At 62.2% G+C, this 115,343-nt stretch carries 101 protein-coding genes, 1 tRNA gene and 1 pseudogene (1 of these 103 running past the window's edge); 41 read left to right on the top strand and 62 right to left on the bottom strand.

Annotated elements, in window-relative coordinates:
* From cobO to nuoB, 11 genes are all read right to left on the bottom strand, one after another.
* Positions 1 to 515, bottom strand: the 5' portion of a protein-coding gene (gene cobO / locus HZB53_19330) for a cob(I)yrinic acid a,c-diamide adenosyltransferase (GenBank protein ID MBI5879804.1). It extends 28 nt beyond the left edge of the window; the window shows 515 of its 543 coding nt (coding positions 1-515); the start codon lies at positions 513 to 515; its stop codon lies beyond the left edge, outside the window.
* Positions 515 to 940, bottom strand: coding sequence for a 4Fe-4S binding protein (locus HZB53_19325; GenBank protein ID MBI5879803.1), 426 nt, complete (start codon positions 938 to 940; stop codon positions 515 to 517). The genes cobO and HZB53_19325 overlap by 1 nt, the downstream gene beginning before the upstream one ends.
* A 169-nt stretch (positions 941 to 1,109) precedes the next feature.
* The gene (gene nuoG / locus HZB53_19320; GenBank protein ID MBI5879802.1) at positions 1,110 to 3,599 is read right to left on the bottom strand and encodes an NADH-quinone oxidoreductase subunit NuoG; all 2,490 of its coding nucleotides are present in this window, start codon (positions 3,597 to 3,599) and stop codon (positions 1,110 to 1,112) included.
* Positions 3,600 to 3,644: 45 nt separating this feature from the next.
* Positions 3,645 to 4,040: a PIN domain-containing protein gene (locus HZB53_19315; GenBank protein ID MBI5879801.1), complete on the bottom strand. Its 396-nt coding sequence runs from the start codon at positions 4,038 to 4,040 to the stop codon at positions 3,645 to 3,647.
* 249 nt (positions 4,041 to 4,289) lie between these two features.
* The gene (nuoF, locus tag HZB53_19310) at positions 4,290 to 5,543 is read right to left on the bottom strand and encodes an NADH-quinone oxidoreductase subunit NuoF (protein MBI5879800.1); all 1,254 of its coding nucleotides are present in this window, start codon (positions 5,541 to 5,543) and stop codon (positions 4,290 to 4,292) included.
* Positions 5,544 to 6,056 carry an NADH-quinone oxidoreductase subunit NuoE gene (gene nuoE, locus HZB53_19305; protein ID MBI5879799.1) on the bottom strand — a complete coding sequence of 171 codons (513 nt, stop codon included), beginning with the start codon at positions 6,054 to 6,056 and terminating at the stop codon, positions 5,544 to 5,546.
* A 73-nt stretch (positions 6,057 to 6,129) separates the two neighbouring features.
* Positions 6,130 to 6,687, bottom strand: a complete 558-nt coding sequence (locus HZB53_19300) for an NADH-quinone oxidoreductase subunit B (GenBank protein MBI5879798.1) — start codon at positions 6,685 to 6,687, stop codon at positions 6,130 to 6,132.
* Positions 6,688 to 6,735: 48 nt separating this feature from the next.
* Positions 6,736 to 7,797: a M42 family metallopeptidase gene (locus tag HZB53_19295; GenBank protein MBI5879797.1), complete on the bottom strand. Its 1,062-nt coding sequence runs from the start codon at positions 7,795 to 7,797 to the stop codon at positions 6,736 to 6,738.
* A gap of 3 nt (positions 7,798 to 7,800) precedes the next feature.
* Positions 7,801 to 8,430 carry a 4Fe-4S binding protein gene (locus tag HZB53_19290; GenBank protein MBI5879796.1) on the bottom strand — a complete coding sequence of 210 codons (630 nt, stop codon included), beginning with the start codon at positions 8,428 to 8,430 and terminating at the stop codon, positions 7,801 to 7,803.
* 12 nt (positions 8,431 to 8,442) lie between these two features.
* Complete coding sequence (locus HZB53_19285) at positions 8,443 to 10,248, bottom strand: NADH-quinone oxidoreductase subunit D (protein MBI5879795.1); 1,806 nt, start codon at positions 10,246 to 10,248, stop codon at positions 8,443 to 8,445.
* Entirely contained in the window at positions 10,245 to 11,099 is an 855-nt protein-coding gene (gene nuoB / locus HZB53_19280) for an NADH-quinone oxidoreductase subunit NuoB (protein MBI5879794.1), read from the bottom strand. Before nuoB ends, HZB53_19285 begins: the two co-directional genes overlap by 4 nt.
* A gap of 355 nt (positions 11,100 to 11,454) precedes the next feature.
* Between nuoB and HZB53_19275 the strand changes: the two genes are divergently transcribed.
* The 3 genes from HZB53_19275 (at position 11,455) to HZB53_19265 (ending at position 14,918) form a co-directional block, all read left to right on the top strand.
* On the top strand, positions 11,455 to 12,777 hold the full coding sequence (locus HZB53_19275) for a hypothetical protein (GenBank protein ID MBI5879793.1): 1,323 nt from the start codon (positions 11,455 to 11,457) through the stop codon (positions 12,775 to 12,777).
* A gap of 2 nt (positions 12,778 to 12,779) precedes the next feature.
* Positions 12,780 to 13,583, top strand: coding sequence for a M15 family metallopeptidase (locus HZB53_19270; protein ID MBI5879792.1), 804 nt, complete (start codon positions 12,780 to 12,782; stop codon positions 13,581 to 13,583).
* 123 nt (positions 13,584 to 13,706) lie between these two features.
* A complete protein-coding gene (locus tag HZB53_19265; protein ID MBI5879791.1) occupies positions 13,707 to 14,918 on the top strand; it encodes an alcohol dehydrogenase catalytic domain-containing protein in 1,212 nt (403 codons plus the stop codon).
* A gap of 50 nt (positions 14,919 to 14,968) precedes the next feature.
* Here HZB53_19265 and HZB53_19260 read toward each other — a convergent pair whose 3' ends face one another.
* From HZB53_19260 to HZB53_19250, 3 genes are all read right to left on the bottom strand, one after another.
* Positions 14,969 to 16,714, bottom strand: a complete 1,746-nt coding sequence (locus HZB53_19260; protein MBI5879790.1) for an RNA-directed DNA polymerase — start codon at positions 16,712 to 16,714, stop codon at positions 14,969 to 14,971.
* A 351-nt stretch (positions 16,715 to 17,065) separates the two neighbouring features.
* Positions 17,066 to 17,413, bottom strand: a complete 348-nt coding sequence (gene mazF, locus HZB53_19255; protein MBI5879789.1) for an endoribonuclease MazF — start codon at positions 17,411 to 17,413, stop codon at positions 17,066 to 17,068.
* Positions 17,407 to 17,649, bottom strand: a complete 243-nt coding sequence (locus HZB53_19250) for an AbrB/MazE/SpoVT family DNA-binding domain-containing protein (protein MBI5879788.1) — start codon at positions 17,647 to 17,649, stop codon at positions 17,407 to 17,409. Before HZB53_19250 ends, mazF begins: the two co-directional genes overlap by 7 nt.
* A gap of 294 nt (positions 17,650 to 17,943) precedes the next feature.
* Between HZB53_19250 and HZB53_19245 the strand changes: the two genes are divergently transcribed.
* Positions 17,944 to 18,873, top strand: coding sequence for an ADP-ribosylglycohydrolase family protein (locus HZB53_19245; protein MBI5879787.1), 930 nt, complete (start codon positions 17,944 to 17,946; stop codon positions 18,871 to 18,873).
* Positions 18,874 to 18,879: 6 nt separating this feature from the next.
* Here HZB53_19245 and HZB53_19240 read toward each other — a convergent pair whose 3' ends face one another.
* Positions 18,880 to 20,160: a hypothetical protein gene (locus tag HZB53_19240; GenBank protein ID MBI5879786.1), complete on the bottom strand. Its 1,281-nt coding sequence runs from the start codon at positions 20,158 to 20,160 to the stop codon at positions 18,880 to 18,882.
* 249 nt (positions 20,161 to 20,409) lie between these two features.
* Between HZB53_19240 and HZB53_19235 the strand changes: the two genes are divergently transcribed.
* The 3 genes from HZB53_19235 to HZB53_19225 all read left to right on the top strand — a co-directional run bounded on the left by HZB53_19235 (position 20,410) and on the right by HZB53_19225 (position 23,869).
* Entirely contained in the window at positions 20,410 to 21,147 is a 738-nt protein-coding gene (locus HZB53_19235) for a copper homeostasis protein CutC (protein ID MBI5879785.1), read from the top strand.
* A gap of 301 nt (positions 21,148 to 21,448) precedes the next feature.
* Entirely contained in the window at positions 21,449 to 22,423 is a 975-nt protein-coding gene (locus tag HZB53_19230; protein MBI5879784.1) for a MoxR family ATPase, read from the top strand.
* A gap of 75 nt (positions 22,424 to 22,498) precedes the next feature.
* The gene (locus HZB53_19225) at positions 22,499 to 23,869 is read left to right on the top strand and encodes a VWA domain-containing protein (GenBank protein MBI5879783.1); all 1,371 of its coding nucleotides are present in this window, start codon (positions 22,499 to 22,501) and stop codon (positions 23,867 to 23,869) included.
* A 95-nt stretch (positions 23,870 to 23,964) separates the two neighbouring features.
* Here the strand turns inward: HZB53_19225 and HZB53_19220 are convergent, their stop codons facing one another.
* Together HZB53_19220 and HZB53_19215 are read right to left on the bottom strand one after the other, a co-directional pair.
* Positions 23,965 to 24,882, bottom strand: a complete 918-nt coding sequence (locus HZB53_19220) for a GIY-YIG nuclease family protein (GenBank protein ID MBI5879782.1) — start codon at positions 24,880 to 24,882, stop codon at positions 23,965 to 23,967.
* Between the two features lie 38 nt (positions 24,883 to 24,920).
* Positions 24,921 to 25,397, bottom strand: a complete 477-nt coding sequence (locus HZB53_19215) for an NUDIX hydrolase (GenBank protein ID MBI5879781.1) — start codon at positions 25,395 to 25,397, stop codon at positions 24,921 to 24,923.
* A gap of 491 nt (positions 25,398 to 25,888) precedes the next feature.
* Here HZB53_19215 and HZB53_19210 point away from each other — a divergent pair, with 491 nt between their 5' ends.
* The 8 genes from HZB53_19210 to HZB53_19175 all read left to right on the top strand — a co-directional run bounded on the left by HZB53_19210 (position 25,889) and on the right by HZB53_19175 (position 34,518).
* On the top strand, positions 25,889 to 26,542 hold the full coding sequence (locus HZB53_19210; protein ID MBI5879780.1) for a hypothetical protein: 654 nt from the start codon (positions 25,889 to 25,891) through the stop codon (positions 26,540 to 26,542).
* Positions 26,543 to 26,607: 65 nt separating this feature from the next.
* Positions 26,608 to 27,042 carry a hypothetical protein gene (locus HZB53_19205; GenBank protein ID MBI5879779.1) on the top strand — a complete coding sequence of 145 codons (435 nt, stop codon included), beginning with the start codon at positions 26,608 to 26,610 and terminating at the stop codon, positions 27,040 to 27,042.
* A gap of 369 nt (positions 27,043 to 27,411) precedes the next feature.
* The gene (locus HZB53_19200) at positions 27,412 to 27,786 is read left to right on the top strand and encodes a hypothetical protein (protein MBI5879778.1); all 375 of its coding nucleotides are present in this window, start codon (positions 27,412 to 27,414) and stop codon (positions 27,784 to 27,786) included.
* A 109-nt stretch (positions 27,787 to 27,895) separates the two neighbouring features.
* A complete protein-coding gene (locus HZB53_19195) occupies positions 27,896 to 29,533 on the top strand; it encodes an acetolactate synthase (GenBank protein MBI5879777.1) in 1,638 nt (545 codons plus the stop codon).
* Positions 29,534 to 29,754: 221 nt separating this feature from the next.
* A complete protein-coding gene (locus HZB53_19190) occupies positions 29,755 to 31,206 on the top strand; it encodes an aminotransferase class V-fold PLP-dependent enzyme (GenBank protein ID MBI5879776.1) in 1,452 nt (483 codons plus the stop codon).
* A gap of 120 nt (positions 31,207 to 31,326) precedes the next feature.
* The gene (gene mtnP, locus HZB53_19185) at positions 31,327 to 32,193 is read left to right on the top strand and encodes an S-methyl-5'-thioadenosine phosphorylase (protein MBI5879775.1); all 867 of its coding nucleotides are present in this window, start codon (positions 31,327 to 31,329) and stop codon (positions 32,191 to 32,193) included.
* Between the two features lie 47 nt (positions 32,194 to 32,240).
* Positions 32,241 to 33,374: an ATP-binding protein gene (locus HZB53_19180; protein MBI5879774.1), complete on the top strand. Its 1,134-nt coding sequence runs from the start codon at positions 32,241 to 32,243 to the stop codon at positions 33,372 to 33,374.
* Positions 33,375 to 33,768: 394 nt separating this feature from the next.
* Positions 33,769 to 34,518 carry a hypothetical protein gene (locus tag HZB53_19175; GenBank protein ID MBI5879773.1) on the top strand — a complete coding sequence of 250 codons (750 nt, stop codon included), beginning with the start codon at positions 33,769 to 33,771 and terminating at the stop codon, positions 34,516 to 34,518.
* Positions 34,519 to 34,588: 70 nt separating this feature from the next.
* On the opposite strand, the gene HZB53_19170 is transcribed toward HZB53_19175, so the two are convergent.
* Positions 34,589 to 34,804 (bottom strand): hypothetical protein, encoded by a 216-nt coding sequence (locus tag HZB53_19170; GenBank protein ID MBI5879772.1) that lies wholly within the window; start codon positions 34,802 to 34,804, stop codon positions 34,589 to 34,591.
* 227 nt (positions 34,805 to 35,031) lie between these two features.
* Between HZB53_19170 and HZB53_19165 the strand changes: the two genes are divergently transcribed.
* Positions 35,032 to 36,846 carry an aldehyde ferredoxin oxidoreductase family protein gene (locus HZB53_19165; GenBank protein ID MBI5879771.1) on the top strand — a complete coding sequence of 605 codons (1,815 nt, stop codon included), beginning with the start codon at positions 35,032 to 35,034 and terminating at the stop codon, positions 36,844 to 36,846.
* Between the two features lie 53 nt (positions 36,847 to 36,899).
* On the opposite strand, the gene HZB53_19160 is transcribed toward HZB53_19165, so the two are convergent.
* Positions 36,900 to 37,439 carry a MoaD/ThiS family protein gene (locus tag HZB53_19160; protein ID MBI5879770.1) on the bottom strand — a complete coding sequence of 180 codons (540 nt, stop codon included), beginning with the start codon at positions 37,437 to 37,439 and terminating at the stop codon, positions 36,900 to 36,902.
* Positions 37,440 to 37,465: 26 nt separating this feature from the next.
* Here HZB53_19160 and HZB53_19155 point away from each other — a divergent pair, with 26 nt between their 5' ends.
* Positions 37,466 to 38,386, top strand: coding sequence for a MoaD/ThiS family protein (locus tag HZB53_19155; protein ID MBI5879769.1), 921 nt, complete (start codon positions 37,466 to 37,468; stop codon positions 38,384 to 38,386).
* Here the strand turns inward: HZB53_19155 and HZB53_19150 are convergent.
* Positions 38,383 to 39,114, bottom strand: a complete 732-nt coding sequence (locus tag HZB53_19150; GenBank protein ID MBI5879768.1) for a 2-phosphosulfolactate phosphatase — start codon at positions 39,112 to 39,114, stop codon at positions 38,383 to 38,385. The two genes, HZB53_19155 and HZB53_19150, sit on opposite strands and share 4 nt — an antisense overlap.
* 660 nt (positions 39,115 to 39,774) lie before the next feature.
* Here HZB53_19150 and HZB53_19145 point away from each other — a divergent pair.
* From HZB53_19145 to HZB53_19130, 4 genes are all read left to right on the top strand, one after another.
* Entirely contained in the window at positions 39,775 to 40,386 is a 612-nt protein-coding gene (locus HZB53_19145) for a carbon monoxide dehydrogenase subunit G (protein ID MBI5879767.1), read from the top strand.
* 124 nt (positions 40,387 to 40,510) lie between these two features.
* The gene (locus tag HZB53_19140) at positions 40,511 to 40,981 is read left to right on the top strand and encodes a (2Fe-2S)-binding protein (GenBank protein MBI5879766.1); all 471 of its coding nucleotides are present in this window, start codon (positions 40,511 to 40,513) and stop codon (positions 40,979 to 40,981) included.
* Positions 40,981 to 43,461, top strand: coding sequence for a molybdopterin-dependent oxidoreductase (locus tag HZB53_19135; GenBank protein MBI5879765.1), 2,481 nt, complete (start codon positions 40,981 to 40,983; stop codon positions 43,459 to 43,461). The genes HZB53_19140 and HZB53_19135 overlap by 1 nt, the downstream gene beginning before the upstream one ends.
* 48 nt (positions 43,462 to 43,509) lie before the next feature.
* On the top strand, positions 43,510 to 44,361 hold the full coding sequence (locus HZB53_19130; protein MBI5879764.1) for a xanthine dehydrogenase family protein subunit M: 852 nt from the start codon (positions 43,510 to 43,512) through the stop codon (positions 44,359 to 44,361).
* 67 nt (positions 44,362 to 44,428) lie between these two features.
* On the opposite strand, the gene HZB53_19125 is transcribed toward HZB53_19130, so the two are convergent.
* The 4 genes from HZB53_19125 to HZB53_19110 all read right to left on the bottom strand — a co-directional run bounded on the left by HZB53_19125 (position 44,429) and on the right by HZB53_19110 (position 47,694).
* Complete coding sequence (locus HZB53_19125) at positions 44,429 to 44,860, bottom strand: HNH endonuclease (GenBank protein MBI5879763.1); 432 nt, start codon at positions 44,858 to 44,860, stop codon at positions 44,429 to 44,431.
* 4 nt (positions 44,861 to 44,864) lie between these two features.
* Complete coding sequence (locus HZB53_19120; GenBank protein MBI5879762.1) at positions 44,865 to 45,227, bottom strand: hypothetical protein; 363 nt, start codon at positions 45,225 to 45,227, stop codon at positions 44,865 to 44,867.
* Positions 45,228 to 45,490: 263 nt separating this feature from the next.
* Positions 45,491 to 46,789, bottom strand: coding sequence for a VWA domain-containing protein (locus HZB53_19115; protein ID MBI5879761.1), 1,299 nt, complete (start codon positions 46,787 to 46,789; stop codon positions 45,491 to 45,493).
* 17 nt (positions 46,790 to 46,806) lie between these two features.
* Complete coding sequence (locus tag HZB53_19110) at positions 46,807 to 47,694, bottom strand: MoxR family ATPase (protein MBI5879760.1); 888 nt, start codon at positions 47,692 to 47,694, stop codon at positions 46,807 to 46,809.
* A gap of 625 nt (positions 47,695 to 48,319) precedes the next feature.
* Here HZB53_19110 and HZB53_19105 point away from each other — a divergent pair.
* Positions 48,320 to 48,709: a hypothetical protein gene (locus HZB53_19105; protein MBI5879759.1), complete on the top strand. Its 390-nt coding sequence runs from the start codon at positions 48,320 to 48,322 to the stop codon at positions 48,707 to 48,709.
* Entirely contained in the window at positions 48,702 to 49,232 is a 531-nt protein-coding gene (locus tag HZB53_19100; GenBank protein MBI5879758.1) for a hypothetical protein, read from the top strand. Before HZB53_19105 ends, HZB53_19100 begins: the two co-directional genes overlap by 8 nt.
* A 234-nt stretch (positions 49,233 to 49,466) precedes the next feature.
* Here HZB53_19100 and HZB53_19095 read toward each other — a convergent pair whose 3' ends face one another.
* The 17 genes from HZB53_19095 to HZB53_19015 all read right to left on the bottom strand — a co-directional run bounded on the left by HZB53_19095 (position 49,467) and on the right by HZB53_19015 (position 68,138).
* Positions 49,467 to 50,789 carry an MFS transporter gene (locus HZB53_19095; GenBank protein ID MBI5879757.1) on the bottom strand — a complete coding sequence of 441 codons (1,323 nt, stop codon included), beginning with the start codon at positions 50,787 to 50,789 and terminating at the stop codon, positions 49,467 to 49,469.
* A 186-nt stretch (positions 50,790 to 50,975) separates the two neighbouring features.
* A complete protein-coding gene (locus HZB53_19090) occupies positions 50,976 to 52,025 on the bottom strand; it encodes a zinc-binding alcohol dehydrogenase (GenBank protein ID MBI5879756.1) in 1,050 nt (349 codons plus the stop codon).
* Between the two features lie 3 nt (positions 52,026 to 52,028).
* Positions 52,029 to 52,919 (bottom strand): dihydrodipicolinate synthase family protein, encoded by an 891-nt coding sequence (locus HZB53_19085; GenBank protein ID MBI5879755.1) that lies wholly within the window; start codon positions 52,917 to 52,919, stop codon positions 52,029 to 52,031.
* 166 nt (positions 52,920 to 53,085) lie between these two features.
* Positions 53,086 to 53,403, bottom strand: a complete 318-nt coding sequence (locus HZB53_19080; protein MBI5879754.1) for a type II toxin-antitoxin system HicB family antitoxin — start codon at positions 53,401 to 53,403, stop codon at positions 53,086 to 53,088.
* Positions 53,404 to 53,656: 253 nt separating this feature from the next.
* The gene (locus HZB53_19075; GenBank protein ID MBI5879753.1) at positions 53,657 to 54,076 is read right to left on the bottom strand and encodes a hypothetical protein; all 420 of its coding nucleotides are present in this window, start codon (positions 54,074 to 54,076) and stop codon (positions 53,657 to 53,659) included.
* Between the two features lie 109 nt (positions 54,077 to 54,185).
* Positions 54,186 to 55,559: a dipeptidase gene (locus HZB53_19070; protein MBI5879752.1), complete on the bottom strand. Its 1,374-nt coding sequence runs from the start codon at positions 55,557 to 55,559 to the stop codon at positions 54,186 to 54,188.
* Entirely contained in the window at positions 55,559 to 56,326 is a 768-nt protein-coding gene (locus HZB53_19065; GenBank protein MBI5879751.1) for a glucose 1-dehydrogenase, read from the bottom strand. The genes HZB53_19070 and HZB53_19065 overlap by 1 nt, the downstream gene beginning before the upstream one ends.
* A 44-nt stretch (positions 56,327 to 56,370) precedes the next feature.
* A complete protein-coding gene (locus tag HZB53_19060) occupies positions 56,371 to 57,390 on the bottom strand; it encodes a 2-dehydropantoate 2-reductase (protein MBI5879750.1) in 1,020 nt (339 codons plus the stop codon).
* A 290-nt stretch (positions 57,391 to 57,680) separates the two neighbouring features.
* Positions 57,681 to 58,382 carry a creatininase family protein gene (locus tag HZB53_19055; GenBank protein ID MBI5879749.1) on the bottom strand — a complete coding sequence of 234 codons (702 nt, stop codon included), beginning with the start codon at positions 58,380 to 58,382 and terminating at the stop codon, positions 57,681 to 57,683.
* 177 nt (positions 58,383 to 58,559) lie between these two features.
* The gene (locus tag HZB53_19050; protein MBI5879748.1) at positions 58,560 to 59,519 is read right to left on the bottom strand and encodes a succinylglutamate desuccinylase/aspartoacylase family protein; all 960 of its coding nucleotides are present in this window, start codon (positions 59,517 to 59,519) and stop codon (positions 58,560 to 58,562) included.
* A 199-nt stretch (positions 59,520 to 59,718) separates the two neighbouring features.
* On the bottom strand, positions 59,719 to 60,597 hold the full coding sequence (locus tag HZB53_19045; protein ID MBI5879747.1) for an ABC transporter permease: 879 nt from the start codon (positions 60,595 to 60,597) through the stop codon (positions 59,719 to 59,721).
* Positions 60,590 to 61,531 (bottom strand): ABC transporter permease, encoded by a 942-nt coding sequence (locus HZB53_19040; protein ID MBI5879746.1) that lies wholly within the window; start codon positions 61,529 to 61,531, stop codon positions 60,590 to 60,592. The genes HZB53_19045 and HZB53_19040 overlap by 8 nt, the downstream gene beginning before the upstream one ends.
* A 66-nt stretch (positions 61,532 to 61,597) precedes the next feature.
* Positions 61,598 to 63,187 (bottom strand): ABC transporter substrate-binding protein, encoded by a 1,590-nt coding sequence (locus HZB53_19035; protein MBI5879745.1) that lies wholly within the window; start codon positions 63,185 to 63,187, stop codon positions 61,598 to 61,600.
* Positions 63,188 to 63,317: 130 nt separating this feature from the next.
* Entirely contained in the window at positions 63,318 to 64,508 is a 1,191-nt protein-coding gene (locus HZB53_19030) for an amidohydrolase family protein (GenBank protein MBI5879744.1), read from the bottom strand.
* Positions 64,509 to 64,627: 119 nt separating this feature from the next.
* A complete protein-coding gene (locus HZB53_19025) occupies positions 64,628 to 65,482 on the bottom strand; it encodes an ABC transporter permease (protein ID MBI5879743.1) in 855 nt (284 codons plus the stop codon).
* A gap of 17 nt (positions 65,483 to 65,499) precedes the next feature.
* Positions 65,500 to 66,426 carry an ABC transporter permease gene (locus tag HZB53_19020; protein MBI5879742.1) on the bottom strand — a complete coding sequence of 309 codons (927 nt, stop codon included), beginning with the start codon at positions 66,424 to 66,426 and terminating at the stop codon, positions 65,500 to 65,502.
* 68 nt (positions 66,427 to 66,494) lie between these two features.
* Positions 66,495 to 68,138 (bottom strand): hypothetical protein, encoded by a 1,644-nt coding sequence (locus tag HZB53_19015; GenBank protein MBI5879741.1) that lies wholly within the window; start codon positions 68,136 to 68,138, stop codon positions 66,495 to 66,497.
* 168 nt (positions 68,139 to 68,306) lie between these two features.
* On the opposite strand from HZB53_19015, the gene HZB53_19010 reads away from it, so the two are divergent.
* The gene (locus HZB53_19010) at positions 68,307 to 69,497 is read left to right on the top strand and encodes an aminopeptidase P family protein (protein MBI5879740.1); all 1,191 of its coding nucleotides are present in this window, start codon (positions 68,307 to 68,309) and stop codon (positions 69,495 to 69,497) included.
* 99 nt (positions 69,498 to 69,596) lie between these two features.
* Positions 69,597 to 69,668, top strand: a tRNA-Gly gene (locus tag HZB53_19005).
* 700 nt (positions 69,669 to 70,368) lie between these two features.
* Here the strand turns inward: HZB53_19005 and HZB53_19000 are convergent.
* Entirely contained in the window at positions 70,369 to 70,539 is a 171-nt protein-coding gene (locus HZB53_19000; GenBank protein MBI5879739.1) for a hypothetical protein, read from the bottom strand.
* Positions 70,540 to 70,569: 30 nt separating this feature from the next.
* Between HZB53_19000 and HZB53_18995 the strand changes: the two genes are divergently transcribed.
* The 3 genes from HZB53_18995 (at position 70,570) to HZB53_18985 (ending at position 74,566) form a co-directional block, all read left to right on the top strand.
* On the top strand, positions 70,570 to 70,947 hold the full coding sequence (locus tag HZB53_18995) for a transposase (GenBank protein MBI5879738.1): 378 nt from the start codon (positions 70,570 to 70,572) through the stop codon (positions 70,945 to 70,947).
* Between the two features lie 57 nt (positions 70,948 to 71,004).
* Positions 71,005 to 71,496, top strand: a complete 492-nt coding sequence (locus HZB53_18990; protein ID MBI5879737.1) for a hypothetical protein — start codon at positions 71,005 to 71,007, stop codon at positions 71,494 to 71,496.
* Positions 71,497 to 71,938: 442 nt separating this feature from the next.
* Positions 71,939 to 74,566 (top strand): tetratricopeptide repeat protein, encoded by a 2,628-nt coding sequence (locus HZB53_18985; protein MBI5879736.1) that lies wholly within the window; start codon positions 71,939 to 71,941, stop codon positions 74,564 to 74,566.
* 276 nt (positions 74,567 to 74,842) lie between these two features.
* Here HZB53_18985 and HZB53_18980 read toward each other — a convergent pair whose 3' ends face one another.
* Positions 74,843 to 77,299, bottom strand: coding sequence for a helix-turn-helix domain-containing protein (locus HZB53_18980; protein ID MBI5879735.1), 2,457 nt, complete (start codon positions 77,297 to 77,299; stop codon positions 74,843 to 74,845).
* A gap of 323 nt (positions 77,300 to 77,622) precedes the next feature.
* Between HZB53_18980 and HZB53_18975 the strand changes: the two genes are divergently transcribed.
* From HZB53_18975 to HZB53_18960, 4 genes are all read left to right on the top strand, one after another.
* Entirely contained in the window at positions 77,623 to 78,798 is a 1,176-nt protein-coding gene (locus HZB53_18975; protein ID MBI5879734.1) for an MFS transporter, read from the top strand.
* 239 nt (positions 78,799 to 79,037) lie between these two features.
* On the top strand, positions 79,038 to 79,850 hold the full coding sequence (locus tag HZB53_18970) for a methyltransferase domain-containing protein (protein MBI5879733.1): 813 nt from the start codon (positions 79,038 to 79,040) through the stop codon (positions 79,848 to 79,850).
* A gap of 48 nt (positions 79,851 to 79,898) precedes the next feature.
* Complete coding sequence (locus HZB53_18965) at positions 79,899 to 81,470, top strand: long-chain-fatty-acid--CoA ligase (GenBank protein ID MBI5879732.1); 1,572 nt, start codon at positions 79,899 to 79,901, stop codon at positions 81,468 to 81,470.
* 196 nt (positions 81,471 to 81,666) lie between these two features.
* A complete protein-coding gene (locus HZB53_18960) occupies positions 81,667 to 81,987 on the top strand; it encodes a GYD domain-containing protein (GenBank protein MBI5879731.1) in 321 nt (106 codons plus the stop codon).
* Positions 81,988 to 82,567: 580 nt separating this feature from the next.
* Here the strand turns inward: HZB53_18960 and HZB53_18955 are convergent.
* From HZB53_18955 to HZB53_18945, 3 genes are all read right to left on the bottom strand, one after another.
* Positions 82,568 to 84,250: a sugar ABC transporter permease gene (locus HZB53_18955; GenBank protein MBI5879730.1), complete on the bottom strand. Its 1,683-nt coding sequence runs from the start codon at positions 84,248 to 84,250 to the stop codon at positions 82,568 to 82,570.
* Between the two features lie 221 nt (positions 84,251 to 84,471).
* Positions 84,472 to 85,908: a hypothetical protein gene (locus HZB53_18950; protein ID MBI5879729.1), complete on the bottom strand. Its 1,437-nt coding sequence runs from the start codon at positions 85,906 to 85,908 to the stop codon at positions 84,472 to 84,474.
* 178 nt (positions 85,909 to 86,086) lie between these two features.
* Positions 86,087 to 86,698, bottom strand: coding sequence for a hypothetical protein (locus tag HZB53_18945; GenBank protein ID MBI5879728.1), 612 nt, complete (start codon positions 86,696 to 86,698; stop codon positions 86,087 to 86,089).
* 210 nt (positions 86,699 to 86,908) lie between these two features.
* Here HZB53_18945 and HZB53_18940 point away from each other — a divergent pair, with 210 nt between their 5' ends.
* From HZB53_18940 to HZB53_18925, 4 genes are all read left to right on the top strand, one after another.
* On the top strand, positions 86,909 to 88,366 hold the full coding sequence (locus HZB53_18940; protein MBI5879727.1) for an IS66 family transposase: 1,458 nt from the start codon (positions 86,909 to 86,911) through the stop codon (positions 88,364 to 88,366).
* 883 nt (positions 88,367 to 89,249) lie between these two features.
* Positions 89,250 to 90,677, top strand: coding sequence for a hypothetical protein (locus HZB53_18935; protein MBI5879726.1), 1,428 nt, complete (start codon positions 89,250 to 89,252; stop codon positions 90,675 to 90,677).
* Positions 90,677 to 91,465, top strand: coding sequence for a HEAT repeat domain-containing protein (locus tag HZB53_18930; GenBank protein MBI5879725.1), 789 nt, complete (start codon positions 90,677 to 90,679; stop codon positions 91,463 to 91,465). The genes HZB53_18935 and HZB53_18930 overlap by 1 nt, the downstream gene beginning before the upstream one ends.
* A gap of 16 nt (positions 91,466 to 91,481) precedes the next feature.
* A complete protein-coding gene (locus HZB53_18925; protein MBI5879724.1) occupies positions 91,482 to 92,321 on the top strand; it encodes a hypothetical protein in 840 nt (279 codons plus the stop codon).
* Between the two features lie 14 nt (positions 92,322 to 92,335).
* On the opposite strand, the gene HZB53_18920 is transcribed toward HZB53_18925, so the two are convergent.
* Both HZB53_18920 and HZB53_18915 read right to left on the bottom strand, forming a co-directional pair.
* The gene (locus HZB53_18920; GenBank protein MBI5879723.1) at positions 92,336 to 92,719 is read right to left on the bottom strand and encodes a transposase; all 384 of its coding nucleotides are present in this window, start codon (positions 92,717 to 92,719) and stop codon (positions 92,336 to 92,338) included.
* On the bottom strand, positions 92,688 to 93,098 hold the full coding sequence (locus HZB53_18915; protein MBI5879722.1) for a transposase: 411 nt from the start codon (positions 93,096 to 93,098) through the stop codon (positions 92,688 to 92,690). Before HZB53_18915 ends, HZB53_18920 begins: the two co-directional genes overlap by 32 nt.
* Positions 93,099 to 93,177: 79 nt before the next feature.
* Between HZB53_18915 and HZB53_18910 the strand changes: the two genes are divergently transcribed.
* Entirely contained in the window at positions 93,178 to 93,591 is a 414-nt protein-coding gene (locus tag HZB53_18910) for a hypothetical protein (protein ID MBI5879721.1), read from the top strand.
* A 1,402-nt stretch (positions 93,592 to 94,993) separates the two neighbouring features.
* Here HZB53_18910 and HZB53_18905 read toward each other — a convergent pair.
* The 11 genes from HZB53_18905 to phnD form a co-directional block, all read right to left on the bottom strand.
* Positions 94,994 to 95,647, bottom strand: coding sequence for a TraR/DksA C4-type zinc finger protein (locus HZB53_18905; GenBank protein MBI5879720.1), 654 nt, complete (start codon positions 95,645 to 95,647; stop codon positions 94,994 to 94,996).
* Between the two features lie 304 nt (positions 95,648 to 95,951).
* Positions 95,952 to 96,269: a carboxymuconolactone decarboxylase family protein gene (locus HZB53_18900; GenBank protein MBI5879719.1), complete on the bottom strand. Its 318-nt coding sequence runs from the start codon at positions 96,267 to 96,269 to the stop codon at positions 95,952 to 95,954.
* Between the two features lie 77 nt (positions 96,270 to 96,346).
* Positions 96,347 to 99,637 carry a molybdopterin-dependent oxidoreductase gene (locus HZB53_18895; protein MBI5879718.1) on the bottom strand — a complete coding sequence of 1,097 codons (3,291 nt, stop codon included), beginning with the start codon at positions 99,635 to 99,637 and terminating at the stop codon, positions 96,347 to 96,349.
* Between the two features lie 48 nt (positions 99,638 to 99,685).
* On the bottom strand, positions 99,686 to 100,924 hold the full coding sequence (gene nrfD, locus HZB53_18890) for a polysulfide reductase NrfD (GenBank protein ID MBI5879717.1): 1,239 nt from the start codon (positions 100,922 to 100,924) through the stop codon (positions 99,686 to 99,688).
* A 36-nt stretch (positions 100,925 to 100,960) separates the two neighbouring features.
* Positions 100,961 to 101,755 (bottom strand): 4Fe-4S dicluster domain-containing protein, encoded by a 795-nt coding sequence (locus HZB53_18885; GenBank protein ID MBI5879716.1) that lies wholly within the window; start codon positions 101,753 to 101,755, stop codon positions 100,961 to 100,963.
* A 346-nt stretch (positions 101,756 to 102,101) separates the two neighbouring features.
* A complete protein-coding gene (locus tag HZB53_18880) occupies positions 102,102 to 102,263 on the bottom strand; it encodes a hypothetical protein (GenBank protein MBI5879715.1) in 162 nt (53 codons plus the stop codon).
* A 115-nt stretch (positions 102,264 to 102,378) separates the two neighbouring features.
* Entirely contained in the window at positions 102,379 to 103,032 is a 654-nt protein-coding gene (locus HZB53_18875) for a response regulator transcription factor (GenBank protein MBI5879714.1), read from the bottom strand.
* Positions 103,029 to 104,897 carry a HAMP domain-containing protein gene (locus HZB53_18870; GenBank protein MBI5879713.1) on the bottom strand — a complete coding sequence of 623 codons (1,869 nt, stop codon included), beginning with the start codon at positions 104,895 to 104,897 and terminating at the stop codon, positions 103,029 to 103,031. Before HZB53_18870 ends, HZB53_18875 begins: the two co-directional genes overlap by 4 nt.
* A gap of 46 nt (positions 104,898 to 104,943) precedes the next feature.
* Positions 104,944 to 105,597: a response regulator transcription factor gene (locus HZB53_18865; GenBank protein ID MBI5879712.1), complete on the bottom strand. Its 654-nt coding sequence runs from the start codon at positions 105,595 to 105,597 to the stop codon at positions 104,944 to 104,946.
* Complete coding sequence (locus HZB53_18860; protein MBI5879711.1) at positions 105,594 to 107,051, bottom strand: HAMP domain-containing protein; 1,458 nt, start codon at positions 107,049 to 107,051, stop codon at positions 105,594 to 105,596. Before HZB53_18860 ends, HZB53_18865 begins: the two co-directional genes overlap by 4 nt.
* Positions 107,048 to 107,953: a phosphate/phosphite/phosphonate ABC transporter substrate-binding protein gene (gene phnD, locus HZB53_18855; protein ID MBI5879710.1), complete on the bottom strand. Its 906-nt coding sequence runs from the start codon at positions 107,951 to 107,953 to the stop codon at positions 107,048 to 107,050. Before phnD ends, HZB53_18860 begins: the two co-directional genes overlap by 4 nt.
* Before the next feature lie 288 nt (positions 107,954 to 108,241).
* On the opposite strand from phnD, the pseudogene HZB53_18850 reads away from it, so the two are divergent.
* The 3 genes and pseudogenes from HZB53_18850 (at position 108,242) to HZB53_18840 (ending at position 110,591) form a co-directional block, all read left to right on the top strand.
* A pseudogene (locus HZB53_18850) lies at positions 108,242 to 108,609 on the top strand (winged helix-turn-helix transcriptional regulator).
* A gap of 16 nt (positions 108,610 to 108,625) precedes the next feature.
* On the top strand, positions 108,626 to 108,883 hold the full coding sequence (locus HZB53_18845; GenBank protein ID MBI5879709.1) for a thioredoxin family protein: 258 nt from the start codon (positions 108,626 to 108,628) through the stop codon (positions 108,881 to 108,883).
* 328 nt (positions 108,884 to 109,211) lie between these two features.
* Positions 109,212 to 110,591, top strand: a complete 1,380-nt coding sequence (locus tag HZB53_18840) for a hypothetical protein (GenBank protein MBI5879708.1) — start codon at positions 109,212 to 109,214, stop codon at positions 110,589 to 110,591.
* 5 nt (positions 110,592 to 110,596) lie between these two features.
* Here HZB53_18840 and HZB53_18835 read toward each other — a convergent pair whose 3' ends face one another.
* From HZB53_18835 to HZB53_18825, 3 genes are all read right to left on the bottom strand, one after another.
* On the bottom strand, positions 110,597 to 112,465 hold the full coding sequence (locus tag HZB53_18835; GenBank protein MBI5879707.1) for a DEAD/DEAH box helicase family protein: 1,869 nt from the start codon (positions 112,463 to 112,465) through the stop codon (positions 110,597 to 110,599).
* 727 nt (positions 112,466 to 113,192) lie between these two features.
* Positions 113,193 to 113,678, bottom strand: coding sequence for a DUF3368 domain-containing protein (locus HZB53_18830; protein ID MBI5879706.1), 486 nt, complete (start codon positions 113,676 to 113,678; stop codon positions 113,193 to 113,195).
* Positions 113,675 to 114,112 (bottom strand): type II toxin-antitoxin system prevent-host-death family antitoxin, encoded by a 438-nt coding sequence (locus tag HZB53_18825; protein MBI5879705.1) that lies wholly within the window; start codon positions 114,110 to 114,112, stop codon positions 113,675 to 113,677. Before HZB53_18825 ends, HZB53_18830 begins: the two co-directional genes overlap by 4 nt.
* 345 nt (positions 114,113 to 114,457) lie before the next feature.
* Here HZB53_18825 and HZB53_18820 point away from each other — a divergent pair.
* Positions 114,458 to 115,343, top strand: an 886-nt coding sequence (locus HZB53_18820; protein MBI5879704.1) for a transposase, incomplete at its 3' end; no start/stop codon positions are given.

The following is a 115,343-nucleotide window of genomic DNA, read 5'->3' as shown; positions in this document are numbered from 1 at the left end:
AGCCCTTGCTGGAACGGATGCTTGATCTCGCGCATCTCGGTGACGAGGTCGGCACGCTCAATCAGCGCATCCGGCGCGCCGCGCCCGGTCAGCAGCAGGTGCAGCCAGGGCGGCCGGATATCCAGCAGCCCCAGCACCTCGTCAACGGTCAGCAACTCGGTTTGTATCGCATTGTTGATCTCGTCGAGGATAACCAGATCGTACTTGCCGGACTGGATCTTCTCGCGAGCCAGTTGCAACCCCTCGTGCGCCGCCTGTCGGTGCACTTCAGGCGGCAACTTGTCGTCGACGATCTTGTAAAAGCCCTGTCCGGCCTGAATAAACTCGACATTGGGCGCCAGGCGCTTGATGCCGTCCATCTCGCCGTAATGCCAGGAGCCCTTGATGAACTGGATGATGCAGACCTGCCAGTTGTACCCAACCGCGCGTACCACCGTGCCCAGCGCCGCACTGGTCTTGCCCTTGCCGTTGCCTGTGTAAACCATGACCAGGCCGCGGCGCGACTCGCGCGACACTACGCAGTTACCTTGGCGGCCTTCGGCGCGGGCTTCTTCGCCTTCTCCCCGTCGCCACTGTCGCCGCCCATCAAGGCAGTGCGCCCGGCTGGCATCGCCGTCTTGTCCGCGCCTGTGGCCTTGGCCAAGGTCATAGCCGGCGCCTGCGCCAGCGCATCATCATACGGCAGCATGAAAATCGTGTCCCACGGGCAGTTCTGCGCGCACAGGGTGCAGCCGATGCACAGGTCGTAGTCGACCTCGACCACCGAATTGACACCCGTCGCGTTCGGCGCCCAGTAGATACAGTCCGCCGGGCAGAAAATGACGCAGACTTCGCACCCGGTACAGCCGGTCTGATCGATGACCGCCAGGTTCTTCGGCGGGCGGCGCTTGCGCACTTCGATCATGCGCTGCAGTTGGGCATCGGTAAATTCGGTCGGCATACGTTATCCCCTCAAAATAGCGTGTCGCAACTGAATGTTGATTATACCCACGAACGCCATCACTCGCAATTCATGAACCAAAGTTGAACCGCAGAGCACGCAGAGAGCGCAGAGAACACCCAGAGCATGTCCAGCGTTCTCCGGGTCCTCTGCGGAAAACAAATGTATGCTAGGCCTTCGCCACGCTCACCGGAACGGCAATCGCGCCGTTCAACAGGGCCGCTGTGTCGGCCCCCTTCAGGTTTGCCGGCGCAACGACCGCACCTTGTGGCGCGCGGCCATCCACCCGCGCGATGAGTTCTACGCTTTTGCCGGCAACAGTCAAGCGCACGCGCTCACCATCATGAATTCCAAGCCAATCGGCATCCGTCCGGTTCAGGTCGGCATACGCGTCCGGCGTAACGGCATGCAGCAGCGTCGATTCGGCGATCAATGTGCCGGCGTCATAGAGCACGTGCGGCGCGACGAGCACGAGCCCGTCGGACACCGGGCCCGGCGCTGTGATCGCGAGATCGAACGACGTGTCGGCACGCTCGGCGGCGCTGGGGTACACCATACCCTGGCCGCCGGCCGTCTGGTATGACGTGCCCTCATAGATGAAGTGGTCGCGCGAGCGCGTGATCTTGCCGGCCAGCTTGTCATGCGACATCCCGACAAAGGCGGACGCCTGCGCGGACAACTCGGCAAAGACAGCCCCAGCGCCGGCATAGTGCCAGTTGGCATCGAGCGCATTGGCGAGTTCCGCGATGATCTGCCAGTCAGGCTTGCTCTCGCCCACCGGCAGAATCGCCGGGGCAAACTGCTGGACGCGGCGCTCGTACGACGTGTATGTGCCGTCGCGCTCGGCGAACGACTGGGCCGGCAGCACCACATCGGCTTGCTTTGCCGTATCGGTCAGGAACAGATCCTGCACGACCATGAATTGCGCGTCGTCGCGTTTTGCTTCCGCGCCGATAACGTACAGCGCTTTGGCGGCCGCCGGCTTGCCAGCCGGCAGAATCGCGCTGGCGCCCTGGCTGTTGTTGTGCGCCAGAATCGGCAGCACGCCGTTGTTGGCGCGGCCGGCGTGCCCGGTCACCAGCGCCAGCGCGCGCAGTAACGTACGCCCCGCCGCCGATAACTCGCGACCGTACACGAACACGGCGTCCTTCGCCTGCGCAATCGCACGCGCCGCATTGCGAATCGCCTCGGCGTTGGCGCCGTCCGGCGCAACGTTCTTGGTGGCCGCCTTCAGTGCCTCAAAGCCCGCTGTGCGAGCCGCCACGAACTCGGCATTGGCCAGATTCTCGCCGACGATGACGTTGAGCAGCGCGGCCAGCAGTTGGCCGTCCGCGCCGTAGCGGTAGCGCAGCGTCGTCGCGTAGCGATCCAGCTTGGTCGGGCGGCCGTTCGCGACGATCAGCGCCGCGCCGGACTCCTTGCCCTGCTTGATGCGCACGAACGCAATCGGCGCTTCTTCCTCGACGTCCGCGCCAATCACAAAGATCGCATTGCCCTTGCCGAGCTTGGACAGGTCGCTGCCGGTCGCCAGGCCGATTTCGCCGTTGAGCGTGTCGGCTGGCGCTGCCCCGCGCAGGTTGTCGCTGCGCAGCACGTCCTTGAACAGCTTGGCCGCCAGGAACAGGTCCTCGTTCGCCAGCCGGTCGCCAACGATGCCCGCCACGCCACCGGACACACGCGCCGAACCGATCCCGTGAGCGGCGGCGGCCAGCGCCTCCGTCCACGTCGCTGGGACCAGTTCACCGTTCTTGCGCACGAGCGGCGTCTTGAGGCGGCTCGGGCTGGTCGCGAAGTGATGGCCGAAGCGGCCCTTGTCGCAGATCCAGATATCGTTGACCGCACCGTTCGCGCGCGGCAGGATGCGCTTAATCTCCGTCTGGCTGCGCGACGACACGGTCAGGTTGCAGCCGACGGCGCAGTGCGTGCAGACCGACGGCGTGTACTTCATCTCCCACGGGCGCGCGCCGAAGCGGAAGTCTTCGCTCGTTAGCGCGCCGACCGGGCAGATGTCGGTCGTGTTGCCGCTGAATTTCGAGTCGAACGGCGGGTTGGACAGCGTGCCGATCTCCATACCGCGGCCGCGATTGAAGAAACCGAGCACGCGGTCATCGGCGACCTCATCCTGGAAGCGGATGCAGCGCGAGCACTGGATGCAACGCTCGCGGTCCAGAATAATGAGCGGTCCCAGCTGGACGTTCTTCTCATTGTGGAACTTGTCGTTGTAGAGGAAGCGCGACTGGCCGGGGCCGTGCGAGAGCGTCTCTTCCTGCAACGTGCACTCGCCGCCCTTGTCACAGATCGGGCAGTCGAGCGGGTGGCTGGTCAGTAGGAACTCGACGATCCCCTTGCGCGCCTCGACGGCCGCGGGCGAGTACGCCTTGACGACCATGCCCTCAGAGACGGTCGTGGTGCAGGCCGTCTGCGGCTTCGGCATCCAGGCGATCTCCGGTGTGCCGTCCGGCTTGAGCACCGGTTTGCGGTCGGGGCCCATGCGCGGCGTGCCAACCTCGACCAGGCACATGCGGCACATGCCGACCGGCGACAGGCGCGAGTGGTAGCAGAACACCGGCACTTCGACGCCCAACATGCGCGCGGCCTGCACGATCAGGGTGCCGTTCGGCACGGAAATGGGTCGGTCGTCTATCGTAAGATTGGGCATGGCTATTTACTCTATTCGGCGCACGCGTCGTCGCCGACTAAATGATCACCAGAAGGTGGGCACGATATGCAGATCGGTCAGAACCGCATCGCGCGTAACGAGCGTGGCCTCAAGGGACAGCGCCGTTGCCGCGATCAGACGGTCAAACAACTCCGGGGCGCCCGTCACGCGGCGAGACGAATCAACGATCTCGACAGTGAGGGGTACGATGCTGAAACCCGCGTGCTGCTCAAGCAATTCAACCGCCGCCTCAAATCCGGTATTGCGGCGCCGCTTTTCCTCCAGCGCAACTATTTCTGCAAGTACGAGTGTCGGTATGAACATATGATTGGTGTCGCCCGATAGTCCCAGTGCATCGAAGAGCGACTTGACGCGACGGCTTAACTGCTTGTCTGCCGTCAGGTACCAATACAAAGCATGTGTGTCCGCAACGTACAGCACACTAGCCTCTCAGCGAGCGCGGCGTGCCGCTCCGGCGCAATTTCCGAAACTCCTCAAGCGGGACGTTGGCCGGCGGCAAGATCCCGTATAGCGATGCCGCTTTCGACCCATGCTTGCGCGTACCCTTGACGAGTTCAGGCTGCGTGCGCACAAGCGATATGACCTCTTGCCGCAACTGGCGCAATTCATTCTCCAGCCTGGCGATTGACTGCAATACCTGTGTGACGTCATCCCGCTGTTTTTGCATACCTACCCCCTGCCGCCTCCGGTCGCCTTCACATAGTCGTCGCGGAACAGCTTGATCGACGAGGTGACCGAGCTGGTCGAAAAGTCGCCGAGCAAACAGAAGCACTTGCCGGACATGTTTTTCGTGATGTCGAGCAGCAGATCGATGTCCTGCGGCTTGCCCTCGCCGCGCCGGATGCGCGCCATCTCGCGCGCCAGCCAGTAGGTGCCCTCGCGGCACGGCGTGCACTTGCCGCACGACTCGTGGCGGAAGAACTTCACCATCTTTTCGACCGCCCACAGCGTGTCGACCGTGTCGTCGAGGATGATCAGCGACGCCGAGCCGAGCATCGAGCCGGCCGCCTGCACCGCTTCGTAGTCCATCGGCGTGTCGATCACGCTGGCCGGCAGCAGCGGCGCGGAGGCGCCGGCCGGCAGGATCGCCTTCAGCGGCCGGTCGTCGATGATACCGCCGCCCAGCTCGTAGATCAGATGCTTGAACGGCACGCCGAGCGGCAGCTCGTAGTTGCCCGGCCGCTTCACGCGCCCGCTCAGGCAGAAGACCTTGGTGCCGGGCGACTTCTCCGTGCCGAACTTGCGGTACCACTCCGCGCCGTTCTTGATGATCGGCGGGACGTTGGCGAGCGTCTCCACGTTGTTGATGACGGTCGGCTTGGCATACAGGCCCTGCACCGCCGGGAACGGCGGGCGGTTGCGCGGCTGGCCCAGGAAACCTTCCAGCGAGTTCAGCAGCGCCGTTTCCTCGCCGCAGATGTACGCGCCCGCGCCGAGGTGCAGGTGAATCTCCACCGAGTATTCCGAGCCGAAGACGTTCTTACCGATCAGGCCGGCGCGCCGCGCCTCGTCCACCGCTTTCTGCAGAACCTGCGCCGGCTGCTTGAACTCGCCGCGCATGTAGATGTATCCGGTGGCGGCCTGCACGGCGTAGCAGGTCAGCAGCACACCCTCGATGAACTGGTGCGGGTTCTGCTCGATGATCTCGCGGTCTTTGAACGTGCCCGGTTCCGACTCGTCGCCGTTGACGACGACGTATTTCGGGAAGATGTCCTTGGGGATGAACGACCACTTGAGGCCGGCCGGGAAACCCGCGCCGCCGCGTCCGCGCAGGCCCGACGCCTTGACGACGTCGATGACCTGGTCGGGCTTCATCTCGGTCACCGCTTTGTGGAACGCCTCGTAACCGCCCTGCTGGCGGTAGACCTCAATCTGCTTGATGTTCGGAATATCGCGATGGCGCAGAATGACGTGAGAGTCCATTTAGAGCGCGCTCCTGACCACCGAGGCTTTGTCGAGGACGATGTCGCCGCTGCGGATGGCGCGCAGAATCTCGTCCACCTTCTCCTCGGTCAGGTTTTCGAAGTAGTCGAGATCAACCTGCATCATCGGGGCCTTGTCGCACGCCGCCAGGCACATTGCCGGCTCGAGCGTGAACTCGCCGTCGGCGGTCGTGCCGTGCGCCTCGATGCCCAGCGACTGGCAGACCTTCTGCATCAGCTCGTCCGCACCGCGCAGCGCGCACGGCAGGTCATTGCAGAAATGGATCACGTGCCGGCCGACCTTTTCCTTGAAGTACAGCGAGTAGAAGCCGGCCACGGCGCGCACTTCGGTCGGCTGCAGGTCGAGCAGGCCGGCCACATCGACCATCGCCTCGTCGGGCAGCCACCCGATCTCGCGTTGCGCGATGTGCAGGGCGGGGATGATGGCCGAACGCTTGGTGGGATACTTGGAGAGATGCGCGGCAATTTCGGCGCGCGCGGATGCGGATAGCATGGTCGCTCTCTTGATACGGCGGCGGGTGCGGCAGGGCGTCAGCGGTCCGCCCCGCGCAGCCGGCAGCGCCGGGCTAGGATTTGGCTGGGCCGCCCCGCAGTTCCGCCGCAATCTGCTGCAGCGAACGCAGGGCGGTCTTGCGGTCATCGCCGCGCTCGGCGATCTTCTTCTGCAGGAGCATGATGCCGTCGATTAGCGCTTCCGGGCGCGGCGGGCAGCCGGCCACGTATACATCGACCGGCACGATTTCGTCGACACCCTGCACGACGGCGTAGTTGTTGAAGATGCCGCCGCACGATGCGCAGTCGCCCATGGCGATGACCCACTTCGGGTCCGGCATCTGGTCGTACAGGCGGCGTACCACCGGCGCCATCTTGCGCGTGACGCGGCCTGACACGATCATCAGATCCGCCTGGCGCGGCGAGGCGCGGTACACCTCGGCGCCGAAGCGCGCCAAGTCGAAGCGCGACGCGAACGTCGCCATCATTTCGATGGCGCAGCACGCCAGACCGAACAGCAGCGGCCACACGGCATTGGCGCGCCCCCAGGCAACCGCCTGCTCGACGGTCGTAAGCACCATGCCCGAATCGCCGTCTTTGCCGTGCGCTTCTTCTTTGGTCTGCACCTGCATCAGATTCTGGTTCGCCATACGCTTGATGCCCTCTTGCATACGAGCCGCTTAACGCGGCGTCAGATCGGTCGCGCCATCCAGCGTGCGGATGTACGCGACCAGCAGCCGGACGCAGTTGTCCAGGTCATCCAGATGAATCATCTCGGTGGACGTGTGCATGTACCGGTTCGGGATGCTAACGACGGCAACGGCGATGCCCGGTCCGCGGTCGGCCATCACGTCGGCGTCGGTGCCGGTGCGGCCAAACTCGACTTCGACCTGGTACGGAATATTGTGTGCAGTTCCCGCCGCTTCCAGCCCGTCAAAGACCAACTGGTTGGTCTTGACGCCGCGCGAAACAACCGGGCCTTTGCCCAACTGCACATCGCCATGGCGGTTCTTGGACAGCGCCGGGTAGTCGGTCGCGTGGGTCACGTCAACGGCGATGCCGAGGTTCGGTTTCAGCGCGAAGGCGATCGGCCCGGCGCCCCAGACGCCGGTCTCTTCCTGCGCCGACGATACGGCGTACACGGTCGCCTTGCCGCCGCCGCTCTGGCTCAGCGCGCGCAGCGTCTCGGCGGCCACCCAGATGCCGACCCGATTGTCGAAGTTGCGCGCCACGGCGTAGCCGTTCTGCAATTCGGCATAGCCCTCGCCGAAGACGATCGGATCGCCGATGCGGACGCGAGTGAGCGCGTCGGCCTTGTCCTTGGCTCCGATGTCGATCCACAGCTCGTGGATCTTCGGCGGGCGGTTGTCGTCGGCGTCCAGCAGGTGCGCCGGCTTCTTGCCGATCACGCCCGGCACCGGGCCGCTCTTGGCCAGCACCTGCACGCGCTGCGACGGTAGGATCGTGGGATCGACGCCGCCGATGCGGTTGAAGTACAGGTAGCCGTTCTCGTCCACGTTGACGATGGCCATGCCGATCTCGTCGGCGTGGCCGACGACCATGACACTGAAGTTCTCACTGCCCTTCAGCGTGGCGACCACGTTGTTGTGCACGTCGGTGCGGACGTCGGGGCAGAACGCGCCGACATACTCGCGCCAGGCGGCCTGCACGCGCTGCTCGTAGCCCGACGGCCCGGGTATCTCGAGCAGGCGGCGCAAAAACTCGCGGGGTCCGGCGTCCATGGGCTAGTGCGCGGCGGGCGCTGCCGCCGGCTTCTCTTCCTTCGACGCGCGGCCGCCCTTCGCCTTCTTCGCTTCCTTCTCGTCGCGCACAGCCTTCTCGGCCGCCGCCGCGCGCGGGTGCGTCTGCGCATAGTAGCTCTGGAAGACCGTCAGGCGTTCCTTGTCGTGGATGCCCGACACCGTCCGCTCCAGCGTCGAATACTCGTAGCGATGATCCATCTTGATCGCGTCGAACGGGCAGTACTCGGCGCAGTAGCCGCACTGCATGCAGATCGTCGTGTCGATGAAGAACTGCTCGGGGCGCGGCTCCGGCTTGCCGTCATCTTTCTTGGCGCGCACGATCCAGATGCACTGCGGCGGGCAGACGCGCGCGCAGATGCCGCAGGCGGTGCACCAGTCGGCGCCGGTCTCGTCGTCCTTGATCAGCACCGGGTAGAAGCGGAAGTTCTCCGGCAGTTGCAACTTCTCTTCCGGGTACTGCACGGTAATCCAGCCCGGCACCGGCCCCGTGTGCTCTTTGCCTTCGGGCAGATACCGATTCTTGCCGAACCCGCGGCGCCGGTCCGCCGCAAAACTGTCGACGATATGCCTGAACGTAATGCCCAAGCCGGTGAGAATGCCTTTGCCAAACACGCTGTCCCTCCCTTAGCGGTCCAATTCGCCGAGCACGATATCCAGCGAACCGGTGATGATGACGACGTCGGCCACGGTCTGGCCCTTGCACATCACGTTCAGGGCGCCGATATTGACGTACGATGGCGCATGGATGTGATACCGGTACGGATTGGTGCCGCCGTCGCTGACCAGATAGAAGCCCAGCGAGCCTTTGGGGTTTTCGGCGCGGCCGTACACTTCGCCCTTTGGCACCTTCAACTGCCAGCCCTTGGGGCCGCCGTAGATCATGGCCGGGTCGGCATTGTACTGCTGGCCGCCTGGAATGTCTTTGATCGCCTGGCGCAGGATCTTGAGCGACTCGCGCATCTCGGCGATGCGCACGAGGTAGCGGTCGTACACGTCGCCGACGGTGCCGACCGGGATGCTGAAATCGAAGCGATCGTAGATGCTGTACGGCTCGGCGCGGCGCACGTCGTACGGCACGCCGCTGGCGCGCAGCACCGGGCCGACCGTGCCAAACGCGAGCGCGTCGGCGCGCGACAGGACGCCGACGTTCTGGGCGCGCGACAGCACGATTTCGTTTTGCGCGATCAGCTCGTCGAAGCGGTCAATCGCGCGCTCGAGGCGGTCATTCACCAGCTTGTTGGCCAGCGGCCAGAACTCGTCGGGCGGGTCTTTGGCGACCCCGCCGAAGCGCAGGTAGTTGCACATCATGCGCGCCCCGGACGACATCTCGAACAGGTCGAGAATCCATTCGCGTTCCTCGATGCCGTACAGCATCGGCGTGAAGAACGCGCCCATGTCCGACAGCAACTGGCCGAGCGCGAAGAAATGGTTGGCGATGCGCGTGAACTCGGCCATGATGACGCGCAGATACTCCGCGCGCTCCGGCACTTTCACGGTCGGCAGCAGCTTCTCGACCGCGATGGCGTAGGCGAAATTATTGGCCATCGACGACACATAGTCAAGCCGGTCGGTGTACGGCATGTTCATCAACCACGCGTTGCGCTCGCCGATCTTCTCGTGGTTGCGGTGCAGGTAGCCACAGACCGGCTGCAGGTCGACGATGCGCTCGCCTTCGAGGCGGAGGCGCATGCGGAAGACGCCGTGCGTACTCGGATGCTGCGGGCCCATGTTGATGACGAGCGTGTCCGACCTGATCTCGCCCTTCTTGAGCGCGTCCGCGTCCACCAGCGTGACGTTGTCCTCGCCGGGGGCGGTGTACTTGCTCGGGTCGAAGCCCGGCGGCAGCACAATGTTATCCTTGTACGGCACGCGGTCTTCGGCGCGCACCAACTTGCCGTCCGGCCAGCGCTGGTCGTACGGCTTCTTCTCTTCCTCGAAGTACGCTTCCTTCCAGTCCTTGCGCAGCGGGTGGCCGTTGAAGCCTTCCCACAGCAAAACACGCTTCAGGTTCGGATGGCCGTCGAACTTCACGCCCATCAGGTCGTAGACTTCGCGCTCCATCAGGTTCGCGCCCGGATGGACCGGCACCAGCGACGGCACAACCGGGTCGGCCTTGTCGGCCTTGACCTTCATGCGCAGCGGGCCTTCCTGTCGCGTCGTATTGTACATGTTGTACACGACGTCGAAGCGGTCCGGCCAGTCTACGCTGGTGATATCCTCGAGGTAATCCACGCCGAGCGATGGGTCGTCGCGCAGGAGCCTAGCCACCGGCACCGACTGCGCGCGCTCGACAATCAGCGAGCCGCCGTCCACGCTGGCTGCGCCCGGGAACTGCTCGTTGACCTTCGCGGCCACCGCGTTCACGTCCTTCAACGGCGTGGCTACCGTCATGGGCGCGGGGGATACGTTGGTGACTTTCTGCATGGTCATGATTTGCTCTCCGTGTCCTCGGGCTTGCGCACATCCACCATCGTAGCCTGGCGCCGCGCGGCGTTTGCCGCCTTGAGCGCGGCCAGTTCTTCGGGCGTCCGCTTCGGAGCTTTGGCGGGAGGCGCCCCGGCGGCGGGTGCGGCGGCTGCGGCGGACGGAGTTGCGGCAGCGCCAGCCGGCGCGGCCGCGGCGGCCTTGAGCGCGGCCAGTTGCGCGGCCGAGATCTTCTTGAGTTCGTCGAAACGGCGCTGGTCGAGCAGGTCCGGGCCGAGCACCGGCACTGGAATCTCACCCCGGTAGTCCTTCTGGTACCAGCGGTTCTCGCGAATCTTCTGCGAGTCGATCAGCTTCTGTAGTTCGACCAGGCCGTTCAGCAGGGCCTGCGGGGTCGGCGGGCAGCCGGCCACGTATACATCCACCGGGATGAAGCGGTCGATGCCGCTGACGACGTTGTAGCCTTCCTTGAAGGGGCCGCCACCGGTGGCGCACGCGCCCATCGAGAGCACATAGCGCGGCTCGGGCATCTGGTTGTACAGGCGCACGATGTTCGGCACCATCTTCTTGGTCACGGTGCCGGAGACGATCATCAGGTCGGCCTGGCGCGGGGTGGCCCGGAACAGGCCCGCGCCGAAGCGGTCAATGTCAAAGCGCGAGGCCGCCATGCAGATCATTTCAATGGCGCAGCACGCCAGACCGAACTGCACGGGCCAGATCGAGTTCTTGCGTCCCCAGTTGTAGATGCCGTCCAGCGAATCCAGCACCCTGTCAAACGGAGCCACCAGCACATTCTGCGATACTTCTTCCAGCGACGCTTCGTCGTCATTCCCCACGAACCGTATGGGTTGCGACATGAAATCTCCTCCTGCTCACCGTCTAAGTATGGAATCTAGAGCAGAATAGTCATAGGGGATTGTGAAACATGGCACATTATAGCAAAGCCGCCTTGACTGGTCAATCTGAAAAAGCTCGCCCTGAGTTTCGGCATGGAAATACGGTCCACGAAGCGAAACGAAGAAACACGAATTGTCAGGTCCAAAACTACGTCGATGCCGAATGGGGATGCCGCGCTCGATATTCTACGCCACGGCGCCGTCGTGGCTTCGTGCTGAACGTCTGCAAACTGCATTGCTCTGTGTCTCTGCGTGTTTCTTCGTGGATCATGTTGCGCGCTTGCCAGCACGCGCCGCCGCCTGTACAATGGCCGCCATGAACGTTCACGCATCCACCGACATACCGGCCCGCCGCATCTTCGATCTCTGGTGGCCGCTGGCGGCCAGCAGCCTGCTCATGTCCGCCGAAATGCCGTTCGTCAATGCCGGCATCGCGCGCACCGCCAATGCCGATGTGGCTCTGGCTGGGTTCGGCCTGGCGGCGACGCTCGCCATTTTGACCGAAGCGCCGGTGATTCTGCTCAACAGCGCAACCGCCGCACTGGCCAAAGACCGCGCTACGTTCGACCTGCTCAGCCGCTTCGCATTTCATCTCATTTTTTTCGTCACCGCCGTACACTTCTTGCTCAGCTTCACGCCGCTCTATGATGTCGTGCTGCGCCAGTGGATGGGCGTGCCGGATGCCGTGGCCGATGCCTGCCTGCCCGCCTTGCGCATCCTGATCCTGTGGCCGGCGCCGATCGGCTGGCGGCGCTCTCGCCAGGGACTGATCATCCGCCTGCGCCGCACACATCTGATCGGCGCCGGCACGGTCGTGCGTTTGTGCTTCACGGTGGGCTTGACGCTGCTGACAATCGGCGTGCTCGGCTGGCCGGGCCAGATCGGGGGCGCTGCTGCGGTCGGCACCGCCGTGCTCATCGAAGCCGCGGTCATCACGTTCTGGGCCGGGCGGCTGCTGGTCGACGTGCCGACCGCGCCCGCGCCGGCCATGAGTTACAGCCAATTGCTTCAGTTCTATCTGCCCCTCGTCGTCGTCTCGTTGCTCAGCATCCTGGCGCAGCCGATTCTCTCGACCGGGCTGGCGCGCGCGCCATTCCCGACCGAGTCACTGGCTGCGTGGCCGACGCTCTGGGGCCTCGCGTCGCTGATGGCCAGCTTTTGCCAGCCGATGCAGGAGACGACCGTCACGTTTGCCGAACGGCACGGCGCGCTTGGCTCGATTCGCCGCTTCGGCATGGTGCTTGGGCTCGGCGCATCCGCCGTGCTGGCGTTGCTCGCCTTCACGCCGCTGGCCGATTTCTACTTCGGCCGGATGATCGGCCTGTCGGATCATCTGCGCGGCTACACGAATCAAGCGATCGCGCTGATGGTGCCGTACCCGTTCCTGATGTCATGCGAGGTTATGCTGCGCGGGTTTCTGATCAAACAGCATCAAACGGCCGCGGCGCGCCTCGCGATGGCCTGCTATGTGCTCGTGCTGGGCGTGACGCTGGCGGCCGGCGTAACGCTGCAACTCGGCACCGGCGTGCAGATCGCCGCCGGCGCGGTGTTGCTGGCGATCACCAGCGAGGTCGCGCTGCTGGCGTGGCAGGCGCGCCCGGTGCTGCTCGCCATGCGCGCGAACCCCGCAACGGCCTAGCCATGCTGGTGCGCCTCGTGTCGCTGCTGCTGCTCGCGCTGTCCGTGGCGACCGCCGGCCTGCTGCCCGTCTCGCCGGCCTGCACGGACCACGACCGCCTGCTGCCGGTCGACCGCACGCACGCGCTCGATGCGCGCAGCGTGCCGCGTACGCTGGTGCCGCTCGCCGCCTTCGACGTGCCCGTGCTCGGCAATCGCAACCTGCAACTCGACTACGGCGCGGCGCTGGCGTACACGCAGATGATCAAAGTCGCGCGCGCTGACGGCGTGCAGATCATTGCCGTGTCCGGTTACCGCTCGTTCGATGAACAGCGCTACACGTTCTATCGCTGGACGCAGTGGGAGACCGAGCAGGCGGCCGCCGCCGGCGAGACGATTGACGAGCAGACCGCCATTGCGCGCGCCAACCGCTACTCCGCGCTCCCCGGCCACAGCGAGCACCAACTCGGCACGGCGCTCGACGTCTCGACGCCCGAGATCGCCGACGAACTGATTGCCGATCTGGTGCAGACGGCGGCCGGCCGCTGGCTGCTGGCGCACGCGCACCAGTATGGATGGGTCATTTCGTACCCGCCGGGCAAAGAGGCACTGACGGGCTTCAACGCCGAGCCGTGGCACATCCGTTATGTCGGCGTGCAGGTAGCGAGCGAGCTGGCCGGCCTCCGCTACCTGGACATGCAGTCGAACGTGACCGTCGGCGGCTATCTGGCCGGGCGGCCGCTGCCGGTGTGCAGCGCCGCCACGCCAAAGCCGCGTCCGGCGGTCACGCAGACCCCGCGCACCTGGCCGGACCGCTTCGGCGATTGAATAGGCGACAGGCGCCGTCACTGCGAGGAGCGCAGTTTGCGACGAAGCAGTCTCATCGCCGGTTGTACGGGCGTGCAATTGGACGCCCGCATCGCCCGTCTATGCGTTGATCGGGTTTGATCTATGAAGACCATCACCTACGACCTGAACATCCCTCGGCTCGCCTTCACGAAGGCGCTCGGCTTGGTCTGGCGCGGAGCGTATTTCGCGCCGACCTCCGCGCTGCGCATGCTCGACCTGCCGCCGACGCCGCTGCCTGCGCCGCGCTTCGTGCGGGTGCGGCCGACGCTGGCCGGCATCTGCGGCACCGACTTGCATCTGGCGTTCATCGACGGCTCGCCATTCATCGCGCCTGCGGCGTTGCCCGGCAACGGACGCAGCTATCTCGGCCATGAGGTCGTGTGCGAAGTGGTCGAGTGCGGGCCGGCGGTCGAGACGCTGAAGGTCGGCGACCGCGTGGCGCTGCGTAACGGCGACACATGCGCCGTGCTCGGCCGCGTGCCGCCGTGCCGCCAGTGCGCGCAGGGCAACTACTCGCTATGCGAGGCCACCGAGAAACGCGGGCGCGACGAGTCGGTTGGCGGCGGCTGGAGCGAGGAGATCGTCACGCACGAATTGTGCTTCTTCAAGGTGCCGCCCGACATCCGCGACGAGCAGGCGTGCCTGATCGAGCCGGGCGCGGTCGGCGTGCGTGCTGTCTTGCGCCGCCCGCCGCGCAAGGGCGATCAGGTGCTGGTGGTCGGCGTGGGCACGATCGGTCTGATGACGATGCAGGCGGTGAAGGCGGCTCAGCCCGATTGCCGGCTCATCGTGATGGCCAAATACCCGCATCAGGTCGAACTGGCGAAGCGGCTGGGAGCGGACGAGATCATCGCGCCGCGCGAAGGCTACCGTGGTGTGGCGCGCCTGACCGGCGGCGAGTACCACCGCAGTTCGCTTGGCGTCGAGTTCGTTTCGGGCGGCTTCGACCTGATCTACGACACGATCGGCACGGCGCGCACCGTCACCGACTGCCTGCGCTGGACGCGCGCGGGCGGCGCGGTCGTGCTCGTCGGCGTCGAGTTCAAGCCGATGACCGTCGATCTGACGCCGGTCTGGTACCAGGAGGTCGATCTAGTCGGCATGATCGGTCACGGCACCGAAACGTGGGAGGGCGAGCGCATCGAGACGTTCGCGCTCGTCGTGAAATGGCTGCGCGAGGGCAAACTCAACTTCGACGGACTCATCAGCGCGCGCTTCCCGCTAATGCAGTACCGCAAGGCGCTGGCCTACGCGGCCAACAAGCGGAACAATGTGATTAAGGTGGTGCTGGAGCCGAATAACAATAGGAATTAGGCGGCAGATTGGATTTGTTGTGCCGTCAGTTTCCAACCGGAGGAATTGGATTAGTGCTGGTTGTCGTATTTGATGATTCTTTCCAATGTCTCAAAGACCAGTTTGAATGCAGCAACATCAAATGTTGTAAAACCCGGCACCTTGGTAAGTACATTCGTAGCATACTCGCTCTTTGAAAGAGCTACGTTCTTTCTATTGCTATCAAATACCGCATTGTCAATGATCGCCAACGGCTGTTTCACTTTGTTGTTGTCTGTGCAGTTCAGATCCTCTGTTAAGTGTCTACAGGAATGCTTGTCAAATTCACTACTTAAGAACAGCCGTCTGCCATGTGAGTCTTTTTGCTTAACGCTGTCGTCATCATAGAGTAGTTCAATACATAAATCTGGATTGCCGACCCTGTGCGCAGGCACCGGAATCGCCATTGAATAGAGCCTGCGACGCCACTGTTTGAAGTCGCCATCGGTGCCCGTAACTTGTCTGACAATGTCCGGCTTGTCTCGGTCAAATACATAAATATAGAGTTTCGGCAAATCAATGTCATCTTTGTACTTACAGCGCTTTAGCAATTCAGCGTCGTTCATCGACACATCATCTTCGTATTCCCAAAACTCGATTTCAAGACCTATAAACAAACCCTGTTCCTTTAGCCTGTGAAGTGCAGCCTTTAGATGTTTCCAATCTGTCTTGCCTTCAGTTACAACATAGATGGGTATAGACGCGTTAATCGGAGTAAGTTCTAAGGGCTTGTACTCAGGATCAATTCTGCGAAGTTTCTCTCTAAACGACAGAAATATTGAATTGTCGCTCCCACGGACCATTCGAAGAAATTCCATCTTCCCGTACAGTACTTGACGCAAAGATGGCGCTTTGTCTTCGTCGCCTGCAAAGTATTTCTGAGCATACTCATGATTTGCATTTTCGTAGCCATACCGCTCCCACGAGTGAAGCATAGCTCGAATCTGGCGGACGTATGATCTTGTTACGTTCGGAAACCTGTTTATTGTGAGACCTGTGACTTCTTGTCGGTTATCTTTCGACCTCAGTCTGACCTTCTTTTGATTAACTGCGAATCCATTGCCAGATATGACTGATGCCAATTCATCGCCGACGACAATTTGCCTATTGGTATCATTACCAGTCGCAAGCCCTGCAGGGAATCTCGGCAAAGAGGTCGAGAAGGTAATGTCGTCTGCATAGCGTGTATACACACAACGATACTTCTGAGCAAGGCGTCGCAGTTGCGTATCCATTCTCGCACAAATCATATTTGACAATACTGGTGAAGTCGGCGCGCCTTGCGGGAGGCGGCCGTCCAGGCACACCAGACCAGCGATAACGTGCGCGAGGTCCCGCGGGAGGTTATAAGGCGTCGCCATCAACAGTCCCTTGATACGACCTTCTGTGATTGATGGGAAGAAGTCGGCAATATCTATATTTAGAACGTAACGCTTTCTTGGCGTTCCATCAATATGGCGACGAGCATTTGTGACAATGCTTCTATCTTTGACAAAGCCGTGCACAGAAGCTTTAGGGACGTAGACCGACTGAAATATCTGATTGAGCTTCCGCTGGATTAGCTTGAGCGGCGACGAGGGAGAACAGATCTGCCTTGTGCCCCCCGATTTCTTGGGCACCTGAAAAACCTTGTAATGGTCAACGCCTCGAGCTTTGAATGCGTAGTAATAGAGAAGACTCTTCTTAATCTCTAGCAAATCCGCCAAGTCAGCGAAGTCGCGAAGATTGTGAAATCTCTCGCGTAGCGTTGTGTCAGCGGACTCAAGAAGGATACTCATGTTGCGGAGAAAGGGGCACCCAAGCGTCGATTCAAACACGCCGCTAGATCAGGATCAGCACCGGCGCGGTGGCGAAGCCTTATGAGCAACATTGGGAATATCCGGCGCAGTATCAACACCGGAAATCAATCGACTACTTTGGGTGCCCTTAAGGTCATATGATAGCATAGGATGAAGTACGCTATCAAACCGTAATCTCTCTGAACAATTGGAACACATTCGATCTATGGCTACCCTCCTCCCCCGCTACCTCGGCTTCCTCCTCGCTATGGCCGCCGGCGATGCGCTGGGCACGAGTATTCCGTGCAAGCCGATCGAGTGGTGACGATATCTGAAGTCCGCGCAGTGTTCCTACGCCAATAGCGTGCCGAGTTTCTCCAGTGCCTCCGCAACGAACCGGGCCGGCAGCGCGCACGCAAACTCCGCATCCCGGGCGCGCCAGTCGAGGCACTTGACCTGATCGGACAGAATGACTCCGCTCACGGGCAGGCCGGCGGGAATCTCCACCTCAAACGGATAGCCTTTCCGCTGGCTGGTGATCGGGCATAGGATCGCAAGCCCCACTTTGCGATTGTAGGGTTCGGGCGAAAGCACGACGGCGGGGCGACGTCCAGCCTGCTCGTGTCCGGCTTGCGGCGTGAACGTGAGCCACACGATATCGCCGCGTTTTGGCGCGTAGGGTGTGCTGGCCGTTACCATATCTCGCGTCCGATGGCATCGCCCGTGTCCGTCGCGCCGTGCAGATTCTCCGGCGTGATGCGCGCCAGCAACTGCTTCAGCGTCACCTCAGGCTCGACGAGCGGCTCAATGACGAGCTTGCCTTTGATCACGGACACAGAGACTGCAGAATCGTCTTTCAGGCCGGCCTCAACTGCAAATGCTTTCGGAATTCGGCACGCCAGGCTGTTTCCCCATTTGCGCAATCGCGTCTTCATGGCTAAACTCCTTAGAGTTGGATAGGCAGTTTTCGTATCTACATTGATTATACATTATACAGGCGGCAGTGCAAGCAGCCACTGGCGAAGGGGTGTATTTCACTTTAGGGCGGCCTTTAGGCAGCCAGGTCGTTATGCCCGCGTAAGCGGGCATCCAGAGGGGTTGCCCCTGGACTCCCGCTTTCGCGGGAGTGACGATGGCGACGTCTGCATGGCACGTGGTTCTTCCGCCCCAGAACTGAAATGCGCCCCTGCCCCTGGCGAAGGCGCCGCAAACACACTCGGGATGCAGCCATGACCACTCTCCCCCGCTACCTCGGCTCGCTGCTCGGCATGGCCGCCGGCGATGCGCTCGGCACGACCGTCGAGTTCAAGCCGCTCGGCTCGTTCAAGCCGCTGACGACCATCGTCGGCGGCGGGCCGTTCGGCCTGCCGGCCGGCGCCTGGACCGACGACACGTCGATGGCGCTCTGCCTCGCCGAAAGCCTTTGCGAGCGCAACGCCTTTGACCCGGTCGACCAACTGGAGCGCTACGTGCGCTGGTACCGCCACGGCCACCTGAGCAGCACCGGCGTCTGCTTCGACATCGGCAACACGACGCGCGCGGCGCTGGAGACGTTCGAGCGCACGCACGCCCCCTACTGCGGCAGCACCGACGCAACGCAGTCCGGCAACGGCTCGCTGATGCGCTTGACGCCGGTGCCGCTGCGCTACGCGGTCAACCCGCGCGCGGCAGTCGCGCACAGCGGCGATTCGTCGCGCACGACGCACGGCTCCATCGAAGCGGTCGATGCCTGCCGCTACATGGCCGGGCTGATCGTCGGCGCGCTGCAAGGGCGCAGCAAGGACGTGTTGCTGGCCGGGCGCTTCGAGCCGGTCACGGGGCTGTGGGCGCAGTCGCCGCTCGCGCCGAAGATCGATGCCATCGCGGGCGGGTCGTTCAAGGGCAAGAACACGAAGACGATCCGCGCCACCGGCTACGTGGCGCACTCGCTCGAAGCGGCGCTCTGGGCTTTTCACGGCTCGGACAACTTCCGCGACGGGGTGTTGATGGCGGTGAACCTCGGCGACGACGCGGACACGACCGGCGCGATCTACGGGCAACTGGCCGGCGCGTACTACGGTGTGGAGGGCATTCCGGCCGAATGGCTCGGCCAGCTCGTCAAACGCGACACGATCGAGGCGCTGGCTGCGCGGCTGCACGCGCTGGCCTGGCCCGCGTAACTCCTGCTACGGTGTCGGCGTGATCGTCGGGTGGAAGACGGTCGGTGACGGCGTGTGCGGCGCGAACGTCGCGGTCGCCGTCGGGACGCGGGTCGGCGTGCGCGTCGGCGGCACATAGATGTAGACGCGCGTCGGCGTTGAGGTGGGGGCGCGCGGCACGATGCGCCGCGTGGCAGTCGGCGGCACGGGCGTGCTCGTCAGCGCCGGAGCGGCCGTCGTCGGCGTGCCGGTCGGCGCCGCTTCAAGCGGCTCCGTGGTGCTCGTCGCGGTGGCGAGCGCAGCCGGCGTCGGTGTCGGGGTTGCCGTGTCGCCGGGCGGCAGCGTGGCGGTCGGCGTGGCCGTGGATGACGTGGTTGGGATCGGCGTCGCAATCGGCGCGCGGGTGGCGGTCGGCGCGGGCGTGCGGGTTGGGAGCACCGGGGAGGGCGGCAGCGCGCCGGTTGCCGGCGTGGCCGACGGCGCAATACCATCGATCGGCGTGGCGCTCGGCCGCAGCGGCAATCCGACCGGACGGTTGCTCAACCACATATTGTATGCGATCCAACCGCCACCAAGCGAAAGCCCCATCAGCACCAGCGCGAGCAGCGCGAGACGCGCGAAGCCGCCACGTGACGCTGACCGGCTCGCCGGTGGCGCGGACTTGCCCTGGCGTATCACTGACCAGAGCAACAGCGACATGCGTTCTGCCGGCAGGCTAAAGGCCGGCACAAACGCAAAGGCCGAGCCGGCGTATCCGTGCCGCGCGCGCAGCCCCAGCGCGACCGCCGGCGCAATATCGCCCAGCGCCGCCTGCGAGCGCATGCGCGTGATCTCGTTGAGTTCACGCGCATACTCACGGCGTGCACCGGCCAGAAAGTGCCCGGCATGATCAGGCGGCTGCCGCAGGACGCGCGCGAGCTGTTCGAGGGACAGGCCCAGCTGATCGGCCAGCGCCAGCGACGCCCGCTTGAGTACCGGCAGATGACGCGCCGCGCGGATAATCGAATCGAGCGCATCGCGGTCGCGCTTGGGCGATTCCGCCGACGGGTTCAGTAGCGGTTTCAGTCGATCGGCTTCCCCGCGCGGTTGCAGATAATTGCAGGCCGCATCGGTGGCGTCAGACAGCATCCGCAGAAAAGCCTGCTCGGCGGACAGCGATGGGTCCGACGAAGCGCCACCGGCCATGACGGAGCCGGCAAGCGACTCGACTGCGTGCGCATCGCCCACCAGTTGATACAGGTAGTCAATGACGATCGGTGCCCACTGTTCGAGCCCGCGTTCGGGGATGTTGGTGGCTACATCGGACATAGATCATTCACAGAGGAGCGGAATCGCCCTCTCGCTCTCGGTGACGCAGCGCATCAAGCGCGACTGCCTTCGAGACGCACTGCGTTGACGGTTCGCGACTGATTCGATTATACCATATCGATGCGGTCGTGCGATGGGCCGCTTTTCCTGTATCGGCCGTAATCTTGCTCACGCTGACTCGCCAAGGTGCCCGTAGTATACAACGTTCCAACCACTCGAAATGGAGTGCCAAACGTGGACGACCACAACCTGACCGTTGAAATCTGCATCGACAGCGTTGCGTCGGCGCTGGCCGCGCAGGCCGGCGGCGCGCAACGCGTCGAGCTATGTGACAACCTGATGGAGGGCGGCACGACGCCGAGCGCCGGCACGATCACCGTCGTACGCGCCCAGGTGCAGATCGGCCTGCAGGTCATGATCCGGCCGCGCGGCGGCGACTTCTGCTACAGCGACCTTGAATTCGCCGTGATGCGTCACGACATCGCCACTGCGAAGTCGCTCGGCGTGGATGGCATCGTCCTTGGCCTGCTCACGCCGGATGGCCGCGTGGACGCCGCGCGCACCCGCGAACTGATCGCGGCGGCGCGGCCGCTCAACGTCACCTTCCACCGCGCCTTTGACGTGGCGCGCGACCCGCGCGAGGCGCTGGAGACGCTAGTCGAGCTCGACGTCGATCGCGTGCTCACCTCCGGGCAGGAACCGACCGCCTACGAAGGCATCGACCTGATCGCGGAGCTGGTCAGGCAGGCCGCCGGGCGGATCAGCATCGTGGCAGGCGGCGGTATACACGAGCGCAACGCGGGCAAGATCGTCGCGCAGACCGGCGTGCGTGAGATCCACTTCACCGGGCGGCGCACGGTGCCGAGCGCCATGCAGTACCGCAACGAGCGCGTATTCATGGGGGGCGAGTTGCGCCCGCCCGAATTCGACCGCAGCATCGCCAACGCCGAGCGCATCGCGCGCATCATCGGCGCGGCGCGCGGCTGAAACGTAATCGCATGAATTCACCTTACGAGCCCGCCTTCCCTGACCGGATTTCAGTGAGACAGTTCGCCATGCCCGCGTAGGGGCGCATGGCCATGCGCCCGCATCCAGCGGTGTTGCCCCTGGGCTCCCGCTTTCGCGGGAGCGACGCCGGATGCTGCCGCATGGCAACGGGACTCGCATACGACCGCAATCCGAAATGTACACGCGCCACACTCGCCCTGAAAGCATTCCTGCTCCTGTTGTATAATTTCTCCATTGCACCCCACTCCGCGCCCCTATCTCCACCGAAGGATGGCTCGCTATGATTACCGGAACGCATGACGTGCGCGACGCATTGAGCAAGCAGCAGTACGTCGCCTCGGACGAGATCTCCACCGTGGTTCTGCTGTCGGAGAAACTGCAAAAACCGATTCTGGTCGAAGGGCCGGCGGGCGTCGGCAAGACGGAACTGGCCAAGGCCTGGGCATCAGCCACCGGGCGGCGTCTGATCCGCTTGCAGTGCTACGAGGGCCTCGACGAGTCGAAGGCGCTCTACGAGTGGGAATACGCCAAGCAGATGCTCTACACGCAGTTGCTGCGCGACAAGCTGCACGATGTGCTGTCCGAGACGCAGACGCTGGCGCAGGCCGCCGACCGCATCGCGCAGGAGGAGGATGTCTTCTTCTCCGAGCGGTTTCTCCTGCCGCGCCCGCTCTTGCAGGCCGTGACCGCCGACGAGCCGGTGCTGCTGCTGATCGACGAGATTGACCGCGCCGACGCCGAGTTCGAGGCGTTCCTGCTCGAAATCCTCTCCGACTTTCAGGTCAGCGTGCCGGAGCTCGGCACCATGAAGGCCAAGCAGATCCCGGCCGTGATGCTGACCTCCAACAACACGCGCGAACTGTCCGAAGCGCTCAAGCGCCGCTGCCTCTACCTGTTCGTGGACTACCCGACGGTCGAGACCGAGTTGCGCATCGTGCGCCTGCACGCGCCCGACCTCACGCCGCAACTCGCCAAGCAGGCGGTCGAACTGGTGCACCGCCTGCGCAAGCTCGACCTGAAGAAGTCGCCGAGCGTCAGCGAGACGATCGACTGGGCGCGCGCGCTGGTCACGCTGAACGCGCAGGCGCTGGACAAGGAGACGCTGGAGAACACCATGACCGTGCTGTTGAAGCACGAGCAGGACGTGCAGCGCGCCAAGCGCGCCATCGGGACGCCCGGCGCGTCGGGTGGCAGCAGCAAGTCCGACGACGATGACAGCGTCGATTACCGCATGCTCGGACGGCCGCGCCGCTAACGGCACACGAAGGATGCGGCCTCCGCCCCCGTCAATATCGTCGGCCCCGCCTTTGCCCACGGGAGGGAAAGCGCAATGGAACAACGGATAGTCGATTTCATCGCCGCGCTGCGGGCGGCCGGCGTGCGCGTCTCGATCGCCGAGAGCGCCGACGCGTTCCGCGCGGTCAATCATATCGGCGTGCTGGAGCGCGGCGAGTTCAAGTCGGCCCTGCGCGCGACGCTCGTCAAGGACGCCAAGGATACGCCGACGTTCGAGTCGCTGTTCCCGCTGTTCTTCGGCAGCGGCGGGCCGCCGCTGTTCAACCCGACCGGCGACCTGACTCCCGAAGAACAGCAGATGCTGATGGACGCTCTGCGCGCGCTGGCCAACGACCTGCGCCGGCTGATGGAAATGCTGATGCAGGGGCGCGAGCCGTCGCCGCAGGAGATGCAGCGCGCCGGCCGGCAGGTCGGCCTGCAGTACGCCAACCGCCCGTTCCAGAAAGAGTGGTTCGCCAAGCGCATGCAGCGGCAGATGGGCCTCGAGCAGCTCGACGAGGCGCTGCAGGAACTGATGGAGATGCTGGCGGCGATGGGCATGGAGCGCGAGACGCGCGAGCGGCTCGAAGAGGCGGCGCGCGGCAACGCCGAGGCGCTTGAAGAACGCGTGGAGCAGTTCGCCGGCGAGAACATCGCGCGCAAGGCGATGGAGGAGAAGCAGGAGCCGAGCGAGGCCGACCTGATGCAGCGGCCGTTCTCCGCGCTGTCGGAGAACGAGGCGCGCGCACTGCGCGACATGGTGCGGCGCATGGCGGCGCAGTTGCGCAGCCGCGCCTCACTGCGCTACAAGAAGGGCAAGCGCGGCGCGCTCGACGCCAAGCGCACCATCCGCGCCAACCAGCGCTACGGCGGCGTGCCGATCGAGCTGCGCCTCAAGACCAAGCGGCTCAAGCCGAAACTGGTGCTGATCTGCGACGTCTCGACCTCGGTGCGCTACTGCTCGGAGTTCATGCTGCGGCTGATCTACGAATTGCAGGATCAGGTCAGCAAGGCGCGCTCGTTCATCTTCATTGACGATATCAAAGAGATCACCAGCTACTTCGACGCCGGGCGGCCGGACACGGCGGTCGAGGCGGTGCTGAACGACCATCAGCCGGGCTACTACAACACGAACCTCGGCAACAGTCTTGACACGCTGACGCACGACCATCTGGACGCGATCGATCACCGCACGACGCTGATCTTCATCGGTGACGGGCGCAACAACTTCAGCGACCCGCGCGCCGACCTGGTCGACCAACTCAAGCGGCGCGCCCGGCGCGTCATCTGGCTGTCGCCGGAGTCGCCGTATCTGTGGGGTACGGGCGATAGCGACATGTACGCCTACCAGCCGTTCTGCGACGCGATCCACGAGGTCGCCAACATGCAGCAACTCGCCGACGCGGTGGACAGGCTGCTGGGGTAGCAATTTCTCGTCCAAGAGTGGCACGACAGGAAGAAGCCTTCCGCATGGCAAGGCTTCTTTTTGCAATGACTTCTTCTGCCCTGGTGGATTATGAATTACGAAGGACGCTGCGCTTCCTGCCACTCACCGTATGTCTGGTCAGAATCCTTGATTTTCCACACGTCCCGCCCATTAAGTGACGCACCGCCAATTGCGCGGGCGGCGGCACTAATGCTGTTGAACGAAACATCTTGCTTGAGCGTCCAATAGTCCGGGTCGGCACCTTCCGCCAGCTTACCATCGTTTTCAAGTTGGCTCCGCTTGTCAACATCGTAATGTGGAATCGTCGACGTCGTTTGTTTTCTGAAAGTCGAACCCTTGAAGACGATGACCTCACCATTTATTACACGGGCGTCGGCGCTAACACCTGCATACGACAAATGTAGCATAGGTGATTCAGCAATTGGGGGAATGATGCTTGGTTTCCCATGAGCCACAGTAAAGTTGTCGGCGCTTACATCCATTGTCGGAACAAGCGATGCAAACTGAAAACCCAATACAGGCAGCAGCAACTGTGTTTGCTCAAGAAACTCATTCATGTCAGCCTTATCGGCAGCAGGTAAAGTGGGAATATCGGGGTCTCTGCCATTCTTGAGAAGCGCCCGTTGTGCCTGCGATATAGCTTGAACCAACTTTGCCTCCAAATACATCACATGCGCTTTCGTAAAGTTGTCATCCTTGCTCGTTACGATTATCGTACGTTCCCAGTAATACATGCTCGCAGCACTGTAATGATAAGTCAGCCGCTCCAGCAGGTTATCACTTTCGCCAACATATACCATAGGCTTTGCAGGATTGTCAGGGTTGTCGCCAACCAGAAAATAGACACCAGGGCACTTGATTTCGTCCGCGACATCCTTGAGGCGGGTCTTCGACACTACAGTCACTTTGATGGTCGCATTCCCGATCTCGGCGCTGAGGATACCCGCCGGATTTCCTTCACGCAGGTGTATTCTGATTGTTCGGCTTCGCATTTCTGCCTCCATATTGACCGAGCCTCGAAAACGTCTCGTTAGCTTTTCGATGGTTGACCAAGATATACAGCGAAAGCAGCTTTCAGTATGGCCAAGTCACGTGGCCGCCCAGTCTTGTTTGTGGTCTTCCCAATTAGATCCTTCGCTTCTTCTTCGGTTACCCACCGGATTTGTGCCGTTTCTTTTCCCCACGGTCCAGGTTCGCCCACTGGAGACGCCAAGAAGAACAAATTTACGGTTGTTCCCCCTTCAAACTCGCCGGGAATTGGCACTACGATCGTACCTGCAATGCCAGTTTCCTCTTTGACCTCGCGTCGCGCAGTTTCTTCGGGCGTCTCGCCTAGATTCGGGCGTCCCTTCGCAAACGTCCAGACATACTCATCGTAATGATCCGTAGGCTCTCGAAGTAGCACCCGCCCATCGGCGTCTATGACGACTGCGCCATAAGCCTTGGCCTTGCCAGAACCCTGCGAAGTCGGTGGCTTGGCCGTCTTGTAGGTCGCGCCCAACTCCATTGCGGAGTGATTCTCCAGATCCAAGAGTACGCTCCAGACCTTCGTGTAGATAGACGCACGATCGTGTCCAAAGCGCTTGCCAACCTCGTCCTTGAAGTTGCTATAAGAGATGTCCTTAACGATTTGCGCGAACCCTTCGGCGAATTCGTCGTGACCGATGGTAGCCCGAAATGGATAATCGGTGCCCGCGTGCTTCTTGGTTGCGGACAGTGTGGGCATGTATTTCTCGCGCAGTTGCTCCAAGTCCGATGCCACCCGCGCTCGAACCGTCAACCCCGACTCGTCCTTCTTCTGGACGACACTGAAGAACCCCACTGTCGTGAAAAGCCACATGCGAAGTCCTCCTTGGCGCGCAAGCATTCCGAGAGAAGTGGTAACTCCATCTATCGGTCCGCTTTGTTGCCCTATTGTAGAATCTGCAGCGATGAATGTCAACCACATGGCCAAATTCGGTTGTTCGGAATCAGTCCTGTGTTATCATTACTGACATCATGAACCGTGCCTCCAACCACAGTGTCGATCCACAGTTGAGCCGAGTTCCGGCCGCCGACCGCAAAACGTTCGCCGCGTTGAAAACGCCGGCGCAGATCCAGGCGTTCCTCGACGACGTGCCGTACAGCACCGACGACGCCTACCGCTGCCCGGCCAGCGTCCTGCGCGACCGCCGCGCGCACTGCTTCGATGGCGCGCTCTTCGCCGCTGCCGCCCTGCGGCAGCTCGGTTATCCGCCCCTGCTCGTCAACATGTACGCCCGCCGCGACGACGAGCACCTGATCGCCCTCTTCCGGCGCTACGGGCACTGGGGCTCGATCGGCAAATCGAACTTCGTCGGCCTGCGCTACCGCGAGCCGGTCTACCGCACCCTGCGCGAACTGGTCATGTCATACTTCGAGGGCTACTACAACATGGAGCGCCTGCGCTCGCTCCGCGAGTACACGCGGCCGTTCAACCTGCGGGCGTTCGACCGCCTCAACTGGCTGAGCGACGACGCGACGATGGATCTGATCGCCGACAAACTCGATGCACTGGCGCGCCGGCCGATCCTGACGCCGCGCATGGTGCGCAACCTGACGTTGCTCGACAAACGCTCGTTCGACGCCGGCATGGTCGGCACCGACATTGAGGGTGTGTACTTCCCGGAGTAGCGGCGCCCCCTGCCGCCAACGGCTCGTGCCCAGGCTCATAAGCATTCGGAGAACGGGTAGCCATTATGACGCGCACGCGAACCAGGCGCATTACGGCCGTGCTGACGATTGCGCTCTGCGTGCTCGCGACGGCTGCCCTACTGCTTCTGGCCATGCCTCCCCGGCCGCCGATGCCGCCACCTGCGCCAGCACGCGACCCGGCCTTTCGAATAGGGGGACTCGCCGAGTTCGCCGCCCAGTATCCGACTGATTGGGAACAACGCCTCGCGCCGGAAGTCAAACCGATGATTGAGTTTCAGCGCTGGATCGGCGAGCACGGCACCGTGGTCAGTTTCGCGGACAACGCGTGGAGTTGGTCGAACCCATTCCCCAAAGTCAGCGTCTTCATCATCGACTGCGACGGCGCCGATCTGTTTGCGCAGGGCGCTCCCAGATTCTACAACTTCAAGTCGGTCGAATTCGTCCCACTGCCAGGCCCAACGCAGCCGGCCGGCGGATAGTCTTGCACGCGCGTCATTTCGATCTTCGCAAAGCCTGTGTTGATGCCGCCTTGCGGTATAATACGCCCGACGCGGCGATATCTGCCGACGCGATCATTGCACATCTTTCGACCTGGTATCACCACAACCTGCCACCATGACGCCCCGCCAATTGCTTCGCTTCTGGATCGTAAGCACACTGCTCTGTGGAATCAATGGGTTCCTGGCCTATGTATTCGCGCCGCCCGTACGCGGCGCCGACGCCACGTACGTCACGCCGCTAGCGGGCTTGACCGCCGGAATGCTCTGTGCGCTCGGCGCGACACTGCTGGTTGTCATATGCGCACTAATCAAGAATCGCCGGCGAGCTCCAGGGCGGCAGGATTCGCCGTGACCACCCTGCGCGTGCGCGAGGTCACCAGCTACGGCGGCTTCTTCGGCGGCGACTCAATCACACTACTCGCCCAACCGCTGGCCGGGCCAGGCGACGAACTCACGCTGACGATCGAGCAGGACGATCTGGCGGTGGACCGCCACCGTATCGTCGCGGGCATGGTGCTCGATGCGCAACTTGAGGGCGAGCACGTCGTCCGCGCGACGGTTGCCGCCGCGCCGGACCGGGCGCAATTGCGCGACGCGCTGCCAGCCGCCGCCGGTCCGCTGGCAGGACCGCACATCTTCGCGCATTACTGCGCCGCCTGTGCGCTCTGGATACACGGCGAACCGGTCAACGGCGCGTGCCGCCTGCAAGGGCACGCGCTGTAATTGGAACCAACGAATATCAACACAAAGACACCAAGACACAAAGTAGTCATGTTTGTAGTTCTTTGTGCCTTTGTGTCTTTGTGTTGGATGTTTTGACCTGCGAGGACTTATGCCATACCACGGCGGCCGGCTGGTCGCGAAGGTGCTGAAGGGCGAAGGCGTCACGCATCTGTTCACGCTCTGCGGCGGACACGTCGCGCCGGTCTATGATGGCTGTATCGATGAAGGCATCGCCGTCATCGATATGCGCCACGAGCAGGCCGCCGCGCACGCCGCCGACGCCTACGCCCGCCTCACGCGCGGCATCGGCGTCGCGGTCGTTACGGCCGGCCCCGGCGTGACCGACGCCGTGACGGCGGTCGCCAACGCATACTACGCCGCCAGCCCCCTGCTCCTGATCGGCGGCGCGGCTCCGCTCAACCAGCAGGGGCGCGGCGCGCTGCAGGAGATGGAGCAGGTCGCGCTGCTCAAGCCGATCACGAAGTGGAGCGTTTCGATTCACGAAACGGCGCGCATCCCCGAACTGCTGACGCAGGCGATCCGCATGGCACTCAGCGGTCGGCCCGGCCCGGTCTTCGTGGAACTGCCGTTCGACATCCTGTTCAACTTCGTGGACGAGTCGGCGGCAAAGTTCCCTGTCAACTATCGCGCCAAAGAGCGACCGGCCGGCGCGCCGGCGACGATCGCGGCGGCCGCGCAGTTGATTGCACAGGCGTCGCGCCCGGTCATCCTAGCCGGGTCGCAGGTTTACTGGGATGGCGCGGAAGCGCAACTGCGCCGCTTCGCCGAGCAGTGCGCCCTGCCGGTATTCACGAACGGCATGGGGCGCGGCACGCTCCCGATGGACCACCCAAACTGCCTGCAACTGGCGCGCGGGGCGGCGCTGCGCGAGTCCGATCTCGTCATCGCGATCGGCACGGCGATGGACTTCCGCGTGCGCTACGGCGAGTTCGGGCACGACACAAAGCTGATTCAGATCGACATCGACCCGACCGAGATCGGCCGCAACCGCGCGGTCGAGGCCGGCATCGTCGGCAGCGCGGCGACGGTGCTGGAACAACTGGCGGCCGCGACTACAGGCGCGCGCTTCGATGGCTGGCTGGCGCGCCTGCAGGGCATCGAAGAGGAGAAACGCACCGCGCAGGCGCGCTGGGAAACGTCGGACGACCTGCCGATTCACCAGTACCGGCTGGCGCACGAACTGAACCGGTTCATCGACGCCGACACGATCGTGGTCGGCGACGGCGGCGACGTGGTCGGCATCGCCGCCAAGGTACTGACGATCCGCAAGCCCGCGCACTGGATGGACCCCGGGCCGCTCGGCTGTCTCGGCGTGGGCCTGCCGTTCGCCATCGCGGCGCAGTTGCTCAACCCCGGCAAACGGGTCATCGTGCTGAACGGCGACGGCTCGTTCGCGCTCAACGGCATGGAGTTCGACACGTCGGCGCGCTTCGGCCTGCCGATCGTGACGCTGATCGGCAACGACGGCCAGTGGGGCGAGATCCGCGTGCCGCAGATGCAGATGATGGGCGCCGAGCGCGCAGTCGCGACCAAGCTCGGCGACCAGACGCACTACGAGAAGATCGCCGAGGCGTTCGGCGGGCATGGCGAGTTCGTGACCGCGCCCGACCAGATCGTGCCGGCGCTGGAACGCGCGTTCACCAGCGGCAAGCCGTCGATCATCAATGTGATGATCGACCCGGACGGCGTGCGCAAAGCCGACGCCGTCCGCGCCTATGTGATGTAACCTTATAGCGGTTTGCAAAATAATCCGATAGCCGCATGTAGGGACAGGCCTTTGGCCTGTCCGCTGGGCAGGTCAAAGACCTGCCCCTACCCGGTGAACCGTGTGGCGTGCCCGATGTTTCTGCAAAATGCTCTAGCGTGATGCAAGTTGTGATGATTATCAAGGGCGCATGACGTCGCCCGACTATCCCTACGCCGTCTAGACGGTGCGAGAGAGATGCAATGACTACAATGCAGACCCGATCAACAAACAAAGTATTGCCGCCGTTGAGCGAGGCCGAGGCGCAGTTCCGAAAGGCCTACCCCGACTATGCAGGCACGCGCCTGCTCGATGAGCAGCGCGCCAGTGAGTACGGGCGGCTGGACGCCGGCGAACACATCTACCTCGACTACACCGGCGGCGGGCTGTACGCCGACTCGCAGGTGCAGGCGCACGCCGACCTGCTGCGCCAGAACGTCTACGGCAACCCGCACTCCAGCAACCCGACCTCGCTGGCGATGACGAAGCTGGTCGAGCAGTCGCGCCGCTACGCGCTGGAGTTCTTCAACGCCTCGCCGGATGAATACGTCGTCGTCTTCACGCAGAATGCCAGCGGCGCGCTCAAGCTCGTCGGCGAGTCGTACCCGTTCTGCCCCGGCGGCAACTACCTACTGACGTTCGACAACCACAACTCCGTCAACGGCATCCGCGAGTTTGCGCGCGCCAAGGGCGCGACGGTGACCTACGCGCCGGTGGTGCCGCCCGACATGCGACTGGACGCGGTGAAGTTGCAGGAATACCTGGCACAGGCCGAACCCGGCGGCTGCAACCTGTTCGCCTACCCGGCGCAGTCGAACTTCTCCGGCGTGCAGCACTCGCTCGACTGGATCCAGCGCGCGCACGCGGCGGGATGGGACGTGCTGCTCGACGCGGCCGCGTTCGTGCCGAGCAATCCGCTCGACCTGAGCCGCGTGCACCCGGACTACGTCTGCATGTCGTTCTACAAGATCTTCGGCTACCCGACCGGTCTCGGCGCACTCGTCGCCCGCCGCGACGCCCTGCGCAAGCTGCGCCGGCCGTGGTTCGCCGGCGGCACCATCTCGGTCGCGTCGGTGCAGGGCGACAAGTATTACCTGGTCGAGGGCGCGGAAGGCTTCGAGGACGGCACGATCAACTACCTGTCGATCCCGGCCGTGGAGATCGGCCTGCGGCACATCGCGCGCATCGGATATGATGCGATTCACACGCGCGTGCAGTGCCTGACCGGCTGGATGCTCGACCAGTTGACGACGCTGCGGCACGCCGGCGGCGCGCCGGTCGTGCACATCTACGGGCCGCTGACTACCGAGTCGCGTGGCGGCACGATCACGGTCAACTTCTACGACGCCGACGGGCACTTCATCGATCACCGGCTCGTCGAGCAGCGCGCCAACCAGGTGAACATCTCGCTGCGCACCGGCTGCTTCTGCAACCCCGGCGGCGGCGAGTTGGCGCTCGGCATTTCGGCTGAGGAACTGACCAGTTGTTTCGTCAGCCACGACCGGCTGACGCTCGACGAGTTCCGGCGCTGCATCGACGACAAGAGCACCGGCGCGGTGCGCATCTCGGTCGGCCTGGCCACCACGTTCCGCGATGTGTACCACTTCATCGAGTTCGCGCGCAGCTTCGTGGGCAAGCGCGCCGCCGATATTTAGCCCGCGCAATCGGTTCCAGGGATCAGGTTTCGAGTATCGGGTTTCAGGCTTCCGCTGTCGAGGGTCAAGCGCTTGGGTCTTGGGATTTGGAATTTGGGATTTTACGCTAAAGGAGCGGTAATGGACACAGCCATCATTGGCGTGATCGGCGGGAGCGGGTTGTACGCAATGGACGGGCTGAGCGACGTGAAAGAGGTCAAGATCACCTCGCCGTTTGGCGACCCGAGCGACGTGATCACGCTCGGCACGTTCGGCGGCCAGCGCATCGCCTTCCTGCCGCGCCACGGGCGCGGGCACCGGCTCACGCCGAGCGAGGTGCCGTACCGCGCCAACATCTTCGCGCTGAAGACGCTCGGCGTGCAATGGATCGTGGCCGTCAGCGCGTGCGGCTCGCTGCGCGAGGAGTTCGCGCCGCGCGACATCGTCATCCCCGACCAGATCTACGACCACACCAAGGGGCGCGCCGGCAGCTTCTTCGGCAACGGCGCCGTCGCGCACGTCAGCTTCGCCGACCCCTTCTGCTCGACCCTCTCAGGCATCCTGTACGACGCGGTCAAGGAAGCCGGCGGCCGCGTGCACAAGGGCGGCAAGTATCTTACGATTGAAGGGCCGCAGTTCTCCAGCAAGGCCGAATCGAACACCTACCGCCAGTGGGGCATGGACATCATCGGCATGACCAACGTGCCGGAGTCGCGGCTGGCGCGCGAGGCCGAGATCTGCTACGCCACAATGGCGCACGTCACCGACTACGACGTCTGGCACCAGAGCGCCGAGCCGGTGACGCTGCCGATGGTCATTGCGAACCTGAACGCTAATGTGGCGCTGGCGCAGAAGGCGCTGGCGGTCGTGTTCAACCGCCTGCCGGCGACGCGCGAGCAGTGCGCCTGCCCGACCGCGCTCAAGGACGCGATCGTCACCGACCCAGCGCGCATCCCGGCCAAATTCAAAGACGACCTGCGCCCAATCACGGGGAAGTATCTGGGCTAAGCGGTTGTGAGTCGTTTCGTAGATGAGCTATTATCGGGAATAAGCACTTGACATTCGGAAAGCCGCTGAAAACGGATATTTCAACAAGCCAAACCTTATTCCCGATAAGATTAGAAGCTTCTCTCCAGCTTAGAGGTTCATCAGCGATGACACCTTGGACACAATCAGAACTCGAACGTTTAATCACTGAACAGATTGAGGAAAGCCGAATCCTCGACTATAAGCGCGCAGCATCCCTAGGCAGACAGAATAAGCAGAAGGACGAACTCGCAAAAGACATATCAGCGTTCGCCAATTCTGCAGGCGGCACGATAGTCTATGGGGTCGCCGAATTTGAGGATGAAGCAAAGAGGCATCTGCCAGAAAGGCTTGATCCAATTGATCGCATTCAATTTTCGCGCGAATGGCTAGATCAAATGGTCGACAGTATTCAGCCACGTATTGACGGATTGAAGATTCATTCCGTTCCGCTCGACTCGGCCCCTAATCACGTTGCTTACGTAGTCGAGATCCCACAGAGCGTAACGGCTCACCAGGCCACCGATAAGAAGTATTATCGACGCTACAACTTTCGCTCGATCCCGATGGACGATTATGAAATTCGCGATGTCATGGCTCGTCAGAAGCACCCTAATATTGAACTGACTTTTGAACTTCGCGTCGAACTCGAGGTCGAGAAAGATCTAATACCGACTTCATTCGCCAGTAGCAGTCAGAAAAGAAAAACTAGGCACGTGCTGGTAGTTCGCGCCAAGAACTCGGGCACGGTGCTCGCTCAATATGTCAATGCCCATATCTTCGTTCCGGTACAGATGGCACGTACATATGAGCGCTTCAGCCAACATATCAGACGTCATGATGACCGTGAATACTACTCGTTCTATCGAGCAAACACCTCGCGAGACGTGCTACAGGGCGGATCTCCATTAGAGCGTACTGTGTATGGACCAACGCGGTATGATCCTATCTTGCCTGGTCGCAGCCACAAATGGGAAATTGAATTAACACGCAAATTGGATACGATTGATCTCAACGGCCTCTATATTGAATGGTCAGTATTTGCCGATAATGCTCGACGCCAGGTGGGGGAGATAGTAGTCAATGACATCAAGCAAGTCGACTTGCGCGAGCGCGCTAGCGGAGGAGAGCATTTCACAGAGGAAGACATTGAAGACCTGTGAGTTTAGACGGCGAGAGGGCAGTTGCGACCTTCAGGCTCGAGCCCGCTCTTCGAGTGGTGTGCCAATCACTTGTGTGCCTTCCACGGGCGTTCAATTGAACGCTCGTACTTTTTCCCTTTGACACGCCCCCTCTCCCTACACTAGACGTTATTAGAAATTAGGTTTTTGCATGATGAAACGCCCGTCTTCATTGGCTTTCTGAACGCCAATTCCTTATTCCCGATAACGTCTACTGTCTATAAACGCTCCTCAGCCCGCACGCCCTTTCTGACGCACGAATCAGCACTGGCCGGCTGTTTCTATCTATGGGCACATGCGCTGATTGACATATCGCCGCGCGGGCCATAGACTGAAAACATATTTGAATTGATGCACTCAACCGGAAGGTACCGCCATGAAACGGCCGCTTGTGTTTACACTGGTCGGTGTGTTCGGTGTTGCGATGGCACTCTCGATCCTGATGGCCGGATGTGACACGCCGACCGTCGTACCCGCCACGCTCTCGCCGACCACACGAGCGGAGCCCGTCTTGTCCTTCACCCCGCCGCCAATCTATGCACCCACGCTCGACCGCTACCCACGGCCACCAGACGCCGAAATGCCTTTCGCGACCGACACGCCACTGCCGCCCACGCCATTGCCCAGTGCCACGCCCTTTCTGGCTCTGACGACGCCCTTCCCGCCTGTCGTGACCAAGTGGAACGCGTTTAGAGGTCTCAAGACCGGATTCTCGTTCATCTATCCGAACAAATGGTATATTGTCGAACGCGTGCTTGAGCCTTTGGCCTTGATGCAAAATGTGTTGATCATAACTAACTACGACCTCAGCAAAGCGCCTGTGCAAGAAGCCACTTATCCGAGGGGCGCCAAGATAGGGATATCAAACTTCGAAAGCGCATTTCCCACGGCAGGATCGCCGTTTCCTGTGGGGCCGCAGAGACTCCCCGGTCGACGGTTTGTCTCTGACTTCTCAACAGGCATCGCCCCGTCGTCGAATCTAGCGCGTAGAATTGCAGTTTACTTCAAGGCGGGGGGCCGAAATTGGATTATCAGCGCGGAGTTTGGCCAACCGAAGAGCGTAGCAGACAAGAACACGGAGTTCTTCTACAAGATTGTGGGTAGCCTGCGCTACGCAAACAGGTAAAGCAATCTTCATGTCCCAAGTGCGGAGTCGCGAGATGCGACCCCGCGTTGCTTTCTTGTGCCGATGTCCGCTACTGCCACCGCGCCACCAGCAATCCGTCCTCGCGCGTGACGCTCAGCGCCAAGTCGAACCTATCAGCCTGCAGGCAGTACTCGACGTCGGTGCGCGGCGCGTCGGGGTGGTTATCGTCGAAGCGCCTGCCCGTTGCACGCCCGCTCCAGGTACCGCGTAGCTCTGCAAAGCGGCCGCGATTCTCAACGTCAAGCGACGCCCTGAGCGGCACCATACGCCGTCGAAGGGCGTCGATCTCCGAAACGCGCTCTGAATCGTGACTGGCTAATCGCCTGTTCGCAGTCGTCTCGCTCCGCGCGTCGGCCCGTGCGACTTTGTATGATTTGTATGACCCTCATCCCCTGAAATGCGCCCAAAAACCGTAATCGTCATTGACACCCCATCCCCGAAGTGCTAGTATAAAACGGTCGGAACCCCGAGCTGCTTCAGAAAGGAACGTCTATGACCATACATGGGTTTGCCAATCGAATAGCTCACGTCGATCTCACCAGCAACCGGGTGTCATACGAACCGGTCCCCGAAGAGTGGGCGCGCAAGTATATTGGCGCGCGCGGCCTGGGGGTCCGCTTCGTCTTTGAGAACGGGCCGAAGGTCGATCCGCTCAGCCCGGACAACATCCTCTGCTTCATGAATGGGCCGCTGACCGGCACCGACGTGAACATGAGCGGGCGCATGGCGATCGTGACCAAGTCGCCACTGACCGGCACCGTCACCGACAGCCATCACGGCGGCTGGTCGGCCGCGCGCCTGCGCTGGGCCGGTTTCGATGGCTTGATCTTCAAGGGTCGCGCTGCCAAGCCGGTTTACGCCTATGTGCATGGCGACAAGGTGGAAATCCTGGACGCCGCCCAGATCTGGGGCAAGGGCGTACACGATACCATCAAATTCTTCAAGCAGAAATATGGCGAGAAGGATCTGACCGTGCTCGCGATCGGCCCGGCCAGCGAGCATCTTTGCCGCTTTGGCGCCTGGCTCAACGAGGATGACCGCGCGAGCGGACGCGGCGGCACCGGCTGTGTCGGCGGCAGCAAGAATCTGAAGGCCATCGTGGTCAAGGCAGAAAAGAACGTGCCGAAACCCTTTGACCGCGACGCCTTTAAGATCGCCCACCAGCGCGCCCTGGCGACGATCATGGACGTCAAGAACATCACGGCGCCGCGCAAAGGCGGGCTCTCGGTCTTCGGCACCAACGTGCTGATGAACATCGACAACAACATCGGCGCACTGCCCACCCGCAACAGCCAGACGACGGCGTTTGGCGAGAAGGCGGAGCTCATCAGCGGCGAGTGGGTCAAGGAACACATCCTTGTCGACGACCCCACCTGCCACGCCTGCCCCGTCGCGTGCAAGAAAGAGGTGGACGTCAAGGAAGGCCCCTTCAAGATTCACATGGAGAGCGTGGAGTACGAGCCGGCGTGGTCGCTCGGCGCGAACTGCGACAACTCCGACGCCGGATCCGTCGCCTTCATGATTGACAAGGCCAACGACTACGGTTACGACGCCATCGAAATCGGCGGCGTGCTTGCGATGTACATGGAAGCGACGCAGCGCGGCTACGTGAAGAACGGCAGCGGCCTGAAGTGGGGCGACACCCACGGCATGGTCGAGCTGATGCGCAAGATCGCCTTCCGCGAGGGCGAAGGCGACATGCTGGCCGACGGCATCGAGCCGGCCGCCAAGAAACTCGGTCATCCCGAGATCGCCATGACCGTCAAGGGGCAGAGCATCCCCGCGTACGATCCGCGCGGCATCAAGGGCATGGGGCTCGGCTACGCCACCAGCAACCGCGGCGCGTGTCACCTGCGCGGGTACTCGCCCGCCAGCGAACTGGGTCTGATCTCGTTCAAGACCGACCCGCTGGCCTGGGAAGGCAAGGGCGCGCTGCTCAAGCTGCTGCAGGACCTGCACGCGTTCTCGGACAGCCTTGACCTGTGCAAGTTCAGCGCGTTCGCGGAAGGCGTCGAGGAATACGCGGCCCAGTACTCGGCCGTGACCGGCGTCCAGATCACCGCCGACGACGTGTTGAAGATCGGCGAGCGCATCTACAACCTGGAGCGGCATTACAACAACCTGATCGGCTTCGGCAAGGGCAGCGACAACCTGCCCAAGCGGTTCCTCGAAGAGCCTTCGAAGGAAAAAGGCTCTATGGGGCATGTGTGTGAGCTGCCACAGATGCTGGCCGATTACAACAAGTTGCGCGGCTGGGACGATGGGGTGGTCCCGGAGAGTAAGCTGAAGGAGTTGGAAATCCCGTAGCCGCGCGCCGGCAAACAACAAGGCGAGGGAGTGGTCTCCCTCGCCTTGTCTTTTCAGCCGCCTGCGCGCAGCGCTTTCGCGTCAAAGGCCGCCATGGCGGCGGCCACGGCCGATTCATTGCCTTCGAAGTCGACAAAGATCCGTCCGATGTGGAGCACGCCGATCACGACGTCGTCCGCATCACGGACGCGGGCGCGCCAGCCGGGCCCCTCGACCGGCTGCCCTGCAGCGCCGCGGCCGCCCAGTTCGCGCAGATATTCATGGGCGAGCCAGATCGGCAGGCTGCGATATTCGCGCTCGCAGCGTGTACCCGCCGAGCCACCACCAACTGGTGGAAAGACGTCCAACACGTCGTCGGGTCCCAAAGGCGTTTCCAGTTGCTGGGGCAGGAAACAGGCTTCGCGCCCGTTCACAAAGACGTGGATGGTGTCATACAGTTGGCCCGGCGCTTCCCAAAGTTCGGAAGCGAGTTGCGGCAGGTCCCGGCTGGCCGCCTCGAGCGCAGCGCGCACGGTATCCGGCTCCGACAAGCTCACCTCAACCTGCTTACGCCCGGCCGCCAGGCGCAATGTGGCGTAGAAATTGACGTGCATGGAAACGTGTCTCCGTCGAAAGGTCCATGATGAATATATCACAGCCTGAAATGCGAATCAAAGGACTGGCTGCAGAGCCCGCCGGAGTCGGTGCACTGGAACCGACGCCCACCGAGGAATGGGAGCGGGTCGCGCGTTATGTTGGCTTTACACGGGCTGATCAGCGGGCGATGACGCAGACCGTCGAGCCGCTGTTTGCACACGGCCCGGCCGTCGTCGCGGAGACATACGCCTACTTGCAGCGCGTTCCGGAGACAGCCGCCATCCTCGGTTGGGAGCAGGGCGCCGATCCGGCGCACCTGGCCGAGCGACGACGGTTCTTCACGATATGGATGGCTCGCACGCTGGGTATCGATCTGGGGGCCGACTTCGCCGACTACCTGTTCTACGCCGGCAAGGTGCATGCGGGGCACGGGCCGCGCCATATCGTGGTGGCTGAACCATGGGTCACAGGCGCGATCAGTCTGACCCAATCCACGTTCGCCCGACTGATCGCCGACAATTTCCACGATGCGCAACTGGCGGTGTCCGCCATCGCCGCCTGGAACAAGTATCTGATGATCCAACTGGATCTCATGCTGCTTGGCTATCGCGTGGCGCGGGCGCTGGATGATGGCGTCTTCGACGTACGCGTCTCGTTTTTCGGGCGTCTGCGCGACACAACCGGCGCAGCCGCGCGGGTTGCGCGCGCCAGCAGCGACGCGACGGTCGCCGGCCTGTTGCGCAAGGTGCTGAACTACTACCCGAACATACGGCACCAGGCGATGGAGACGACATGGCGCGATGACGCCAACCCGCAGTCGCTTTGGCCGCGCGTCGAGCCGCTCTACGTCTTGCAAGATGGCTGGCGATTGCTCCTCAATGGCAAAGACCTGCGCTACTATGGCGGCTACGAGGTGCAGGTCCGCGCCGACGATGACCTGGCGCTGTTTCCACCCGGACGTTAGCCGCGCAGCGTTAACGGTTCTAATGGCGTGATCGCAGTCGCCTTGCGCGCCACCAGCAGCCCATTTTCGCGCGCAACATGCAGGGCGAAGTCGAACTTGTCCGCCTGCAGGCAGTAGTCCACGTCGGTGCGCGGTGCGTCGGGATGGTTGTCGTCGAAGCGCTTGCCAGCCTGCCCGTTGCGCGCCCGCTCCAGGTACGGCGCGACCGGCAGATCCTCCCCGCGCAAGCGCGCCGCCAGGTAGTCCGATAGCGCTTCGTCCTCGTCGGTCTTGTACACGCCTGCATCGCCCATACCGACAATTGAGACGGTCGCGGGGTTACGCTGGCGGATGTGCGCGACCAGCGCGCCCGCGCACAGGAAGCTGCCCAGCACGATCTCGTCCGCTCCGTCGGCGTTCACAACGCCCTGCGTGCCCGCGCTCGTGCGCTGGATCAGCGTCTTGTCCGCGAAGTCACGGGTACTCTCCGCGACGTGCGTCGGTGAGTTGCCGAAGTCGAAGCCGTCGATGTGCCGTCCGTTCACCTCGCCGATCAGCAGGGCATCTGGGAAGCGCTGCTTGCGCAGATCGAACGCATCTTGGGTCTCCCCGACCAGCACGATCTCGCGCGCGCCGCGCGAGACGCAGTACGCCGCCACGCTGAACGCGCGGAACACGTCGATGATGACCGCCAGCCCGCGCGCCTCGCGCGCGCCGGCGATCAGGCTCAGTTGTCGTATATCCACCATGCATCCTCTCGCCTGTCAGACTATATTCGCGGCACCAGCCTGTGGCCGCGCCGCGCCCAAGTATAGCATATCGGTCTGTAGACTTCACAGGTTTCTGTACGAAGGCAGCAATTCTCATTTTGGAGTCGGCCGCCAATATGCCCCCTCATCCCCTGGCCCCTTCGCCCCCGCGCGCGCGGGGGAGAAGGGGAAAAGCTAACGGGGAGGCCGCGCACCTCCCCTTAGAAAGTCGCCCCCTCCCAACAAAGTTGGGAGGGGGTCGGGGGGAGGGAAACGCCGCTTACTTGTCGAGCCAGCGTGCGTGACAAGCACCAGAGGGCCAAGTTCATAGCAAGCCGGCATTGGACAGTACGCGTCCAAAGCCAAATTGAGAATTGCTGGTACGAAGGCGTGCGCTGAGCCTGTCGAAGCACAACTCCTTGGCAAGTTGCGCTTCGACAGGCTCAGCGCACGCACCACGATCGACGGCCTCAGCGCGCATGTCGATGGCGCGTATCGAAAGCGGTCCTTGAGCTTGGCAAAGGGGTGCCCGATTGACTTTGACCGATTCTATTAGCGGGTTATAATTTTCGGCAACCCGCCGGCCATGCACCCACGCATCGCCATCATTCCTTGCCGGCCCAATTCACGCGCGTTGCTGCGCGCCGCACCGGACCTGCAATGAAAATAGACGGCACGTACATATTTACCGCCCGGGCCGGCGAGGTCTGGGACCTGCTGCTTGACCCGCAGGTGCTCTTGCAGATCATCCCTGGTCTGCAGAAGGTCGATGTGCAGGGCGACACGATCCTCGCCAGCGCGACCGTCGGGGTCGGCCCGGTCAAGGGTCTCTTCAGTGGCAGGATCAGCCTGCTCGACCAGCGCAAGCCAACGCACGTGCGCATTGTCGGCGAAGGCAAGGGCGGCCCCGGCTTCATGAAAGGCGTCTGCATCATCGACGCCGCCGAGCACGACGGGCAGACGACGATCAGCTACCAGGCCAACGTTCAGATCGGCGGCACGCTGGCGACCGTGGGCCAGCGCCTGGTCGACGCCGCCACACAGCAGATCATGCAGCAGGGCTTCGGCGCATTCAACCGCGTGCTGGGCGTGCGGCAGGCGACGGCCGCCGAGGCACGGCGACTGGCCGATCTCGCGGCGGCGGAACGCGCCGCATGGCAGGCTGCCGTGTTTCGCTCGCAGGCCATCCAAAGTACATTCCCGCGCTGGTTCGTCGTCCTGCTGCCGGCGCTGCTCATTGCCGCCACTCTGGCACTGGCCTTCGGGCATTAGCCGTCTATGCCTCTCACCCCACTCCACAAGCCAAGGAGGTCGCCGCCACTCCGGTCCCGGCACGACCATTGAACACCGAACCACGCATATCGATCCGACGAACCCATCACTTGAGGGAGGACATGTGGCAAAGATCGAAATCAAGGTCAACGGGAAGGCGCGCAAGGCCGACGTTGACCCGCGCTTGTTGCTTGTGCATTATCTGCGGGAGAACCTGAACCTGACCGGCACCAACGTCGGCTGCGATACCAGCCAGTGCGGCGCGTGCACGGTCATGATCGACGGCCAGGCCGTCAAATCGTGCACCGTGCTGGCCGTGCAGGCCGACGGCAGCGACGTGACGACCATCGAAGGGCTGGCGCAGGACGGCAAGATGCATCCGATCCAGCAGGCGTTCTGGGACAACCACGGTCTGCAGTGCGGTTACTGCACCAGCGGCATGATCCTGACATCGGTTGAGATCCTGAAGCACAATCCACACCCGAGCGAGGCGGAAGTCCGCCACGGGCTGGAGGGCAACGTCTGCCGTTGTACCGGTTACCATAATATCGTGAAGTCGGTGCTGGCGGCAGCCGATGCCATGGGAGGCAAATAATGGGACTCGACACCTTTGGCAAGGGCATCAAACGCCGTGAAGACCCGCGACTGATCACCGGCAAGGGCACCTACGTCGACAACATGAAAATGGTCGGCATGGCGCACGCGTACATCCTGCGCTCGCCGTACGCCCATGCCAGGATCATCAAGATCGACGTCGCGAAAGCGAAAGCGCAACCCGGCGTGCTCGACGTGTTCGTCGGTAAGGACATGGAAGCGCTCGGCAGCATCCCGTGTGGCTGGTCACACCCCGGCCTCATCACGCCGAAGCACCCCGTCGTCGCGATCGACGAGGTCAACTACGTCGGCGATCCGGTGGCCGTCATCGTCGCCGAGGATCGCTACATCGCGCGCGACGCCGCCGACCTGATTGACGTCGAGTACGACCCGCTGCCCGCAGTAATAGATCTGGAGAAGGCGGTAGCCTCCCGCGAGCAGGCGCGCGTCGCCGCCGCGCACGCGGACGTGCACCATGCCGGTGCCCATCACGACGAAGCCGCGGCGGGCGAGGCGATCGAGCAGACAGTTGGCGCCGAGGTCAAGGCGGCACTGGCGTCGCAGGAGGCCGCCGGCCCGCACCTGGTGCACAATGAGGCCGCGCACAATACCGCGTTCACATGGACGATCGGCGACAAGGCGAAGACCGACGAGGCGTTCGCCAAAGCCGCGCACGTCACGACCCTGCGTATCCGCAACAACCGCATCCAGGCCTCAGCCATCGAGCCGCGCGCCGCGCTGGCGTCGTATGACGCCGCGAGCGAAGGCATCACGCTCTGGATGACGTCGCAGAACCCGCACATCCACCGCCTGCTGGCCGCCGCGTTCGTGCTCGGCATTCCGGAGCACAAGCTGCGTGTCATCGCGCCGGACGTCGGGGGCGGCTTTGGAAGCAAGATCTTCGTCTATGGCGAGGAGATTATCGTCGTCTGGGCCAGCCGCAAGCTGGGCGTGCCCGTCAAATGGGCGAGCGAGCGGCGCGAGGCCTACATCAGCGACGCGCATGGCCGCGACCATGTGACGACCGCCGAGATGGCGTTCGACGCAGGCGGCCGCATCACCGGTCTGCGCGTCAAGACGCTGGCCAACCTCGGCGCGTACCTCTCGACATTCTCGACGGCCGTCCCAACCTATCTGTACGGCACGCTGCTGTCGGGCCAGTACGACATCCCGACGATCTTCTGCGAAGTGCTGGGGGTGCTGACCAACACCGTGCCGGTGGACGCCGTGCGCGGCGCGGGCCGCCCGGAAGCGACCTTCCTGCTCGAGCGGCTGATGGACACGGCCGCGCGCGAGCTGAAGATGGAGCCGACCGCGATCCGGCGCAAGAACTTCATCCAGCCAAACCAGTTCCCCTACCAAACGGCAGTGGCGTTGCAGTACGACAGCGGTAACTACGAGGTCGCGCTGGACAAGGCGCTCGAAATGGTGGGCTACGCCGACCTGCGCAAGCAGCAGGCCGAAGCACGCAAACAGGGCAAGCTGATCGGCATCGGCGTGAGCACCTATCTCGAGGCATGCGGCCTGGCGCCGTCGGCGCTGGTCGGCTCGCTCGGCGCGGGCGCGGGTCAGTGGGAATCGGCGCTCGTGCGCGTAATGCCCACCGGCACGATCAACGTATATACCGGCTCGCATTCGCACGGCCAGGGCCACGAAACGACATTCGCGCAGGTCGTCTCGCGCGAATTAGGCGTGCCCTATGAGAACATCAATATTCTGCACGGCGACACCGAGACGCTGCCTTACGGCTGGGGCACCTACGGCAGCCGCAGCGCGGCGGTTGGCGGCAGCGCGCTCGTCAAGGCGTCGCAGCGCGTGCGCGAGAAGGCGATCAAGATCGCGGCGCACCTGCTCGAAGCGAATGAGGCCGACGTGGAACTGGTCGAAGGCAAGTTCCAGGTCAAGGGCGCACCGAGCCGCAGCAAGTCGTGGTTCGATATCGGACTACAGTCACACCTGGCACACAACCTGCCGCAGGGCATGGAGCCTGGGCTGGAGTTCACCGCGTTCTACGACCCCAGCAACTTCGTCTACCCGTTCGGCGCGCACATCTGCGTGACCGAAGTGGACGCCGACACCGGGCAGGTGCAGATCAAGCGCTTCATCGCCGTGGACGACTGCGGCAACCGCATCAACCCGATGATCATTGACGGGCAGGTGCACGGCGGCCTGGCGTGCGGCATCGGCCAGGCGCTCTACGAGGAAGCAGCGTACACCGACGAAGGCCAGCCGCTGTTCGGCTCGATGATGGACTACGCGCTCCCGCGCGCGCACTTCCTGCCGTCGTTCGAACTGGGCCACACCGTGACGCCGTGCCCGCACAACCCGCTGGGCGTGAAGGGCATCGGCGAGACCGGCGCGATCGGATCGCCGCCGGCCGTGGTCAACTCGGTGGTGGACGCGCTGGCGCATCTCGGTGTGACACACATCGACATGCCGCTGACGCCGGAGAAGGTGTGGCGGGCGATGAACGCGATGTAGAAGCCGCGCGCTTCGCATCCGTCCACAGCCCACTCTCAAGGAGAAATCATGTTCCCAACGAACTTCGACTACACCCGCGCCGGCTCGGTACGGGAGGCAGTCGCGCTCCTGGCCAAGAACCCGGAGGCGAAACTGATCGCGGGCGGGCACTCGCTGCTGCCCGCTATGAAACTGCGCCTGGCGCAGCCGGCGCTGCTGGTTGACATTAGCCGCATCGCTGAACTGAAGGGCGTCAGCAAGGGCGCGAACGGCTGGACGATCGGCGCGCTGACGACGCACGCGGAAGTCTCGCGCGCTGACGTGCCCAACGCGCTGAAGACCGCTGCAGGCTTGATCGGCGATGTGCAGGTGCGCAATCGCGGCACGATCGGCGGCAGCATCAGCCACGCCGACCCGGCTGCGGACTACCCGGCGGTGCTCATCGCACTGGGCGCCTCCATCAAGGTGGCCGGCCCGCGCGGCGAGCGCACCATCAGCGCAAACGACCTGTTCACGGACCTGTTCACAACGGCGATCGAGGCCGGCGAGGTCCTGACGGCGGTGACGATTCCGGCGCGCGCGGCGAACAGCGCCAGCGCATACATCAAGCACCCGCACCCGGCCTCCGGGTATGCGGTGGCGGGCGTGGCCGCGGCGATCCAGACCGACGGCAAGGGCGCCTGCGCGAAGGCGAGCATCGCCGTGACCGGCGCGTGCGTGACGGCGCGCCGCCTCCCGGCGGCCGAAGCCGCGCTGACCGGCAAGGCGCTGAACGCCGCGTCGATCAAGGCGGCGGCCGGGGCCGACAAAGGCCTCGAGTGCCTGAGCGACAACTACGCCAGCGCGGCGTACCGCGCCAACCTCGTGAGCGTCCTGACGCGGCGCGCCCTGGAAGCGTGCGCGAGCGACCGCAAAGCGTAACTCACCCGCAGTATCGACAAATTCACCAGCCCGCTCGAAAACGAGCGGGCTGGTGGGGTTAATGGGGCTACTGCGACGGCGGGTGCCACCCGGCCAGGACCCAGTAACTGCGCACCTCTATCACATCGGCATCATCGTCGAGATGAAGCGCGTTTACGGTTGCACGACCGATAGCGGTCAAGCCCTCGATTTTCAAACCATCGTCTGACCAGCGAAAATGCTCAAACCAGTTCTGTGTGCGCGGGTTGAATAGCGGAAATCGCGCTCCGGTCTGAGGATCAACCTCATCAACGCGGTCACTCTTGTGGGCATTGCAGATCGGACAGGCCAGCCACAGATTCTCCTCGTCATTCGTCCCGCCACGCGAGCTTGGTATGATGTGCTCGATCTCCAGCCGGGCCATCACAAGGTGCTGCGGGCTCAGACAGTAACCGCAGCGGTTACGAGCCGTCAAACGCACGCGCCGATCGACGTGAACGGGCAGATGTTCGCGCGCCATCGGCCTAGTTCAACGGCGGTCGCAATCCCCGCTGCACAGCCACGCGCCAGGCCTGCGCCTTACGCGCCATGCCATGCCGATAAATTCGCATCAACTCGTCCAAGCGCTGCTCATCACCCGGACGGAGCGATCTTTCACGATTGCGCTCTAGTAAATCACTGAGTTCGGTCTGCTGGTCCGGGGCCATCTGCAAATCGCAAAGCGAAAGCAACTGGTCATCCGGCAGTGTGTCAACCGACGACTCGCTGGCGGCGCGGTTGATCCACTCCACCAGGAGATCCTCGAAACGCCGGTGGCTGTGCAGGGCGATTGCTTTGGCGCGCCGTGCCGTATCCTCGGGCAATTCCAGTCGAACAATTTCATTCATCATGTACCTCGTAATCCGCGCGAACGATTTTCTACACTCGCACCGACCATCTTGTACAACTCGATTATAGCCACTCAATTTGAGGCGCCCAAACGATGCCGAACGCAGCAGGCTGTCGCACCCTCGATGTGCAATGTCGGCGCGCACCACGACGATACCGCGCCTGCGACGTTCAGCACGGGCGATGCACAACAACTGGAGGGATAACCATCGCCCGCTCGTGTTCGAGCGGGCTGTTGTTGTTCCGGCGAGCAGAACGCACTTTACGTGCCGACGAGACCCTTAAGACGGCGCGCGACCGCTTCGCGCTCCTGCGCACGGCGAACCGCCACGGTATGCTCGTCGTCAGGCGCGGGTGCGGGCGGCGGCGGTGCGCGGAACGGCTGCTGGCGGCGCGCCGGACGGCGATCGCTCAGTGCAGATAACGCCTGTCCCAGCGCTTCAAGGCTGTCGAGGTTCCGCACTGACAGGAAATCGTCCACGTACGGAAGCGCGGCGACCAGCCCCTGCGTCAGCGGCTGGTAGCCCTCCGAGCCGATCAGCGGGTTGAGCCAGATCAGGCGATGGCACGACTTCTGCAGGCGCTCCATCTCGCGCGCCAGCGCCTGCGGCTCGCCGCGATCCCAGCCATCGGAAATGACCATCACAACCGCGCCGCGCCCGAGCACGCGCCGCGCCCATTGGAAATTGAAGCCGTGCAGCGCCTCGCCGATGCGGGTGCCGCCGCCCCAGTCCTGCACGGCCGCCTCGACGGCGTCCATCGCGTCGTCCACGTCGCGGTGCGCCAGTTGGCGCGTGATGCGCGTCAGGCGCGTGCTGAATACGAACGCCTCAACGCGGTCGAAGTCGAAGCCCGACGAGATCGTGTGGACGAAGTGCAGCAGCATGCGCGCGTACTGCTCCATCGAGCCGCTGATGTCGCACAGGATGACGAGTGGGCGCGGCTTGGTCTTGCGCCGTTTCCACGCCAGCGTCAGCAACTCGCCGCCGTAGCGCAGGTTGGCGCGCGCGGTACGCCGCAGATCGATGTAGCGGCCGTCGGCTACCGGCTTGCGCCGGCGCAGGTGGCGCTCGCCAATGCGCCAGCGCATCTGCGCCATCAACCGCTTGGCCTCCTGGACTTCCTCCCACGTGAACACGCCGAAATCTTTGCGCCGCAGGAGCTCATTGGCGCTGAACGACTGCTGGTGCGCGACAATCTCATCCTGCGGTTTGCGCCCGCCTTCGCCATCTCCTTCGCCGCGCGGTGCGTTCGGCACCCGCAGCGGCTTCGGCACCAGACGCGGGTCGGGCTGGAGTTCCAGCCGCTGGAGGCGCTGGTTCGACGGCTTGCGCCAGAACGCCTGCCAGGCCTGATCGAACAGCGGGTAGTCCTCATGGCGGCGCACCAGCACCGCGCGGGCGGTGTGGTACACGTCGGGTTTGCGCGCGAGATCGATGCGCGTCAGCGCCTCGGCCAGTTCCAGCATGTCGCTGACGCCAACGTCGAGGCCCATCAGCCGCAGGAGGCGGCCAAAGAGCAGCAGGTTCTTGAGGAAGAAGTCCGGCGCAGAGGTGCTCATCGGAGCAGTCGAGCCGGCTACGGCACGGCGGCCGCTTTGGCCACCAACTCGCGGACGAGCGCGCCCTGCACCTTTTGCACGTCGTCCTGGTATTTCAAAATTACGCCCAGCGTGTCGTCCACCGTATCGGCCGACAGGTCGCGCGCGCTCAATGCAGTCAAGGCGGCCGCCCAGTCGATCGTCTCGGCGACACCGGGCACCTTGTACAGCTCGACGCGGCGCAGTTCCTGCACGAAGGCGACGATCTGTCGCGCCAGCCGTTCCTCCGCCGCAGGCACCCGCGCGCGCACGATCCGCAGTTCTTTGTCCAGCGAGGGGTAGTCGATCCAGTAGTAAATGCAGCGCCGTTTAAGCGCGTCGTGGATCTCGCGCGTGCGGTTCGACGTGAGCACGACGACTGGCGGGTGCGTCGCCTTGAGCGTGCCGATCTCGGGCACGGTGATCTGCCAGTCGGAGAGCAGTTCGAGCAGGAACGCCTCGAACTCCTCGTCGGCGCGATCGAGCTCGTCGATCAGCAGCACGGGCGCTTTGTCGCGCGAGCCCTCAATCGCCTGCAGGAGCGGGCGCTTGATCAGGAACTCCGGCGCGAAGATCTCGCGCAGCGCCTCCCCGCTCGCCGCGCCCTGCGCCTCCAGCAGGCGGATCTGCAGCATCTGGCGCGTGTAATTCCATTCGTACACCGCCGTGTTGACGTCCAATCCCTCGTAACACTGCAGACGAATCAGGTCGGTGTCGAGAATCGCGCAGAGCGTCTTGGCGATCTCGGTCTTGCCGACGCCCGCCTCGCCTTCGAGGAACAGCGGTTTCTTCAGCGCCAGCGAGAGGTAGATCGCCATCGCCAGCCCGCGCTCCGCGATATAGTTCTGCGCTTGAAGTGCCTGCATCACATCATCGATTGAATTCATAGCCTACTCTGCTGGAGTTGGTTGATGGCGCATGCTGCGCCATGTGCACGCGATTATAGCCGATGGCAAAGCGACCGCGAAACGGGCGCCGTTCGGCGTGCGCGCGTTATCGCTTCGCGCTGGCTGCTCGCTTTGGCGCACTTCAGAATGATCGGGCCATGTACAGAGCACAGGCGCACACCTCAACCCAGCTTCGCGCAAGTGGCGCCGCTACCGAATCAGAATCCTACGGTCCGGACCTCCGACACCCCGACAACGACTGGTGCGTCAACATCCTCGAAACCGCTGTTGATCTGTACGCGTGTAAGGCGAATACAGAGACCTGCACTATTTGAGTATGCAACGATTGCCTTGCAGCCAATCTGACATCTTCGTACAATTGATTGCACAGCCTCCGGTCTGAACGCCATTTTGCCTGATTCCTACATAGATTTATTAACATAGATATAGATTTATTGATTTACTTAGAAATACTAATTGTAATGTTGCGTTAACAATATCACTCTTGATTTGTAACGTTCTTCCGTTGTATTGTGAAACTAAAAAAACGGTCGTGGCGGCATTTTTGGCGACTCGCGCGTTGAGTGGCGGCGCGGAGGATGTCCAGCGTCGCCGGAGGCATGGAGTGACTTTCAACGAAGAGGATGTACGGCAGGTGCTGACCCACCTGGCTGACTACCCCTATCTCGGCCGGCATTCACTCGCCGGCACAACCACACGGCCGGGTGCCGAGGCGTCCAGTGGATATCGCGCCCGTGATCTCGGGTTGAGCGTCAGCACGTGGCTGATCGGCGTGCTGGACGAGATGTCCAACGAGAGCACACATAACGACGGCAGCATCGAGTCGCGCTATTGCGAACTGCTGCGCGCCACCTACATGGACGGCGCCACCACGACGCAGATCGCCGAACAGTGGCATGCCAGCGTGCGCACCGTTGAACGCTGGCGGCGCGACGCGCTGCGTGTCTACACCGCCTTACTCAACGAAAAGATCGAGGACGAAACCCATGAGTGAAACTCAGATGAATCGCACCGGCAGCGCGGCAGCGCCTCAATCCAAACGGGCCACGATGGCCGGCAGCGATCTCAGCTTCCCGCCGGCGTTGACACACGGCGCCATGAGCGCCGAGTCGATGCATTTTGCGCCCGTCGCGTATCAGCAGGTCGAAGATGCGCTGGAGCACCTGTGGGACTATGACTACCTGGGCCATCATGAACTGGCGACCCGAACCGTACTGGCGCTTCAACTCGAGTACGATCACGCACTAGCCACGCGTCATGTGCGCGGCCACGCGCTCAACCGTCTGCTGCAGGCGGCCATCACGCAGGCGCGCCGGCAACAAGCGTTCAGCCCGCTAAACCGCAGCCGCAGCTACGGCGAGTTGCTGCACTGGTGCTATGTGGAACGGGAGAAGAACAGTAATGTCGCCCAGCGCCTGGGCTGGGCGGAACGGTCTTTCTACCGTCATCGCCGATCGGCCGTGCAGATGCTCACGAATATGCTCACCTCGCTGGACAACCCGCCGCGGTCGCGCTAAGCGGGCCGGAGCGTGCCGGCTGGGACTCCTCGCCGAAGCCGAGACCCGCACCCTGCACGGGACCTGAGCTTGACGAAGGTCCGCCGCCGGCTTCGACAGGTTCAGACGACAGCCTTGTGTCCGCGCCCGTGCAGAGACGGACCTCTGACCCGCTTTCGTGGACAGGTCAGAGACTTGTCCCTGCGCCATCAAATGTGATCACGCGCCTTCGTGCCCAAATGCCGGGCCGCCGCCCTAGCGCACCTTGCGCACTTTCCGCACCAGCACCGTGCCGAGCAGCAAGTAGAACGCCGCCAGCACGAAAATGACCGTATAGCCGAGGTTGGCCTGGCCCGACTGCGCGCCGATGACCTGGAACTTGTCGAGCAGCACGCCGGCAATCGGCGTCGCGATCACCTGCGGGAACGTCCAGGCGATATGCCAGACGCCCATATCCTTCGCGTAGTCCGCCTCGGACGGCAGCACGTCGCTGGCCATCGCCCAGTCCACCGCCTGGTACGCGCCGTACCCGATGCCGAAGATCAGCCCCATGATCACGGCCGCTTCGAACGAGTCGGTGAAGATCAGCACGATCGGCACCAGCGCCTGCAGGCCACTGGCGATGTACACCATCTTCTTCCGCCCAAAACGGTCTGACAGGATGCCGGCGATGATCGATGGCGCAATGGCGCCAAACAGCAGGGCCGCGCTGAAGAACGAGACGGCCGATTCCGCGTTCTGCGCGCCCGGGTTGCCGAAGAGCGTGAACGTCTTGACCACGTCGCGCATGTAGAACAGCAGGAACTCTTGAACCGTGAAGGTGCCCATGACCCACAGGAAGCGCGTCCAGAACACCCAGCGGAAGTCGTGATCGCGCATCGGCTCAGCCAGCCCGGCGACGAACTCACGCAGTTTGAATGGCGGTAACTTGACTGTGACTTTCGGCTCTTTGACCGACACGACGGTGACGATCATGCTCACGATCAGCACGACCGCAATGAACTGGTAGATCGTGACGACGTCGGTGACGCCGTTCTGCGTGAAGACGAGGCCGGTGACCGCGCCCGTGAAGCTGCCGAGGATGTTCATCAGGCCGAACCAGCCCGACGCGCTCCCGCGCTGATCTTTCGGAACCAGGTCGGGAATGAGGGCATTAAACGGGGCATTGGCCGCGTTGTTCCACAGTTCGACCCACATGAACGCCCCGATGAATAGCGGCAGCGACGAAAGATCGTTCGCGCGCGGCAAGTACGCCAAGCCATACAGGCCGAGCACGTTCATGAGCGTCCCAACCACCATCCAGGGACGGCGCCGGCCGAAACGCGTCACAAAGCGGTCGCTCAACGCGCCGAACAGCGGCGCGACCACCATCGAGACGAACGCGCCGAGCAGCAGAACGATGCCGAGCGTCTGGCCCTTCGCAGCGTCCCCGCCAATCATAAACGCTTGCTGCGGAAGCGTGATCAGCAGGATCGCCGCCCAGTGGGCTTGCAGGCCGAACCAGAAGGCGGAGAGCAACGCCTGGCGCAGGTGGCTGAGACGTTGAGTTGGAGCAGATACGGCGGCATTGACGGTCATGTTGGCTCTCCCATGGGTTGGTTGGGTGGCGCCGCCCCGCATCCAACGTGCGGGAACACGCGTGCCCCACCGGATCACGGTGTCTCGATCGGACTACGCCAGCATTGTAGCGAATGCGTACCGCCAGATCAATATGAAACAGTGCCAACTGCCGCCAACCTGTTGTCGGTGCAGCCTAACGAGGCGTCAGCGCCAGTCGAATACCACCCCGATCATCGACTTATCGCGGTGAAGCGCCATCTCGTAAGCTTCGTTCATGCGCTGATACGGCAAACAGTGCGTGATCAGGCGTGAAGGTTGCAGGCGGCGCTCCGCCATGAGGTCGAGCAAGTACTCGCAGCCACGCGCGCGACTGAAGACCGCAGCGACGGCCTCACCCGGTCGTGAAGACGACGGCGCTTGAATGAACGGATACGCATATGCGGCCACCCCGGCAACGGCGATGATCGTCAGCGCTTTGCCGTAGAACCACTCCAGTTCCAGCGGATTGAAGTCGGACGGCGGCTCACCGCGGCCCGGCAGGCTGAGCACCGCGACGCGGCCGTTGGGGCGCACGATCTCCATCGCCGTGCGATACGCCGGCCACGGGTTGGCAGCCAGAATGACCAGGTCGATGCCGGTGCCGTGCGTCAGTTCATCAATCGCCGCCGGCAACTCCGGCGCATCGCTTTGCAGCGCCACATGCGCGCCGACCGACCGCGCCACGGCGAGCCGACTGGCCGCGTTGCCCAGCGCGAGGACGCGCGCCCCCTGCGCCCGCGCCAGTTCGACCGACGCCAGGCCGAGGATGCCCAGCCCGACGACCGCCACATTCTCGCCCGGCACGAAATGCCCGCGCTGCAACGACTGGAAGCCGAGATGAAAGAGATACGTGAAGGCCGCATCCTCGGGCGCGACGTCGGGCGGCACGCGCACGATCAGTTCGGACTCGCGGGCGACGTAGGCCGACTGGTGCGGCTTGAGAGCGAATACGCGCTCGCCCACTCGCAAGCGGGTGACGGCAGCGCCCACACCCCGGACGATGCCGACGTTACTGTAGCCGACCCAGCGCGGGTAGTCCGGCGCGCCCGGCACACGCTGCGCGCCCTCGTAGTTGCCGCGATCGGTGCCGGTGGACAGCGCCGACACCTCGGTCTGCACCCACAGCTCATCCGGCTTCAGCGTCTCGACTGCGAGTGCGCGATCTTCGACCCGCAGGTCGCGCGGGCCGTGCAGCACGGCGGCTTTGATCTGCATCGACTAGCGCTCCTTGAAGAACCTGACCGATTCCAGCGACCGGCGCAGCTTCGCCGTTTCGCTCTCGTCGAGCGGGCGGTTGGGCGTGCGCGGCTCGCCGCACGGCATTCCCATCCATGCCAGTGTCTGCTTGATGCCGCCGAACAGATCGACGACGAGCAGGGCGTCGATGATTGTGTTGACGCGCGCTTGGGTGCGCGCTGCCGCCTGCAAGTCGTTCGCCTGATACGCACGCCACAACTCGACGAACAGCTCCGGCATGATGTTGTACGTGGCACCGATGCCGCCGCAGGCGCCGGCCACGAGCCCGGCCAGCAGCACGGTATCCTCGCCCTGGAAGATCACCGGCTGCTTCCCGCCCGCAAAGAACAGCCCCAGCGCATAGACGTTGCCGCTCGAATCCTTCATGCCGACGATGTTCGGGATCGCAAGCAACCGGTCGAGCAGTTCGCGTGTCATGCCGATGCCGGTACGCTGCGGGATGTTGTAGACCAGCAGCGGCACGCGCGACGCCTCGGCAACGGCCGTGTAATACCGCACGAGACCGGTTGCGTCGGGCCGGTAGAAGTAGCCGGGCGGCAGCGCCGCGATGGCGTCCGCGCCTATGTCGCTCGCATGGCGAGCCAGCGCCAGCGTTTCGGCCGTCTGGAACGCGCCGATGTGGGCGATGACGAGCGCGCGACCGCGCACTTCGTCGATGACCGTCTCCAGCAACGCTTCGCGCTCGGCGCGCGTCAGCAGCAGCCCTTCGCCGGTGCCGCCACCGACATAGAACCCGTCCACGCCGGCCGCCAGTTGGTGCTGGACGATCCGCCGCATCGCGGCCGGATCGAAGTCGCCCCGACTGTCGAACGGCGTCACAATCGCCGGGCAGATGCCCTTGAGTGGTCTCATCGTGAGTAACTCCGCTGTGCTCTTAATGGCCGGAAGGGTAGCACGCCGCTTGGCGCTTGTCAATGGCGCAAGGCCGCGAGCCGCGTGCTTCACAATGTGCCTGCGCAAACCAAAAAGCGCGATCAAGGCTGATCGCGCTGGCATAAAGCAAAAGGGTACGCGGGTTCTACAACATGCGCACAGCCGGTACCTTCATCAGGGTATACGTCACACTCGGCGCCAGGTCTCCCAAGCTCACGACGGCGCCAGGCCATGGCTCCGGATTGGGTACCGCCAACCCATGTTCAACCAGATGGGCAATGACCATCTCTCGGATCTCGTTCAGATTCGCCAACGCATCTTCCGGGCTGTCGCCCTGCGCAATACACGCATCGCCGAATTCAGGATGCGAAGCGATGTAATCCGGGCTGCCATCACCCGCTGGCTCGTACCGCACCACCGTGCGATACGGCCGACCGCTCAATGATTTCACACGCTCACTCATGCTCTGTCTCCAGTTGAATCAATCGCTCAATCAGCCGGATCGCCTTATGCACATACACCGATTTAACTTGTCGGTGCCGCGGAACCGGCATGAATAACTCTGCGTGACGCGGATGATAGTACACGCGATGGTTCGCGCCCTCGCGAAAGAGAAATCCGAATCCCGTCAGCATCGCCTCTACCTCCGGCGACCTCCATCCGGCTTGACTGTTGCGCGCACGGGTCAGCAGCCTTTCGTGCTCGTGCATAGATGATTATACACCCGGTGCAGCGGGGGTCGGCGGCTGTACCTGCGTCACGGTCAAAGGTACCCGGCCTTCGACGCGGTCGTTAATAAGGATGCTGAATTCGTAGGTCCCGAAGTGAGGGAATGTCACTCCTGTGAACTGCACCACCTGGGAATATGTTGCCGTGCGGCCCGGCTGCGGCCGCCCTATCGCTATCGGCCCACCCATTCGCATGATCTCGTGCCCGTCGTCATCCTGGAGCACGATCTTGACGTCCTTCTGCCCGGCTTCCGCAGAATCGAAGTCGATCTGAAAGACGAGGTACATCTGAGGGTGAGTGACAGGCGTTGCAAATGCAGACAGGTTGGCAAATACTCCCATGATGTTTAACTTCTGGTCGCTTGACAGGCTCGCATAGTCTGCTATTGCGGCAATCCGTAGTTCCATGGCGCTCTCCGTCAGTCCGCCTCACTTCTCACCCGTTCACAGGTCCATTGCTGCACCATCCGAGATCCAGTCACTTCCGTGCCGGTCGCCATCGAAATGCATGACCTGACTACCCCACACCACGCCCCAGCGTGTCCCAGTACAGCGCCCACGCTTGCAGGCCGTCGTGCAGGCGCTGCACGCGGAAGAACTCGTTGGGCGCGTGGAAGTCCTCGTCGGCCGTCGAGAACGAGAAGAAGACCGTATCGATGCCGAGGATGCGCTTGAACAGTTCGCTGACCGGCAGCGTGCCGCCCATGCGCACAAAGACCGGCGCCTGCTTGTATACCGCGCGCAGCACCGTCTCAGCGACCTTCAAGCCGATGTGATCCGCCGGGATGCGGTACGGGTTGGCCGCATGCCGGTCAGGCATGATGTTGAGTGTGACGCCGCGCGGCACGTGCGCCGCCAGGTGCTTAGCGAGCAACGCGCGGATTGCGTCAGGCTTCTGGTTCGGCACCAGCCGGCACGAAATCTTGCAATGCGCCTCGGCCGGCGTGACCGTCTTGCTGCCCGGCCCCTGATAGCCGCCCCACATGCCGTTGACTTCGAGCGTCGGGCGCGTCCACTGCCGTTCGAGCGTCGTGTAGCCCGGCTCGCCGAACAGTTCCGGCGCGCCGACCTGCCGCTGGTATGTTGCCTCGTCGAACGGCAGCACGCGCAGGGCTGCGCTTTCGTCGGCGGTCAGCTCGACCACATCATCATAGAACCCTTCGACGGCGATCCGCCCGTCCGGCCGGTGCAGGCTCGCGACGAGCTCCGCCATCGCATGCAGCGCGTTCGCGACCGAGCCGCCATAGCGGCCGGAGTGCAAGTCCTTACCCGCGCCCTGCAGGCTGAACTCCAGCGTCACCAGCCCTCGGCTGGCGACCGTGATCGACGGCTCGTCGATGCGCCACATCGCGCCGTCGGCGGAGAGCACGAAGTCGGCTGCCAGCAAATCGGCATTTTGCCTGATGAACGGCTCCAGGCTGGGGCTGCCGATCTCTTCCTCGCCCTCGATCATGAACTTCAGGTTGATCGGCAGCGCCTTCTGCGTGGCGAAGAACGCCTCGACCGCCTTGAGCGGGATCAGCGTCGGCCCTTTGTCGTCGGACACACCGCGCGCGTACAGCTTGTCGTCGCGCACTTCAGGCGCGAACGGGTCGCTCTGCCACTTGTCGAGCGGGTCGGGCGGCTGCACGTCGTAGTGCCCGTAGATGAGAACAGTCGGCTTGCCCGGCGCGCCGAGCCACTGCGCGAAGACGACCGGGTTGCCGGTGGTCGGCATCACGCGCACGTCGGCCATGCCGGCGCCGGTCAATTGCCTCGTCACCCACTGCACGGCGCGCTCGATATCGGGGCGGTGCGCCGGGTCTGCGCTGACGCTGGGGATGCGCGCGAACTCGATCAACTCGTCGAGGATGCGCGCGTCGTGCTGGGTCAGATACTCGAAGGGCGTCATCACTTGCCGCCGTCGACCGAGAGCACCTGCCCCGTAATCCAGTTGGCGTAGTCCGACGCGAAGAACATCACGCCGGACGCGATGTCCTCCGGCGCACCGAGCCGCTTCAGCGCGATGCGCTCGACCAGCGCCGCCTGCCCTTCCGGCCCGTACGACTCCCACTGCTTCTCGGTCGTCGGGTTGGAGCGGATGAAGCCGGGCGCGACGTTGTTGACCGTGATGTTCCACGCTCCCAACTCGTGCGCCAACTGCCGCGTCAGGCCGATCTGCGCCGCCTTAGCTGAGGCGTACGCCTGGATGCCGGTCAGGCTGACGCCGAGGCCCGCGCCGCTCGAGATGTTCACGATGCGCCCGTAGTGCGCCGCCTTCATGGCCGGCGCGACCGCCTGGCAGCAATACCACGCACCGGTCACGTTCACGTCGTAGATCGCCTGCCACTGCTGCGGCGTGACCGCCTCAAGCGGCTGCCCGACCTGGCCCAGCACGCCGCCCGCGTCGTTGACAAGAATGTCGATCCGGCCAGTCGTCTGCTGCGCCTCGGCCACCCACGCGAAGACCTGCTCGCGCTTCGAGACGTCCACCGTGCGCGTCTCAATTACGCACCCGCCCGCTTGCGCGAGTCGTTTTGTCTCCGCCAAACCCGCAACCTGCACGTCGCACGCCCACACGTTCGCGCCGCGCGCCGCGAAGCCCAGTGCGATCGCGCGCCCGAAGCCATGCGCCGCGCCGGTCACCAATGCTGTCCTGCCGTTGAATTGGATGTTCATGGTTAGTTCCTAGTCTCTAGCTGCTAGTTGCTAGCTGCTAGTTGCTAGTCGCTAGTCACTAGCGACTTCAGTATGTCGAGGTTGGCGGTGCTCATCTTGCGCTTGCCATCCTCGATCTCGTGGATCATCGCGATCACCTTCGCCGTGAGCGGCGCAGCCACACCGACCTCCGCGCCCAGCGTGACGATCGGCCCCAGTTGCGGGTCGGCTTCGGTTTTGCGCTTGCGCACGGCCAGGTCGCGCCAGATGCCGCTGTGCGTCTTGGCCGATTTGCGATTGAACGCGACCATTTCGTCCAGCGAGCGCTCCGACACCTCGCGCGACACGCCGGGCATGAACGCGTGCGGGTCGAAGCCGTTGAACGCCTCCGGCTTAATGCCGCGCGCCTGCGCGACCGCCATCACCTCGTGCGCGATCGCGCTGTACACGCCGCGATACTCCGGCCGCGCCAGCGCGTCGGCGATGCCCTCGTCGGTCAGCGCGGTCGCGAACAACTGCGCGCCATACGCCAGCTTGCCCCACAGGAAGCCCCAGATGTTGGCGGTCATGATCGCGCGGTCCTCAAAATCGAGGAACGCGCGATGCAGTTCCGCCAGGCGCGGCGTCATGCGCCCGTCGATCTCGCCGACGACGACCGCGCCGCGCCCGCCGTACATGATCACGCCCGGCTCGAGGTAGTCCGCGCCGAAGTTGACGAAGCAGCCGATCGTGCGCGCCTCGCCGACGACTTGTTTGATGACCAACTCGTTCAACCCGTTCTGCGCCGACACGACGTAGCCGCCTGCCGTCAGGTGCGGCGCCAGCGCGCGCGCCGCGCTCTCGGTGTCCTGCGCTTTGACCGCCAGCACGATGTGATCAAACGTGCCGGGCAACGCCTCCGGCGAGTACGCCTTCGCGCGCGCCGTGAACTCCGCGATCGGGCCGGTGATGCGCAGCCCATTGCGGTTGATCGCTTCGACATGCTCGGCCGCGCGATCGACCAACGTGATGTCGTGCCCCGCGCGCACCAGATGCGCGCCGAGCGTGCCGCCGATGGCGCCGGCGCCCCATACCAGGAATTTCATAGTGCTCCTTGCGTATTACTACTTTGTCACTGCGCTGATCCATCCAGTGCCATTCTTCGTCGCTGCGCTCCTCAGAAACGTAAGCAGCTACAGCCGCATCGCGAATGCATGGCCGCATACTCGTCGCTCCCGCGAAAGCGGGAGCCCAGGGGCAAACCTCTGGATGCCCGCTTTCGCGGGCATGACGAGTTGGTCGTCCGGCGCCTCGTTTCTGTCCCCGCGCACACTGGGCACCACCGTGGATTTCTCAATATGACATGGGGGAGGCAGCGCGATCTGGCAAAGTAATGTTATGCCCAGCCGCCGTCGATCTGCTCGCGCGTCTCTTCGACGCCCAGTTTCCAGATCGCCAACATCTCGCTGTCGGGCCGCTGGTAGACGCCGCCGTAGTTGCCGTCGCCCAGATAGTCACGCAGGGCGCGCGGCGCCAGTTGCCGCAGGATGCCCATGTCGGCCGGTTTCTTCTGCCCGGCAGGCATGCTCACGCCCGTCAGTCGCGTCCACGGGAAGTTCTCCATCCACGACGCGTGCGACGCGACCGGGTCGAACGCCTGCACCTGCGCGAACGTGCGCGGCGCGTTCCACCAGTTGTGGAACTTTCCCTTGACGCCCGGATTGTCCGCCATCCACTCGCCGGCCAGCCCGCGCGCCGGATCGTTGCCGCCGTGCCCGTTGACGATCACGATCCGCTTGAAGCCGTGCGAGGCGATGCCGTCGAGCACGTCGCGCACGAGGTTCAGGTAGGTGCTGATACGCAGCGTCACCGTGCCTGGAAACGCCCGGAAGTACGGCGTCAGGCCGTAGGACAACACCGGAAAGACCGGTACGCCCAGCGGCTCGGCCGCCTCCAGTGCCACCCGCTCCGAGAGGATGCTGTCCACGCTCAGGCTCAGGTAGGCGTGCTGTTCGGTGCTGCCGAGCGGAAGCACCGCGCGGTCGTCTTTCTTCAGGTACTGCTCAACCTGCATCCAATTCATGTCGCTGATACGCATTGCGCTGTCTCCTTAAGTACGGCTTTGTCGCTTGGGCACATCCTCACGGTAGGGGCCGACCCGACATGTCGCCCCCTTTGGGGGGTGCGTGTCGGCCCGCCGGGCGCACACCCAGGCGCGCCCCTACCTGTGTCATGCTGAGTCGGTGCAACGCACCGACGTCTACAACTGCCGAGCCTACGCGCCCACGGCCAGCAACGGGTCGTTATTGTTCATCGCCAGCGTCGTCACTAGGAAAAGGATGACGCCGTTCACCGGCGCCGTCACGGTCTCCTGCGTGTTGCCGAGATAGTCGGCCACGCGGCCCAGGTCCTGCCCTTTCGTCACCCGGTCGCCGACCTTCACGCTCGGGTAGAACAGGCCGTCGTGGCTGGAGCGCAGCCACGCCATCTCTTCCAGCAGGCGCGGCTGGGCCGGCGCGGGCGGCGGCGTGTCGCTCGTCAGGCCGATGTGGACAATCGTGCGGCGCAGGCCGTTGTAATGCTCCTGCACTTCGTTTTCCGGCCACAGCCCCTGGCCGCCGACTTCCGCCAGCACGGCGGGAATGCCCAGCCCGGCCGCCGCCGCATAGGTGGAGCCGCGCACTTCCCGGCCGACGATATAGGGCAGACCGTACGCCGTGGCCAGCGCCAGCGCTTTCGCGTCCAGCTCGGCTTTGCCGGTGCGCTGGACGATGCTGAACGGCACGAGCGCCTCGTTCATGTCGCCGCCGTGCAGGTCAATGTAGTAATCTGCTCGGCGGATGAGGTTCTGGACGATCCAGTCGGCCAGCCGCTGCGCGAAACTGCCGTTCGGGTCGCCCGGGAACATCCGGTTCAGGTTCTGGTTGTCGGGCGGGCAGATGTAGATCGAACGCTTCATAAAGGCGTTCATGCTCGCGATCGGCACCACGACCAGTTGCCCGCGCAGTGTCGCCGGGTCGGTGCGTTGGGCCAGGCGATACGCGCTCTCGATGCCGACGTATTCCGCGCCGTGGATGCCGGCCGTCACCACGACGGTCGGTCCGGCTTCCGCGCCGTTCAGCACGTACACCGGCATTTTGATCGGCGTGCCGCCGAACTCCAGATCGAGCACACGCGATACGCGCGCGCCTGGCGCAGCCGAGACGCCGGCTACTTCAAACGTCGATTTGCTCATGATTACCTTTCTGTACTGCGATTGTCCGAAACAACGGTCCGACACGCACTAAGCCTCAAACCCAACACAAAGGCACAAAGACACCAAGCAGGAATTACTGAAGGTTTTCTTTGTGCCTTTGTGGCTTTTGTGTTGATATTTCGTGCGCCGCCCGCTTGGTTGATTTGCCTGCTGCATTTGCGCGATGCCGCGGGTCGCTTCACCGTCGTTCGGCGAGGCCGTCGCCGATCAGACTCAAGGACACGCCAACCACCAGCAGCGCCAGGCCGGGCAGCGTCGTCATCCACCACGCTTGCAGTAAATACTGCCGGCCATCGGCGATCATCGCTCCCCACTCGGGGGTCGGTGGTTGCGGCCCCAGGCCGAGAAACGACAGCGTCGCGCCGGTCAGGATCGCCAGCACCATGCCGGTGAAGACGTAGATGAGCGCGGGCGCGATGACATTGGGCAGGATGTGGCCCAGCACGATGCGCGGCGTCGAGCAGCCAATGGTCGTGGCTGCTTGCACGTATTCCAGTTGGCGCGTCGCGAGCGTCTCGCCGCGCGTGATGCGTGCATACGGCACCCAGCCGAACACGCCGACGGCGATGTACAGGTTGGTCAGTCCGGGCCCGAGAATGCTCATGATGGCGATGACGAGGATCAGGAATGGGAACGCCATCAGGACATCGACGATACGCATGAACAACGTGTCGAATCGGCCGCCCAGGTATCCGGTCAGCACACCGATCAACGAGCCGAATATGAATGGAAAGAGCACCGACAGCAGTCCGATCTGCAAGTCGAGCTGCAGGCTGTATACGATGCGCGCCCAGATGTCGCGCCCGAATTGGTCGGTCCCGAGCGCGTGTCCAGGGCTGCCCGGCGGCAGGAACCCCTCCGCGAGGCTCTGCGCGATCGGGTCGTACGGCGTCAACAGCGGCGCGGCGAATGCGCTGGCAACCAGGATCGCCATCAACCCCGCGCCGGTGAGCAGCGTGGAGTTCAGACGCAACTGCTTGATGCGCTCGCGGACGCCCGGCGAGACGAGTTCGGCGTAGACGGGCGGGCGGCGCGTGTTGTCGGCGGTATTATTCATAGGTCACGCGCGGATCGAGGAACGAGTACGAGAGGTCCACCAACAGGTTCACCAGAATGACCAGAAACGCGCTGACGACGACGATCGACTGCACAACCGGGTAATCGCGCCCGGTGATCGCCTGGATCAGCAGCTCCCCAATGCCATGGATGCCGAACACGCTCTCGACCACGATCGTGCCGCCGACGAGCGCGCCGAATTGCAGGCCGAAGATCGTGACGGTGGACATCAACGCATTGCGCAGCACGTGCCGGATCAGGACATATTGCTCGCGCAGCCCCTTGGCGCGCGCCGTGCGCACGTAGTCGGCGCGCATGGTCAGGATGATCTGGCTGCGCAGGTTGCGGATCAGCACCGCCGATAATTGCAGCGCCAGCGTCAAAGCCGGCAGGAACATGTAGCGCAGGTTTTCGGCCGGCGTTTCGCCCATGCCGCCGACCGGCAGCCACTTCAGAGCCAGTCCAAACAAGAGAATGAGCATGATGCCGAACCAGAAATTGGGCGTCGTCAAGATGAACAGAAACACGATTCGCACGACATGGTCAATCCAGCGCCCGCGGTTGATCGCCGCCCCAATGCCAAACAGTAATGTGGTCACGGCCGCCAACCCCATGGCATACAAAGCCAGCGACAGCGAGACCGGGATGCGTTTCCACAGCAGGTCGGCGACCGGCTGCCGGTAGATCAGCGACTGGCCCATGGTGCCAGTGAAGATGCCGGAGATGAACAGCCAGTACTGTTCCGGCAGCGATTTGTTCAGGCCAAGCTGCTGGCGCAATTCGGCGGCGTTCTGATCCGTTGCGCGGTCGCCCAGGATCAGAAACGCCGGGTCGCCCGGCAAGACGCGCACCATGCCGAAGATGATGAACGTGACGCCGAACAGCACGAACACCATCAGCAGCAGGCGCTTTCGAATGTAAGCGAATCGTCCCATCGCCACCTCAAACGCCGGTCGCGGCGGGGACGGCCCGCAGGCCATCCCCGCCACGAACACGCGTCGTTACTTGTTCAGCTTGACGTCTTCAAACCGGTAGTACGACATACCGTCGATGACAAAGCCGTCGACGTACTTCTGCCAGCCGGCGGTCGCGCCCAGATAAGCGATGAACACCAGCGGCGCATCCTCCGAGTAGGTCTTCTGCAGCTCGGCGTACAGCGCCTCGCGCTTCTTGGCATCCTGCTCCAGGTCCGCCTTGGTGATCTTGTCGTTCACGGCGGGGTTATTGTAGCGCGTCCAGTAAGCGAACGGGCTGGCGCCGCCGCGCATCGCGTAGTTCACGATCTGCGTCGGGTCGTTCATGTCGTTCGTCCAGGCGCTGGGCGTGGACATGAACTTGCCCTCGCGGTAGTTGGCACGCACAACGCTCGTCTCCTGCGTCTGGATGTCCACCGTGACGCCGATCTTCGCCCAGGCGTCCTTCAGGATCACCGCCGTGTTGGCGAAGTTTGTGTTGCCCGAGCGTACCTGCATATCCATCGTAAAGCCCTTGGCGCCGGCCGATCCGGCCATCAACGCCTTGGCCTTGTCGAGGTCGTACTTGTAGCCCGGCACCGTCTTGTCCCAGTAGGTGCCCTTCGGAATCGGCGAGTTCATGAACTCGGCCTGCCCGAAGTAGACCGTCTTGATGATCGCGTCCTTGTCGGTCGCGTAGTTCAACGCCTGGCGCACCTTCGGGTCGTTGAGCGGCGGCTTCTCGGTGTTGAGGATGATGAACGCCGTCTGCTGGATCGTGAAGGTTTGCGCCTTGAGGTTCGGCATCGCGCTCAACGCCGCGATCTGGCTGAACGGCACGAAGTCGATGATGTCCACTTCGCCGCCCTGCAGCTTCAGGACGCGCGTATTGTCATCCGGGATATACTCGATGCGCACTTCGTCGATGGCCGGCTTGCCCTTCCAGTAGTTCGGGTTGCGCTTCAGGACAATCGGATCGCCCTTCTTCCAGCCCTCGATGTAGTACGCGCCGCTGCCCTGCGTTTTCCACGCCGCCGCGACGTCGTAGTCCTTCGTATCGGTCGCCTTCGCCCGGTCGGCCGGCATCACGGCGCCGCAGAACATCGCCAGCACCGAGAGGATCGGGGCGTATGGCTGGCTCAAAATCACCTTGACGGTCTTATCGTCCGGCGCTTGTACTTCCTTGATCGCCTTGTAGTTGTCCTTCCAGGCGCTCTTCTCGCCGCCGCGCGCCATGTCGAGCGAGGCCTTGACGTCGGCCGCCTTGAGCGCCGAGCCGTCGCTGTACTTCAGGTTGTCGCGCAGGGTGAACGTCCAGGTCAGGCCGTCGGAGGTGCTTTCCCACTTGGCGGCCAGGCCCGGTTCGACGCCCATGCCGTCCTTCGTCGTGCGCAGCAGTGAATCATACACGTTGACGGAGATGAACAGCGCGGGGTTGTCGTCAATCTGCCAGGGCACGAACGGGCTGAACGGCTCGGCATTGCGCGCCATCTTCAGCACCTTCGGTCCGGTCGATACGGCCGGTGTCGCCGCGGGGCCGCCCGGCGCGGGCGACGCCGGGGTGGGCGCGCAGGCGACCGCGAGACCGAGCGCGCAGAGCGCGACGATGAGCAACAGTTTTGTAACTCGACCTTGCATGAGCTTCTCCTTGTTCAATCGTAGGTCGGGGACCTACTGATCGACTTACATTACTCCAACAGACGGATGCGGTCGGCTCTTGAGCTGGCATCACCTCCTTTTCCGATAACGATGGCTCAACCGGCCCGCTTCACAAAACCGCTGCGCCGGCCTGAAAGACCTGCTTCACTTTCTGCACGCACTTGATGTCCACCGCAACATTGCCCTCGACCACGACGAGATCGGCGCTGCGCCCCGGCTCGACAATGCCATACTGGGCAATGCCCCAGGCGCGGACCAGCGTGCCGCTGGCCGCCGCCACGGCGGTGACCGGCGAGAGGCCGCTGGTGACGAGTTCGTCCAGTTCCTTCCAGAACGTATCAAACGCCGTGGCGCGCCAGCCCGCGTCCGAGCCGGCCAGCAGCGGCACGCCCAAGCCACGCAGGCGGCTGACGACTTGTCGCTGCGCGTCGTTGCGCGCGACCCAGCCGTCGCGTTCGGCGCCCGGGGGCAGCATGTCGCGCAAGTCGCGGAAGACCTGCATGGTCGGCGTGACGACGATGCCGGAGCGCGCCAGCTTGTCGGCGACCCGCTCGTCGAACACAGTACCGCGGTCCGGCGTGGTGAACATCGCGTGCTCGATGAAGTCGACGCCGGCGTCCACGGCGTTCTCAATCGCCTGTACGCAAATGCAGTGGGCGACGACCTTCTTGCCCAGGCCGTGCGCGGTATCGACAATGACGCGCAATTCCTCCGTCGTGTACGACGGGTGGTTCGGCAGGCTGCCGGGCGTGCCGCCGCCCGACGCCATCACCTTAACGAAATCCGCGCCAAGGCTGATCTTGCGCCGCACCATCGTGCGCAGGCCGTCGGCGTTGTCGGCTTCGCCGCCGAAGTTGCGCGTGTGGCCGCCGGTGATCGTGATCGGCCAGCCGCACGCGATGACGCGCGCACCAGTGGTGTGGCCGCGCGCCTGGGCGTCGCGCACGTCGATCGCGAGCGCGCCGCGCGCGCCGCAATCGCGCACGGTCGTCACGCCGGCCCGCAGCGCGGTGCGCGTGTTGTGCGCCGCCCGCAGGGCCAGCGTCGCGTCCGAGAGCGGGTTCATATCGAAAAACGGTGTGTTGTCGCCCGGCAGGACGAGATGCACGTGGTTGTTGATCAGGCCGGGCATCAACGTCATGCCGGGTAGCGGCTTCGTCTGGTCGCCGGGCGCGGCGGCGACGGCGGCCGCCGGCACGATCGCCTCAATCAGCCGCTCGTTGATGACGACGGCGCGGCCGATCTGTGCCGGCGCGCCGGTGCCGTCAACCAGCCATTCCGGCAACAAAATCGTTCGCATGAAAGTCTCCTCCGTGGCAATTAACCATATCCAACACAAAGGCACCAAGACACAAAGAAAACATTGGGCTTCTTCTTTGTGCCTTTATGTCTTTGTGTTGAGGTTTGTATTTCGCGCCGTCAGTTCTTCAGTCGCGGGTCGAGCGCGTCGCGCATGCCGTCGCCGAGCAGGTTCATCGCCAGCACCGACAGCATAATGATCAGCCCGGGAAACGTGGAAATCCACCACTGGTCGCGCAGGTACTGGCGGCCTTCGCTCAGCATCCGGCCCCATTCAGGGGTGGGCGGCTGGCTGCCGAGACCCAGAAAGCTCAGCGCCGCAGCCGAGAGAATTGCCGAGCCGACGCCCAGCGTCGCGGCGACGATGAGCGGCGCGACGATGTTAGGGAAGATGTGCAAGATCATGATGCGGCCGTCCGGCACGCCGACCGAGCGCGCAGCGTCGACGTACAGGTTCTCGCGCGCCGCCAGCACCGAGCCGCGCGTCAGCCGTGCATAGGTCGGAATGGCCGACACCCCGACGGCGATCATCAGGTTGTTGAGGCTGGGACCGAGCATGCTGACAATCGCAAGCGCCAGCAGAATGCCCGGAAACGCGAGCATCACGTCGATCACGCGCATGAGCACAATGTCCACCCATCCGCTGTAATACCCCGAAATCAACCCGACGGTGACGCCGATGACGGATGCAATGGCGACCGAGATCAGCCCGATGGCGAGCGACACCTGCGCGCCGAAGACGACGCGGCTAAAGACATCGCGGCCGAACTGGTCGACACCGAACCAGTGCGCCGCGCCGGGCGGTTGCAGCGGCGGCGCTATCGCAATTTGAATGGGGTCATACGGCGCGATGACCGGCGCAGCCACCGCCAGGAACGCGAGCAGCGCCAGCACCGCAAAGCCGACCCGCGCACCGCGCCCCGCCCACAGCCGCCGCGCGAATTCCCACGGGCGCGCGACCGCCGACGGCGTCATCACCACAGACTCAGTCGTCATGTGTTGTACCGGATGCGCGGATCGAGGTACGCGTAGATCATGTCGACCATCAGATTGACCATGACATATGACGTCGCCACCACCAGCACGATGCCCTGCACGAGCGGAAAGTCTTTGGTCAGGATCGCGTCGACGATGAGCCGCCCGATGCCGGGCCGGCTAAACACGGTCTCGATCACGACCGCGCCCGCCATCAACTGGCCGAACTGCAGTCCAAAGACCGTCACCATCGGAATCAGCGCGTTCTTGAGCGCGTGCCTGGCGATGACGAGGAACTCGCGCACGCCTTTGGCCCGCGCCGTTGTGATGTACTCTTGCCGCATGACTTCGAGCATGCTGGAACGCGTCAGCCGCGCCAGGATGGCCGACGCGCCCAGTCCCAGCGTCAGCGCTGGCAGCACGAGATGGCGTAGTTCGCCGCCGCCTGTCGCCGGAAACCACCGAAGGTTAAGCGAAAACAGGAAGATGAACAGGAGCCCGAGCCAGAAACTGGGCATTGACACGCCCAGCAACGCGATCAGCATCAGGGCGGCGTCGGCCCAGGTGCGGTGCCGCACCGCCGCCAGGATGCCGAGCGTCGTGCCGGTCACCCCGGCGACCAGCAGGCCCGCCAGCGTCAGTTGCAGCGTGGACGGCAGGTTGTCCATGATCTCGGCCGACACCGGCCTGCGGGTGCGGATCGAGATGCCCAGATCGCCCTGCAATGCGCCGAACAGGAAGCGCCCAAACTGGTTGGGCAACGGCTCATCAAAGTGCAACTGGGCGCGCAGGCGCTCGATCTGCTCCGGCGAGGTCTGAAACTCGCTCAACATCAGCTTGACCGGGTCGCCGGGCACCAGATGCAACATGGAGAAGACGAGCAACGAAACGGCCAGCAGCACAGGGACCGTGGACAGCAACCGCCGCGCGAGATACGCGTACATACTTTGCCTCACAGAACGCCGGGCACAGCATGCGCCGTGCCCGGCGTTCTGATGCCGTTTGGCTTGGTCTACTTCTTCATGGACAGGTCGTTGATCATCGGGTAGGTAAAGCCGTTGAACTTCAAGCCGCTGACATTCGCGCGCAGCGCCCACACGGAAAGCTCATCAACCAGCGGAACCGTCAGCGCCTGGTCCAGCAGTTTCTTCTCCAGTTCGAGGTACAGCGCCTTGCGCTTGACCGGATCGCTTTCGGCGCGCCCCTGCTCCAGCGCTTTGTCGATCTCCGCGTCCTTGATGCACGCGAAGTTGAAGTTGCTGCCGACCAGTGCCGATGAGAAGAAGGCGTTCAAGCCGTTCCAGTCGCCGTCGCGCAGGAACAGGATCGGCCCATTGGTCGCGCAGCGATAGTTGTCCTCGTACCACGGCGCGCGCGCCTGCGCCTTCAGCTTGACGTCCATGCCGATCAAGCGCAACTGGCCTTGCACCAGTACGTTGATCTGGTCGGGTCCGGCGCCGGAGTCGATCGAGTTGAGCACGACTTCCAGGCGCTTGCCGCCCTTCGTGCGGATGCCGTCCGCGCCGACCGTGTTCCAGCCGGCCTGATCGAGCAACTGCTTGGCCTTGTTCACGTCGTACGGATAGAAGGCGCGCAGCGCCGGATCGTCGAGCATCGCCATCGTCAGGGGCGCGTACGCCTTCGTGCCAATGCCCTTGTAGATCGAATTGACAATCGCGTCCTTGTCAACGCCGTAGTTGATCGCTTGGCGCACCTTCAGATCGTCCGTGGGTGGCAATGTTACATTCAGTGCCCAGATGCGCGGCAGACCGACCCACGCCTTGCTGGCAATCGTGTAGTCTTTGGACGCCGAGAGCCGCGCCAGGTCCTGCGCCGGAATGGTCGCAACGACCTGCGTCTCGCCCGATTCGAACGTCGCCATGCGCGTACCGGGTTCGGGGATGAACTTCCAGATTACTTTATCCAGGTAGCCCGCGCCATCGTGATCGGAGTAAGGCGTCTTGCGGGTATATCCGTCCCAGCGGCTGAGAGTGATCTGCTGCTTCGAGACCCACTCGTCGATCTTGTACGGTCCGCTCATGACCGGCGCCTGGTTCACCTTGTCGCCCTGCGCCTGTGTGGCGGTCGGCGAGACGAACATCAGCACCGGGCTGGCCACGTAGGTCAGGAACGGCGCATTGCCGGCCTTGAAATTCACGCGCACGGTGTAGTCGTCGACGGCGTCCGCGCTCACATAGCCCTGCAAGTAGGTCAGCGCGGAGCCGGCCTTGTATTTCGGATCGGCAATGCGGTCGAAGTTCCACTTAATCGCCTTGGCGTCGAGCGCGGTCCCGTCCTGGAACTTAGCGTCTTTGCGCAATTTGAACGTGTATGTCTTGCCGCCATCGGTGACTTCCCATGACTCGGCAAGCCACGGTTTGAGTTGGCGATCCGCCGTCAGGTAGAGCAGGCTTTCGCCCATGGATGCAGAAATGTAAAACGTGACGGCGGAGGGCGACGCATGCGGGTCCATCGTCGGCGGCTCGGAATCGAGACCGATGGTGACGGCGCCGCCCTTGACCGGCGCGGCCACGGGCGGCGCCGAGGTTGCGCCTGCCGCTTTGGTTGGCTCGGCCGCGGGCGATGGGCCGCACGCGCCCAGCAGCCAGGTAGTTGCAACTAACATCGCAAGCACAAGATAGATCTTCAGCTTCATAACTCCTCCTTTAGGGGGTATAACGAAGAGCAGTCGCCAGCGTGAATGGTGAGAGTATAGAAACTAGTCCATTGCTTGTCAAACAGCCGAGCGACCGCAAGCGCGCGCGACGATGCGATGCTATAATGTGTTATTACACAGCAGTGGACGTACCCGCGAAAGGTTGCCATGCCATTCTCCGACACCAAACCACACATTCCTGATGACGAATACCCGCGCCGCTGGGCGCAGGTGCAGGCGCTGATGCGCGAACGCGAGCTTGACTTGGTGCTGGCCTACGCTGACGACCGCGCTGTATTCGGCCCGGCGCATGCACGCTGGCTGGCCGATGTGCCGGTGCACTTCGAGCCGATGTGCGTACTGGTTCGTCCGGCTGGCGAACCAATTCTCCTTTGCGGGCCCGAGAGTGATCAGTACGCTATCCAGATTGGCAAACTGCGCGACGTGCGCGTGCTGCGCGAGTTTGCGCACCCCGACGAGGACTACCCCTATTCGCAGATCATCGAATTCGCCCGCGTCGCGCGCGAAGCGACCGACAATACGGGGGCGATCCGACGCATCGGGGTCGCAGGCAAAGGCCTGATGGGCGCCGATTTCGCGGCAAGCCTGCGCGCGGCACTGCCCGGCGCCGAATGGGTCGACATCGAAAACGCGATGTGCGCTCTGCGCGCGCAGAAATCGCCTGCCGAGGTTGCCGTCATCCGGCATGCGTACCAGATCGCCGAGCTGGGGATTGCCGCGGCCGTCACAGCGATTCGTGCGGGCGTCACCGAGCGCGAGGTGGCCGCCGAAGCGGAGAGCGCCATGCGTCGCGCCGGCGCCGAGGGCACCGGCATCGATACCATCGTCGCGTCCGGCCCCAACTCGCGCCCCATCCTGGCCCGTTCGACCTTTCGCCGTATCGAGTCGCCCGATCTGGTGCTGCTGACCGTGGCACCGCGCTACGAAGGTTATCACGCCGCGATCGGCCGTCCGGTGTTGGTCAGCCACGTCGGCGTGGAGATCGAGCAGGCGGTGAGTGTCGCCTGCCGCGCACAGGAAGCGAGCTTCGCCGCGATGCGCCCCGGCGCGAAGGGCCGCGACGTCGAGGCGCTAGGCCGACGCGTCGTCGCGGACGCCGGCATGGCGCAATACTTTCCATACTCTGGCCTGCACAGCGTCGGTGTGATCGAGTTCGAGCCGCCGATTTTCGGCCCGAGCAGCGCGAACGAACTGGCGGAGAACATGATCATCTCGATCGACATCCCGCTTTTCAATGCGCCATGGGGCGGCCTGCGAATCGAAGACGGTTTCCTGATCACGGCGACCGGCGCCGAGCGATTGAACCACACGGATTTTGTGCTTCGCGCCGGCGGGTGAAACGCGGATGGGCCCGACCGGCCTGAAACTCCGGGTGCTGGGTCACGGAAATTCAATTTGACGGGCACGCGTAAATGCGGTAGTATAGTTGGCGCACGCGCGGGTGTAGCTTAGTGGTAAAGCGTCTCCTTGCCAAGGAGAAGACCGAGAGTTCGAACCTCTTCACCCGCTCAGATTCGCGAAAACCGGCCAGAAATGGTCGGTTTTCTTTTTGCCCCTGCGCACTAACCCGCCGCTCACCGTCTTCCTGTACGTGAGAAGATCACCAGCCGTGTATTCTCATGCATCGTAATAGCGGATTTGCGCCTATCGCAATGGAGCGTCTCCCTGTCGCACAATGGACGACATTCTCACTTCCCAAGTGGGGCATCGCCGCGCTCGTGACAATTCCGCCGTCGCGAGCACACGCGTGGCCTGCCCTAACGAACATCGAGCAAGCGCTTTGATGGCCAAGGCTCCTTGCCACATCCCCTGCTTGCAACTGCGCGCGGGCTAACGTCGCGTCCAAGACACACAAAGACACTCGCATCCATGCGTTCGCAACTGCGCGCGCACCAGGACGCTGTATGGAATCAATCAGTGCTAACTCGTTGAAACCGGCGGGGATCATCCCCCGAACTCAACCCGTCGCCCACGGGTGGTCATTGCCTGCCAGGCAACAAGATCCCCAAGTTACCTCTGACGTAGGCGTCATTCTCTCCGCCCTATTCACGTCTCATTCTTGAAACACGGTTGACTGCCAGGCAACACGGATTGACGCGAGTGGTGCTCCAACGGTATTCTGATCTGCAAACAACCGAGTGACCAGTTCCAGCGGTGAGCGCCGGACAACATGTGACTGACTCGGCGCTCGTCAGCACAGCCGCCTACATCAGTAACATGTGCAGGGCACCACGATCACGGCCAGCACGGCGGCGACCACGAAGCCGCCCAGCCGCGATATCACCGACCTCCGCCGTGGCAGTGCATGCATTGAATCCTCCCGGGTCGGGCAGATCTCGCGGCGCTTGTCCTCGTCCACCATCCAGAGTATGTCGGTCATCGGTTCCTCCTGTGGGGGTGTTTTCGTTGACTGTCAGCATTAAATCACACTCTCGCTCACCTGACAGCGAGGAAAACACGCAAGCGGAACCCGCGCAGTACTCGTTTGTTGCGATGCACCCCGACCAACTGGATGCGGCAGACGCTCTTGCAAGTGCGCCGTTGGCTGCCGGAGCGCCCGCTCGTATTTGTAGCCGATAGTAGCTATGCCGCGCTTGAATTGCTGTGGCGCATGACGCAAGTGGCAAATCCGATCACGATGGTCGTGCGCTTTCGCATGGATGCCGCCTTGTATGAGCCTGCGCCGCCACGCCGCAAGGGCCAAACGGGGCGTCCGCGTCAGAAAGGCAAACGCTTGCCAACGCTAGAGCAGGTGGAGGCCAAGTCCAAGACGCACTGGGAGCGCTAGGTCGTAAGTTGCTCATATGGTGAAGCCAAACGGATCATTGAAATCACGACGGGCACGGTGCTCTGGTATCACTGCGGCCTGCCGGCGCTGCCGATTCGCTGGGTGATTGTGCGCGACCCGTTGCATAAGTTCAAAACACAAGCCTTGCTGTGCACCGATCAGCAGGCCGGCGCGCAGCAAATCGTTCAATGGTTCATTCAACGCAGGCAAGTCGAAGTTACTCATCGCGAAGTGCGCGAACACCTGGGCGTTGAGACACAGCGCCAATGGTCTGACAACGCCATCGCGCGCACCACACCGGCGTTGTTCGGTTTGTTCTCTTTGACTACCGTGCTCGCGCACGGCTTGGCTCAACGCGGCAAGGTGCTCACGCGCCAGACAGCCTGGTATGCCAAACCCTTACCAACCTTCGTTGACGCGCTAGCGGCTATACGCCGTGAACTGTGGCGCTGGCCGAGTTTTCAGACATCCCAGCTAAACATCGACATCGCAAAAGGACCCTGTGCCGTTTTCAAGCGGTTTGCTGACGCGCCTACCTATGCGACCTGATGGCCAAAGCCCAGCTGAGAGGCAATGGCATTGTACTCGCCAGGCATAGGTATACTGCTCAGAGCGGATGCGAGCCATTTTGATGATATTACGGCCCGCAAATGCGAACTGGGAGCGCAGCATTTCCTGCGACGTCCAAGCTCAACGCCCACGAGAATACTGCGTCCATCGGCGAAACGCTCCCGGCTCTCAATTGGCTAGTGACGGCTGGCCTGCGAGCGATGGCGCATATAGAGTGATTGCGCGCGTGGACTACGGTGATCGGCATTGGTATGCGAGTGGCGCACCTTCGCAAGGATGGGGGATGTGCACGCAGTGCCGGGATCTAAGCCACGGGCATTTGCGCAATTCGCGTGGGCCAATGGTTGCACCGAGTCAGGCGAATGGGTATAATCCGCAGCAAAGAGACGAACCGCAACATCACTGGCCGCAGGAGGGAGCCATGCCGATCCCGCCGACCGGCACCGTCACGTTCCTCTTCACCGACATCGAAGGCAGCACCCGCCTCGCGCAGCAGTTTCCCGCCACGTGGCCCAGCGCCAAAGCGCGTCACCACGCCATCGTCCAAAGCGCCATCAAGCCGCACGGCGGCTATGTCTTCCAGGTCATCGGCGATGCGTTCTGCGCCGCGTTCCACACCGCGCCCGACGCGCTCATGGCGGCGCTCGACGCCCAGCACGCACTGCACACTGAGCCGTGGGGCGATGTCATCATCCGTGTGCGCATGGGTCTCCACACTGGCAGTGCAACCGCCCGCCCCGATGGCGACTACGAGGGCTACATGGCGCTGGTGCGCGTCCAGCGCATCATGGCCGGCGCGTCCGGCGGGCAGGTGCTGATGTCGCAGGACGTGGCCGATCTGGTCGGGCGCGATCTGCCACTGAGCATCAGCCTGAACGACCTCGGCATTCACCGCCTCAAAGGCTTGGCCGCTCCGGAGCATCTGTTCCAGGTCGTTGCACAGGGTCTGCCTGCCGACTTCCCGCCGCTCAAGACCGCCGATCATCCCAACAACCTGCCAACGCAGCTGACCTCCTTCATCGGGCGTGACGCGGAAGTCGCCGAGGTGCGCCGCTTGGTCAGTGGCACGCGCCTACTGACGCTCATTGGTGCGGGTGGCATCGGCAAGACACGTCTTGCCCTGCAAGCCGCCACCGAGGAAGTCGCTAAAATACCTGACGGCGTGTGGTTTGTGGAATTGGCGCCGCTGGCTGATCCAGCCCTTATCCCGAACACAATTGCCTCAGCCGTGGGCGTACGCGAGGAGCCAAACCGTCCGATGCTGGCCGCTCTGAGCGACCATTTCCGCTCGAAGACTGTGCTCCTCGTGCTGGACAACTGCGAGCACCTCATCGCCGACGCCGCGATGGTGTGCGACAGCCTGTTGCGTGCTGCACCGCGCATAAAAATCATCGTCACCAGCCGCGAGGCGCTGAGCATCGCGGGCGAAACGACCTACCGCGTGCCCTCGCTCCCCGTGCCAACTAACGCCTTGCCATTGGACACACTATCGCACGTCGCATCCGTGCAACTATTCGCTGTACGGGCGCAGGCAGCGAAGAGCAGCTTTGCCTTGACGAACGCCAACGCGCTCGCCGTCGTGCAAATCTGTCACCGTCTCGACGGCATCCCGCTCGCTATCGAACTCGCTGCCGCGCGTATCAAACTGTTCACGGCAGAGCAGATCGCAGCGCGTCTCGACGACCGCTTCCGTCTGCTGACGGGCGGCAGCCGTACGGCGATGCCGCGCCAGCAAACCCTGCGCGGCACGATTGATTGGAGTTTCAGCTTGCTGACGGAGCCGGAGCAGGCATTGCTGCGGCGTGTGTCCGTTTTCGCCGGCGGATGGTATTTCGAGGCAGCCGAGAGTGTCTGCTCCGAGGACGGCATCGACGCCATCGAGGTGCTGGACCTGCTGTCGCGGTTAGTGGAGAAATCGCTCGTCGCGGAAGACGATGTGCATGGCATAGCGCGTTATCGTCTTCTCGAGACGATCCGGCAATACGCCCGCGAGAAACTGCTCGACTCCGGCGACGGCGCACGAGTGCGCGCACGACACTTGGCATACTTTCTGCGCCAGGCGATCGCGTTTTCGGACAACTGGCCGGGTCTGGAGCAGACCGCGTGGTTTGAAAATGCCCGGACCGACGTTGACAATTTCCGAACCGCCCTCGACTGGTCGTTTGAGAATGGCGACCTCCTGTCCGGCATGCGGATTGCCGGTGACCTGTTCATGTTGTGGGCGGATTACTTTCCCGCTGAAGGCCTTGATCGTCTTGGCAAGTTCCTAGCCCACGTCGATGGACAGGCACGCTTGGCCCCACGCGCATCCGCGTTATTTGCTGCAGGTGGACTTCAATCCGTCGCAGGTAACTACGCAGAAGCGCGCTTCTATCTTGAAGACGCGGTGGCAATTAGCAAAGCAACGGGCTCTGAGCGTTTGGCGGCCGACGCACTCGGGTACTTGACTTGGGCGGCCATTGGTCTGCGCGACTACGACCTTGCCGACACGGTCTCGTCAGAGGCGCTTCGAATATCGAGGGAAGCGGGCATTGTCCATCTGGTTGGAAATTCGCTTGAGTTTATCGGTGACGTTGCCTATGTGCAAGGTCATTTGGAGCAGGCACAGGCCGCGTATGAGGAAGCGGTAACGGTGATCAGGCCACTCGGCGAGAATATGCTGCTCGCCAAGGCACTGAGAGGCCTGGGACAGATTGCCCGACGTCGTGCCGAACATAAACAGGCCGTAGAGTTCATTCGGGAGAGCCTCACTCTTAACACCGAAAGCGAAGATATGCGCGCGGTGGCAGAATGTCTGGCCGCCTTGGCGGCAGTTTGCGCTGCGCAGGGACATACGCTCGTCGCCACGAGGGTGTGCGGGGCCATTGACGCCATGCTCATTGCGTTACACTCGGAAATGATCCCTGTCGATCGGCTCGAACACGAACAGACCGTGACGCTGCTCCGGCACCAGCTGCCGGACTCTGTGTACGACTTGGCCTGGTCGGAAGGCCACGCGCTGACGCTGGAGCAGGCGATCGCGTTGGCGTTGGAGGGCTCAGATGTCTGATTGTCCGTCCGGCACCGTCACTTTCCTCTTCACGGACGTAGAGGGCAGCGGTGCGCCCTGCGCCGCATACCCAGAGACGAGCGCGTGCGCTAACGACTGTTCGCATACGTCAGCATTCTACGGCTGAGCGGTTGCTCACAGATCGCTCTCAGTGTGGAATGTAGCACCGAAGGAGCGACGATACTGCAATCCGTCCTGCGCGTCTATCGACAAAAGTGAGTATTGACAGACCATGCCACCACAGCTATCACAAATGCCTCTACGCCAGGCAGGCGATTAGCCATGCAGCACCTCCATGGCGTAGGCGATGGCTTCGTCGTAGGACATGGCGCGGCCAGTGGCGAAAGCGGCTTCGAAGGCGGAGGGATCGGCTTGCGATCGGGCGAGGGCGAGGTAGCGGTCGAAGTCGGCGCGGTCGATCCGCTGCCGGCGCGTATTTGTGCGCTCAAAGATTGCCGCGGTCGCGCCAAACAATCTGGCCGAAACGAGGGTCTCCTGCTGCAACGCGGAGACACCTGCCAATGCCGTAAGTGAATCAGCAACGATGCCTGGCAAGTCCATTCCGGCTATATGAGATAGCGCCTCCAAAATATACATCCTCGCAAGCCTCAGGTCGTTTCGGTGCAAGGCGATGAATGCGAGCGTATTCAATATCGTACCGACGCGAAGTTCGGCATGTGTTGACCTGGACAAGTTGAGGCTACGTTGGTAATGCTTCTCGGCACGCGCATCGTCACCCTGTTGTCTCCACAATTCCCCCATTCGCAAATGTGCGGTTGCAATCAGGATGGGATCTCCAATGGCTTCTGCCAGCCGCAGTCCTTCCGCTACATGGTTGTGTGCCTGAATTGGGTCTGTGACGACTAGCGCTGTCGAAGAGGAGAGCAATGAAAGGGCAAGTCCGCGTTGATCGCCAAGCGCGATCCAAATCGCAATGCTGTCGCGATAATGGGAAAGACTTTGTTCAACATCATCGAGAAACGCGGACTCATACCACCCGAGATAGGCGAGTGCCCACGCGCGCGCCGGCGTTGCATCCTTGGCGCTTCGCTGCAGGAAATCGCAGTTCCACTCATATATTTCGTTGCCGTAACCAAGATGATGCCATGCCCCGTTGAACACACTTGCCAACTGCAAGCCAAGTTCGACATTGCTGTTTGTTGCCCAGGTCAACGCTCCGCGTAGGTTGTCCAATTCTTGGCGGACACGGCTAAGTGTGCTGCGCTGGGGAATCTTTTGACCGAACCACGCATCTGCCGCCGTCTCGAGCAAGGTAACATAATACCTGAGATGAACATCGCGGATCCTCGAACCCTCTTCGGTGCCGGCCAGCGCCTCGCGGGCAAACTGGCGGATCGTTTCCAGCATCTGGTAGCGTGGCTCGTCACTGCTCTCATCGAGCACGACCAGTGAGCGGTCCACCAGGTGCGTCAGCAAGTCGAGGATGTTTTGCGCTTCGAGTCCGTGCCCTGAGCACACGCTCTCCGCCGCTTCCAGCGTCCAGCCGCCGGCGAAGACCGAGAGGCGGCTCAACAGCGTCTTCTCCGGCTCGGTCAGCAGGCGGTAACTCCAGTCAATCAGCGCGCGCAGGGTCTGCTGGCGCGGCAGGGCGGTGCGGCTGCCGCCAGTCAGGATTCGGAAGCGGTCATCCAAGCGCGCCGCGATTTGCTCGGCGGTCATGCTGCGCACCCGCGCGGCTGCCAGTTCGATAGCGAGTGGGATGCCGTCGAGACGGCGACAGATCTGCGCGACGGCGGAGGCGTTAGCCGTTGTCAGCGCAAAGTCGGTCTTGGCCGACGCCGAGCGTTCGGTGAAAAGCCTGACCGAGGCGACGTGCGAGAGCGCGTCAAGTGGCATCGCGTCTGCTGGGATGTCAAGGGACGGCACACGGTATGCCGTCTCACCGCCGATGCCGAGCGCCTCGCGGCTGGTGGCGATGATCGTGAGGCGCGGCGCGGCGTGCAGCAAGTTATCGCAGACTTGCGCAGCGTCAGCGATGAGGTGCTCGCAGTTGTCCAGCACGATCAGTGCGCAACTGTCGCGGAAGTGGTCGCCGAGGGTGGCCAGTATCGGGCGGTTTGGTTCCTCGCGGACGCCGACGGCGGATGCGATCGTGCTGGCGATCAGTGCGGGATCGGCCAGCGGCGCCAGTTCGGCCAGCCAGACGCCATCACTGTAAGTCCCGAGCTCCTCGGCGGCGACCTGCAGGGTCAGGCGCGTTTTGCCAACGCCACCCGCACCCATGAGCGTCAGCAGACGGGTTTCGGCCAACAGGCGACGCACCTCTACTATCTCGGACTCGCGCCCGATGAAAGAGGTCAGTTGCATTGGCAGATTATTGTGGGTTGGGCGATCTATCGAAGCCAAGGCGGAATGCGGTTCGTCCCATTCCGCACCGCGCGCAGCCGCCACAAACGCCTCACGGTCTGCGGCGGGAATCGGCCCGTTCTGCTGCGGACGCCATTCCTCCAAAGTCAGCACGCCGCGCGCAAATTCCACGAAGGTGGCGCGCTCCGTCACGGAAATGGCCAACGCACGGGCCAGAAGCTCGGCCATTTGCCTTGACGGGCGCATCTCGTTGGTCTCGATCTTCCGTATCGTCACGCGCGCGCAGCCGGCCCGCTGCGCGAGTTGGTCCTGGGTCAAATCGAGCACTTTGCGCTGCCACTTAAGCCACCCGCCGAAGGAAAGCGGCTGATCGGACTGGGATGGCGCAGACGCTTGTCGCGGCATGGTCTATGTCCCTCTCGCTTGTGCGCAGACCGTGTGGGGCGCATGATGGACGCTCGCCTTCCACGCGCCTATCCCTTTCCATATCACTTTGGCTATCACAAATGGCCTTACGTTGGCTACTCAATTGTGTTTAAATAGGGCCACAGGTCGAATCCGGAAAGCCATCAATTGGATAGGATGATGCGATTCCCCGTCGGCCACTTTACGAGTCCGATTTGTTGGGGGTAATTTACATTCTATTGCGTTGGTGGTCAAAGACAACCGAGGGTTGGATGGCAAACAATTTATTTGATCACGGCTCCGAAACGTCAGGAGGCACACGCTTGGGAAACCGTTGGCTGATGCTGGCCGTGATCTTCACCGTCCGCATCGTAATCGGCTTTCAGGGCCAGACGCTCGGCTCACTTGCACCGCTCATTGTGCGCGATCTCGGCATCGACTTCACGCAGCTCGGCACGCTGCTCGGGCTCGGCAACCTGCCCGGCCTGATCCTGGCGATTCCCGGCGCCATGCTGGGCCGTCGCTTTGGCGACAAGCAGATCACCCTGGTGTCGCTCGGCATGATGACCGCAGGCGGCGTGCTGATGGGCATTGGCAACGACTTCGGCATGTTGGCGATCGGTCGATTGATTAGCGGCGCGGGCAGCATGTTGCTGAGTGTGCTGCTGACCAAGATGGTGATCGACTGGTTTTCCGGACGCGAGATGGTGGCCGCGATGGCACTCGCCATGAGCAGCTTCCCCGTCGGTGTCAGCCTGGGACTCGTCCTGTTGGGACCAATGGCAACCATCATGTCATGGCAGATGGTGATGATCATGGCGGCCGCCATGTGCGCCGCATCGCTCTTGTTCATGCTGGTCGCGTATCGGAACCCATCAGCCAGTGCCATGCCTGCAACCAACCCGGCGGCTCGCTACCGGTTGGGCACGCGCGATTTGGCGCTAATCGTGCTAGCCGGGCTAATCTGGGCACTGATAAATGTCGGGTACAGCACCTTCTCAAGCTTTGGGCCATCGTATCTGACCGCCAGCGGCTACAGTCTCGCCGATGCCGGGGCATTGATCAGTGTTGCCATGTGGCTGACCATTCCATCAGTTCAACTGGGCGGCATTGTGGCGCAGCGCATCGGCCATCCCAATCTGGTCATGCTGGGCAGCTTCCTGGCCAGCGGCTTGCTGATGCTGGTCATTCCGCCCAGCCTGGGCCAGGTCGCTCCGCTCATTGCCTGGGGCCTGATTGTCGGCATTCCGGTTGGCAACATCATGGCGCTGGTCCCGTCCGTCGTGCAACCGCATGCGCGGTCAACCGCCATGGGCGTCTTCTACACGATCACATACGGGTTGCAGGCGGCTGTCACGCCGTTCTCGGGCATGTCACGCGACGTGACACGCGATCCGGCAGCACCAATCTACTTCGGTGCGGGAGCCATGTTCGTCTGTATTGCGGCGCTCATCCTCTTCCGCGTACTGGAACGGAAAGCAGCATCCCGTTCGCCATAGCAGTTCAACGATCTGACGAATGAAAGATGGCAAAATACAGGTGAACACGCATTACTGGGACGCCGCCGGCATGATACGGAGACTGGGACGTGCGCCCGCTGCGACCTGCGATGCGCTCGGTGAAGGCATCGACCCATCCGACAGGTACTGGACAGGGCCGAAAACGCAAGTAGAATATCCTCACATGTTCCACAGCCGATGACTGACCCTCAACGGGTTCCAGACAAAGGAGCGCAAACATGTCGCCTCAAATCCAGGACTTCACCAACGTCGACCGTGCAGCCGACCCGAACTACCATGTGAACTATTTGGATTCGATGACTGGACTGGAGGTGACTCAAGCATACAAGCAGCGGAGCTTTGCTTTGCTGGATGCTCGTAGTGGCGCGCATTTCCTGGATATCGGGTGTGGCGCGGGTGATGATGCGCGAGCGCTTGCGCAGATTGTCGGGATGAGCGGCCGTGTCGTTGGTCTGGACAGCAGCGAGACGATGATCGAGGAAGCGCGCAAGCGGGCGGTGGGCGCAAACCTGCCGCTTGAGTTTTGCGTCGGCTACACGTACCGCCTCGATTTTGCGGATAATACCTTTGATGGCTGTCGGGCTGACCGGGTCTTCCAGCACCTGGATCACCCGCAGCAGGCCCTGACCGAAATGGTCCGAGTCGTCAAAGCGGGAGGGAAAATCTACGTATTTGATCCCGACTGGGAAACCCTGATCGTCGATGCGTCCGATCATGCGTTGACGCGGAGGATATTGAATCATAGCTGCGATAGTCATCGTAATGGCTGGAGCGGCCGCCAATTGGTTGGCCAGTTCAAGGCATCGGGGCTGAAGGACGTTGCACTGGAAACCGTGCCGTATATCTTCGCGGATTTGACTCTGGCCAATCCGATCTTTCTATTGCAACAGTCTGCCGAACGTGCGGCTGAAGCGGGCATTATATCGGCGGACGAATCGACTGGCTGGTGGGCCGACCTGGCAGACCGCGCGCAGGCGGGGCGTTTCTTTTGTTTGGCCATGGGCCTTGCGGTTAGCGGGCGCAAGCCGTGAAGGGGCGAGAGTCTCTGCAAAGGCACAACATGAGGAGGAGATGCAACCATGGAAACGGCATTAACCCCAATGGAATTCGCACGACGGGCGCGCCGCTTGTATGCGCAGCGCGAAGCCGTGGTGGATGGCGCTCAGCGATTCACCTATGCACAGTTCTTCGAGCGCTGTGATCGCTGGTCGTCGACGCTGCAACGCTTTGGCATCCAACCGGGTGACCGCGTTGCCTACATCGCGCCCAACACGCATGCCCACCTTGAATCCTATTATGCGGTGCCGCAAATCGGAGCGGTCCTGGTGCCGATCAACTACCGGCTCAGCACCGATGATTTCGTCTACATCATCAACCATAGCGGAGCCCGCATCGTCTGTGTGCATAGCGATTACCTTGCCGCCGTGGATGGCATGCGCGCGCAACTACCGAAGGTCGAACGGTACGTTGCGTTGGAAGGGGCAAAGGAGGGCTGGCTCGACTACGAATCGATGCTCGCCGCGGCCTCAACGACCTTCGAGCACCCGCCGATCGCCGAGACCGATCTCATTTCCATCAACTACACCAGCGGCACCACGTCCCGTCCGAAAGGGGTGATGATCACCCATCGCAACGCCTACCTGAATGTGGTGGGTACGCTTGTGCATCATCCCATGACACTCAAGGATCGCTACCTGTGGACGCTGCCCATGTTCCACGCCAACGGCTGGACGTTCGTCTGGATTGTGGCCGCGCGGGGCGGCGCGCAAATCTGCCTGCGCCGGGTCGAGCCGCGCGCGATCTTTGACCTGATGCAGAGCGAGCGCGTCAGCATGTGTTGCGCGTCGCCGACCGTGCTCATCAGCCTCGTCAATGCGCCGGAAGAAATACGCCACACGGCGCCGCGGGGCGTGCACCTGTTCATCGCCGGCGCGCCGCCCGCAGCCGCAACCATCGAGCGGATTGAAGGCGAGTTCGGTTGGGAGCTCACGCAGGTCTATGGACTGACGGAAACGTCGCCGTTCATTTCCATTTGCGAAGAGCGCCCCGAGGACACGCGGCTCTCACCCCAGGCACGCGCGGTCATCAAGGCCCGGCAGGGCGTCGAATTGATCACCTCGGGCGAACTCTTGGTCGTCGATCCAGACGGGAAAGAAGTGCCGCACGATGCAGAGACCACGGGCGAGATTGTCGTGCGCGGCAATGTCGTGATGAAGGGCTACTACAACGACCCTGAGGCTACGGCGCAGGCGATGCGCGATGGATGGTTTCACACCGGCGATGCCGCTGTTGTGCATCCGGATGGCTATGTCGAAATCCGTGACCGTTTGAAAGATATCATCATCAGCGGCGGGGAAAACATCTCCTCAGTGGAGGTGGAGGGGGTGCTGTTGCGCCATCCGGCGGTGCAGGAAGTGGCGATTGTGGGCATGCCGCATGAGAAATGGGGTGAAGCGCCACAGGCATTCGTCATACTGCGCCCCGGCGCGTCCGTGAGCGATAGCGAGTTGAAAGCGTTTGCACGCGAGCATCTGGCGCATTTCAAAGTGCCTCAAGGCATCACCTTTGTGAACGAACTACCAAAGACCGCGACAGGTAAGATCCAGAAGTATGTCCTGCGGGGCGGACGGAGCGCAATTACGAAGCAATAAGCGCGGTGCACCCGCGCCGGCAGCCCTGCCAGTTGTAGCTTTAAACCGTCGTGAGGCCTAACGATTCGAGAAGCGATCGTAATGCAGAATCAACCATTGAGGCTGCTCGTCTGAGTCAGTTGCCGAACCAAGTGATTGCCAAACCAATGTGCGCCCAACGTGAGCGTACATCTCCAACCTGTTAAAGGAGAGTCAAATGGCGAAATTCCTACTCGAAGGCAAGTACAGCGTCGAGGGCGCAAAGGGGCTGCTCAAAGATGGCGGCTCAGGCCGACGAGCGGCGATTGAAAAATTGGTCCAATCCGGCGGGGGCAAGGTCGAATCCATCTACTACGCGTTTGGAGAAACTGACGTGTTTATCATCCTCGACATGCCAGATAGCATAAGTATGGCAGCTGTCGCTTTGACCGTCGGCGCCGCCGGAGGGGCTGGCACAAAGACAACGCTACTCATGACAACAGAGGAAGTGGATGAGGCCGTCAAGAAGCATCCTTCCTACCGCCCGCCGGGGCAATAACCGTTGGTGCAGTCGATACGAAAAGCCTTCGAAATTCCGAAGGCTTTTTTAGTTCGCTCTGGCAGACCGTCGAGGCGGTGGGAAACACCGGTGAACGATTGCTAGATTATGGGCATGACCAGACCATTCTACACAGTAGCGGCTACTCCTTTCTTCGGCGAGCAAGGGCGGCACCAGCATGGCGAGAACCTGATCGTCGCGCAAGTCTCGGCGGGGTTTCAGTGATGAATTGTGGCGTATTGATGGACACCTTAACGACAATTAGAATTGCACAACGCATTGCCTCATCGAGAAACATTATTCAAGTGTTCAATCGACATAAGACCTGTAGTCTGAAGGACACTCCGTGGTACTGCCTCCAACTTTCACTATCCTCTTGCCAACCTCGCTCCAACTTGAGGAAGAGGCAGGACTCGAACCCGCAACCGTGGAGTCTGGAGGGCCGCTGGTTACCGCGTCAATTCGTGCCGCATCTGGGTACGCGCTTCGGCTGGATTCCCGCTGGCGCGGGAATGACTGCTCGATCAGCGAGGTAGGTGCAGAGCTTGCCCCTGCCGGCCTGGACACGCGCGGAAGCGACTTACTGCGCCGCGGCGGGATCCATTTCCGTGGAACGATTGATCACCAGCCGCTCGAGATAGAATCCCTGCAGCGCGGCGAAGACCACGAAGAAGGCCAGAAAGACTGGCAGGGCAAACGCATTGATGGCGGCCTCCAGCGTGGGCGACGACAGGCTGAAGCTGCTCGCCAGCTGCACCAGCGCGACGTTGACGGTGCTCAACTTGGGGTCACTGGCGGCAACCAGCGGCCATAACAGTTCCTGGACTCCGGCTAGCGCGAGCACCGCCGCGGCACCGATGACCAGCGGCAGGGATGGCAGAAGCATTTGCATGGCAAACGCCGCGAGCGCCCCCTGGCCCGCGGCGCGCGCGCGCTGCCATTGGCGTGCCTGCCCTTTGAAAAAGAGGGTAAACACAAACAACGCCGGTACGCTAATGAGGAGCGGCGACCCAAGCGCGGCGACGCTGTTGAACGTGCCCGCGCTACGCAGGCCCTGGAACGCCGCGAGGCTGAGCGGCCCGCTTGTCACGAACAGCCAGGGACTGAACAGGAGCAAGAGCCATTCGCTGTGCCGGCCGAGGGGGCGCAATGCGCCGATGGCGAGCGCCCCGGCGTAGGCCACCGGAATTTGAACGGCCAGCGCTGCCAGCACGGGCACCAGCGTGTTGGGCAGCAGCCGTTCGAGCGCGAATCCGGGCGGCAGTGCAGCCGATGCATTGAGCGCGCCCCACTGCGGTACGAGGCTGACAGTGCACAGCCCCAGCCCGCCGAGCGCCGCCAGCAGCCACAGCCAAACAACTCCCGGCGCGCGCGAAGCGGGACGCGTGCCGCTACTCTCCGATCCGAAACCGATCTGCAACCCGGTGGCCGCCACGAGCACGCCGGCCGTGATTCCCAAGATGGCCAGCGCGATCAACGTCAGCGACGCCAGCGTCGCCGCGACACCAAACTGCAGGAAGCGGAAAGCCTGATTGTACTGGTACAGCGCAAACGTCAAGGTGGTGTTCGTGGGGCGGCCGTTGGTCAGCACGTAGCTGCCGACAAATTCCTGGAGCGCATAGGCGGCGGCAGCCAGCAGTCCGATTAGCCAGCAGACGACCAATGCGGCGCGGGCTTGCACCGCCCGCAGCGCCGGCAGAAAGACGACGAGGCCGATGCCGCACGCAAGCGCCAGTGTCTGCAGCCCGTCAATCAGGAGGACGACACCCGCCGCCGAAGAGCCCAGGTTGAGCGGCGATCCTGGGCCGAGCAGCGGCGCCAGCCAGCCGGTATTGGGTAGCAGCGCCAGCCGCCAACGGAGCGCTAGTGAAACCGGCGCGAACAGCGCAAGCGGCACCGTGAAAGCCAGGCGCAGCCCGATGCGCGCCGGCGTGCCCAACTGCTGTGCGGCCAACGCAAGCACGATAGGCGCCAGCGCGACGGCCATCAGCCGTGTGACGATGAGCGCAAGCGTGAAGCTGGAGGCGCTGCCAAAGAGCGGCGACTGGGCAAGCGCCGCGTAATTATCCAGGCCCACAAACTGGTCGGCGGCGGTGAGCGACGCCTTTTGCAGGCTCAGATTGAACGTTGCGAGGGTCGGCAGGAGCAGGTTGGCTAACCCGCAGAACAGTGCGGGGGCCAGCAGCGCCAGCGCCAGTAGGATGCGGGCCGCGCGCGGAATCGTGCTATTCACTGGTAAAGCGGACGTGATGTTCGAATTCACGGTACACCGCCTTTATGAATTGGTCCCCTGTGCGCCGACGGTATTCTCCCATTTTCCGCACTGATTGTAAAGACGGAATTTAAGAATAGAGAGCCTTTCTCACTGAGCTGGCCAACTCGCGCAGGTCATCCGCAACATTATTGCATGACTTATGCAGTCCGTACGGTAAAGTCGTTGGTGGGCGCACATTCGGGCACGACGGAGTAGACACTGATGACTGTTCACCTGCGTATTAGCGGCAGCTCTAGCCGATAGCAGCCACCCGTGAAGTCAATGGTAGTGACTAGACACCCGCGGCCGCCGGTGGCCAGGTAGAACGGCCAGGTCGTACCCACTGCAAAGCCGGACGTATAGCCAAGCGGAATCGTCAGACTGCCGCGCGCCGCAAAGTAGTCGAGGAAAGCCATCTCGTCGGCACTGAGGAATGACTGGCTGACGACGACGGTCGCCACTCGGAATTTCGACTGTGCCGACGGCCATGCGGGCGAGCGCACTCCATGCTGGGCAATGACGTCGGCGGATGTGACTGTTTGCACCGGGCCGCTCAGGGTTGTGCCGCAACTCTGGTTCTGATTAGTGAATACCACATATGAACCTGCTTCCGAACTGGGCACTAGGCCCATGAGATAGAGTTCCATGCTGTTATATGTCAGGCTGTTGCCCGCGTAATTGCATTGATAGTCGCCACCGCCAAGCGGGGTTAGCTGGTAGGGCCAATCCAGCCCCTGTGGGTTGCCGCAGCATTGCCAGCCCATCATCCCATAGTCGAGCGACGAGACCGGCCAGTGTGGCGTGACACCCTGAAGCTTGGGCACCGTCAGAAAGTTGATCCACTGATGGCCCAGTTCGTGCAGCGAGGCACGCTCGGCCATGTCGAAGTAGTCCACGATCGGATAGACCGAAATACCACGCAACCGGTGAGTGGCTGGGACGCCATATGATGCATCGTTGTCGAACAATCCCAGCCCGATGCCGGACACGGTGTTACGGGTCGCGTAGTGAAAGCGGTTAGCGAAGTGCTGGGGCGTGTAGATGATGTTGAGGAAATCGTAGTTGTCGGCATAGTCCTGATAGAACGCGGTAGCGACAATCGCGTCGTCCATCGTGGCAGGGTATAGCGCGGGGAGATAGAGGTTTACGACATGCGGAGTCTGCTGGGCCTGCACGCTGACGATGTGCGGCACGACTGACGGTATCTGGCTGTCCAGAATGTTGATGAAGAGATTGTACTGGCCCGCCTTGGTTGCGCCCTGGAAGACGTTGAGAAAACCGACAAAGTTGTGGTTGTAATCTGCGGCCGTGTAACCGTAGACAGCCTGCGCATGTGTCAGAGTGTTGTAAAAGTACCCGCTACCAGCAGCGATGAGCGACAGGGTGCTGCCATTGGTGAGCGTGATGTAGGCTGAGGTTATCGTGTTGTCGGTCTGAATGTAGAAATAGGGATTGGTCGTGCCCGTCAAACGGATGACGAGTGGGGAGAAACCAAAGTAACTGATTGGGTTAGCGTCCGGCGAAAGCGGCGCACGGTGCGCACCGTCGTCGCCGATATTCACAACCCCGTGCCCAGGCCCGGCATACGCCGCCGGCTGCCAAAGAATGGCCGGCGCTAACAGAACCAGCGCAAGTAATGCCCCGAGACATGCTCTGGCGAATGACATGCGCACCTCCAGTTTGCAATGCCTGCGTTGCCACGGCGGGTATACGCCCGTTCCCAGGTCAGACGCAATTGCCGCGCTTCGCGGAAGGCCACGAAGCGAAGCACGTCACCAGCATCATGTATGGCGAATTCTCCTTACGCCCCAGCTCTCGCCTTCATGCCAAACGCGGTCAAACACTTCACCGAATGGATCCCAGGAAACTCTCCACGACCCTCCAATTCCACAAATCTGCCGTGCTAATGATCTGCACGAGCGTCTGGCCGTTCTTACCCTGGAACGTGCCGCTCGCAGCGCGGATGGTTGGATGCCGGGGATCGTCTTCTAGCACGCTCAGCGTCGCCGACTTACCCCGGATGGTTACCGGGTGCTCGCCCACCTTCTGCCACGCGACGCCCCTCGCCTTCGTCTGTTCCAGCAGCGCGTCGAGCATCTGTTGTTCGAGTTGCGCGCTGTCCACCGGCAACTTCGTCGCCAGCAGGTTAATGACGTAGCCGTCATTCCGATTGAGATTCGTGTCGAAAACATTCGGCGTGATAACAACCATCTGCAAGGCCCAAACGTCCACGCCCACTTGCTCCGCGTGTCTTGGCGGCAACGTGTAGTCCGCGATCTGCGTCCCGACCTGTTTGGCCTTCACCGGGTCGACGCTGCCCGCCAAGTTGGCGGTCAGGCCCGACACGACGAGCGAAGCGACGACCGGGGTGGCCGCCGACGCCACAGCGCACACCACACAAGTGACCAGCACCACTACCACCCCGCAACCCAGACAGGTTTTCGTTCCGCGTCCCATGCTTTCCTCGCGTTTTACGATCTGAGTTGTGGGCGGTTCTATGTAGCTCATTCGTTTGTGGCTGGGTTTGGCGAATCGTAGTTGTTTACCGGGTCAGACAAGCTGAGAACAAGGTGTCAATTGGACAGAAGTCGGATTGCAGTTGGCTGACGAATGGTGTATGGTGGCTGTGTGATGACAATGGACGGGTTGACGAAGCAGCTGGCTGAATTGCAGGCGCTGGTCAGGCAGCAGGCTGCGACGATCGTGCGGTTGGAGGCGACGATCGCCCAACAAGCAGCGCGCATTGCCGAGTTGGAACAGCAACTGGATGACGCCCAGCGGCGCAGCAAACGCCAGGCGACGCCGTTCGCCAAAGGCGCACCCAAAGCCGAGCCGAAGAAGCCGGGTCGGAAAGCGGGTCATCCGGCGGCGCATCGCGCCAAGCCCAGCCACATCGACCGCGAATTGGAAGCCTCCCTGCCGGACGCGTGTCCGCATTGCGGCGGCCCGGTGCAGGAAGACGAGGTACAGCCACAATACCAGGAAGACATTCCGCGCCCGGTCAAGCCAGTGGTCACGCAGTTCAACGTGCATATCGGACATTGTGAGCAATGTGCCCGCCGCGTGCAGGGTCGCCATTCCGAGCAAACCTCCGATGCGCTCGGCGGTGCGGCTGTGCAGTTGGGGCCGAACGTACTGGCGCTGGGCGCCGAACTGAAGCACGTCCTGGGCGTCTCGTATGGCAAGGTGGCGCGCTTCTGCCAGCGCAGCTTTGGGCTGCCAGCCAACCGCTCGAGCTTCGCGCGCGCCGATCAGCGGCTGGCCCAGCAGTGGCAGCCCAGCTATCGGCGGTTGCTCGTGCAACTGCGCCAGAGTAGCGTGATCCATGTCGACGAGACGGGCTGGAAAATCGGCGGGCACAGCGCCTGGCTGTGGGTCTTTACCAATGAGCAGTTGAGCGTCTACCTGATCGACCCCAGCCGTGGGCATGCGGTGGTCGAGTCCATCCTCGGCACGGACTTTGCCGGGGTGCTGGTCAGCGACTGCTTCCTGGCCTACGACCCGTTGGGCTATGTCAAAGCCAAATGCGCTGGGCACTTGCTCAAACGCTGCGGCGCCTTGCTGGAAAGCGGCAACCGCACTACCGTGCAGTTCAGTCAGCAGCTCGCGCGGCTGCTGCGCGGGGGCATCACGCTCAAAGCGCGACAAGCCCGCCTCAGTCCGCACGGCTACCGTGTGGCCTGCGGCAAGCTGGAGGCGGCCTTGGACCGCCTGCTGGAGCGCCACTACCGCCAGCCCGACACGGCGTGCTTTGCCAAACTGCTGCGCAAACAGCGTGAGCACCTGTTCACCTTCCTGTATGTGGCGGAGGTGGCACCGACGAACAACGCCGCCGAGCGGGAGTTGCGACCCGCTGTGATTATTCGCAAGACCAATGGCTGCAATCGCAGCCAGGCGGGTGCCACGGCGCACAGCGTGTTAAGCAGTGTCATCCGCACCTGCGAAAAGCAAGGCTTGGACTTCATTGACCAAACGCGCCAGGTGTTACAGACGGCGGGCGCCGTGCTGCTTGACCTGTGCGGCTCCGACACGGATCCGCCCGTGCGGCCCGCCGAGCAAGCCACTAACCCGGCACGGCTGCCTGTGCTTGGCGTGGGTACCGCATCTGCCTCATCGTCTCCTTGATGACTGGCGGTATGCACACGCACCCTACCCGGTAAACAAATACGGCGAATCCTAAGTTCCGAACCATCCGCCACCCTAGTCAAGTCGTGCCCTATTCTACACCCATCGGTCCGGCAGCACCATGCCACGCCAGTATTCAATGAGAACAAGTGGTGTGCCAAAGCGTTGCTCTTCTTGTCCATGCGGATATCGCAGCCTCCCTGCTCTGAAGCACCTCCACCTTACGTTGATTCTCGACAAATCTGGAGAGCGGAGTACAATACGTACAATAAGCCAACTGAATATCGCGTCTGTTCACACCACATCAGTTCGCCTTTCGGCCGCTGCAACTAGATCTTAGTTCGCTTCTATTCCGGAAGGAGAAGTATGATGGCAGAGTTCGATACCGACTTACACGCCCTGGACACCCCACAGGGATAGAGGTCGGTTTTTTGTTTTGTTATCGAGAAGCGCCGAGCTGCAGCGGTCTTCCGCGGTGGCCACGGCCCAAGTGGGGATAGCTCGACCACGATCTTGCAGCACAGTGCGTCCATGCCCTCGAACGCGTCACCGCGTGCGCACAGTGAACCCACGCGACCTTGGGATTCAGATACATGCTCGGTCAATCGGAGGAGACATGCTATTCCCATCAATCCGCGCCCGCCTGCCTCTCGTACTCATTCTTATTGCCTGCGGCTGTGAAGCACAGAGTCCGGCATCGCCGGCATCGTCGGAGTGCAACTCATGTTGGAGCGGCACAATTACCGACTCATCGATTTTCACTTGGAGTGAAGCCATAAACTCAGAGCCCTCAGGGTTTACTACGGAGTCGCTGAGTACTGATAGTGGTTCCGAAAGCACCACGGCTAGCATCGACGTCGCGGGCGACCATGCGGTTGGAACGGTGCAATACAACATCGCCGGACGACGCACGGATCACACCGTAAATTATCCTTTCGTGGGCAAGGATTCCCAGGAGGAGACGGCAGGCGCCGCCACTTCAATAGACACGCAGCAAACGAGCGTGCAGGTGATTCTGTTTGACGACGGGCAATATGAAATCACATTTACCACGCCGCCTCTCCCAAGTGCCACGGTTAATAAGAACACCGCCGCCACCGCGTGGTGCGGCCCTTATAACATTGAGCACCAATCCCCGGAGTGTCGAAATTCCCCGAATACCTACACCCATGCCGACTCCTATCCCCAGAGCGTATCCGAATCCCTGGGGGGTAGCCCAATCCGTGGAACGATCGATCCGACAAGGCCCAACGTGCTTTCCGGCAGCTTACCCATTCCGCGTCAAAAAGGGACAGAGACTGTCAGTTGGGATTTGACGCGTGTCAACCCCGGTGAGTGCTCGGTCACAATTTATGAGCCCTTGCCAAAAGCGCAATGGGTGTTTGATGATAACAAGCCAGGCGCAATCAAGGGTAAGCTCTCGGCTGTGGCCGTTCCCCATTCACTGGCCAATCAGATCGAATGGACCTTGCCCGCGATTAACGGCAGCACGTTAACAACCACGCCCGATCCGCCGCGCGGGCCCGAGGTCCAGTTCAAATACGAGGGCTTGCCGGACAAGAATAGCGAGTTCGGCAGCAAAACCATTGAAGCCCGGATCGTCTCATCCACAGCCCGCTGCCACACGTCGCAGTCGGTCCGCTTGTTCTTCGGTCGCGACGCCTCTAACAGTCCCGGGAGCAACAATGGGAAGGTGCCCAACTGGTTCTATTACTGGAAGCAGACCTCCGCCGCACAGGGGCATACGGCCGATGCCATTCGCTACGGGGGTGGTGGCGCCACCAACGGATGCGGGCCCGGCGACCTGGGTTTCTTCAACGGCTACGCTAATCTCTATGCTGCCGACTGGATCTATGTATGTGATCTCAAGCAAAGTGACTTCAAATCAGTCAACGGGCTCATCCGACCGCCCGTGAGCGCCGAAGGGATTGATGTTTTCGGCGTGACCGTGCTCCACGAATGGACTCATCTCCTTAACTTCAAAGAATGGTGGGCCTGGCCCGACCAGCCTGCGGAGTACAGGCCCACACACTTCAATGACAATGAAGGCCCGTGCTTGCTTCCGCTGCTCCAGCGCCCTGCCCCGCCCGCACGGTACAAGTACGATTGTGATGCTGACCATATCCCCGATGTGTTTGAGGGCAATCTCGGGATGAACCCCCAACTATGGGATACGTGCGGAATCGGTATGAGCGACAACGAATGTGTTGCCGCTAAAGCCGAAGCGCGTTGGCGGATCGGTTCGGCGAACAAGGAGGATTGGGCGTGTCCCGGCAAGCAAGCAGACAGACCATGTCAAGGAGGACGATAATGCGAATTGTAAAGCTCGGTTGTCTTTTGTTGCCGGTCGGCGCAGTTACCGTCGCATGCGTTTGGCTGCTGAGCTGGATACCCGTCGCGCCCTGGAACGCCAGGCCGAATATGCCCGAGACGTTGACGGCGCTCCTGGACGCGACCCCCACGCTCGAGGCGAGTGCTCCTCTTCCGACCGCCACGCCGAACGTTGTGTTCATCTATCAAAAGTTGAGCAGCCCAGACTGGCAGGACCGTCTGACTGCGGCTTGGATGCTGCCAGCACGTCACGACATCTCGACCAGAAATCGGGTGACGATTCTAGCTGGCATGCTTGACCGGGAAGTCGCGGCACCTCTGAATGCACCACCAGCAGGCAATCCAAACAAACCAACCAGTACTCTCCTGAAGATGGAGTTCGCTCAAATGCTGGCAGGACTGGGACAGGAATCAAAACCGGCTCTACGACAGGCCGTCTTGGCGAGATCGGGCGAGACTCAGGAGTGGCTGGTGTTGGCGCTGGGTTATGGCGGGGCCCATGAAATCACGCCGCGCTTGCAGGACTTACTGCATTATTCAACCCATTGGGACGTTCGCATGGTTGCAGCACAGTTGCTTGGTACCCTGCAAGCGCATGAGGCGATACCGGACTTGAAACAAGCTTTGGCCGATCCTTTCAGCATCCAGGTTCAGCAGGATGGGAGCAGTTTTTCTCTCTTTCCAGTCCGCGAGCGAGCCGCTGCGGCCCTGGAACAGTTGGGCGTGACAGTTCAACATGCCGGCGGCGATACGTTCCGCGTCAAGTAAGAAAGAGGAGAAAAACATGAAACGGCAATGGTGGGTAGCACTGATTATCCTCGCCGGCACGGCGATGCTCGCCGCGGCGTGCGGCGCAAATGGACCCTCTCCTACTCCCGCAAGCACAAACCGTCCGCCGAGTCCCTCGCCAAGCCGTCAGACTACGGCGCCTACGGCACACGCGAATAACGCAACATCGGCCCCAACCGTCAGCGCCGCCGCGGACGAACTCTCGCTCGACAGTCGTAACGAGGGCCTGGACGGCTTGGACAGCTACCACATACAATGGGAGGCCCAGTGGAGCGGCGTCGACAAAGGAACGACGGTGAAGCAGAGCGCGCTCCTGGTGAAAGAATATTCCTTCGGGCCCGATCAACTGCACTTGAAATATGTACTGACAGACCGAACCGCCAAAGCGCGCACGTGGGAGCTCTGGCGACGCGGCAGGTTAGCACACCTCAGCAAGCCAGACACGGCTGGCAAACAGGTTTGCACGTCGATGCCGGCCGATGACGTCATTGCCAAAGCCATCGAGGGCCAATTTGGTCCTGGCATGGGTGGCGGCCTGACGGGAGCGCGGTTTGTCGGGCTTGACCTCACGAATGGTACCCCAACCCAGCATTACCAATATGACGAAAGTTCGGCCGTGCTGGACAAAGTTCTTTACGTGAGTGGCAAGGTTTCAGGCGACGTCTGGGTCGCCGTCGACGGTGGACATGTGATGAAGGATAGCATGAAGTGGCAGGGGAGCCCGGGCCTCTTCTTTGGCACCATCGATCTGTCGCAAGGTCAGGGCCAATGGAGCTGGCAGCTAACGGACGTTAATAAGCAAATCAGTTTCTCCGCTCCGCCAGCCGGCTGCTAAGTGGGACCGCAGAATTAATTTGACAGACGAGCATTGCGCACATCGGCCAACCAAAAGTGCTCGGCAAACACACCGGCCTTGGTCAAGCGCTCGTGAGCGCTGAGGGAGTCCAGATACGAGATGACCATGCTGACCGTGTTGTCCAGAATGGGCGTTGGCTCATTGGCCACAATGTGATCCTTGCCGTGTCGCCACAAGCAATCCATCACATTCAATTCGGGACAGGCCGTTGGTAACCAGCGCAATTCAATGTGCAGTTTAGCCGCTAGCGCCTGACTCGCATCCGCGGTATGTACCGTCGCGCGATCCAGAGATAGGACCAGACCCTGTGTGCTATTGAGTTTCGCAAAAGCAATGGAACAGGTGCTATGTCCAAGGCAGATCCGAAGCGTGAACACACGCCCACAGCAACTCGTGTGAATGAGCCAAGCGTCGCCTTGTGGTGGATAGCCTCGAATGCAAGTTGGCCAGATCCTCCACGAGACTGTTGGCCAGCACGGAATCGGATTGGCACCAGACGTATTCCGCTGGATTGAGTTCCGGCGCGTAGCCGGGGAAATGCTCCACGTGCAAGCGCGGATGGTATTCGCACCACGCGAAAACACGGGCGTCTCGATGAATGCGGGCACTATCCCATAACAAGACGATGGGGCCGCGAATGTGCCGAAGTAGATGCTGCACAAACTGCTGGACGGCTGGCGCCTTGAAGTTGCGTCGCTGAAAGCGCAGGTAGAGCGCGATGTGTTTCCGATTGGGCGCGATCGCCAGGGCGGTAATCGCCGATAGCTTGTCATGTTTGAAGTTGTAGCGTACCTGTGCTGGCTACACCTTTAATCCGGAATCGCGACGCGAGGCTATGCCGCAGCCCGGCGGTCGTTGTGATGTAACCCGTTCAAACACCGGCGTCGCCACGATCCGCCCGGCCGTCGGCATTTCCATCACCGACAACCCCTGTGCTGGCTACATCTTTCGTCCGGCCGCGTTTATGGCTGCGTCGCCCATGTCGATGCCCGGCAGTAGTCGTGATGTGGCTCATTCAACACCGGCATCGCGACTACCTTTGCCGCCTTTCGGCGCATCCGCCGCACGCCACCATCGGCCCGTCGACGTGTTCGGCCCTATGACTTTTCCGCAATCACACAGCACCGTCGTTAGATGGCCGTTTCGCGGTCTCACGGCCAAAATCCTGTGCCAACCATTTCGGCCCCGCTACCTGTACGAAGCCATTGCCTGGCGTTTTTCGGTAGCCTCCAATGGCTTCGCACAATGAGAGCGTCTCTCTGCATTACAAGATTGCGTAGGTTTGGTCGTTATCATTGCATGGTTTTTTGGCGCGCGGCAAGCCACGCGACATCAGCAGCTGCCGACCACAGAGTTGTCGCGCCACTCCTCCCGCAATCGTTCGCTCAAATCGGCATCACGATCGGCTGTACGCTACGGGATCAATAGACGACGTTATCAATGTAGCTTGTACAACAGGGGATTGAAGCTAGAGTACAGCGTGGCCCATCAAAGAAGTTTCGAATTGCCTATTGACACGCGAGGCACTACCAACATAATGAAGACAGACCAGCGACGTTGACTACAGAGGACTGCCAAATCAGAGGCCAAGCAGAGGAGTTTCGCCAGCAATTACGACATTCTCACTTTCGGTTTTCCGTTTCGAATCGGCTCAGGGAGAAGTTCGCCGTTTGTCAGTAATGACATTCTCCCGCCTCCTCGCTCTTCACCTCCTTGCTAAGGAGAAGACCGAGAGTTCGAACCTCTTCACCCGCTCAGATAGCGTGAAAACCGGCCTGAAATGGTCGGTTTTCTTTTTGCCTCTGCGCACTAACTCGCCGCACACCGTCTTCCCGTACGTGAGAAGATCACCAGCTGTGTATTCTCATGCGTCGTAATAGCGGATTTGCGCCTATCGCAATGGAGCGTCTCCCTGTCGCACAATGGACGACATTCTCACTTTCCAGGTGGGGCATCGCCGCCCTCGTGACAATTCCGCCGTCGCGAGCACACGCATGGCCTGCCCTAACGAACATCGAGCAAGCGCTTTGACGGCCGAGGCTCCTTGCCACATCCCCCGCTTGCATCTGCGCCGGCGAACACCGCATCCATAGCTCACAGTGACAATCGCATCCCCGCGTTCGCGGAATCGCGCGCGTCAGGGCGCCGTATGGAATCAATCACGTGCTGGCTTGTTGAGACCGGTGCCGATCTTTCCCCCGGCCTCAACCCATCGCCCACGGATGGCCATTGCCTGGCAGGCAACAAGAATCTCAAGCTGCCTCTTACGTAGGCGTCATTCTCTCTGGCCTGTTCACGTCTCATTTTTGAAACGCCGTTGCCTGCCAGGCAACACAGATTGACGCGACTGGCACGCCAACGGTTTTCTGGTCCGTGAACGACGGAGTGACCAATTCCAGCGGTGAGCGCCGGACAAAATGCACCTGACCCGGTTCTCGCTGGCATAGCCGCCTATATCAGTACCATGTGCACGGCCACCGCGATCATAGCCAGCACGGCGGCGACGAAGCCGCTCGGTCGCGCTATTGCGATTCGATATGGACACTGGCTGATCAGACATGTTATTCTCCCTCGCCCTGCACAGTAATCTTTCGGGTCGAGTTGTCTCATGTCATATTAGCACACAGGGCTGTCCATGTGGACTGAACCTCTCACCGCATTCGGACTGCAACGACGTCCATCGCTTCACCTGGCTTGGTCACTAGCATGTCCTGGTTATCAGGAGCCTTATGCTGCACCCGATAATACGCCTTTCCAGCGCAGGCGCGGCACAGCACCCCATCGTCGGATCGCACCTCGCGCTCGTTGATGATGTCCTCGCCACAGCGCACGCAAACGACGCGCAGGCCATGCCGGCTGATCAGTTCGTCAAGACCCATGTCCAACATGACCGACTGGGCGACCAGTAGCTCGGCATCAGGCATGACCTGGTACGCCTTTAACTGCGCGTGCCAGCGGTCGGGTGCATCCGGCGCATAGCGCTGCGCGATCACCCGCGAGCGCGGGTGCGGATGGATGCGTACTGCCGCGCCCGTCTGTGTATCCACGAACGTTGCAGCGACCTTGCCATAGTCTTCCAGCCGCAGGGTGCGATGACCGAGCCAGCATCCGGAGCCGACCGATACCCCATCGGCAAAACACCCTTCCGTCTCAACAAATGCAAACATCCGCTTGTCTGATTGCGGCAATTTGATTCGATGCCACTGTGCCGCCAGCATGGCAACGCGCACGCCCAGCACCTGCTTGGGGCAGAGATGCTGGTGCATGGTATTCAACCGATCGAGGCAAGCCTGAAGAGCGTCCATACGGGTCAATTCCCGGGGAAGCCCGGTAAAACGGATTGCCGCCGCGCTTCCAGCGTTCGGCAGTCCGGACACAGCGGATCATCGTCGCTCGCCAGGAATGGCGCACAGCAGCGTGCGCACAATGCTTGTGGTGCCGCATCATTTGCAGCCAATGCCGCGGACACACTTGGCCGGGGGCGATCACGCTTCACCGCACCGGGCGGTGGGACAAGTGCCGTGAGCGCTTCGCTCGCCGTTTGAGCAGCGCCATGCGTGAACAACTTCAAGAACTCCCGCCGTGAGATGCTCTGCCCAGCCATGACCGTCACCCCTTGTCGTCCAGCAGGTCGTCCACCCATGAGAGCGCCGCCATCATGCGCGGGAACCCGACCGTCGGTAACGCCAGGATGGCCACCTGGCGAATCTCGTCGGGTCCGATCTCCAATTCGAGCGACTTGCGCACATGCGAATGGACTGCGCCCTCCGAACCGATCCCGACTTCCAGGGCCAATTTGACCAGTTCGCGCGCGCGGGCGTCCAGTGGGCCTGCGGCATGCGCAGCAGCCCCGAGTTCGTGATACGCCTTCCATACCTCAGGATATCGCTTCTGGAACCGCTCGCAATGCTTTGGGATGCGTGCCACAGAACCAGCCTTTCACTTATCGTGGCGGGCAAGGACATGCCTGCCGGCACAGTCCTGCCCGCCACCCATTAACACCACTACGCCTTGGTCACCTTGACCAGTGAATCATAGAAGACCACGCTGCCGCCGACCGAGTCGACCAGCGTCGTGTTCTTCAGGTACGGATCGATGCGCATGGTGGCGTTGGCGTGGAATCCGCGGGTACGCCGCGAGTCGCCCTTGACGGCGGTGCCGTCAATCGAAACATCCACGCCGCCATAGGCCCAGTGCCCATGCCCAAGTGAGAAAGCAATTACTCCAGGACGAATCCCCTGCATCACCTTCACTTTCCCAACCACGGGCACCTTCTGACCGTTCTTCAAATCATATTCGCCATTCGGATTCGTGGCCGACGTGATGCGAACCTTATCGCCGCTCACAAACCCGCGCTTCTTGGCATCGACCGCGTTCATCAGCACGGCGTTCTCGGGGTAGAGCGCCAGTAGCCAGTAGTTGGTCGCCGTGCGGCTCTTGGTCATCGAAATCTCGCGATAGGTGATCATCTTGAGATCGAAGCCGGCCTTCTCATCCTCTTCCGTCAGGGGTTTGCCCTGGATATCCAGGTATGGCGGGATATACGTTGGGTACGCCGTAATCGCCTTGCCGGTGATGGCATGCTTGAGCTTGGCCGTCTTCTCCTGAAACAGGTTGATCAACTTGCCGTATTTGTTCGCCACCTTCTCGCCGTCGTAGATCTTGGCATAATCCTGGAATCGCCCGCCACGGTTCAGCACGAAGACGGTCTTGCGCCAGTGTGCGTCGCCGGCAATGGACTTCCAGCGCTCGACATCGAAAACAGACTTCGACAGATGCTTGCGCGCTTCCAAGAACAGCCTCATCTCTTCATCATCAGCGTCCGGCACGGCATCGGTGCCGTCGCTCTTCTCGCCGAAGCCCAGATTCGCGACCATCTTGATGTACAGGTCGTCCATGTGCGTGAGCGACTTGCCTTCGCCAAACCCGTTGGGTCCGAAGTTGGGCAGGTTCAGTTTCTCGGCAATGCCGAGAATCAGGGACTCCAGGCTGATCGGCTGTTCGCGCCCGTATACCTTCACGGTCTCGATCAGCGGCGCGATAGTGGGCTGGCGCACCGGTTGCTGCTTGACCGTCATGTTCGGGTGCGAGCCAGCAAACTCCCAGCGTTCCAGGTTGGTCAGGTCCGGGAAGATGTAGTCGGCGTACATCGACGTTTCGCCAATAACAATGTCATTGGCAATCACAAGCGGTATCTTGTTGGGATCCGACAGGATATCGATATTGGTGTTGCCGGCCGGCAGCGAGTAGATCGGCGAGCCCATGTAGATGAACAGCGCCTTGACCGGATACGGATACGCATCGCCCATGGACGGGATCAACTCCTGGTAGATGTCCGAGGCGAGCGGGTACCAGTTGCGCTTGGCCGGATAGCCGGCAAACATGGTCGTTTCGTCGTATTTTACGTCGTGGCGGATGATGCTGATACCGAACGGGTACTGCTTGTTCGGGGTCAACTTGGCCAGGTCGTACGGCCCGCCGGCCTTCGACCCCACCGCATCGTACGTCGAGACACGCACGAAACCGCCCTTCCAGTCGTAGTTGCCCTTCAGCGTGTTGAGCGTGTTCCATGCCAACACATTATAGAAGCCGTTGGTGTGCTGAGACACGCCGCGGTGGATGTCAGCCACCGCCTTCTTGCCGTGCTTCGCGAACTCAAAAGCCACTTCCTCGAGATCCCGTGCCGACAGCCCGGCTTCCTCAGCGTACTGCTCAAACGTCTTCGCTTCGGCCGATTCCTTGATCACCATGAACGACGTCTTAACCTTCAGCGCCGAGCCGGCAACTCCCGAATCGACCACCAGTTCGCCCGTGACCGCCTGTTTGTCATCATTCGGGTCGAACGCCACAAGCGCCTTGCCATCGTACACGACGAGCGGGTCGACGGTGAACTCCGCGGCGCCGACCTTCCAAACGTCAATCTCCTTGCCGTCTTTGTCCTTGCCCTTGTCCTTCGTGGCCAGTCCGACTTCAGACGCCCGCACGAATACGGTTGGTGCGCCACTCGCATCTAGTTTGATGAGCCAGGTCGCATTGGTCCACGATGGCTCTCCGACGGCCGCGGCGCCGGCCTTGTTCGCGGCGCGCAGGAACTTCTCGTCGTATTTCTTGTTGTCGATCAGGTAGCGGATGAGTGCCATGGCAATCGCCGCTTCGGTGCCCGGCTTGTTTGGCATCCACTTCCACGCCTTGGACGCGACCTTGGACAGGCGCGGGTCGATCACCACATACTTCAAGCGCCCGCTCACCAACCCCTCGGTGATGCGCGGCACGCGGTTGCTCGGGCCGTAGTTGCCCTCGAACGGCGAGGCGCCCACAAAGATAACAAACTCGCTATTCTCCACGTCCGCCTGCCAGTAGAACTTCTCGCCGCCGGTGAACGATCCCGCGCTGAACTGCTCGCTCATCGCCTTGCCGCTGAAGTAGAGCGATCCCTGGCAGACTGTCGTGTGCCCGTGCGTGTTGGTGCTGCCGAAGCCGTCGCGCGCGAAGCGATTGATAAAGTCGCTGCGCCCGCCCTTCAGGCGGCCCCACATGAAGCACATCTGGTTGTTCTTCGGCCCCAGATCGGGGTGATCCGGGTCAATCAAATCCTTCAGGTTTGCGGCAAAGGTCGTCTTGAAACCGGCGATCAGTCCCTTCTTCTTCTCGGCATCCTTTTCCGCCCAGATCTTCTTGACCTCGGCGTCCATAGCGGCGGCCACCTTCGGGTCTTTCAGGGCGTACAGTTCGCGCAGGCCGGTCACGGCCCGGCTCTCTTCGCCCGGCACCTTCTCAAACAACTTGCCGCCCTCGACAATCTCCGTGACTGCCTGGTCAAACGGAACCGATATCCACTTGTTCTCGCCGCGCTTGCCGGCGCGCTTCAGCACCTTCACAATCCGATAGGGATCGTAAGTGGTCTGAATGCTGGCCTGGCCCTTCGGGCAGATGGCCCCGTCAACCGTTGCAGCATCCTTGAGCGCAGTCTTGTACGGGAGGTGCGGGTTCAGCGTGAATGGATTGTAGGGCGATCCGTCGATCTTGGCGACGACGCCATCCACCAACTTCACCTTGATGCCGCAGTTGGTGTTGCATTGCTGGCACACGCTGTAAATGATGTTCTCCGGCTTGGCGTAGGGATACTCCACGATCTTCGCCGCTTCGGCTTCGTTCTGCGCGAGTAAATCCCACGCCAGGTTCAGCTGCGATGCGAGCGCGACCGAGCCGCCCAGCATGGCGGACGCCTTCAGGAAGTCACGGCGGGTCATGATCTGCTCGGGTTCGATGATCGGATTCTCATTCAGATTGCTCATAGGTTTCTCCTTGGCTTGCGGATTGGTTCGGCAATTCTGCGCCGCCGCTTATCCGCGCCGCGCCTCCAGATGCGCTGTCACGATGGGCAGCAGATGGTAACCGGTCAGAAAGACCAGCACGCCCAGCGACACGATCCAGATTTGCAGCAGCCACTCGGTGAGTGTCGGGAAGTAGTCGAAGCCCAACCCTGGACCACTGAACGCCTCCTTCAAGCCGTGCAGTTCCGGCACGGCGAGTCCAGGGATGACGATGTTCAGACGCACACTCATGAACGTCACGGCGATCAGCAGGCCGGCGACGCCGGCCCAGAGCGGGGACTTGTTCTGCCATGTCAGTAGCACGAGCGGCACGACCACTCCCAATCCTACGTGCACGCCCCAGAAAACCCACGCGAACGGTCCGAACAGCACCAGCTGCATGGACGCCGCCTCGGCGGGAATCGAGGTGTACAGCGCGATGGAGTATTCCGACCACTCCAGCATGGCATCCAGCAGCAACAGCCCGAACACGATCTTGCCGAGGAACAGCACGGTCTGCTTGTGCTCCGCACTGCCGCGGTTGGGACCGAACACGTAGGTAATGAAGGTCAGCAGAGCGCCACCGCTCAACAACGCGCCGAGCAGGAACATGATCGGGGTCAGCCCGGAATTCCAGTACGGGCGGGCGCCGACGACACCGAACAGGGAACCGACGCCACCGTGGAACGCGATCGCCAGCGGTACGCCGAGCGTCCCCAGCACACGCAGGATACTGCGGTCGCGCGCCGCCGCCGCCGGGCTGGGATCGTTGCGTCCGAAAGTCAGGATGCGCGCGAGCGTACCAGCGAAATCCTTGCGCTCACTCCACACCACAAAGTCCGCGCGCATAGCGAACCACAATTCCGTTATCAGCAGCACGAAATAGAGCGAGTACAGCCAGATCATCCAACCCATCATGGAGGTGAAGTTGGTGTTTGTGATCATGCGCAGCGCGCGTTCCGGGTGCCCCAGGTCGAGCCAGATGCTGAACATGGAGATGCCCAGCGCAACCACGGCGGTGAACAGCGCAAGCTTGCCGATGCCCTCCAGTTTCTTAACGCCGAACGCGTACACGAGCGCGGAGATGAGGAACGCGCCGGCCGAAACACCGACCAAGTAGATGTAGGCGCCGACCCACAAGCCCCACGGCACATAACTGCCATAGGCGGCATTGACGTGCCCATTGACGATGCGATCGTACATGCCGTAGCCGCCGGCGATGAAGCCGACAATGGCGACGACCCACAGTGCTCTCTCAAAGATCTTCATGGTGGTCTCCTCTGCGGATTCTCTCGTTTCTGGCGGCTACGCCAGATAATAGACCTTCGGCTGGGTGCCCATCTCTTCCTTGAGCCGCATCACGTTGGGCGACGCGATCAGGTCCGAAACAAGCGCCTCGGGATCGTTGGAATCGCCAAAGTAGGTAGCACGGCCAATACACGTCGTAGCGCACATGGGCAACATGCCCGCCTCCAGGCGGTGCGAGCAGAACTGGCACTTGCGCGCGTTGCCGATCGGTGATTCGCCTTCGTGCCGCTCCCAGGCATGTCCATACTCATAGGCCGGCAGCTTCTCGTAGACCATCGCCTTGTCCCTGCCCAACAGTGCGGGAATGGCGGGGGTGGTTCCATCGAGATACTGGCGCCCGGCGTCAAAGAGGCGCGCCGAGTACGGACAGGCAACCAGGCAATATCGGCACCCGATGCAGTCATCGTAGTTGATTGCGACGATGCCGTCCGGGCGCTTGTACGTGGCGTTCACCGGGCATACCGGCACGCAGGGCGGGTCGTCGCACTGCATGCAGGGGCGTGGGATGAACCGGCGCGTCACGTTCGGGTACGTGCCGATTTCCTCCTCCAGCACCGGGCGGTACACGACCCCGGGCGGCAACTTGTTCTCCACGACACAGCCAATGGTACAAGCGGAACAGCCGACGCACTTCCGCAGGTCAATGACCATGACCCAGCGGCGCTGGTCAATCGGCTTTTTCATAGCGCGGCGCAGGTCTTCCTGCATCCGCACCAGCGGGTCTTGCCGCTCACCGATTGCCGCAGGCTGCGCTTCCTGTTCGAGCGTGAGTTCAGCGCTCTGAATGGGCATACGTATCCTCCAAGAGATCGGTCAACTTGTGAAAAATCCTACAAGTAATTATCGGCAATTCCCGATTTTCGGATAGAAGGGAAAGCCTGATTTTTCGGGACAAATGTAAGGAGAATCCCTACGATAGCGCGGCTGAATGCGAGGAAAAACCTGACAGGGTGAAGGAGTACCAGGCCAACGTCGTGCCGGCAACGGCGGACGCCCAGGCAGAGACCCGCAGGTGCCGTTTGCATATGCCCGCTCACACATGACAGGCATTCGGGAACGGGGTCAGTCGCACAAAACAGAACCCTCCGAGCGTTCTCGCTCGGAGGGTTCAACCTTGCGCTGGTGATGCGTACCGCCGCTACACCGGTCGCGGCGCAACCGGCTTCTCTGTCGTCTTCGGTTTCGGCGCCTCAACCTCAATTTCGCCCGCCAAACCCTTCACCGCCAGCGCAAAGATGACGAAAAGAACAGTACCCAGCAACGTGTCGCCCACCAGCACCCAAATTGCGAAGTTTTCCATTGTGGTCTCCTTAGTGGCTCAACTGCCGTTTGTTGACTCCACTATACGAGACTGGCAGACAAAAGACAATCGCCTGTTCGCGGCATTTTCTGCATACTACGTTTGCAGTATGCGCCTACTGTTCACCTGGCAGCAATCCGTGACGCAGGGCGTAGCGCACCAGTTCGGTACGGTTGTGCAGGTTCAGGCGGGACATAATGTTGGCGCGGTGCGTTGCGACCGTGAATGGGCTTAACACCAGTTTATCCGCGATCTGCTGGTTGGTCAGCCCCTGCGCCACCAGTGCCAGGATCTCCTGCTGGCGCGGCGTCAGTTCTGCGATCTGCTTCTGCTCGGCCGCGCCGGCGCGTTGCAGGAAGCCGCCCACCAGGTGTTTTGCCGCAGCCGGGTGCAGGTACACTTCGCCGCGCTGGACGACCTGCAAGGCGGTCAGCAGGTCGCTCACCTCCGCCCCCTTCAGGAGATACCCGCTCGCGCCCGCCTCCAGTGCCTGATACAGGTAGTTGGCATCGTCGTGCACGGTCAGCAACAGGACGTGGATCTCGGGCAATTCCGCTTTGATGCGGCGGGTCGCCTCCAGTCCGTCGAGGTCCGGCATGCCGATATCCATGAGGATCAGGTCCGGATGAAGTCCGTGCGCCTGGGTAATTGCTTGCGCGCCGGTCGCCGCCTCGCCGACGACCTCGATGCCGGACTGCGTGTCCAACAGGGCGCGAATCCCGCCCCGCACCAGGGCATGGTCGTCCGCCAGCAGAACCCGCAGTGTCATGCGCTGTCCTCCGGTTGAGCGGGCAGCGGGATGGCGACCGTGATGAGCGTCCCCTGTCCCGTGTGGCTTTCGATCTCGAGCGTCCCGCGCAGCAATTCCACGCGCTCCTTCATGCCGAGCAGTCCAAGCCGCCCGCTCCGCAGCGCCTGCTCCACATCAAAGCCGGCGCCATCGTCGGCAACGGTCGTTTCGACGCGCTCTGGCACCACGGCAAGCGTGATGTGCGCATGTCGGGCGCGCGCGTGTTGAACGAGGTTGTTGACCGCCTCCTGGACGATGCGAAACAGCGCGATCTCGACGGGCGGGGGCAGGCGGCGGGCGCCGCTGGTGCGGAATGTCAGCGCCACGCCATGCGCATCGCAGGTCCGCTCGGCGTAGCTGCGGATGGCGGGCCCCAGCCCGGCATCGTCGAGCACGCTGGGGCGCAGATCGAAAATCAGACGCCGCGTCTGCTGGAGGATTTGCACCGCCAGTGAACGAGTCGCAACGAGCCGCGCGCGAATGCCGCCTTTGGGCGTCTCGGGTTGCTCCAGCGTTTGCAGACCGACGATCAATGCGGTCAGGCTCTGGGCAAACTCGTCGTGCAACTCGCGGGCAATGCGCTTGCGCTCTTCCTCCTGCGCTTCGATGGTGCGGTCGAGCAATTGGCGGCGCAATGCTTCGTCGCGTTGCTGCTCGGAGCGCTGCAAATTTTCGAGCGCCAGCCCGATCTGCTTGCCCACGGCCGATAGCAGGTGCACCTGCTCGGGCGCAAAACAGGCGCCCGGCGCGCAGGCGAGGTGCAGCGTGCCCCACAGTTGCTGGCGCGAGACAAGCGGCACCCCGACATGGCACATGCCATGCGCCGGACACGGCGCACCGCCATGGCACAGGCGTGCCGCCCCTCCCTGTACGCGCCCGTCCGGACAGTCCAACAGACGGGCATGCTGTTCGGCCGGCACGCCCCGCACGGCGGCGACGCGGCTGACGCCATCCGCCTGCCAGAGCACCCAGCCGGCGGGTGCCGGCAGCGTCGCGCTCCACGCCAGCGCGTCCTCCAGCAGCGCGTCGCGATCGGCGCTGTGGCTGATGGCTGCCGAGAGCGCGTTGAGCGCCGCCAATTCGTCATTGCGGCGGCGCAACTGGTCGTTCGTCTCGTGCAGTTCGTTTTGCGAGCGCGCCAGTGATTCCGTCATAGCGTTGAACGCCTGGCCCAACTGCACGATCTCATCCTGCCCGGTGACGGGCGCCTGGCGGCTGAAATCGCCGCGCGTAACCGCTGCCGTAACCGCGCCCAGCTTTTCGAGCGGTCGCACCAGCACGCGCGCCAGCAAATAGGCGGCGAGCCCCACCGGAATCAGACTCAGGCCGGTGACCAGCAGCAGGTTGTACGTGTGGCGATCCACGTCGGCGCGCATGCTCTGTTCTGAAAGTCCCATGCGCACGGCGCCGAATCGCCCGGCAAGCGGCACGGCCACGTCCAGGATGTCGCCCTCGTCGGTGCTGAAGTGGCGGGTGCGGTAGCGCTCGTCGCGGCCGATTCCGTTGGCGGCAAGCAAGCCGCGCGGCAACGTCTCGCCAAAACTGTGCGACAGCACGCGCGACTCGTCGCCCAGCACGATCACATAGCGCACATCGGGGTTGTTCGCGCGCGTGTCGTCTATCAGCTCCCGCAGGCGGAAGACGTCGCTGGTCAGCGCGGAGTTGGCGGCATAGGCGGCAAAGGCGGAAGCGGACGCGATGCCGCGTCGCTCAAACTGCTCGTGCGCAAAGTCGGCGACCTCGGCACGATTGAGGTAGGTGCGTACCAGGCCGAGTCCGAGCGTCAGGCTCAGCATGACGCCGATGATCTGAAATGAGAGACTGGACCAGCGCAGGGATGGCATCGGTTCTTAGGATGAGCGTATCAGCGACTCACCAGCGGGCAAGCGCTTACTCGTCGCTCATCCATCCCATCTGCAAGGCGTAACGCACCAGCGCGGCGCGGCTCTTGAAGCCGAGTTTGTCCATGCCGCGCGCGCGATAGGTTTCGACCGTCTTGACGCTCAGGCTCAACTGTTCAGCGATGTCCTGGTTGGTGTGCCCGCGCGCCACCAGCTTGAGCACCTCGCCTTCGCGCTCGCTGAGTGCGCTCAGGAGCGCGTCGGCTGCCTCGCCGCCGGGTGCCAGCATCTGCTCGAGTAGATAGCGGGCGTGCGAGGGGTGAATGTAGACGTTGCCACGCATGACGGCGCGGATAGCGGAGATTAATTCAGCATCGGCAGCGCTCTTGGGGCAGTAGCCTGCCGCGCCCGCTTCGAGCGCGCTGCGCAGGTAGCCCTCTTCTTCGTGCATCGTGAGGACCAGCACGCGCACGGATGGGTAGGTGCGTCGCACGTCGCGCAGGACGCTCAACCCATCGGTCTCCGGCATCGTGAGATCGAGCAAGAGCAGATCGGGCGAGAGGTTAGCGACGGCGCCCAACGCCTCCGTACCCGTTGCGGCTTCGCCGACCACAGTCAGATCCGATTGCGCGTTCAGCAGCATTTTGAGCCCGGCCCGCAGGACGGCGTGGTCGTCGGCGAGCAGAATACGAGTCTTAGTCATGCGAGCGGTACCTCGACGAAGATACTGGTGCCATGACCGGGTGTGGACTCAATCGTCAGACGCCCTCCGATTAAGCTTGCACGCTCGCGCATGCCGTGCAACCCCAGCCCGGCGCCGTCGGACGTGGCGCCGGCAAGCACGGCCTCGGCATCAAATCCCTGCCCGTCGTCCTCGACAATCGCCACCAGCGCGTGCGGCTTGCGCTCGACGACCACGCTGACGTGGCGCGCATGGGCGTGTTTGGCGATATTGGTGAGCGATTCCTGTACGATGCGGTACACTGCCGTTTCGACTTCGGGCGGCAGCCGCTCGCCGGCGGCGAAACCGGTCGCCTGCACATCGGTGTCCAATTCGTAGGTGGTGCGGTAGCCCGCGACATAGCGTTCCAGCGCGGCGGACAGCCCGAGGTCGTCCAGCAACGCGGGGCGCAATTCGCGCGCCATGCGCTTGACGGACTCCAGTGTCTGCGCCGCGATCTCGCGCAGGCCGTTCAAGTGCATGCGCGTGCGGTCGTCGCCGGCGTCGTTGGCCGCACGCAAGCCGACCATCAGCGAGGTGAGCGCTTGCCCCGTGTCGTCGTGCAGTTCGCGTGCAATGCGTTTGCGTTCCTCCTCCTGTGCGTCGATGACTTTCTCGAGTAAATGCTTGCGGATCTGCTCCTTCTCACGCAGGTCAGCGACCATGCGATTGAAGGCGACGGATAGTTTTCCCAATTCGTCGTCGCCCCAGGGCGGGGCGCGCTGGCTGAAGTCCCCGCGCCCGACGGCTTGTGTCACCTCCACGAGCGCGCCGATCGGGCGCGTCAGGATCAGCGTCAACAAGTATGCGGCGCCGATACCCAGCAGCGAGACGGCTAAGGTAGTGAGCAGCATGCGCCCGGTTAGCGCGTTCACCCCGTTCTCCAGGCGCTGTTCGCTCAGGCCAATGCGCGCGGTGCCGGCGCGCCCCCCGAAGATCGGCGCCGCCACATCATGCACGGGTCCTTCGTCGCTCTGCAGGATGATCGTGTGAGTGCGCTCACCGGCGCTCACGTGGTTGCGCTCGGCTAGCCCGCGCGGTAACCCTTCGTCAAACGTGTGCGCCAGCACGTGCCCTTCGGTGTCGAGAATCAGCGCATAGCGCACGTCGTTGTTGTTTTGCAGCGTATCGCGCAGTAACTCGCGCAGGGCAAAGGCGTTACTGGTCAGGATCAAGTCGGTTGAGCGCGCCGCAACGTCGCTGGCCAGCGACTTGCCGCGCTCGTCCAGTTGCTGAAACATCGCGGCGGACATGCTGGTGCGCGCGTCCAGCGCAATACCATAGGCGAGCAGGAATACCAGCCCGAGCACTATGCCCATGATCTTGATGCGCACCGAGGGTCGCAGCAGGGCGTTGCGCATACGGGCACGCCAGGCGGCAAAGCGCAGGCTGTAGGAGAGCGCGCCACCGCCCGCTTCGTGGTCGCTGGCGCTCATTGCGTCGTGTTGACCTGCGCCTCGAGCGCGCGGGCGGAATCGTAGTTCTGGTCGGAACCGGGGATAAAGCGCTCGATCAACAGGCTGCGCAACGCCGCTTGCCCGGCGGGGTCTTCGTCCATCTGCAGGAACAGTTCACGCACCGTTTCGCGGAACTGGGGGCTGGCGCCCGGGCCGACGACGACCGGCGGGATGCCAAAAGCGGGCGAGCGGTCAACGATGCGCACGCGCGCGGCGAGCGCGGACTCGCGCGCCGTCATGAAGTCGTATACCAGGCTGTCCACATTCGCGCCGTCCACTACTTTGTCTGCCACAGCGCGAATGGCGTTGTCGTGGCTGTACGTGTAGAAGACGCGGCTGAAGAAGCGCTCTGGGGTAGAGCCATACGCCTTTACCAGCGAGGTGGGATAGAGTCGCCCGCTCAACGAGAGCGGGTCGGTAAACGCGAACACCTTGCCGCGCAGGTCTGCCATCGAGCGGACAGGGCTGTCCGCGGGCACGAGCAGGAGCGAGTAGTACACCGACTCGCCGCGCACTTGTGGCGCGACGAGCAACTGCATTCCAAACTCACGCTTGCCGCTGATATACGCACTGGTGCAGACGAACGCGATGTCCACATCACCGCTGCGGATCAGGTCATTGACCTCGGCATACGTCTGGCGCTGAACCAACTCGATGCGGCGCTGGAGCTTGCGCCCCAGATAGTCAAGTAGTTCCGCGTAGGATTCCACATTGCCCTTGGGCGAGATGACGGCAGCAACCGCGACGCGCACCGGACGCGGCTCCGTCAGTGACGAAGCGGAGACCGGCTCCGCATCCGAGAAGCGGAAGTCGAGCGCTTGCTGGCTTCCGCAAGCGACAAGCGACAGCATGGCGATAAAGAACACCAACCAGCACTGCACGCATGCTACAGTACGGGCTGTTTGCTGGACACGTAGCCCACCAGACATGTCAACCTCCCCACCTAGTACTGACATTATTGGTCACTGGCCCGGCGGTGCATAGTGACACATGCCACCTCTTTGGGGTGACGGCTATCCCTCGCTCCGCGCCAGGCAGTACGTTCATCCCAGATTTCAGGTGATAGATGACACTGAGGCGACTCCCGATAAAGCGATAGAATAAAGTCGGGGAGAATCGGGTCAAGGGCCACATCTTTTTTTGAGGCCCAACTACATTCAGGAAATTGCATGAAGACTCAGGTTTATCGCGATGTCTTTCTGGGATCTGCTGACCTATTGAAAGCGATTGCTCATCCCGAGCGCCTGCGCTTGCTGGCCGCGCTGCGTGACGGCAATCAGTGTGTCTGCCACTTGACCGCCCTGCTGGAAAAGCGTCAGCCGTATGTTTCACAGCAGCTCGCCTATTTGCGCGAGGCTGCCTGGTGGCAGATTATCGGGAAGGGCTGAGGATCTATTATCGCATCCGTGATCCGCGCGTGTTCTTATTGCTCGACACCGTAGGCGAGCTCATTGGGCATGCAGAAGCATTCCGTGATGTGCGAATCAGCCCGCGTGCGCTGGCCAAGTGCCCGTGCCCGCGCTGCACATCGGTTTAACAGAAAGGAGCTTGCGATGAACGTCAAGATTCTCGGCCCGAGTTGCGCCAACTGCCTGAAACTCGAACTGCTCGTGATGCGGGTGTTGGAGGAGATGGGAATCCGCGACGTGATCGTCGAGAAGGTCGCGGTGGATCGGCAGATGGAGCACTACCTGATCGGCGAGCCGCCGGGGCTGGTTGTCAACGAGCAACTGGTCTGGTCCGGCGGCACGGAATTGCCGACCAAAGCGCAGGTGCGCGAGTGGATCCGCGAGGTCACAGCGGCAGCATGAGAACACGTCTTTGGGGGGTCACGGTGAATCTTGCTTCTGTGGTCAAGCTACACGCCACGCCAGGCGCGGCTTGGCGGACTTACCTGGCCGTGATCCTCGCCGCTGTATTTTGGTGGATCACCTACAGCAGTATTGAGCCCCTGGCGAACTGGATAGCCTATGGGTGTAAGTCTGGAATAGTGAGCAGAATTTGACAGAAGGCGATCATCCGTGCAGAGTTGGGTTTCGATCAAGAAAGCCAACAAACCGCAAGGAGACCGCCTCCATGGAAGCATATCGGGAAAGCGCCCTTTTGCAAAGCAGCGCCTGGCAAGGCCTGACGAGTTTTATGCGCACGCACGGCCAAGCCTGGGAGCAGGGCGTGCCGGAGTTCGAACAATTTGAGCGCGAGTTGCATACGCATGTGCTGGCCGTTGAGCGCGAGTTGCTGACGACGGAATTGACGCGCTATGATATGCAAGCAGAGCAAGTCGTGGTGCAGGGCGTGGTCTACAGGCAAGCGCTGACCTCGACCGAGACCTATTTGACGACCGCGGGACCGGTGACGGTCGAGCGCCACTTGTATCGGCCGGCGGGCCGTGGGAGCCGGCATGTGTGCCCGCTGGACATGCGGGCCGGGATCGTGGCGGGCTATTTCACACCGGCGGCGGCCCGGCTGGGGGCGTATGTCAGCGCGCATTTGGTACCCGCGATTGGGGCCGACCTGTTTGCGGAACTGGGTGGTATGCATTCGTCGGCCAGTGAACTGGGGCGGTTGCCGAAAGAGTTGTCGGTCCACTGGGAGGCCCATCGCGCCGAATGGGAAGCGCAGTTGCGGAGCCTGGAAAGCGTCCCGCCCACGGCGGTGACGCTGGCGATCTCGCTGGATGGCGTGTTAGCGCCGATGCGCGCGGTCGCGCCGGAATCCGCTGAAGCGGAGGCCGAACCGAAACAGCCCAAAGGCCCGAAGGGTTACCAAGAAGTGGGCTGTGGCACGATCAGTCTGTATGACGCCGCCGGCGAACGCCTGCAGACGGTGCGCTATGGGCGCATGCCGGAAAAGAACAAACTCACGCTGGGCCAGCAACTGCAGGCGGAATGCCAGTCGATTCTGGCGGTCAAACCGCGCTTGCGCGTGGTCAAGTTGTCGGACGGCGCGCGCAGCAATTGGAGCTATCTCGACCGGTTGGATGTCGGTCAGCCCGCCGCGCAGGTCGAGAGCTGGGACATCCTGGACTTTTACCATGCCTGTGATCATTTGCATCATGCGACCACCGCCACCTGGGGCGAGTGCACGCCCACAGGCCGTGCGGAATTCGAGCGGCTCAAGACGTTGCTCAAGGAAGCCGACCACGGCGTGGAGGTCATCCTGCGCGTCTTGCGCTATCGGCGTCACAAAGCGCGCGGCGCCCAACGTGCCGTCTTGCAGACGGAACTGACGTTCTTTCAGAATCAGCGCCCGCGTATGCACTATGCCGAGTATGTACGCCAGAAGCTACCGATTGCCAGCGGGGTCGTGGAAGCGGCCTGCAAAACGCTGGTCGCCCAACGCCTCAAACAATCGGGCATGCGCTGGTCGAAAGCCGGCGGCCAGGCGATTGTGACGCTCCGCAGCTTGATCCAAAGTGCGCGGTGGGCGCCCGCGTGGACGTTGCTGCGCCAAAGTTACCAAATCCCAGTCGCTGTCGTGCCGGCCAGCGGATTTGCCGCACTGCCGTTGGCGGCATAGGCTCACTATTTCAGACTTACACCCATTGCCAATGATGTTACGTCCTGCAGATGAGGCGGGAGGCGGAAATTGGTGGGCCGCACGACCACTTTATGGTCAAAAGCCTGCTTCGCCGTCTGCTCGCGCTCGGTAACCCGGTAGCGGATCGGACCGCACTGCATGAAGATGATCGGGTGATGTCCGTCTTTTCGGGTTACGGTGGCCGACAATCCGGTTAGATACCGGGCCTTGCTTTGCCTGACAACTTGCTCGAACGTGACGGCAGAAATGTGATGACGTTCGTCTACGATCAAGTTGCCATACTGGCCAACAATATCGTCCACGATGCCCTTTCGGCTCAGGCTCTGAACCATCGCCACGTCAATCTGCTGGGTCGGCTTGCGCTTACCGCCACCGATTTGACCTATATCCTTCGCCTCAAGGTCAAGAAATTGGCTTAACGCCGCCACCCACTGATCGAGCAATTGTCGGCGATGGACCACTACTAGGGTGTTTACCTTGCGTTGAGCAATCAGATAAGCTGCCACCACGGTCTTACCAAAGGCGGTAGAAGCGGATAGAACGCCGTTCTCATGTCGTAACAAAGCGTCGGCTGCTTGTTGTTGTTCCAATCGCAAGACTCCGTGAAACTGGAGTTCAAGTGGGGTTCCGGCGATTCGCTGATCGTCGATCTGCACTTGTATCTTGAGCGACCGGAAGAGATCGAGCAATTCTTCGAGACAACCGCGCGGCAATCCCAGGTATTGAGGAAAATCCTCGCAGCAACTGATGATGCGCGGTTTGCCAAACGTCGAGAGGCGCATGGCCTGCGCGTGATAGAACTCCGGGTTTTGAAAAGCGGCCAGACGGAGCAACCGATTGCGCAGAGACGGGGTAAGGTCGGATTTGGGAACATAGATCTGATTGCCGAGCACCAGGTCAATTTGCTCAGGAAGCGGGCCCAAAATCGGCTGAATCCTTGGCTGTCTTGAAGGCAATCGCGCCCAGGGTTCAGTCTCATTTTCATCGGTGATGGGAATGCGGATTCCCGAGAATTCACTTTCCTTTTCTGCCTCGCCCACGACGGTTTCGACTTCTTGACGGCTCATTCGCCGGAGCGAGCAGAGAAAAGCCCATTGATCGTGATGCGGAACAAAACGTTCGTCGAGGAACAGGCTATTGCCGTGCTCACTTGGCTTCTTTTGCAGAGGCAACGCGATCAGATTGCCAAACCCTCCCTTCGGGAGCGTGTCCTGGCTGGGGAAAAACCGATCGTAGGAATCCAATCCGATCTCGGGCCGACACTCCATGGTTCGCGTCAGGAGGAAGGTTCCCATTTTGTGCACCAGAGCCGCAGGAGTAGGTTCCGAAAAGAAAATCCAGGCATGGCCGCCATTACCCGAGCGCGATCGCTCTAGGGTAGCTGGTACATCAAACAACCGGCACGTTTCGAGGAATGCTCCTGCATCTGCCTGCCAGGTCGTCTTGTCGAAATCAGTGGCCAGGAACCAACAGGTTTCATCCGGCAACATGGGATAGACACCCATCGTAAAGTCCCGACCCGATCTATCCCGGGGATCCACGCCTTGAAGATGATGCTTGACGACCTCATCAGTTACTGGCAGGAACTCACGCCGGGCGAAATCATCACCCCGGCTTTTCTGCCCTTGCAAGGTTACACTGCCCCATTGGTCGCGGCAGGCGGGCGCATATCCCGCTTTACCCGTTTTCACACTCACGAATCTCTTGGGATAGACGTCGTCGCGACCCCGAAACAGGGTGCGGAAGAGAGCGATCTTCTCCTCTGGCGACGATTGGTTGGTCACCAACGGCGCCTTTTCAGTTGCTGGTGGAGTTGCATGCACAGCAAGTAACTCCGCTTTCTCCCGTCGCAGTTGCGCGAGGTGCGTGAGCAATTCAGCCCTGCGAGCATTGAGCCGCGCCAACTCTGCTTCGACTTCTGAGATCAACTCGTCAATCTCATTCGGGTTTCTCACGGAGACCTCGCAGCATGAACGCGAGTCAAGGGCGCTCCCTTGAGCGTGATTCGCAAGCCCCTTGCCTCAATAGTTGTTTGACACAATTACCAAGCGTTCATGCACTTCAGGAAACTATGTCCTCTGCTCGTGCTCCCGGCTTTCGCATGGCCGCCGCGAGCAGTTGGTCGTCCATCTGCGGCAAGCTCGCTAGGCGCGTCCATGTCACGCGCCGCCGTCACCATGGCCGTGTAAAGCCCTCGCGAGAGAACAGTTCGTACGAAGTGTTCCAATCGGGATCAGCCATGTGTAACACGCACCGGTTGGGTATCAACGGATCAGTCGACAACGCGGCCAATCTGTCCTTCCCTCCACTTGGGTTCGCTGATAAACGGGGCGCTTCTCACGTGGCTTCGCTACCACAAATTCCAATTGCTCGGACTGGCTGCGCACCTGCGCCCAGGACGGAATGTGCAGGCTTGCTGCGACGCGAACCTCCCTGGAGAATCATCTGAACGATTGATGGACGCAAGCTATCATTGACTGAGACGAACGCTCTGCCAGGCCATCTCTTTGTTCTCCAAGATGGGAGAAGCCCTGGCGAGTAGCGATTTCGACATCCGAAAAGCAGACAGCTCAAGACAAGTCATCTGTTCAGAAGTGAATCCAGTTTCTCGACCGGGGAGTGGTATCCAGCCTGGATCAGCTGGGACAAGAGCTGGTTTGCATGCGGCAAGATCAAATCGCCTCGCTCAACGCCCAATAGCAGGATGCCAAGGGTTCCGGTCACCGCCACTCCGTGTCGCTTCGCCACGGCTCGAGCATCTGCGTCATCGCTCGCCAGGAGCGCGCCTCGATGGACAGCGACCGCCAAACACGATCGCTCCCCAGCTCCCAATCTTCGGGCCAGGTTCTGACTCCAGGTCATCTCTGCTGTGGTCAATTCCAGTATAGGCAAACTTGACCAAGTATGGACCTGGAATCTACCGCTGCGCGCGCCCGCCTGAAACTCAGACATCGTCGCGAGGGTTGTGCCCGCAGTGTCTCCAAAGAGTTCTAACACAAGTGCGGCGCTCCCAATCATCGCGAAATTGGACAGCACCGTATTGTCGAGCAGGACCAACCGGGTCATTTGGAAGGTCTCGAAGTCGAAGCCCTTGCGGCTTCAAGATCGGCATTGGCTTCGGCGATATTAGCGGGAGCTGCGCGCAGGGGGACGTCAAGCCGCTGAAAGCGGTTTCGCAGCTCGAATGGAGAGAGAGCCAACAATTCGGCTACACGCGCCACGCTAATGGCTCCTGAAAGGTAGTGTGCCAGGACGAGATTGAAGCGAACTTGCGTATCTGCAATCCGGCGCAGATCCTCCTCGCGCAGTTCACCCCGCTTCGGCCGTGCATGATAGCGCATGACGGCGCGCAGAATGCGATAGTCCAAAATGTCGATAATGACGGCTTCTTCTTCGCCATGGCTCTCAATGACCGCAGTCTCCCCTCGTTGCACGGTTCGAATAACTTGTCGGGTTTTGCGCGCTAGATCCGTCTTACTGACATGCTGAATGCCATTCATGGTTGTTCCCCCGTTTAGTTTGATGACTCCTATTATACATATTTTACGTATTTTGTGTATATAACTAGCGTCGTGTATTGGCCTCTGCGCTGGCTACACGTTTCGTCCGTTCGCTATCGCGCCCTATTGCGGCCTTTGCCGCTCTCCGTTAGTCCTGATGATGCCCGTTCAACACTGGGAACGCAATCACCCGCTCCAACTTCGGCGATACCGTCACTCTTTCGATCTGCGGGAACGCGATCACCCTTCCTCCCTTAGCTGGACTTTATCCAAAGTTGCGCGCTGAAATGACACAAGGTAAGCTAGTCAAGAGTTCTGGGGAGAATTCTTGGACTGAGGCTTACCTTGCAAAGCGATTATACCACGCTGCTGTCGTTGTTCGCCGTGCATTTCGATGCGCGCGTATGGAAACAAGCCCAAGTGCTGCTGACCGGAACCATTCTGGCGCGCGGTCAGCGTACGGTGTGCGCAGCCCCGCGCGTCATGGGCCTGAGCGACGAGCGACATTTTCAGAACTATCATCGGGTGCTCAACCGGACGGTCTGGTCCTGCCACGCGCTCGCCCGGACGCTCTTGCAGTTGTTGGTACGCGTCTTTGTGCCGGTCGGCCCGATCCTCATCGGTGGGGATGAAACCATTGAGCGCGGGCGCGGTGCGCAGATCAACGCCAAAGGCATCTATCGGGATCCGGTGCGTTCGAGTCGCAGTCATTTCGTTAAGACCAGCGGTCTGCGCTGGATCACATTGATGTTGCTGAGCCCGATTCCATTCGCCCAGCGTGTATGGGCCTTGCCGTTCCTGACGATGCTGGCTCCGTCGGAACGGTTCTATGCCGACAAAGCGTGGGCGTACAAAACCATGCTCGATTGGATGAGCCAGGCCTTGCTGCAAGTGCGTCGTTGGCTGCCGGCACGCGCACGGGTGTTTGTGGGCGATAACAGCTATGCGTCGATTGCGTTTCTGTGGCGGCTGACGCAACTGGCTAACCCGATTAAAATGGTGGTGCGTTTCCGGATGGACGCGGCACTGTATGCGCCGGCACCGCCACGGAACAAACGCGCACCCAGTGGCCGCCCAGCCAAGAAAGGTAAACGCCTGCCGAGCCTGGCGCAGATGGCGGCCAAACCGCGCACCCACTGGGAGCCGCAGGTGGTGCATTATTGGTATGGTGAGTTCAAACGCCAGATTGAAATCATCTCCGGCACAGCCGTCTGGTATCACAGTGGGTTGC

The sequence above is a fragment of the Chloroflexota bacterium genome, from assembly GCA_016235055.1.
In the GTDB taxonomy this organism is placed as follows: Bacteria; Chloroflexota; Anaerolineae; order JACRMK01; family JACRMK01; genus JACRMK01.
Note: the sequence above shows the minus strand (reverse complement) of the source record. Positions and strands in the feature narration are given on the sequence as shown.

Coding starts and splice junctions, on each gene's coding strand:
- HZB53_19270 (MBI5879792.1), top strand. CDS start 12,780: ATGCTGGTGCGCCTCGTGTCGCTGCTGCTGCTCGCGCTGTCCGTGGCG.
- HZB53_19230 (MBI5879784.1), top strand. CDS start 21,449: ATGATTACCGGAACGCATGACGTGCGCGACGCATTGAGCAAGCAGCAG.
- HZB53_19325 (MBI5879803.1), bottom strand. CDS start 940: ATGCCGACCGAATTTACCGATGCCCAACTGCAGCGCATGATCGAAGTG.
- HZB53_18945 (MBI5879728.1), bottom strand. CDS start 86,698: ATGGGACGCGGAACGAAAACCTGTCTGGGTTGCGGGGTGGTAGTGGTG.
- HZB53_18965 (MBI5879732.1), top strand. CDS start 79,899: ATGGAAACGGCATTAACCCCAATGGAATTCGCACGACGGGCGCGCCGC.
- HZB53_19285 (MBI5879795.1), bottom strand. CDS start 10,248: ATGACCATGCAGAAAGTCACCAACGTATCCCCCGCGCCCATGACGGTA.
- HZB53_19190 (MBI5879776.1), top strand. CDS start 29,755: ATGACTACAATGCAGACCCGATCAACAAACAAAGTATTGCCGCCGTTG.
- HZB53_18970 (MBI5879733.1), top strand. CDS start 79,038: ATGTCGCCTCAAATCCAGGACTTCACCAACGTCGACCGTGCAGCCGAC.
- HZB53_19215 (MBI5879781.1), bottom strand. CDS start 25,397: ATGGAGTTGGGCGCGACCTACAAGACGGCCAAGCCACCGACTTCGCAG.
- HZB53_18830 (MBI5879706.1), bottom strand. CDS start 113,678: ATGACCCGGTTGGTCCTGCTCGACAATACGGTGCTGTCCAATTTCGCG.
- nrfD (MBI5879717.1), bottom strand. CDS start 100,924: ATGAAGATCTTTGAGAGAGCACTGTGGGTCGTCGCCATTGTCGGCTTC.
- HZB53_18960 (MBI5879731.1), top strand. CDS start 81,667: ATGGCGAAATTCCTACTCGAAGGCAAGTACAGCGTCGAGGGCGCAAAG.
- HZB53_19240 (MBI5879786.1), bottom strand. CDS start 20,160: ATGTCCGATGTAGCCACCAACATCCCCGAACGCGGGCTCGAACAGTGG.
- HZB53_19250 (MBI5879788.1), bottom strand. CDS start 17,649: ATGAAGACGCGATTGCGCAAATGGGGAAACAGCCTGGCGTGCCGAATT.
- HZB53_19025 (MBI5879743.1), bottom strand. CDS start 65,482: ATGACGCCGTCGGCGGTCGCGCGCCCGTGGGAATTCGCGCGGCGGCTG.
- HZB53_18925 (MBI5879724.1), top strand. CDS start 91,482: ATGAAACGGCAATGGTGGGTAGCACTGATTATCCTCGCCGGCACGGCG.
- HZB53_19145 (MBI5879767.1), top strand. CDS start 39,775: ATGAAAATAGACGGCACGTACATATTTACCGCCCGGGCCGGCGAGGTC.
- HZB53_19125 (MBI5879763.1), bottom strand. CDS start 44,860: ATGGCGCGCGAACATCTGCCCGTTCACGTCGATCGGCGCGTGCGTTTG.
- HZB53_18825 (MBI5879705.1), bottom strand. CDS start 114,112: ATGAATGGCATTCAGCATGTCAGTAAGACGGATCTAGCGCGCAAAACC.
- mtnP (MBI5879775.1), top strand. CDS start 31,327: ATGGACACAGCCATCATTGGCGTGATCGGCGGGAGCGGGTTGTACGCA.
- HZB53_18880 (MBI5879715.1), bottom strand. CDS start 102,263: ATGGAAAACTTCGCAATTTGGGTGCTGGTGGGCGACACGTTGCTGGGT.
- HZB53_19220 (MBI5879782.1), bottom strand. CDS start 24,882: ATGCGAAGCCGAACAATCAGAATACACCTGCGTGAAGGAAATCCGGCG.
- HZB53_18950 (MBI5879729.1), bottom strand. CDS start 85,908: ATGTCATTCGCCAGAGCATGTCTCGGGGCATTACTTGCGCTGGTTCTG.
- HZB53_19060 (MBI5879750.1), bottom strand. CDS start 57,390: ATGAAATTCCTGGTATGGGGCGCCGGCGCCATCGGCGGCACGCTCGGC.
- HZB53_19300 (MBI5879798.1), bottom strand. CDS start 6,687: ATGCAGGTGCAGACCAAAGAAGAAGCGCACGGCAAAGACGGCGATTCG.
- HZB53_19205 (MBI5879779.1), top strand. CDS start 26,608: ATGACGCGCACGCGAACCAGGCGCATTACGGCCGTGCTGACGATTGCG.
- HZB53_19130 (MBI5879764.1), top strand. CDS start 43,510: ATGTTCCCAACGAACTTCGACTACACCCGCGCCGGCTCGGTACGGGAG.
- HZB53_19030 (MBI5879744.1), bottom strand. CDS start 64,508: ATGCGAACGATTTTGTTGCCGGAATGGCTGGTTGACGGCACCGGCGCG.
- HZB53_19150 (MBI5879768.1), bottom strand. CDS start 39,114: ATGGTGGATATACGACAACTGAGCCTGATCGCCGGCGCGCGCGAGGCG.
- HZB53_19000 (MBI5879739.1), bottom strand. CDS start 70,539: ATGACCGACATACTCTGGATGGTGGACGAGGACAAGCGCCGCGAGATC.
- HZB53_19050 (MBI5879748.1), bottom strand. CDS start 59,519: ATGAGCAAATCGACGTTTGAAGTAGCCGGCGTCTCGGCTGCGCCAGGC.
- HZB53_19010 (MBI5879740.1), top strand. CDS start 68,307: ATGCCATTCTCCGACACCAAACCACACATTCCTGATGACGAATACCCG.
- HZB53_19135 (MBI5879765.1), top strand. CDS start 40,981: ATGGGACTCGACACCTTTGGCAAGGGCATCAAACGCCGTGAAGACCCG.
- HZB53_19100 (MBI5879758.1), top strand. CDS start 48,702: ATGAGTGAAACTCAGATGAATCGCACCGGCAGCGCGGCAGCGCCTCAA.
- HZB53_18860 (MBI5879711.1), bottom strand. CDS start 107,051: ATGAGCGCCAGCGACCACGAAGCGGGCGGTGGCGCGCTCTCCTACAGC.
- HZB53_18930 (MBI5879725.1), top strand. CDS start 90,677: ATGCGAATTGTAAAGCTCGGTTGTCTTTTGTTGCCGGTCGGCGCAGTT.
- HZB53_19295 (MBI5879797.1), bottom strand. CDS start 7,797: ATGGACGCCGGACCCCGCGAGTTTTTGCGCCGCCTGCTCGAGATACCC.
- HZB53_19160 (MBI5879770.1), bottom strand. CDS start 37,439: ATGCACGTCAATTTCTACGCCACATTGCGCCTGGCGGCCGGGCGTAAG.
- HZB53_19195 (MBI5879777.1), top strand. CDS start 27,896: ATGCCATACCACGGCGGCCGGCTGGTCGCGAAGGTGCTGAAGGGCGAA.
- HZB53_19155 (MBI5879769.1), top strand. CDS start 37,466: ATGATGAATATATCACAGCCTGAAATGCGAATCAAAGGACTGGCTGCA.
- nuoG (MBI5879802.1), bottom strand. CDS start 3,599: ATGCCCAATCTTACGATAGACGACCGACCCATTTCCGTGCCGAACGGC.
- HZB53_19045 (MBI5879747.1), bottom strand. CDS start 60,597: ATGAATAATACCGCCGACAACACGCGCCGCCCGCCCGTCTACGCCGAA.
- mazF (MBI5879789.1), bottom strand. CDS start 17,413: ATGGTAACGGCCAGCACACCCTACGCGCCAAAACGCGGCGATATCGTG.
- HZB53_19020 (MBI5879742.1), bottom strand. CDS start 66,426: ATGTACGCGTATCTCGCGCGGCGGTTGCTGTCCACGGTCCCTGTGCTG.
- HZB53_19035 (MBI5879745.1), bottom strand. CDS start 63,187: ATGCAAGGTCGAGTTACAAAACTGTTGCTCATCGTCGCGCTCTGCGCG.
- HZB53_19015 (MBI5879741.1), bottom strand. CDS start 68,138: ATGAAGCTGAAGATCTATCTTGTGCTTGCGATGTTAGTTGCAACTACC.
- HZB53_19070 (MBI5879752.1), bottom strand. CDS start 55,559: ATGACGCCCTTCGAGTATCTGACCCAGCACGACGCGCGCATCCTCGAC.
- HZB53_18885 (MBI5879716.1), bottom strand. CDS start 101,755: ATGCCCATTCAGAGCGCTGAACTCACGCTCGAACAGGAAGCGCAGCCT.
- HZB53_19055 (MBI5879749.1), bottom strand. CDS start 58,382: ATGCGTATCAGCGACATGAATTGGATGCAGGTTGAGCAGTACCTGAAG.
- HZB53_18985 (MBI5879736.1), top strand. CDS start 71,939: ATGCCGATCCCGCCGACCGGCACCGTCACGTTCCTCTTCACCGACATC.
- HZB53_19095 (MBI5879757.1), bottom strand. CDS start 50,789: ATGACCGTCAATGCCGCCGTATCTGCTCCAACTCAACGTCTCAGCCAC.
- HZB53_19260 (MBI5879790.1), bottom strand. CDS start 16,714: ATGAGTATCCTTCTTGAGTCCGCTGACACAACGCTACGCGAGAGATTT.
- HZB53_18845 (MBI5879709.1), top strand. CDS start 108,626: ATGAACGTCAAGATTCTCGGCCCGAGTTGCGCCAACTGCCTGAAACTC.
- HZB53_18980 (MBI5879735.1), bottom strand. CDS start 77,299: ATGCCGCGACAAGCGTCTGCGCCATCCCAGTCCGATCAGCCGCTTTCC.
- HZB53_18905 (MBI5879720.1), bottom strand. CDS start 95,647: ATGGACGCTCTTCAGGCTTGCCTCGATCGGTTGAATACCATGCACCAG.
- HZB53_19275 (MBI5879793.1), top strand. CDS start 11,455: ATGAACGTTCACGCATCCACCGACATACCGGCCCGCCGCATCTTCGAT.
- HZB53_19265 (MBI5879791.1), top strand. CDS start 13,707: ATGAAGACCATCACCTACGACCTGAACATCCCTCGGCTCGCCTTCACG.
- nuoB (MBI5879794.1), bottom strand. CDS start 11,099: ATGTCGCAACCCATACGGTTCGTGGGGAATGACGACGAAGCGTCGCTG.
- HZB53_19080 (MBI5879754.1), bottom strand. CDS start 53,403: ATGAGTGAGCGTGTGAAATCATTGAGCGGTCGGCCGTATCGCACGGTG.
- HZB53_19245 (MBI5879787.1), top strand. CDS start 17,944: ATGACCACTCTCCCCCGCTACCTCGGCTCGCTGCTCGGCATGGCCGCC.
- HZB53_19225 (MBI5879783.1), top strand. CDS start 22,499: ATGGAACAACGGATAGTCGATTTCATCGCCGCGCTGCGGGCGGCCGGC.
- HZB53_19210 (MBI5879780.1), top strand. CDS start 25,889: ATGAACCGTGCCTCCAACCACAGTGTCGATCCACAGTTGAGCCGAGTT.
- HZB53_19065 (MBI5879751.1), bottom strand. CDS start 56,326: ATGAACATCCAATTCAACGGCAGGACAGCATTGGTGACCGGCGCGGCG.
- HZB53_18895 (MBI5879718.1), bottom strand. CDS start 99,637: ATGAGCAATCTGAATGAGAATCCGATCATCGAACCCGAGCAGATCATG.
- HZB53_18870 (MBI5879713.1), bottom strand. CDS start 104,897: ATGCCATCCCTGCGCTGGTCCAGTCTCTCATTTCAGATCATCGGCGTC.
- HZB53_19170 (MBI5879772.1), bottom strand. CDS start 34,804: ATGGTGCCGCTCAGGGCGTCGCTTGACGTTGAGAATCGCGGCCGCTTT.
- nuoF (MBI5879800.1), bottom strand. CDS start 5,543: ATGGACTCTCACGTCATTCTGCGCCATCGCGATATTCCGAACATCAAG.
- HZB53_19115 (MBI5879761.1), bottom strand. CDS start 46,789: ATGAGCACCTCTGCGCCGGACTTCTTCCTCAAGAACCTGCTGCTCTTT.
- HZB53_18875 (MBI5879714.1), bottom strand. CDS start 103,032: ATGACACTGCGGGTTCTGCTGGCGGACGACCATGCCCTGGTGCGGGGC.
- HZB53_19090 (MBI5879756.1), bottom strand. CDS start 52,025: ATGCAGATCAAAGCCGCCGTGCTGCACGGCCCGCGCGACCTGCGGGTC.
- HZB53_19040 (MBI5879746.1), bottom strand. CDS start 61,531: ATGGGACGATTCGCTTACATTCGAAAGCGCCTGCTGCTGATGGTGTTC.
- HZB53_19110 (MBI5879760.1), bottom strand. CDS start 47,694: ATGAATTCAATCGATGATGTGATGCAGGCACTTCAAGCGCAGAACTAT.
- HZB53_19165 (MBI5879771.1), top strand. CDS start 35,032: ATGACCATACATGGGTTTGCCAATCGAATAGCTCACGTCGATCTCACC.
- HZB53_18865 (MBI5879712.1), bottom strand. CDS start 105,597: ATGACTAAGACTCGTATTCTGCTCGCCGACGACCACGCCGTCCTGCGG.
- HZB53_18910 (MBI5879721.1), top strand. CDS start 93,178: ATGCCGCAGCCCGGCGGTCGTTGTGATGTAACCCGTTCAAACACCGGC.
- HZB53_18840 (MBI5879708.1), top strand. CDS start 109,212: ATGCGCACGCACGGCCAAGCCTGGGAGCAGGGCGTGCCGGAGTTCGAA.
- HZB53_19075 (MBI5879753.1), bottom strand. CDS start 54,076: ATGGAACTACGGATTGCCGCAATAGCAGACTATGCGAGCCTGTCAAGC.
- HZB53_19085 (MBI5879755.1), bottom strand. CDS start 52,919: ATGAGACCACTCAAGGGCATCTGCCCGGCGATTGTGACGCCGTTCGAC.
- HZB53_19120 (MBI5879762.1), bottom strand. CDS start 45,227: ATGAATGAAATTGTTCGACTGGAATTGCCCGAGGATACGGCACGGCGC.
- HZB53_19175 (MBI5879773.1), top strand. CDS start 33,769: ATGAAACGGCCGCTTGTGTTTACACTGGTCGGTGTGTTCGGTGTTGCG.
- nuoE (MBI5879799.1), bottom strand. CDS start 6,056: ATGCTATCCGCATCCGCGCGCGCCGAAATTGCCGCGCATCTCTCCAAG.